This is a genomic window from Pseudoxanthomonas sp. Root630, assembly GCF_001427585.1.
GTDB lineage: Bacteria > Pseudomonadota > Gammaproteobacteria > Xanthomonadales > Xanthomonadaceae > Pseudoxanthomonas_A.
Map to the genome: position 1 here is coordinate 1 of NZ_LMGY01000020.1, position 115,343 is coordinate 115,343.

General features: G+C 64.9%; 99 protein-coding genes and 1 tRNA gene (1 of these 100 running past the window's edge). 34 read left to right on the forward strand and 66 right to left on the reverse strand.

Translation table 11 applies throughout. The features are described 5' to 3' along the window. Window positions 1–67: 67 nt before the first annotated feature. Entirely contained in the window at window positions 68–880 is an 813-nt protein-coding gene (locus ASD72_RS18670) for a hypothetical protein (RefSeq protein WP_155944742.1), read from the reverse strand. Continuing rightward, on the reverse strand, window positions 864–1,349 hold the full coding sequence (locus ASD72_RS21120; protein ID WP_155944743.1) for a hypothetical protein: 486 nt from the start codon (window positions 1,347–1,349) through the stop codon (window positions 864–866). Before ASD72_RS21120 ends, ASD72_RS18670 begins: the two co-directional genes overlap by 17 nt. Before the next feature lie 887 nt (window positions 1,350–2,236). Here ASD72_RS21120 and ASD72_RS18680 point away from each other — a divergent pair. From ASD72_RS18680 to ASD72_RS18695, 4 genes are all read left to right on the forward strand, one after another. Continuing rightward, a complete protein-coding gene (locus tag ASD72_RS18680; protein ID WP_056881490.1) occupies window positions 2,237–3,598 on the forward strand; it encodes an IS1182 family transposase in 1,362 nt (453 codons plus the stop codon). Window positions 3,599–4,386: 788 nt separating this feature from the next. Next, window positions 4,387–13,815, forward strand: a complete 9,429-nt coding sequence (locus ASD72_RS18685) for an SdrD B-like domain-containing protein (RefSeq protein ID WP_056881491.1) — start codon at window positions 4,387–4,389, stop codon at window positions 13,813–13,815. 978 nt (window positions 13,816–14,793) lie between these two features. Beyond that, window positions 14,794–17,304, forward strand: a complete 2,511-nt coding sequence (locus tag ASD72_RS18690) for a hypothetical protein (RefSeq protein ID WP_155944744.1) — start codon at window positions 14,794–14,796, stop codon at window positions 17,302–17,304. 11 nt (window positions 17,305–17,315) lie between these two features. Beyond that, window positions 17,316–18,317, forward strand: a complete 1,002-nt coding sequence (locus tag ASD72_RS18695) for an OmpA family protein (RefSeq protein ID WP_056881493.1) — start codon at window positions 17,316–17,318, stop codon at window positions 18,315–18,317. A 178-nt stretch (window positions 18,318–18,495) separates the two neighbouring features. On the opposite strand, the gene ASD72_RS18700 is transcribed toward ASD72_RS18695, so the two are convergent. The 5 genes from ASD72_RS18700 to ASD72_RS18720 all read right to left on the reverse strand — a co-directional run bounded on the left by ASD72_RS18700 (window position 18,496) and on the right by ASD72_RS18720 (window position 22,390). Then, window positions 18,496–18,888 (reverse strand): hypothetical protein, encoded by a 393-nt coding sequence (locus tag ASD72_RS18700; RefSeq protein WP_235578062.1) that lies wholly within the window; start codon window positions 18,886–18,888, stop codon window positions 18,496–18,498. Window positions 18,889–18,999: 111 nt separating this feature from the next. Continuing rightward, window positions 19,000–19,377 carry a hypothetical protein gene (locus ASD72_RS18705; RefSeq protein ID WP_056881495.1) on the reverse strand — a complete coding sequence of 126 codons (378 nt, stop codon included), beginning with the start codon at window positions 19,375–19,377 and terminating at the stop codon, window positions 19,000–19,002. Between the two features lie 497 nt (window positions 19,378–19,874). Continuing rightward, the gene (locus ASD72_RS18710) at window positions 19,875–20,732 is read right to left on the reverse strand and encodes a hypothetical protein (RefSeq protein ID WP_056881496.1); all 858 of its coding nucleotides are present in this window, start codon (window positions 20,730–20,732) and stop codon (window positions 19,875–19,877) included. Window positions 20,733–20,850: 118 nt separating this feature from the next. Then, the gene (locus ASD72_RS18715; protein WP_081420481.1) at window positions 20,851–22,161 is read right to left on the reverse strand and encodes a DUF3596 domain-containing protein; all 1,311 of its coding nucleotides are present in this window, start codon (window positions 22,159–22,161) and stop codon (window positions 20,851–20,853) included. Beyond that, window positions 22,154–22,390 carry a hypothetical protein gene (locus ASD72_RS18720; RefSeq protein WP_056881497.1) on the reverse strand — a complete coding sequence of 79 codons (237 nt, stop codon included), beginning with the start codon at window positions 22,388–22,390 and terminating at the stop codon, window positions 22,154–22,156. Before ASD72_RS18720 ends, ASD72_RS18715 begins: the two co-directional genes overlap by 8 nt. A gap of 125 nt (window positions 22,391–22,515) precedes the next feature. On the opposite strand from ASD72_RS18720, the gene ASD72_RS18725 reads away from it, so the two are divergent. After that, window positions 22,516–22,767 (forward strand): helix-turn-helix transcriptional regulator, encoded by a 252-nt coding sequence (locus ASD72_RS18725; protein ID WP_056881498.1) that lies wholly within the window; start codon window positions 22,516–22,518, stop codon window positions 22,765–22,767. A 79-nt stretch (window positions 22,768–22,846) separates the two neighbouring features. Here ASD72_RS18725 and ASD72_RS20725 read toward each other — a convergent pair whose 3' ends face one another. Continuing rightward, window positions 22,847–23,320, reverse strand: coding sequence for a very short patch repair endonuclease (locus tag ASD72_RS20725; RefSeq protein ID WP_235578063.1), 474 nt, complete (start codon window positions 23,318–23,320; stop codon window positions 22,847–22,849). Between the two features lie 30 nt (window positions 23,321–23,350). Between ASD72_RS20725 and ASD72_RS18735 the strand changes: the two genes are divergently transcribed. The 6 genes from ASD72_RS18735 (at window position 23,351) to ASD72_RS18760 (ending at window position 34,310) form a co-directional block, all read left to right on the forward strand. Beyond that, entirely contained in the window at window positions 23,351–24,949 is a 1,599-nt protein-coding gene (locus ASD72_RS18735; RefSeq protein ID WP_056881500.1) for a DNA cytosine methyltransferase, read from the forward strand. Between the two features lie 77 nt (window positions 24,950–25,026). Next, window positions 25,027–27,105: a sigma-70 family RNA polymerase sigma factor gene (locus tag ASD72_RS18740; protein WP_081420466.1), complete on the forward strand. Its 2,079-nt coding sequence runs from the start codon at window positions 25,027–25,029 to the stop codon at window positions 27,103–27,105. Further along, the gene (locus tag ASD72_RS18745) at window positions 27,102–28,607 is read left to right on the forward strand and encodes an ATP-binding protein (protein WP_200948936.1); all 1,506 of its coding nucleotides are present in this window, start codon (window positions 27,102–27,104) and stop codon (window positions 28,605–28,607) included. Before ASD72_RS18740 ends, ASD72_RS18745 begins: the two co-directional genes overlap by 4 nt. 21 nt (window positions 28,608–28,628) lie before the next feature. Then, window positions 28,629–31,505, forward strand: coding sequence for a Z1 domain-containing protein (locus ASD72_RS18750; RefSeq protein ID WP_056881503.1), 2,877 nt, complete (start codon window positions 28,629–28,631; stop codon window positions 31,503–31,505). After that, on the forward strand, window positions 31,489–32,517 hold the full coding sequence (locus tag ASD72_RS18755; protein ID WP_162250411.1) for a PD-(D/E)XK motif protein: 1,029 nt from the start codon (window positions 31,489–31,491) through the stop codon (window positions 32,515–32,517). The genes ASD72_RS18750 and ASD72_RS18755 overlap by 17 nt, the downstream gene beginning before the upstream one ends. Then, a complete protein-coding gene (locus ASD72_RS18760; protein ID WP_056881505.1) occupies window positions 32,508–34,310 on the forward strand; it encodes an AIPR family protein in 1,803 nt (600 codons plus the stop codon). Before ASD72_RS18755 ends, ASD72_RS18760 begins: the two co-directional genes overlap by 10 nt. A gap of 74 nt (window positions 34,311–34,384) precedes the next feature. Here ASD72_RS18760 and ASD72_RS21345 read toward each other — a convergent pair whose 3' ends face one another. From ASD72_RS21345 to ASD72_RS18775, 3 genes are read right to left on the reverse strand one after another with little or no spacing between them, the layout of a single operon-like run. Then, a complete protein-coding gene (locus ASD72_RS21345) occupies window positions 34,385–35,278 on the reverse strand; it encodes a hypothetical protein (protein WP_200948937.1) in 894 nt (297 codons plus the stop codon). After that, window positions 35,265–35,966 carry a hypothetical protein gene (locus ASD72_RS18770; RefSeq protein ID WP_056881507.1) on the reverse strand — a complete coding sequence of 234 codons (702 nt, stop codon included), beginning with the start codon at window positions 35,964–35,966 and terminating at the stop codon, window positions 35,265–35,267. Before ASD72_RS18770 ends, ASD72_RS21345 begins: the two co-directional genes overlap by 14 nt. A gap of 10 nt (window positions 35,967–35,976) precedes the next feature. Continuing rightward, complete coding sequence (locus tag ASD72_RS18775) at window positions 35,977–36,786, reverse strand: TIGR04255 family protein (RefSeq protein ID WP_056881508.1); 810 nt, start codon at window positions 36,784–36,786, stop codon at window positions 35,977–35,979. 782 nt (window positions 36,787–37,568) lie between these two features. On the opposite strand from ASD72_RS18775, the gene ASD72_RS18780 reads away from it, so the two are divergent. After that, window positions 37,569–38,501: a hypothetical protein gene (locus ASD72_RS18780; protein WP_155944745.1), complete on the forward strand. Its 933-nt coding sequence runs from the start codon at window positions 37,569–37,571 to the stop codon at window positions 38,499–38,501. Between the two features lie 134 nt (window positions 38,502–38,635). Here the strand turns inward: ASD72_RS18780 and ASD72_RS18785 are convergent. After that, window positions 38,636–38,712, reverse strand: a tRNA-Arg gene (locus ASD72_RS18785). 229 nt (window positions 38,713–38,941) lie between these two features. Here ASD72_RS18785 and ubiA point away from each other — a divergent pair. Beyond that, complete coding sequence (gene ubiA, locus ASD72_RS18790; RefSeq protein WP_056881510.1) at window positions 38,942–39,835, forward strand: 4-hydroxybenzoate octaprenyltransferase; 894 nt, start codon at window positions 38,942–38,944, stop codon at window positions 39,833–39,835. Window positions 39,836–39,841: 6 nt separating this feature from the next. Here ubiA and ASD72_RS18795 read toward each other — a convergent pair whose 3' ends face one another. Then, on the reverse strand, window positions 39,842–40,543 hold the full coding sequence (locus ASD72_RS18795) for a ComF family protein (protein ID WP_056881511.1): 702 nt from the start codon (window positions 40,541–40,543) through the stop codon (window positions 39,842–39,844). 61 nt (window positions 40,544–40,604) lie between these two features. Here ASD72_RS18795 and bioB point away from each other — a divergent pair, with 61 nt between their 5' ends. The 5 genes from bioB (at window position 40,605) to bioC (ending at window position 45,545) form a co-directional block, all read left to right on the forward strand. Beyond that, window positions 40,605–41,681 carry a biotin synthase BioB gene (gene bioB / locus ASD72_RS18800; protein ID WP_056881512.1) on the forward strand — a complete coding sequence of 359 codons (1,077 nt, stop codon included), beginning with the start codon at window positions 40,605–40,607 and terminating at the stop codon, window positions 41,679–41,681. A 126-nt stretch (window positions 41,682–41,807) separates the two neighbouring features. Further along, a complete protein-coding gene (bioF, locus tag ASD72_RS18805) occupies window positions 41,808–43,007 on the forward strand; it encodes an 8-amino-7-oxononanoate synthase (RefSeq protein WP_056881513.1) in 1,200 nt (399 codons plus the stop codon). A gap of 48 nt (window positions 43,008–43,055) precedes the next feature. Then, window positions 43,056–43,874 carry a hypothetical protein gene (locus ASD72_RS18810; RefSeq protein WP_056881514.1) on the forward strand — a complete coding sequence of 273 codons (819 nt, stop codon included), beginning with the start codon at window positions 43,056–43,058 and terminating at the stop codon, window positions 43,872–43,874. Between the two features lie 4 nt (window positions 43,875–43,878). Further along, on the forward strand, window positions 43,879–44,649 hold the full coding sequence (bioH, locus tag ASD72_RS18815) for a pimeloyl-ACP methyl ester esterase BioH (protein WP_056881515.1): 771 nt from the start codon (window positions 43,879–43,881) through the stop codon (window positions 44,647–44,649). After that, window positions 44,646–45,545: a malonyl-ACP O-methyltransferase BioC gene (gene bioC, locus ASD72_RS18820; RefSeq protein ID WP_056881516.1), complete on the forward strand. Its 900-nt coding sequence runs from the start codon at window positions 44,646–44,648 to the stop codon at window positions 45,543–45,545. Before bioH ends, bioC begins: the two co-directional genes overlap by 4 nt. 10 nt (window positions 45,546–45,555) lie before the next feature. On the opposite strand, the gene ASD72_RS18825 is transcribed toward bioC, so the two are convergent. Genes ASD72_RS18825 through ASD72_RS18835 form a run of 3 tightly spaced genes read right to left on the reverse strand, consistent with a single transcriptional unit; the run spans window position 45,556 to window position 47,601 of the window. Then, window positions 45,556–45,984, reverse strand: coding sequence for a ketosteroid isomerase-related protein (locus ASD72_RS18825; RefSeq protein ID WP_056881517.1), 429 nt, complete (start codon window positions 45,982–45,984; stop codon window positions 45,556–45,558). A 49-nt stretch (window positions 45,985–46,033) separates the two neighbouring features. Next, window positions 46,034–46,642: a YdcF family protein gene (locus tag ASD72_RS18830; RefSeq protein WP_056881518.1), complete on the reverse strand. Its 609-nt coding sequence runs from the start codon at window positions 46,640–46,642 to the stop codon at window positions 46,034–46,036. Continuing rightward, window positions 46,639–47,601, reverse strand: coding sequence for a pyridoxal-phosphate dependent enzyme (locus ASD72_RS18835; RefSeq protein ID WP_056881519.1), 963 nt, complete (start codon window positions 47,599–47,601; stop codon window positions 46,639–46,641). The genes ASD72_RS18830 and ASD72_RS18835 overlap by 4 nt, the downstream gene beginning before the upstream one ends. A 156-nt stretch (window positions 47,602–47,757) precedes the next feature. Here ASD72_RS18835 and ASD72_RS18840 point away from each other — a divergent pair, with 156 nt between their 5' ends. The 3 genes from ASD72_RS18840 (at window position 47,758) to ASD72_RS18850 (ending at window position 51,561) form a co-directional block, all read left to right on the forward strand. Beyond that, window positions 47,758–48,369: a hypothetical protein gene (locus ASD72_RS18840; protein WP_056881520.1), complete on the forward strand. Its 612-nt coding sequence runs from the start codon at window positions 47,758–47,760 to the stop codon at window positions 48,367–48,369. A gap of 441 nt (window positions 48,370–48,810) precedes the next feature. Then, window positions 48,811–50,700, forward strand: a complete 1,890-nt coding sequence (mnmG, locus tag ASD72_RS18845; RefSeq protein ID WP_056881521.1) for a tRNA uridine-5-carboxymethylaminomethyl(34) synthesis enzyme MnmG — start codon at window positions 48,811–48,813, stop codon at window positions 50,698–50,700. A 51-nt stretch (window positions 50,701–50,751) separates the two neighbouring features. Continuing rightward, window positions 50,752–51,561, forward strand: coding sequence for a nucleotidyltransferase domain-containing protein (locus ASD72_RS18850; protein WP_056881522.1), 810 nt, complete (start codon window positions 50,752–50,754; stop codon window positions 51,559–51,561). A 13-nt stretch (window positions 51,562–51,574) separates the two neighbouring features. Here ASD72_RS18850 and ASD72_RS18855 read toward each other — a convergent pair whose 3' ends face one another. From ASD72_RS18855 to glyQ, 8 genes are all read right to left on the reverse strand, one after another. Continuing rightward, window positions 51,575–51,751, reverse strand: coding sequence for an oxidoreductase-like domain-containing protein (locus ASD72_RS18855; protein WP_056881633.1), 177 nt, complete (start codon window positions 51,749–51,751; stop codon window positions 51,575–51,577). Beyond that, entirely contained in the window at window positions 51,748–52,101 is a 354-nt protein-coding gene (locus ASD72_RS18860) for a DUF2007 domain-containing protein (protein WP_056881523.1), read from the reverse strand. Before ASD72_RS18860 ends, ASD72_RS18855 begins: the two co-directional genes overlap by 4 nt. Before the next feature lie 2 nt (window positions 52,102–52,103). Then, entirely contained in the window at window positions 52,104–54,248 is a 2,145-nt protein-coding gene (locus tag ASD72_RS18865) for a S46 family peptidase (RefSeq protein ID WP_056881524.1), read from the reverse strand. A gap of 80 nt (window positions 54,249–54,328) precedes the next feature. Then, a complete protein-coding gene (locus tag ASD72_RS18870) occupies window positions 54,329–55,399 on the reverse strand; it encodes a winged helix DNA-binding domain-containing protein (RefSeq protein WP_056881525.1) in 1,071 nt (356 codons plus the stop codon). A 22-nt stretch (window positions 55,400–55,421) separates the two neighbouring features. After that, on the reverse strand, window positions 55,422–59,255 hold the full coding sequence (locus tag ASD72_RS18875; protein WP_235578064.1) for a translocation/assembly module TamB domain-containing protein: 3,834 nt from the start codon (window positions 59,253–59,255) through the stop codon (window positions 55,422–55,424). After that, window positions 59,252–61,036 (reverse strand): autotransporter assembly complex family protein, encoded by a 1,785-nt coding sequence (locus ASD72_RS18880; protein ID WP_056881526.1) that lies wholly within the window; start codon window positions 61,034–61,036, stop codon window positions 59,252–59,254. Before ASD72_RS18880 ends, ASD72_RS18875 begins: the two co-directional genes overlap by 4 nt. Before the next feature lie 125 nt (window positions 61,037–61,161). Continuing rightward, on the reverse strand, window positions 61,162–63,360 hold the full coding sequence (glyS, locus tag ASD72_RS18885; protein ID WP_056881527.1) for a glycine--tRNA ligase subunit beta: 2,199 nt from the start codon (window positions 63,358–63,360) through the stop codon (window positions 61,162–61,164). Window positions 63,361–63,507: 147 nt separating this feature from the next. Beyond that, on the reverse strand, window positions 63,508–64,422 hold the full coding sequence (glyQ, locus tag ASD72_RS18890) for a glycine--tRNA ligase subunit alpha (RefSeq protein WP_056881528.1): 915 nt from the start codon (window positions 64,420–64,422) through the stop codon (window positions 63,508–63,510). 84 nt (window positions 64,423–64,506) lie between these two features. On the opposite strand from glyQ, the gene ASD72_RS18895 reads away from it, so the two are divergent. Both ASD72_RS18895 and ASD72_RS18900 read left to right on the forward strand, forming a co-directional pair. Then, a complete protein-coding gene (locus ASD72_RS18895) occupies window positions 64,507–65,232 on the forward strand; it encodes a glutamine amidotransferase (protein ID WP_081420467.1) in 726 nt (241 codons plus the stop codon). Between the two features lie 31 nt (window positions 65,233–65,263). Next, window positions 65,264–66,193, forward strand: coding sequence for a BPSS1780 family membrane protein (locus tag ASD72_RS18900; protein ID WP_056881529.1), 930 nt, complete (start codon window positions 65,264–65,266; stop codon window positions 66,191–66,193). A gap of 30 nt (window positions 66,194–66,223) precedes the next feature. On the opposite strand, the gene tatC is transcribed toward ASD72_RS18900, so the two are convergent. The 4 genes from tatC to ASD72_RS18920 form a co-directional block, all read right to left on the reverse strand. Continuing rightward, entirely contained in the window at window positions 66,224–66,982 is a 759-nt protein-coding gene (tatC, locus tag ASD72_RS18905) for a twin-arginine translocase subunit TatC (protein WP_056881530.1), read from the reverse strand. Beyond that, on the reverse strand, window positions 66,979–67,485 hold the full coding sequence (gene tatB / locus ASD72_RS20730) for a Sec-independent protein translocase protein TatB (protein ID WP_081420468.1): 507 nt from the start codon (window positions 67,483–67,485) through the stop codon (window positions 66,979–66,981). The genes tatC and tatB overlap by 4 nt, the downstream gene beginning before the upstream one ends. 24 nt (window positions 67,486–67,509) lie before the next feature. Beyond that, on the reverse strand, window positions 67,510–67,728 hold the full coding sequence (gene tatA / locus ASD72_RS18915; protein ID WP_056881531.1) for a Sec-independent protein translocase subunit TatA: 219 nt from the start codon (window positions 67,726–67,728) through the stop codon (window positions 67,510–67,512). Between the two features lie 81 nt (window positions 67,729–67,809). After that, the gene (locus ASD72_RS18920) at window positions 67,810–68,667 is read right to left on the reverse strand and encodes a lipid-binding SYLF domain-containing protein (protein WP_056881532.1); all 858 of its coding nucleotides are present in this window, start codon (window positions 68,665–68,667) and stop codon (window positions 67,810–67,812) included. Window positions 68,668–68,767: 100 nt separating this feature from the next. On the opposite strand from ASD72_RS18920, the gene hemH reads away from it, so the two are divergent. Both hemH and ASD72_RS18930 read left to right on the forward strand, forming a co-directional pair. Then, a complete protein-coding gene (gene hemH / locus ASD72_RS18925; protein ID WP_200948938.1) occupies window positions 68,768–69,742 on the forward strand; it encodes a ferrochelatase in 975 nt (324 codons plus the stop codon). Continuing rightward, a complete protein-coding gene (locus ASD72_RS18930) occupies window positions 69,739–70,584 on the forward strand; it encodes an alpha/beta hydrolase (protein ID WP_056881534.1) in 846 nt (281 codons plus the stop codon). The genes hemH and ASD72_RS18930 overlap by 4 nt, the downstream gene beginning before the upstream one ends. On the opposite strand, the gene ASD72_RS18935 is transcribed toward ASD72_RS18930, so the two are convergent. The 4 genes from ASD72_RS18935 to ttcA form a co-directional block, all read right to left on the reverse strand. Then, window positions 70,585–71,160, reverse strand: a complete 576-nt coding sequence (locus ASD72_RS18935; protein WP_056881535.1) for a hypothetical protein — start codon at window positions 71,158–71,160, stop codon at window positions 70,585–70,587. Window positions 71,161–71,290: 130 nt separating this feature from the next. Continuing rightward, a complete protein-coding gene (locus tag ASD72_RS18940) occupies window positions 71,291–72,079 on the reverse strand; it encodes a SprT family zinc-dependent metalloprotease (protein ID WP_056881536.1) in 789 nt (262 codons plus the stop codon). 36 nt (window positions 72,080–72,115) lie between these two features. Next, window positions 72,116–73,018 carry a recombination-associated protein RdgC gene (locus ASD72_RS18945; RefSeq protein WP_056881537.1) on the reverse strand — a complete coding sequence of 301 codons (903 nt, stop codon included), beginning with the start codon at window positions 73,016–73,018 and terminating at the stop codon, window positions 72,116–72,118. Between the two features lie 153 nt (window positions 73,019–73,171). Next, window positions 73,172–74,092 (reverse strand): tRNA 2-thiocytidine(32) synthetase TtcA, encoded by a 921-nt coding sequence (gene ttcA / locus ASD72_RS18950; RefSeq protein ID WP_056881538.1) that lies wholly within the window; start codon window positions 74,090–74,092, stop codon window positions 73,172–73,174. Window positions 74,093–74,142: 50 nt separating this feature from the next. Between ttcA and ASD72_RS18955 the strand changes: the two genes are divergently transcribed. Beyond that, window positions 74,143–74,349 carry a YdcH family protein gene (locus ASD72_RS18955; protein ID WP_056881636.1) on the forward strand — a complete coding sequence of 69 codons (207 nt, stop codon included), beginning with the start codon at window positions 74,143–74,145 and terminating at the stop codon, window positions 74,347–74,349. A 295-nt stretch (window positions 74,350–74,644) separates the two neighbouring features. Further along, a complete protein-coding gene (locus ASD72_RS18960) occupies window positions 74,645–75,364 on the forward strand; it encodes a hypothetical protein (protein WP_056881539.1) in 720 nt (239 codons plus the stop codon). Window positions 75,365–75,370: 6 nt separating this feature from the next. On the opposite strand, the gene plsB is transcribed toward ASD72_RS18960, so the two are convergent. The 5 genes from plsB to ASD72_RS18985 form a co-directional block, all read right to left on the reverse strand. Then, window positions 75,371–78,043: a glycerol-3-phosphate 1-O-acyltransferase PlsB gene (plsB, locus tag ASD72_RS18965; RefSeq protein ID WP_056881540.1), complete on the reverse strand. Its 2,673-nt coding sequence runs from the start codon at window positions 78,041–78,043 to the stop codon at window positions 75,371–75,373. A 71-nt stretch (window positions 78,044–78,114) separates the two neighbouring features. Further along, window positions 78,115–78,477: an excalibur calcium-binding domain-containing protein gene (locus ASD72_RS18970; RefSeq protein WP_155944747.1), complete on the reverse strand. Its 363-nt coding sequence runs from the start codon at window positions 78,475–78,477 to the stop codon at window positions 78,115–78,117. Next, window positions 78,474–79,406: a hypothetical protein gene (locus ASD72_RS18975; RefSeq protein ID WP_056881541.1), complete on the reverse strand. Its 933-nt coding sequence runs from the start codon at window positions 79,404–79,406 to the stop codon at window positions 78,474–78,476. The genes ASD72_RS18970 and ASD72_RS18975 overlap by 4 nt, the downstream gene beginning before the upstream one ends. A gap of 341 nt (window positions 79,407–79,747) precedes the next feature. Then, a complete protein-coding gene (gene pyrF, locus ASD72_RS18980; RefSeq protein ID WP_056881542.1) occupies window positions 79,748–80,470 on the reverse strand; it encodes an orotidine-5'-phosphate decarboxylase in 723 nt (240 codons plus the stop codon). Further along, on the reverse strand, window positions 80,467–81,390 hold the full coding sequence (locus tag ASD72_RS18985) for a 5'-nucleotidase, lipoprotein e(P4) family (protein ID WP_056881543.1): 924 nt from the start codon (window positions 81,388–81,390) through the stop codon (window positions 80,467–80,469). Before ASD72_RS18985 ends, pyrF begins: the two co-directional genes overlap by 4 nt. Before the next feature lie 116 nt (window positions 81,391–81,506). On the opposite strand from ASD72_RS18985, the gene ASD72_RS18990 reads away from it, so the two are divergent. Both ASD72_RS18990 and ASD72_RS18995 read left to right on the forward strand, forming a co-directional pair. Then, window positions 81,507–82,157, forward strand: coding sequence for a DUF480 domain-containing protein (locus ASD72_RS18990; RefSeq protein WP_056881544.1), 651 nt, complete (start codon window positions 81,507–81,509; stop codon window positions 82,155–82,157). Between the two features lie 14 nt (window positions 82,158–82,171). Further along, a complete protein-coding gene (locus ASD72_RS18995; protein ID WP_162250412.1) occupies window positions 82,172–82,564 on the forward strand; it encodes an Imm50 family immunity protein in 393 nt (130 codons plus the stop codon). 5 nt (window positions 82,565–82,569) lie between these two features. Here the strand turns inward: ASD72_RS18995 and ASD72_RS19000 are convergent, their stop codons facing one another. The 3 genes from ASD72_RS19000 to ASD72_RS19010 form a co-directional block, all read right to left on the reverse strand. Then, entirely contained in the window at window positions 82,570–82,944 is a 375-nt protein-coding gene (locus ASD72_RS19000; protein ID WP_056881546.1) for a VOC family protein, read from the reverse strand. 17 nt (window positions 82,945–82,961) lie between these two features. Beyond that, on the reverse strand, window positions 82,962–83,342 hold the full coding sequence (locus ASD72_RS19005; RefSeq protein WP_056881547.1) for a hypothetical protein: 381 nt from the start codon (window positions 83,340–83,342) through the stop codon (window positions 82,962–82,964). Between the two features lie 61 nt (window positions 83,343–83,403). Further along, window positions 83,404–85,380: a UvrD-helicase domain-containing protein gene (locus ASD72_RS19010; protein ID WP_056881638.1), complete on the reverse strand. Its 1,977-nt coding sequence runs from the start codon at window positions 85,378–85,380 to the stop codon at window positions 83,404–83,406. A 97-nt stretch (window positions 85,381–85,477) separates the two neighbouring features. Between ASD72_RS19010 and ASD72_RS19015 the strand changes: the two genes are divergently transcribed. Together ASD72_RS19015 and ASD72_RS19020 are read left to right on the forward strand one after the other, a co-directional pair. Continuing rightward, complete coding sequence (locus tag ASD72_RS19015) at window positions 85,478–86,206, forward strand: sel1 repeat family protein (protein WP_155944748.1); 729 nt, start codon at window positions 85,478–85,480, stop codon at window positions 86,204–86,206. 22 nt (window positions 86,207–86,228) lie between these two features. Next, window positions 86,229–86,852 carry a thymidine kinase gene (locus ASD72_RS19020; protein ID WP_056881549.1) on the forward strand — a complete coding sequence of 208 codons (624 nt, stop codon included), beginning with the start codon at window positions 86,229–86,231 and terminating at the stop codon, window positions 86,850–86,852. Between the two features lie 6 nt (window positions 86,853–86,858). On the opposite strand, the gene ASD72_RS19025 is transcribed toward ASD72_RS19020, so the two are convergent. From ASD72_RS19025 to ASD72_RS19040, 4 genes are all read right to left on the reverse strand, one after another. Beyond that, window positions 86,859–89,663 (reverse strand): serine/threonine-protein kinase, encoded by a 2,805-nt coding sequence (locus ASD72_RS19025; RefSeq protein WP_056881550.1) that lies wholly within the window; start codon window positions 89,661–89,663, stop codon window positions 86,859–86,861. Between the two features lie 18 nt (window positions 89,664–89,681). Further along, window positions 89,682–90,248 (reverse strand): ECF-type sigma factor, encoded by a 567-nt coding sequence (locus ASD72_RS19030; protein WP_056881551.1) that lies wholly within the window; start codon window positions 90,246–90,248, stop codon window positions 89,682–89,684. Between the two features lie 79 nt (window positions 90,249–90,327). Next, window positions 90,328–91,155 (reverse strand): bifunctional DNA-formamidopyrimidine glycosylase/DNA-(apurinic or apyrimidinic site) lyase, encoded by an 828-nt coding sequence (mutM, locus tag ASD72_RS19035; RefSeq protein ID WP_056881552.1) that lies wholly within the window; start codon window positions 91,153–91,155, stop codon window positions 90,328–90,330. Then, window positions 91,148–91,981 carry an ATP-binding cassette domain-containing protein gene (locus ASD72_RS19040; protein ID WP_056881553.1) on the reverse strand — a complete coding sequence of 278 codons (834 nt, stop codon included), beginning with the start codon at window positions 91,979–91,981 and terminating at the stop codon, window positions 91,148–91,150. Before ASD72_RS19040 ends, mutM begins: the two co-directional genes overlap by 8 nt. Before the next feature lie 85 nt (window positions 91,982–92,066). On the opposite strand from ASD72_RS19040, the gene ASD72_RS19045 reads away from it, so the two are divergent. Further along, window positions 92,067–92,399: a calcium-dependent protein kinase 21 gene (locus ASD72_RS19045; RefSeq protein ID WP_056881554.1), complete on the forward strand. Its 333-nt coding sequence runs from the start codon at window positions 92,067–92,069 to the stop codon at window positions 92,397–92,399. 6 nt (window positions 92,400–92,405) lie between these two features. On the opposite strand, the gene ASD72_RS19050 is transcribed toward ASD72_RS19045, so the two are convergent. The 3 genes from ASD72_RS19050 to ASD72_RS19060 form a co-directional block, all read right to left on the reverse strand. After that, a complete protein-coding gene (locus ASD72_RS19050; protein WP_056881555.1) occupies window positions 92,406–92,786 on the reverse strand; it encodes a tautomerase family protein in 381 nt (126 codons plus the stop codon). A 125-nt stretch (window positions 92,787–92,911) separates the two neighbouring features. Beyond that, entirely contained in the window at window positions 92,912–94,576 is a 1,665-nt protein-coding gene (locus ASD72_RS19055) for an MFS transporter (RefSeq protein ID WP_056881556.1), read from the reverse strand. Between the two features lie 11 nt (window positions 94,577–94,587). After that, on the reverse strand, window positions 94,588–95,973 hold the full coding sequence (locus ASD72_RS19060; protein ID WP_056881557.1) for a DcaP family trimeric outer membrane transporter: 1,386 nt from the start codon (window positions 95,971–95,973) through the stop codon (window positions 94,588–94,590). 321 nt (window positions 95,974–96,294) lie between these two features. Between ASD72_RS19060 and acs the strand changes: the two genes are divergently transcribed. Then, window positions 96,295–98,238, forward strand: a complete 1,944-nt coding sequence (gene acs, locus ASD72_RS19065) for an acetate--CoA ligase (protein ID WP_056881558.1) — start codon at window positions 96,295–96,297, stop codon at window positions 98,236–98,238. 106 nt (window positions 98,239–98,344) lie between these two features. Beyond that, complete coding sequence (locus ASD72_RS19070; protein WP_056881639.1) at window positions 98,345–99,013, forward strand: response regulator transcription factor; 669 nt, start codon at window positions 98,345–98,347, stop codon at window positions 99,011–99,013. Between the two features lie 18 nt (window positions 99,014–99,031). Here the strand turns inward: ASD72_RS19070 and ASD72_RS19075 are convergent, their stop codons facing one another. From ASD72_RS19075 to ASD72_RS19160, 19 genes are all read right to left on the reverse strand, one after another. After that, window positions 99,032–99,919 carry a tetratricopeptide repeat protein gene (locus ASD72_RS19075; RefSeq protein ID WP_056881559.1) on the reverse strand — a complete coding sequence of 296 codons (888 nt, stop codon included), beginning with the start codon at window positions 99,917–99,919 and terminating at the stop codon, window positions 99,032–99,034. 183 nt (window positions 99,920–100,102) lie between these two features. Further along, window positions 100,103–100,612: an HIT family protein gene (locus ASD72_RS19080; RefSeq protein WP_056881560.1), complete on the reverse strand. Its 510-nt coding sequence runs from the start codon at window positions 100,610–100,612 to the stop codon at window positions 100,103–100,105. Window positions 100,613–100,664: 52 nt separating this feature from the next. Further along, the gene (locus ASD72_RS19085) at window positions 100,665–101,006 is read right to left on the reverse strand and encodes a hypothetical protein (RefSeq protein ID WP_056881561.1); all 342 of its coding nucleotides are present in this window, start codon (window positions 101,004–101,006) and stop codon (window positions 100,665–100,667) included. Window positions 101,007–101,089: 83 nt separating this feature from the next. Beyond that, a complete protein-coding gene (locus tag ASD72_RS19090; protein WP_056881562.1) occupies window positions 101,090–101,371 on the reverse strand; it encodes a hypothetical protein in 282 nt (93 codons plus the stop codon). Window positions 101,372–101,399: 28 nt separating this feature from the next. Beyond that, window positions 101,400–101,564 (reverse strand): hypothetical protein, encoded by a 165-nt coding sequence (locus ASD72_RS21125; protein ID WP_155944750.1) that lies wholly within the window; start codon window positions 101,562–101,564, stop codon window positions 101,400–101,402. A gap of 93 nt (window positions 101,565–101,657) precedes the next feature. Further along, window positions 101,658–102,020, reverse strand: coding sequence for a hypothetical protein (locus tag ASD72_RS19095; protein ID WP_155944751.1), 363 nt, complete (start codon window positions 102,018–102,020; stop codon window positions 101,658–101,660). Window positions 102,021–102,093: 73 nt separating this feature from the next. Then, window positions 102,094–102,357: a hypothetical protein gene (locus ASD72_RS19100; protein ID WP_056881564.1), complete on the reverse strand. Its 264-nt coding sequence runs from the start codon at window positions 102,355–102,357 to the stop codon at window positions 102,094–102,096. Window positions 102,358–102,813: 456 nt separating this feature from the next. Further along, a complete protein-coding gene (locus tag ASD72_RS21130) occupies window positions 102,814–103,185 on the reverse strand; it encodes a hypothetical protein (protein ID WP_155944752.1) in 372 nt (123 codons plus the stop codon). Between the two features lie 112 nt (window positions 103,186–103,297). Then, on the reverse strand, window positions 103,298–103,687 hold the full coding sequence (locus ASD72_RS19105) for a hypothetical protein (RefSeq protein ID WP_155944753.1): 390 nt from the start codon (window positions 103,685–103,687) through the stop codon (window positions 103,298–103,300). 55 nt (window positions 103,688–103,742) lie between these two features. Beyond that, window positions 103,743–104,021 carry a hypothetical protein gene (locus tag ASD72_RS19110; RefSeq protein ID WP_155944754.1) on the reverse strand — a complete coding sequence of 93 codons (279 nt, stop codon included), beginning with the start codon at window positions 104,019–104,021 and terminating at the stop codon, window positions 103,743–103,745. A gap of 85 nt (window positions 104,022–104,106) precedes the next feature. Next, window positions 104,107–104,565, reverse strand: a complete 459-nt coding sequence (locus ASD72_RS21135) for a hypothetical protein (protein WP_155944755.1) — start codon at window positions 104,563–104,565, stop codon at window positions 104,107–104,109. 1,896 nt (window positions 104,566–106,461) lie between these two features. Next, complete coding sequence (locus ASD72_RS19120) at window positions 106,462–106,809, reverse strand: ribonuclease E inhibitor RraB (protein ID WP_056881568.1); 348 nt, start codon at window positions 106,807–106,809, stop codon at window positions 106,462–106,464. 59 nt (window positions 106,810–106,868) lie between these two features. Continuing rightward, window positions 106,869–107,099 (reverse strand): hypothetical protein, encoded by a 231-nt coding sequence (locus tag ASD72_RS19125; protein WP_056881569.1) that lies wholly within the window; start codon window positions 107,097–107,099, stop codon window positions 106,869–106,871. A gap of 1,681 nt (window positions 107,100–108,780) precedes the next feature. Then, window positions 108,781–108,981: a hypothetical protein gene (locus ASD72_RS21140; protein ID WP_155944756.1), complete on the reverse strand. Its 201-nt coding sequence runs from the start codon at window positions 108,979–108,981 to the stop codon at window positions 108,781–108,783. Window positions 108,982–109,040: 59 nt separating this feature from the next. Beyond that, the gene (locus ASD72_RS19140) at window positions 109,041–109,406 is read right to left on the reverse strand and encodes a TfoX/Sxy family protein (RefSeq protein ID WP_056881572.1); all 366 of its coding nucleotides are present in this window, start codon (window positions 109,404–109,406) and stop codon (window positions 109,041–109,043) included. 770 nt (window positions 109,407–110,176) lie between these two features. Beyond that, window positions 110,177–110,464, reverse strand: coding sequence for a hypothetical protein (locus ASD72_RS19145; RefSeq protein ID WP_056881573.1), 288 nt, complete (start codon window positions 110,462–110,464; stop codon window positions 110,177–110,179). Between the two features lie 1,226 nt (window positions 110,465–111,690). Continuing rightward, entirely contained in the window at window positions 111,691–111,945 is a 255-nt protein-coding gene (locus ASD72_RS19155) for a hypothetical protein (RefSeq protein WP_155944757.1), read from the reverse strand. Window positions 111,946–112,108: 163 nt separating this feature from the next. Further along, on the reverse strand, window positions 112,109–112,477 hold the full coding sequence (locus ASD72_RS21145; protein ID WP_155944758.1) for a hypothetical protein: 369 nt from the start codon (window positions 112,475–112,477) through the stop codon (window positions 112,109–112,111). A gap of 203 nt (window positions 112,478–112,680) precedes the next feature. Next, window positions 112,681–115,343, reverse strand: the 3' portion of a protein-coding gene (locus ASD72_RS19160; RefSeq protein WP_056881576.1) for a PAS domain-containing hybrid sensor histidine kinase/response regulator. 808 nt of this gene lie beyond the right edge of the window; 2,663 of the gene's 3,471 nt are visible here — the last part of the coding sequence; its start codon lies beyond the right edge, outside the window — the gene reads right to left on this strand; its stop codon occupies window positions 112,681–112,683.

Below are 115,343 nucleotides of genomic sequence, written 5' to 3' on the forward strand. Positions count from 1 at the left end.
CCTCGGCCTTGAACTCGTCTGTGAATCGCTTGCTCGCCATAGATCCTCCGATCCTCAAAAGACACTATCAGGTGTCTACGGAATCGGGGGCGTACCACTCATGGCCCGCATAGAGCGCGCTAGGCCCAAACAAATAGACACCCACAATGTCTGAAATCAGCTCCTCAAGTGCCCGCTTTCTTAAGCTAAAAACTTTCTCTATGAGCTTTTGGGCATCGATGATTGAGGGAGAGCCCCCCATCGCTGCAATCACTTTAGCTCGGATCGCAGCTTCCTCGCCCGAAAAAGTAGCATCTGCTTGCTCTTGCTTAAGAAACTCCCCGGCAATCCTGTGGCCTATTTCATGGCCAAAGATTGCGTACATTCTGACATTGTCTCGCTCAATTCTCGGAAACGACACCAAGTCGCGCGGACCGGTGTAAGCCTTCAGAACAGCGTCGATTTCGGCATCAGGACCCAAGTACTGAAAGAGCACAGCAAGATTTTCGACAAACGGCCGAATCGTAAAATTGTAAACAGACTGCGGCCATGCCAAGAGATTCGACGGCCAACCCAGCCTGGCGTACAGAGATTGAAGCAATACGACTAGGCCACGGGGGGTTTGGTCAGTGCCTGCATTATCGAAGTACTCGAGTGTTTCGCCCAGCTCTATCACGACCTCGCCGGCCATGATCAGCGTCTTTTCGTCAGCAATTAGCTGTACGCGCTTCTGAAGGAGCGTAAGAAGGTCAGCCAGAAGCCATAGTGCTTTCGCGGCGCCGTCGTCGGGATAGTCTCTAGCGTGAAGCTCGGCAAAGCGTTGCTTCAGCGACTCACACAACGCCCCCGTGCGAAGGCGTTGATGCTCAAGGGTGTTGAATGGATTAGGCGTAGTGGCCAAGCATCGCACTCCGACTACCATCGGCAGGTCGGAGTCGATTATGTTCTATTAGGCTTCGCAACGACATGTAAAGCCGATCGAAAAACACCTTAATGCCACTCACCATGTCCGGATCGACACGAGCCACGTTGCCGGCAGCAATCTCGTGTACGGCTGCAGCAAACGAATTGAAGGTGTCCGGAACTCCCCGGTCTTCAAACAATCCCAGCGATTCGATCGGATTGAGCGCATAGCCAAGAGCTTCGGTCGTGCGGAGAGCTCCCCCTCCCGTTTGGGCGCCCGTAGACACAAAGGCTGCTCCATCGGCGACTTGGCGAAGAAACTCCTCAGCACTTAGCAGAATGGCTTGTTCTTCAGCCGAAAGCTCCAAGTGCGCTATTGCCCGCTCAATCGCGCTAGAGGAGCGGGCAGCAAGTAAACCAAACCGAATGGTTTGGGCGCTACGAAGTTGCATGCTTGGGTCGCTCATGAGGAGCCGCTCCGCCGAGACTTGAAATTTGGGCCAAACTGACCCACGCTCTATGGTCCATTTGCTGCACGAGGGGCTACCGCGTTCACCCTCGATTAAAAACGGGACTACGGGCTTTGGAGCAGTTTAGTCGCTTTTTTACGAAAAGTCTATTACCACAACATTCGGGGCTTTCTCTTGCATACGACCCCAAAATAGCGGGGTGAGGCTCAGGGCTCCTAAGGCCGAATATGGTCCAAACTGACCCAAAATTTACGTTTTCCAGCGCCATGGTCACGGTAGACCTACGACGCCGGCTCAAGGCTCCGAAAGTCATTCTTGAGGCTCTGGGGTGGACGGGCGAGGCGGCACCCACGGTGCTAATAGCCGAAATAGTTGAACTCGGTCACCTTCGCTTTTGGAGTCGGGAGCGAGTGGCCGGCTTGCTTCTGGAGATCGAATCTGACCTGCATGGTCCAAGTTTCGAAGAAGCCCAAGATCTGCGTGCACATCGTGATCGCTACCGCGAGGTGACCCTTCGTCCTTCCGATGGTCGGATCCAGCTGTCCGAAGCGCTCCATGCAATTGTGGAGCCCGCCCTTGAGCCATGCCTGCTTTACGCTGAGTTGGGAGAGGGTTTCATAGACCTATTCTCACAGCGCGGCCGGCTCTCGCGACTGCGGAAGAGAACTATTGGCTTGTCACGTTAGGCGGGACTGAGCCAAGCCCGAGTCAAGCTTGCGCCGACGAGCACAACCCACGTCTAGGTCCTGCATCAGGCTCGTCTTTGCCTCTTACAACTGCCACGCCCATGGCCGCTCCTGGCCTATTCCGTTGAAAAACTCTGTTGAATCGGCCGGCTGATGCTGATTCACTGGCGTCCCATCGATCGAGCGGAAGTTCACGCGATGATGGGACGTCAGGAAGTCGGCCAAGCGCCGCTGTTCTACGCCTTCAACCTGGAAGACCACGTTCCAGCGAACCATCTGCTCCGCGGGATCGATCAGTTCCTGGACCTTGGCGAGCTGCACCGGCACCTCGCCCCGCACTACAGCCACACCGGCCGCCCCTCCGTTGATCCGGCGCTGCTGATCCGGATGCTGATCGTGGGCTACTGCTTCGGCATCCGCTCCGAGCGCCGGCTGTGCGAGGAGGTGCATTTGAACTTGGCCTACCGCTGGTTCTGTCGGTTGGGGCTGGAGGATGCAGTGCCGGACCATTCGACCTTTTCAAAGAACCGGCATGGACGGTTCCGCAACAGCGACACGCTGCGCTTCGTGTTCGAGAAGGTGCTGGAGCGCTGCTTGGCTGAGGGCCTGGTCGGAGGCGAAGGCTTCGCCATCGATGCCAGCGTCATCAAGGCCGACGCAAACCGCCAGCGCGGTGTCCCGGGCAGCGATGCCAGCTGGGACCGGGAGTCGTCGCTCACGCGCCCGGTACGCGAGTACCTGGAAGCGCTGGACGCCGCAGAGGAAGCGCGTAAGCCTCCGAAGAACGTGTCGCTCACCGACCCGGCCGCGCAGTGGACGGCCGCGCCCGGCGGCCCGGCGTTTTACGCCTATTCGACCAACTACCTGATCGACACCAAGGCCGGCGTCATCCTCGACGTCGAGGCCACGCCCGCACACCGCACGAACGAGGTGAACGCCACCAAGGTCATGGTGGATCGCGTCGAGGAACGGTTCGAGATCAAGCCGACGCATCTGATCGGCGATACGGCCTACGGCACCGCCGAGATGCTGGGCTGGATGGTGGATGAGAAAGCGATCGAACCGCACGTTCCGGTGTGGGACAAGGCCGAGCGCAAGGATGGTTCGCTGGGACGTTCCGACTTCCGCTGGGAGGCCGAAGCCGACGAATATCGCTGCCCACAGGGCAAGCCGTTGCGCTCAACTGGCAAGCCTACGGCGGACGACACGCTGATCTATCGCAGCAGCGTCTACGACTGTGCTGGATGCGAGCTCAAGTCCCGGTGCTGCCCGAACACCACGCATCGGAAGATTGCACGGCAGGTCAACGAGTCCGCACGCGATGTGGCCCGCCAACTGGCAACGACATCTCGATACGCACGATCGCGTCGGCATCGGAAGAAGGTCGAGATGCTGTTCGCGCACCTCAAACGCATCCTGCGGCTGGATCGCTTGCGGCTTCGGGGCCTGAAGGGTGCCCACGACGAGTTCCTATTGGCGGCGACTGCGCAGAATCTACGAAGAATGGCCGCGTGGTTGATGCCGAAAGGCCAGGAAGCGGGAATTGCGATACCCATCTAAAGGCATCATGGCGCTTGCGTGCCCCATTTTGCTTCATCCCTTATCGAACAACCTTGGCACCAGCTGCTTAATCACATGGCACTCCGGCTCAAGAACAGAGTTTTTCAACGGAATAGACCCAAAGCGGACACCTTGGCGGGGCGAGCTCCAGTTGCTCAGCGGACATCTAGCCGGTCGGGTGGCCTGACCGTCTTGCGAGCTGCTTGCTGTACGGATTAAGGGCCGGCGGGGTGCGCTCACTCCGTTGCCTCCAGTGTCGTTAGCGGCACACCACCGGGATTTGATCCATAGGGCGGGGAGGGGCGGCTAACGGGTATGCGGGGGTTGAGGCGAGCCCATGAGGTTGGCTCATATCGCAGCGCCCTTCGTTTCGCCCGAGGTGCCTCTAAACCTCGCGCTGAGGTCCTCCGGTCCTCTCTGTGGCGCCGCGCAAACGAGGCAGAGCGAATTCACATACATGAATCACATCACATTTGTGATGTTCATCTTGACCCTGTGTGATTCGAATTACACAATTTGCCCGTAGTCGGGGTATGCGGACGTGCTTTGCCGCCTGCATAAAGTTTGATCGACGCACCGCTTTTCCTGATCCCAGGCGCCCGAGAGGCCGGGATTGAAAAGCTGACATCGCGTCGGCGGTGGGTGCGGGACAGGGGAAATCCGAAGTGATGAAGCAATCTGGTCCGGCGGCAGGTGTCCCTGCGTTCGTACGCGCGAAATCTGAATTACCCCAGCAGCTTCATCCGCAAGCGCCCTCGCGGACGATCGCGTCCTGGCGGCGACTGGCCTTGCTCGCGCTGTGCTGCATCGCACCCGCTGCGTGGGGCGCGGACCTGCAGCTCACCGACCTTTCCGACAGCGGTTACGACCCCGTGCCCGCGGGCAGCGACGTCGTCTACGCGATCACGCTCGAGAACGGCGCGGGCGATGTCGCCAACAACACCGTCAGCATCTTCGATCTGCCGGCAGGCACGACGGCCAACAGTCTTCCCGCCTTCTGCACCGCCGATGCGGGCGTCCCCACCCGCATCGTCTGCAACCACGGTGCACTGCAGGGCACGCTGGCGGGCGGCTCGCCGGTCAGCTTCCAGATCGGCGTCGACACCGGCGGCCAGGCTCCCGGGACCGTGACCATGCGTGGCGCGGTCGGCTTCGGCGCCAATACGCCGCCGGCCAGCACGCCGATCGCCAGCCTGACGGCGGCTGATCCGTTCTTCAGCGGCGACACCAATACCGCCAACAACATCCGCAGCCAGGCGACCACGCTGACGGTGGCGGGCGACCTGCGCCTGCAGAAGACCGCCTCGCCGAATCCGGTGGTGGGCGGCGGCGAAGTGACGTACACCCTGACGGTCATCAACGATGGCCCCAGCCCGTCGACCAACTTCCGTGTCGTCGACACCCTGCCCGCCGCGACGACGTACGTGGCGAACAGCTTCAATGGCACCGGCTGGACCTTCAACGCCGGCACGATGACGGCCACCCACGCCGGCACGCTGGCTGTGAACGGCAGTGCCACGTTCACGTTCCGGGCGCGCGTCAATGCAGGCAGCGGCAACATCACCAACGCCGCCGTCGTCGAAAACATCGGTACGCCGGATCCTGATCCGAACAACAACGATGCCGAAGTCACCACCCCGATCATCCCGGGTGCCGACCTGGCCCTCAGCAAGTCCGCGGCGCCCGCGCCTGCGATCTCCGGCCAATCGGTCACCTTCACGCTGACCGCCCGCAACCTGGGCCCCAGCCTCGCCCAGAACGCGAGCATCGTCGACGCGTTGCCGGCGGGTTTCGTCATCACCGGCGGCACTCAGCCGGCGGCATGGTCGTGCGTGAGCGACGGCACCAACAGCACCCGCACCTGTACGCGCAGCGCGGACATGCCGGTCGGTGCCGTGGAAACGATCACCATCGTGGCGACCGTGCCCGCGAGCGGCACGAACAGCAGCGGGGACGTCACCAACGCGGCCACCATCACCTCGGCCACGCCGGACCCGAACAGCCCGGGCAACGGCGTAGACAACAACACCGGCAGCGTCACGTTCACCGTGCTCGCCGACGGCGCCGACCTGTCGCTGACGAAGACCAAAACGCCCGAACTCATCGCCGTGTGGGACGGCATCGGCAGCGATGCCGACAGCCGGATGACGTCGAACATCGTCGTGCAGAACCTGGGCCCGCGTGCCGCGACCGGCCAGGTGCAGGTGGTGGACGAGCTGGCGGCGGGCGAGGAGTTCGTCTCCGCGTCGGGACCGTGGACCTGCAGCGTCGATAACCCGTACGCGGTGCCGCCGGCGCGCCAGCGCGTCACCTGCGACCTCAATGCGGGGTCGCTGCCGCTGGCCGTCAACGCCAATGCGCCGCAACTCCAGATCATCAGCCGCGCCCGCGCGGCCGGCGCGCTGACCAACACGGCGTGCACGGGCGGTTCCAACGGCTCGCTCGAGCCGCTGACCGGCAACGGCATCAACGTCGACCCTGAGACCGGCAACGACTGCAACGGGGCGGGCACCCGCACGACCAACGAGCGCGCAGACCTACGCATCGCCAAGCAGACCAATGGCGCCGGCCCCGGCGACAACATCCTGACGGCGAGTCAGACCACGGTGACCTACACGCTGACGGTGACCAACGACGGTCCCGACAGCACCACCGGCGTGGTCGTCAACGACGCCATCCCCGGTTTCGTCCCCGGCCGCACCACGGTGACCGCAACCACGGTGCCGGCGGGCTGGACCTGCAGCACCGGCGGATCGGTGGTCTGCCGTTCCAACAACAACGCCCTGGCCAGCGGTGCCAGCGCGACCATCGTGCTGACGGTGCAGCGCGCGCTGTTCGACAGCGCCGGCGCCGGTGCCAGCACCTGCGGCGGCACGCCGATCAACAACGCGTTCTGCAACACCGCCGGTGTCGGCATCGACGCGTCCGTGGCCGGCTCGGTCGGCGAGATCGACGCGTCCAACAACAGCGCCTCGGACTGGCTGCAGGTCGATCGCGTGGCCAACGTGCGCACCACGGCGAAGAACATCACCTCCGGCGCCACCGGCCAGGCGGGCGTCAACACGACGTACGTGATGTCCTACGCCAACGAGGGCCCGTCGACCGCGCCGGGCGTCGTGTTCCGCGATGTCTTCACGATTCCCGCGAACGACGCCGGCTTCGTGCTGGTATCGGCCACGCGTACCGGCGGCGGCACTGCGACGTGCACGGCCACGCCCGGCGCCGGCGTGACCACGGCGGTCGCCAGCGGCGGTACGTCGTACGCCAATCCGACCGGCGGCACCGCGACGGTGACGGTGACGTGCGTGCCGTTGTCCATGACCAACGGCCAGACCGAAGACCTGACGGTGGTGATCCGCCCGAACGTCAACGTCGGCAACACGGGTCGCACGTTCACCAACGTGGCCGACTTCTACTTCGACCGGAACAACGACGGCACGCCCGACGCCGCCACCGGCAGCGATGCGAACGGCAGCTTCGACTACAACCTCAACACCTCCGCCGCCGACGACCAGCGCGCGGCGACGCTGCCGTTCAACAGCGGTGCGGTGGACCTGATCACCAACAAGATCGACGTGGGCTTCACCGGCGGCGTGGATCCGCTGGGCTACAACGCGAACGACCTCAGCCAGAACCTGATCACCTACCGCCTGACCGTGCGCAACAACGGGCCGTCGCTGGCCACGAACGTGCGTGTGTCGGACACGATCACGCCACAGGCTGGCCGCACCGTGCGTTACGTCGGCGCGTCGGAAACGACCGGTGGTCCGTTCGTGGTCGGCGCGTGCAGCGTGACCGCCGGTGCCAACCCGACGGTGGGCGCGCCGCTGACCCTGGACTGCGTCATGCCGGGCGCGGGCTTCGCGGCCAACCAGGCCGGCGTGGTCGCCAGCGGCCAGACCAGCACGCTGTATGTGCGCTTCCAGTACGAAACCGCGCCGGGTGCGGCCGGTGACACGCTGTTCAACAGCGTCACCGCGAGCTCGGAAGAGACCGACACCAATCCCGCCAACAACACGGCCGACCAGGACACGACGATCCGCGCGCGCGCCGACATGGGCGTGAACAAGACGACCGTGGTCGCCGCGCCGGACACCGATCCGGCGGTGGCGTTGCCGCCGACGGTGACCAGCGTCGCGCTGCGCCAGCCGTTCTTCTACGTGGTCGACGGCGTGAACAACGGCCCCGGCGCGAGCCTCTCGCTGGACCGTACCGGCAACAATCCGCTCAACGGCACCGGCACCGTGGTCACCGACACCTTGCCTGCGGGCCTGGTGGTCACCGGCACGATCACCTGGCGCAAGGTGGGACCGAACCCGGGCGGCGGTGAAGTGCCCGTGGGTACCGGTACCTGTACGCAGGCGGGCAGCACCGTCACCTGCAACCTGGGCGACGTGACCGCCACCGGTCGCGTGCGCATCATCGTGCCCTCGCGCTGGGACACCTATCCGTCCGGCGGCAGCGTCAACAACACCGCGACGATCTCCACCCAGCAGGTCGATCCGATCCCGGGCAACAACACCGTGACCGTGCCGCTGGCCGTCACCCGTTCGTCGCTGGCGGGCGTGGTCTTCCAGGATCGCGATCGTGCCGGCGCCAACGGCGGTACCCACCAGGGTGTCGGTACCGAACCCGGCATCGCCGGCGTGACCATCACGCTGACCGGCACCGATGCCTACGGCAATACGGTCAACCGTACCGCGGTCACGGCCGCGGGCGGCACCTACAGCTTCACCGACCTGTCGCCGGCGAATGCGTCGGGCTACACGCTGACGCAGACGCAGCCGGCCGGCTACGTCAACAGCCCGTCCGTGCTGCCCACTACGGGCGGCAGCGAGCCTTCCGTTGGCGGCACCTACAGTGCGGGCTCGCCGAACTCGGTGATCGCCGCCATTCCGGTCGGCGCCAACGACACCGGCGTGCGCTACAACTTCCCGGAAGTGCGCCGTCCCTCGCTGTCGGGCTTCGTCTACATCGACGGCAATTTCAGCAACGTGCGCGAAGGTAGCGACGGCGCCATCGCAGGCGCGACGGTCGAACTGTTGAACGCCGGCACCGGTGCCGTGGTGGCGACCACCACGACCAATGCGTCCGGTGCCTATAGCTTCACCAACCTGGATCCGCTGATCGTCTACACGCTGCGCGAGGCGCTGCCCGCCGGCAACTACCAGAACCGCCCGACCGCGGTGAACGCCGGCCTGATCGGCGGCGCCGCATGCGTTACCGGTTGTACGCCGGGCACCGGTGTCGGCGGTGATGCCGCCACGACCGACCGCATCAGCAGCATCGACCTGGGCGCCGGCACGGACGGCACCGTGTTCAACTTCGGCGAAGACGCCGTGGCCGGCATCAGCGGCAGCGTCTATGTCGATCGCAACGGCAATGGCGACTTCGACGCCGGCGACGCGGGCGCGACGCACTCGCGTCCCAACGGCGGCCTGCAGGGCGTGACCGTGACGCTGACCGGCGCGGGCGCCGACGGCATCTTCGGCAATGGCGACGACCCGGCGCCGGTGACGCTGCAGACCGATGCCAACGGTGCGTACCAATTCACCGGCCTGGTGGTCGGACAGAACTACCGGGTGACCGAGACCCAGCCGGACGGATACGGCAACGGCACCGAGAACACCGCCAACGTCATCGATGTCACGGCATTGCCGTCCGCCGGTGTCACCGGCCGTGACTTCGGCGAAACCCTGGGTTCGCTGGCAGGCGCCGTGTTCGAGGATTTCTCGACCACGCCGGCCAACAACAACAACGGCAGCTTCGATGGCGGCGAGAACCCGATCGCCAGCGTGACGCTCACGCTGACCGGCACCGATCTGCTGGGCAACGCGGTCAACGTCACCGTGCAGACCAACGCGAGCGGCGCGTACGTGTTCCGCGACCTGTTGCCGCCGCAGGCCGGCACCACGTACACGATCACCGAAACGCAGCCCACCGGTTACATCGACGGCCGGCATACGCCGGGCAACGCGGCCACGCCGGGCACGGCGACCACGGCGAACGTCATCGACGGCATCGCGATCAACGCAGGCCAGGCGGCCACGGGCTACCTGTTCGGCGAACTGGCCAACGCCATCATCAGCGGCACCGTGTACCTGGACCGCGACGACGATGGCGACCGCGACGCGGGCGAACCGGGTATCCCCGGCGTCACCGTGGTGATCGAAGGCGCGGGCCCGGATGGCGCGTTCGGCACGCCGGACGACCTGCCGCCGGTCACCCTGACCACCGACGCGAACGGCGGCTACAGCTATGGCGGTGCGATCACCGGCCAGAACTACCGCATCGTCGAAACCCAGCCGACCGGGCTGGCGAACGGCCAGGAGAACCCGACCAACACCATCGTCGTCACCAACCTGCCGGCGAGCGGTTCCAGCGGCAACGATTTCGGCGAGCGCGCGGCATCGCTGTCGGGCAACGTGTGGCTCGATGCCAACAACAACGGCGTGCGCGATGCGGGCGAGAACGGCATCGCCGGCGTCAGCGTCTGGCTGCCGGCCGGCACCGTGGATGCGCTGGGCAATGCGATCGCCGCGATCGTCACCGACGCCAACGGCAACTACCGTTTCGACGATCTGCTGGCGGGCACCTATACCGTCAACGAACAGGCCGCGCAGCCCGTGGTGGGCGGCGTGACCACGATCAACGGCACTACCGTGGCCGGCACGATCGGCGGCAGCCCCAGCGGCACCGCTACGCCAGTAACCACCGTGCCGAGCGCGGTGTCGGGCATCGTGCTGCCTGCGGGCGGCGCGTCGATCGGCAACAACTTCGGTGAGACCTTGGGCGTGGCGCTGTCCGGCCGCGTGTTCTTCGATGCCAACAACGACGGTGCCCAGTCCGGCGCGGCCGAGACCGGCATCGACGGCGTGACCATCACGCTGACCGGCACCGACGACACCGGCGCGACGGTCTCGCTCACCACCACCACCGACGCCAACGGCGACTACACGTTCGAAGGCCTGCGTCCGGGCACCTACACGGTGACCGAACCCACGCAGCCGGCCGGCACCAGCAACGGTCAGACCGTCGCCGGCACCGTCAGCGGCACGCCGTCGGGCACCGCCACGCCGATCACCACCGTGCCCAGCGCGATCAGTGCGATCAACCTGACCACGCCCGGTGCGAGCTCGATCGGCAACAACTTCGGCGAGATCCCGCTCAACAGTTCCATCGGTGGCCGCGTGTGGCGTGATGCCGACAACGACGGTGTCATCGATCCGTCCGAAACCGGCATCGGCAATGTGGTCGTGCGCCTCACCGGCACCGACCTGGCCGGCAACACCATCACCCGTGAAGTGACCACGCAGCCGGATGGCACCTATGCCTTCACCGAGCTGCCGCCGGGCACGTACGCCATCACCGAACCCGAGCAACCCGCTGGCACGTTGAACGGCATCACGAACGCCGGCACCGGCGGGGGCACCGCGACGCCGCCGACCTCCACACCGTCCGTCATCAGCGCCATCACGCTGGGCGTGGGCGAGGACGTCACCGGCAACGACTTCGGTGAAGTGCCGGCCGGCGCGATCAGCGGCCGTGTCTACAACGACGGCAACAACAACGGCGTGATCGATGCGGGCGAGGGCGGCTACGCGAACGTGCAGGTGGTGCTGACCGGCACCGACGACCTGGGCCAGGCCGTCAACGTCACCGTCACCACCGATGCCGACGGTCGCTACCGCTTCGACGATCTGCGTCCGGGCACGTACACCGTGACCGAACCCACGCAGCCGGCGGAGACGCTCAATGGCATCACCAGCGCGGGCACCATCGACGGCACCGCCGTCGGTACCGCGACGCCGGTGACGACCACGCCGTCGGCGATCAGCGGCATCGTGCTGCCGCCGGGTGGCGAGTCGGTCGACAACAACTTCGGCGAGATCGGCGATTCGCCCGACCTGGTGGTCAGCAAGACCGCCACGCCGGCCATCTTCACCGTCAACAACACCGCCACCTACACGCTGCGTGTGCGCAATATCGGGCAGCAGCCCAGCGCGGGCGACTACGTGGTGGAAGACCGCCTGCCGGCCGGCCTGACGCTCGCCGCGACGCCCGTGGGCGTGGGCTGGACCTGTACCGGTGCACCGGGCGAAGACCGTTTCCGCTGCGCCAGCAGCACGGTGATCGCTGCGGGCGCGACGTCGGGCGACAGCATCATCGCGCAGGTGCGCGTGGCGGCCTCCGCCGCGACGGGATCGCCGGTGAACAACGCGGTGATCGTCGAAGGCGGCGGCGAGAACGAGTACCGCACGCCGACGCCGGACGAACGCGCCGACTTCGAAGGCAATCCGGGCGACCTGCCGGTATGCGACCCGGCGATCACGCAGAACGCGTGCCGCCTGCCCACGCCGGTGCAGTTGTCGGCGTCGGTGTCGGGCACGGTGTGGTTCGACCAGGGCAGCGACTTCGGTCGCATCGACGGCGGCGACCGCCGCCTGTCCGGCTGGGTCGTCGAAGTCGTGAACGAGAGCGGCCAGGTCGTCGGCACGGCGACCACCGGTGTCGATGGCACGTATTCGATCGCCGACCAGGTGCCCGGCGTGCTGTTGAGCGTCCGCTTCCGCGATCCGGCGACGGGCGTGGTGTGGGGCCTGCCGGTCAGCGGCGACACGATCGCCGGTGCGCCGGTGCCGTGCGATGCGAGCACCGCCATCGCCAACGGCACCGCCAGCTCCTGCCGCAGCAACGAGGGTGGCAACACGCACCTGGCCGTCGTGCTGGCGCCGGGTGCGAACCTGCCGCAGCAGAGCCTGCCGTTGAATCCCGGTGGCGTGGTCTACGACGCGACGACGCGCACGCCGGTCCCCGGTGCGCGCGTCACCCTGACGCCGATCGGCACGTGCGCGGGCTACACGCCCGAACAGCACGTGCTGAACGCCGCGCTCGGTGGTTATAGCGTGCAGGGCACGTCGATCTCGATGACGGTCGGCGCGGAAGGCTTCTACCAGTTCCTGCTGGGCCCGAACGCCCCGGCCTCGTGCCGCTTCCAACTGGCGGTGACGCCGCCGGCCGGCTACACGTTCGAGTCCGGCATGATCCCGGCGGAGACCTCGTCGCTGACGCCGCCGTCCACCCCGGGCGAGGGCTACCCGGTGCAGACGAACGCGACCGCGCCGACCGGCCCGGTGGGCACGTCGACGACGTACTACCTGGAGCTGACCCTGGGTTCGGGCGTGGCGGTGCCGGTGCACAACCACATCCCGCTGGATCCGCAGATCGCGCCCGGCCTGGTCATCACCAAGACCGGTGATCGCAAGACGGTGGAAGTGGGCGACAGCCTGGTCTACACCATCACCATCCGCCAGACCGCGGGTGCGTCGATGGGCACGGTCAACGTCATCGACCGCCTGCCGCATGGTTTCACCTACATCGATGGCACCGCGCGCGTCGACAACGCCGGCATCGCCAATCCGCTCGGCAAGCCGGGCCCGACGCTGGTGTTCGACGTCGGCGCGCTCGCCGTCGGCCAGCAGAAGGTGCTGACCTACCGCGTGCGCGTGGGCGTGGGCAGCCAGCAGGGCGACGGCATCAACCGTGCGCGCGCCTACGGCTGCTCGATCGACGGCGGCTGCGTGGATCCGACCACGCTGACGCCGTACCCGAACGGGGGCGTGGTGCCGTCGAACCCGGCCGAGTACCGCGTGATCATCAGCGGCGGTGTGTTCGCCGACGAAGGCTGCGTGCTGGGCAAGATCTTCGTGGACTGCAACGTCAACCACGTGCAGGACAAGGAAGAGCTCGGCATCCCCGGCGTGCGCATGTACTTCGAGGATGGCACCTGGATGGTGAGCGACTCGGAAGGCAAGTACAGCTACTGCGGCTTGCCGCCGAAGAGCCACACGCTGAAGGTCGATCCGTCGACCCTGCCCGTGGGCTCGCGCCTGACCACCAGCAGCAACCGCAACCTGGGCGATGCGGATAGCCTGTTCATCGATCTGAAGAACGGCGAGTTGCACCGCGCCGACTTCATCGAGGGCAGCTGCTCCAACCCGGTGATCGAGCAGGTCAAGGCGCGCCGTACGCAGGGCGAGATCCGTGCGCCGGAAACCGAGCGCAACCAGCAGCCGCTGCGGTTCGAGAGCAAGCCGGCGCGTGCCCCGCAGCAGGGCACCGACTCGGCCAACCAGCGGCCGATCGTCGAACCCAGGCCTACGACGAGCGCGCCGACCGGCACGGATGACGCGCGCAACGGGGAGGTGCAGCCATGAGCCGCTCCGCCCCGCGTCCGTCGACCTTCATGGAATCCCGTGCCATGCGCGCATCGCGTCCTTCGTTCCACCCCCTCGCGCTGGCGCTGGCCCTGGCGGTGACGCCGACGCTCGTGCAGGCGCAGGCCGTGTCCGGCGACCAGCGTTTCACGCCGGTCCTCGGCCAGGCCACGCCGCTCTATCCGCAGTCGCCCGAATCGCAGGACCGCGCGCCACAACCGTTGTACGCACAGCCCGGCAACGTCGACTACAGCGTCAACGTGGGCGTGGACCGCGTGCTGGTCGAGGTCGATCGCGATGGCGTGCCCGCCGACGGGCAGTCGCCGGTGAAGGTCGTCGTGCAGCTGTACGGTGCCGATGGCAAGCCGATGGCCGGCGACGCCTTCGCCACCATCGAGCACAGTGGCGGTCGCATCAAGCTGGCCGATGGCCGCACGGATGAATTCGGTCCGGGTCGGCTGGACGCCGACGAGGTCACCCCCGGTATCCAGCTGGCCGTGCACAACGGTCGCGCGGAGTTCGAACTGCTGGCCCCGCACGATCCGCAGGACGTGTTGCTGCGCGTGACCTCGGGCGGCCACAGTGCCGAGGGCGTGATCGGCTTCGTGCCGGAGATGCGCGAGCTGATCGCCACCGGCCTGATCGAGGGTGTCATCAACTTCCGCCGCAAGGGCGACAGCCTGATCAACGGCACCCAGCAGGGCGATGGCTTCGAGCGCGAGATCCGGCGCTGGGAGAAGCAGTTCAACAACGGCAAGGCCAACGGTGCCGCGCGTGCCGCGTTCTTCGTCAAGGGCACGATCAAGGGTGAGTACCTGCTGACCGCGGCCTACGACTCCGACAAGGACGTGCGGGCGCGCCTGCTGCGCGACATCCAACCGGAGGAGTTCTACCCGGTGTACGGCGATGCGTCGTTGCGCGGCTTCGATGCGCGCTCGGCCGAGCGCCTGTACGTGCGCGTGGACAAGGACCGCAGCGGTGTACGGCGATGCGTCGTTGCGCGGCTTCGATGCGCGCTCGGCCGAGCGCCTGTACGTGCGCGTGGACAAGGACCGCAGCTACCTGCTGTACGGCGACTTCCAGACCGGCGACAACATCGCCACGCAGACCGGTGTCGACTTCGGCACGCAGGCGGGCCAGCGCGTGCTGGGCACCTACAACCGCACCGCGACCGGCCTGGGCTGGCATTTCGAAAATGCGCGCGTGCGCGGCAACGTCTTCGCCATTGAGGACTCGCTGCGCCAGGTGATCGAGGAACTGCCGGCCGCCGGCAGCGGTCCCTACGGCCTGCGCAACAACGCGGTGCTGGAAGGCAGCGAGCGGGTGGAAGTGGTGGTGCGCGACCGCAACCAGCCCTCGCGCATCGTCTCGGTGCGTCCGCTGGGCCGCCTGGTGGACTACAGCTTCGAGCCGTTCTCCGGCCGCATCCTGCTCAACAGCTTCCTGCCCTCCTTCGACAGCGACCTCAATCCGGTGTCGCTGCGCATCACCTACGAACTGGACCAGGGCACCGAGAAGTTCCTCGTGCTGGGCGCGGACGCGCAACTGCGCGTGGGCGAACGCGGCGAGATCGGCGGTTCCTACGTCGACGACCGCAATCCCTTCGCGGCGTTCGAAATGGGCAGCGCCAATATCGGCTACAAGCTGGGCGCCAACACCTGGCTGGTGGCCGAAGCCGCGCGTACGCGCAGCGAGGTGAACACCAACAGCGTCAACCAGTACGGCACGCCGGGCCTGCAGGGCCTGAGCGGGCTGGTGGAAGGCGATGCGTGGCGCGTCGAGCTGGGCCATGCGGGCGAAGCGCTGAGCCTGAAGCTGTTCGCCGGCCAGTCCGATCCTGCGTTCAACAACCCGGCTTCGCCGCTGTACGGCGGCCGCGGCGAGTACAGCCTGACCACGCGCTGGCGCCTCAACGAGCGCTTCGAGCTGTACGCCGAAGGCCTGCGCAGCGAGGACCGCAACCCCGATGGCGGCGAACGCGATGCCGCCAGTGCGGGCACGCGCGTGAAGCTCACCGACCGGCTGACGCTGGATGTCGGCTACCGCGCCATCCGCGAGACGGTCGGCGCGTACTACACGTGGGCCACCAGCAGCGGCTACGGCAACATCGGCGGCCTCACGGGCGGTTACGCCACCGGTTCCGGCGGCGGTGCGCTCGGCTACGGCCAGCAACCGCTGGATCCGCTGACCGGCCTGCCGATCATCAGCAGCGGCAATCCCAACGACGTGGCCAGCGGCCTGCCGGTGGGCACCGAACTGTCGTCGGACATGCTGCGCATCGGCCTCGGCTACCGCGCCAGCGACCGCTTCAGCCTCGGCGGCGAAGTGGAGCAGGACATCCACGGCGAGGACCGCAATCGCGTGGCGCTGGGCATGGATTACCAGTTGCGCGAACGCAGCCGTATCTACGGCCGCTACGAGAAGCAGACCGGCATCAGCGGCGTGAACGGCCTGACCCAGGACGGGCGCGAGGCGGACACGGTGGCACTGGGCGTGGACACCAGCTTCATCAAGGACACGCAGCTGTTCTCCGAGTACCGCTTGCGCGATGCCATCGCCGGCCGCGACATCCAGGCCGCCTCGGGCATGCGCAACCGCTGGGACCTGCACGAAGGCCTGCGCCTGGATACGACGCTGGAGCACACCAACGTCATCTCGGGGAATATCGGTGACTCCACCGGCATCGGTTTCGCGCTGGACTACAGCGCCAACCCGCTGTGGCGCGGCAACGTGCGCCTGGAGCATCGCATCTCCGACGACGTCGCCGGCACGCCGACCAACGAGGGCTACAACACGACGCTGCTGCAGTTCCTGGCCGCGCGCAAGTTGAGCCGCGATTGGACGCTGTTGGCACGCAACTACCTGTTGCGCACCGAGTACGACGCGCGCGGCGACGTGCTGCAGGACCGCTTCCAGATCGGCGCGGCGTATCGCGACACCGATACTAACCGCGTCAACGCGCTGGCCCGCTACGAGTACAAGCTGGAGAAGGACGAGAGCGGCATGGACGGCTCCGGCTTCGGCTCAGACACCGGCCAGGACATCCGTAGTAGCGCGCACATCATCTCGGCGCACGCGGACTGGCACCCGTCGCGTCCGTGGTGGCTGACCGGCCGGGTGGCGGCGAAGTGGCAGCAGGACAGCTTCTTCTACGCCGACACCGGTCGCGTCGACGACGATTTCAACGCCGTGCTGCTGTCCGGCCGCATCGTCTACGACATCACAGAGAACTGGGACATCGGCGTGCTGGGCTCGACGTTCCGCGGCCAGGACGGCGCCAACCAGTACGCGTTCGGCATGGAAGTGGGTCGCTTGTTGCGGCAGAACCTGTGGCTGTCGGTGGGCTACAACGCCACCGGCTTCCGCGGCGACGACGACCTGACCGGTTACGAGTACACGCAGCAGGGCGCGTTCATCCGCCTGCGCTTCAAGTTCGACGAAGACCTCTTCCGCAGGGAAGACGCCCGCTACCGCGATCCGGTGCGCTGAGGATTAACGACATGACCCACACGAAAACCTCCCTCCTGTGCGCCGCCGTGCTGGCTGGCCTCGTTTCCACCGCGCATGCGCAGCAGACGCAGCTGACGCCGGCGCGCGACCGGATCACCGACGAGGCGATCCATGCCGATCTGACGGGCTATGAGCACACCCAGGGCCGCATCCAGGCCTTGAACGACGGCGGCCGTCCGGTCCGCGACTACCACTTGTCGAAAGCGCAGTGCTGGCTGGACGTCTCCTTCCACGAGTACTCGCGGAACGACCGCAGCGCCTTCCCGCAGGAAGCGTTGACCGAGTCCGAGAAGCTGATCGTGGGCATGGAGCAGGGCGTCACGCCGCTGCCGACCGACACGCCGCTGGTCAACGGGGCGGCGCGCGTGCGCGAGGACCTGTGGAAGCGCCTGGGCGCGGTCCATGGCACGCCCGGGTTCGCCTGCGCGCAGCAGGCCGTCGCCTGCGGCGAGGTAGAACTGGTCCACGCCGGCAACGAGTTCAACCAGCAGCAGTGGCGGCACGCCAAGCCGTACATCCAGATCGCCGAGGACTGGGTGAGCGATGCCGAAGCGCTGTCGCGCCAATGCGGCGCCACGCCGACAGTGCCGGTGGTGCTGCCGGCGGACACCGTGCTGACCGCCAATGTGCTGTTCGAGTTCGATCGCTCGGGCCGCGCCGACATTCGCGCCTACTCGCTGCAGAGCTTGGACCGCGAACTCGACCGCCTGCGTGCCGAAGGCCTGACGCTGAGCGGCGTGGAACTGGTCGGCCATGCCGACCGGCTGCAGGGGCGTGGCCATGACTACAACCAGGCGCTGTCCGAGCGTCGCGCGCAGACCGTGCGTGCGCTCTTGGTCGAGCGTGGCATTGATGCGGCCAAGGTGACCTACCGTTTCAAGGGCGACACCGAGCAGGTCCAGTCGTGCGACGGCGTGAAGCCACAGCCGGCGTTGCGCGAGTGCCTGATCCCCAACCGTCGCGTCGAGGTTCGCTTAAACGTCGCGCGTTGAGAGGGATGCTCCATTGGCGTTGGGGCAATAGTTCGCTTCTCTTAACGCCCTTCAAGAGAGGGTGCGGCGGCGCTTCGTCTTCATCGCCTATTTCCGCTTCTGGCCGGAAGCAGACATCTTCGCGAGAGCGACAGCCAAGACAGCGCTACCACCAGATGGGCACGTGCAGGCTTGGTCATTACCACATCGTAGCGGGATCTTGCAGGAACTCTGCTCGCGCTACTGCGATTACCTTCTGCGGATCTTTGGCAAGCACTTCCGCGGGCCGCGCTCCGTCGAGAAGAAGATGCGGGGACATGTACCACTCCACTATGCTCCACGTGTTGCTCCAGACGTGGCTGTAGTAGCTCTCATAGACAGCCAGCAGGTCGGGCACTTCTTTGATCAGCGATCCATCTTCGAACTGAAAGTCTGGGTAGAGCCAATCATTAGCAGGTCGATGCCAGACCGCCAGCAATCGCCGCTCTTTTCGCCAGGCCGTCAGCATCGTTGAGTCAATGCCAAGAACAGCCTGTGCCGTCTGGCTCGACAAATACTTCTGCGCCAGCGCCGCGCGATATGTCGCTGCCATGGCTTCCAAACTATCACCCATCGGAATGACTACCCAACGCTAGGCACATCAGGACGACTGAACCTTGATCGCAGTTATATTGAAAAGAAGCCAAGACTGGCTGACCCATATCTAGCCGGTTGCTCCAGCCGCTAGGGTCAGCACGTAGCCATGAACCGAGGCGGTCTTTCCCTGAGACACGTAGTGCTCGGCGGTTGCGCCTCCCAGCTCGATCAATGGAGCGTGGCGAAACCAGGTGATGGCGCGCTCGATGTCCAAGTCACTGGACTCGAGGAGTGTAGATATCACGCTAGCGGCGTTGCGCATGTAGTCCTGCAATAGCTCCGACTCCGGAACATGCGAGATGGCCTCTGGCGGGACGTGTGCCAGATCAGCCAGCGTCTCCAAGTCAACGCGGAACTGTTCGGCGAACAGCCTCGGGGAAATTATTCCGTTCTCACGAAGTCCCTGTAGGAAGCTAATTGATGCCTTCTTCTGAGCGAATGTCATGACTATGCCTTTGATGGAACTATCCGGTGCTGCCGCTCGAATTGCAGGAGTATTCGTTATGTCCGGCCGTAGGGTTCGTTAGGTTCGCGCTCCATTTAATGGCTGCCAGCTCTGCAAGTTATGGGTCCTCGGGCCAGCTAAACCTCGTGGAATGTCTCAGCGGTTCAAAGTCCCAATCACTCTGTTCGGGAAGTGCTTGTTCCGGTGAGGCCAACTGAATGCTGAGAACAGAGTCGCGAATGGACTCTGCCAGCCAGGCGACGTCTTCCACAGTGGGGAAATGTCTCGCGATCGTTGCGGCCCTTCGTCTGATGGAGACGGGAAGTGTTTCGTCACGCGCAATGTCGACAAGGAAGCACCCTGCCCACAACAGGGCTCGGGTCCGTTCATCTGGCATGGTCATGAGGTGGCCTCGAAATAGTCGGGTTAGAGGATGGCTTTAGCGGATATCAGGTAGTGAGACCGCGACTGCGCCCGTATCTAGCAACAGGAGGGCGTCAGCTAGAGCTCGAAGCTCGACGGCGCCGGAAGGCGTCAAGAGAAACTAGGTTGCCAGTGCCGCTAGTCTCTTGTCCGTCCAAGCCTGCCCAGTGGGCATCAAGCCAGCTCATGTCAGCGAGGTGATTGACATGCTCCAGGGTGGACAGGGCCAGCGGGCTGAGTGAGAGGCGATACTCGTGCTCCATCAGTTCCCTCAGCACATCCGCATCCTCCGGGTACCCTTGGGCAAAATGCGACATGGATCCATCGATCTGCCGGAGCAGGTGCAAGGCATGTTCGCCATCTGACCATTGCTCCCGTGGCCATGCCTGTCCTGCGTTTCGGAGCAGGGCGAACGTCATGCCTACTGCGCGCTGGAAGGACGACAATCCAACTCCCCACTGCACCAGCTCGGCATTCGTGATGGCCTTCTCCGCCAGGGAGCATGCCTTGCCGTCGATCTCGATGGTCGTGTTCCAGTAGTTGTAGAACAGCGGGCGCAGGGCAAAGACATCCTGGAGAAACTGCTGCATACCCGGGTGGCGGATCTGATCCACTAACGCGCGAAAGCGAGCGACCAGTTTCGCGGTGCCTGTGACCTCGGGGATCAGGTCGATGACTTGCAAGGCCGGCTGCCACTGGATGCGATCAATGACTGAGGTCAGTCCCACGGGATCGCCAAGGGGGTGGATGCTCACGGTGGCAGTCAGCACGGAGTCCGTGTTGGCTGCATCGAAGTGATGCCAGGTCCACGCGGCGAGCTCGCCGTCCGGATGGAGCACGCGTACCGACTGGAGGCCATCGCCACAGATCAGGCCAGGTTCGAGAACGGCATCGAAGGTGACGGGTTGGGTGATGAGGGGGTGCTTGTTCATGGGTCTTCCTTGGGTAAGTAGATGCCGAGTGGGTTCTGAGACGCAGGAGGGCTCGGCTCGTCGCAAGTGCGTCAAGCGGGGCTTGTTCGGCGGTTGGGGGGTGTTCTCGGCGGAGCCGCTACTGCTGCCGAAGTTGAGCGACCAAGGCTTCGAGCTGTTTGCGTGTCAGCACAGCCAAAGGAGTGGTCGTGCCCTGCGGGGCATCCTTCGTCCGGGGAGTGCTACTGGTCGGCATGGAGGAGGCGGTGACCAGGCCCGTGAAGGCCTTGCCGTCGTTGCGGGTCAGGTTCGGCACGTAGCGCGAGTAGACCCGGAACAACATTTCCGTATTGGCATGGCCCAAGGTCCGGGCCACCCACTCCGGATTCTCGCCCGAGGCCAGCATCAGCGTGGCTGCCGTGTGGCGGGTCTGGTAGGGCCTGCGGGGCGCCAAGCCCAGATGGCGAAGCAGGGGATGCCAGATCCGGTTGGTGAAGTTGACCAGGTTGATCGGATCACCGTTGCGCTGTGCAAAGACCCAGCGGCAGTCCTTAGCAACCAGCTTCCGCTGTTCAAGCAGGGCCGTGCGCACCAAGGGAACCATGGGGACATCCCTCATCGAGCCATCGGTCTTGGTGTTCTCCAACTTCCCTTTGACGATCGACTGGCGGACCAGGATCAGATCCTGCTCGAAGTCGATGTGCTTCCACTCCAGCGCATTGATCTCACCTGTCCGCATCCCCGTGAAGAAGCGGGTCGCCAAGTACGGATGCCAGTCTATGCGGACGGTACCGAGCGCACGGTGGACCTCATCCAGCGAAAGCGGTTGGATGTCGAGCTTGGGCAGGCGCAGCGGCTTGATGTTCCGGAACGGGGTGAGGAACTCGTAACGCTCGGAAGCCTCGGCCATCAACATGCGCAAGGGCGTCATGATGTGATTGATCCTCGACGGAGACAGGGCGCCACCACCTTTGCCGGTCTGCTTGCCCAGTTCGGCGCGAAAGGCCAGCAGGTCTGCTCGGGTTATTTCAGCCAGCGGCTTCTCACCCAGCTTGGGAAGGATGTGCTGATGCAGGGTCCCTTCAACCGTGTCGGCATGGGTTTGGCGCCAGCGCGGCAGGTTCTCTTGGTACCAGGTCCCGGCGAACTGCCCCAGCGTCGGTGTGGAGGGACCCCTATCCGGCGAGGCATGGCTGCGTGTCGCCACCGCCGTCGGAGTGGCCTGCATGTCGCCGTCAAACTGGCTGGCGCGAGGACTGTCTGGGAAGAACGCTCGGTAATCGAACGTTCCTTTGGCCATCTCGCGCTTGATGCGATTGGCGAAAGTTTCCAAGGTTCGACGGTTGGCTGGTGTGTCCTTCAGGGCGGTCTGCTCTTTGCACCGTTTGCCGCGGAACGAAAAGTCCAAGTAGAGGTTGTTGGTCTCAGGGCGCAAGCGAACCTTAGCCATGTGCCACGCCGCCATTTGCCATTGGGATCAGCGGGGTGTGGGCCGAGGAGGCAGTGTGAATGTCGCGCTCGATGGCCTCCCAGACGAAAAGGAGCTTCCGCCCGCCGAAAGGACGGATGTAGTGGATGCCCTCCAGCAGGACGCTATCTTTGAGGCGGTTGCGAATGGTTCGAACGTCGTAGTGGATGCGTTCCGACAACTGTTCAGTGGTAAGGTAAGTACTGCTCATCAATGCTCTCCTATGCGGATATCCGCTATCACGTGATAGTCAAAATCATCATTAGATGACGATATTAGCTATCGGATGACGAAAAGCAAGATCGTTTGATTATTTTAATAATCGGTATTCAGTCAATGTTAAGATTCAAGTTGCGGGAGCGGATAGCCGACCTCGAGTTCCGAGAGCGGAAGCGAGTCCAACTGCAGGAGATCGCAACCGCCACCGGCTTGAATCGGATGACGCTTTCAAAGCTCGTCAACCAGCATGGAGCAAATGTCCAAACGGACGTGCTCGACAAGCTATGTGCCTATTTCGGATGCCGGATCGAGGATCTGGTCGAGCATGTCCCGGACGAGTTGCAGGGACACTCGGATATCGTCCAGTGAGACGTGTATGGCCTAGGGTTTTGGCCGCGCGGGTGGACGCTGACAGGGGGCGGACATGAGTCTTGGGGCCAGCATCTGCTCAGATGCGGGGAAGAGGGAGTTGGCGACTTCGAACTTTCTGATCAAGTCCCTCGATCTGGATGTTTCCCTTGCCTCGCCCAGCCCATGCGGCGAGCTTGCGGCCGACGGCGTCAGGGTCGCTGCGGACAGCACATTCCCATACGACCGCAACGCGCCAACCGACATCGATCAAGGCGGAAATTGCCGTCTCGTCCCGTTCCTGATTGCGTCGCAGTTTCTCGTCCCAGAAGTCGGGGCGGGTTTTGGGAAGGCGAAAGTAGGGGCAGCCCGCGTGGCAATGCCAGAAGCAGCCATGCACAAACACGACCGCTTCCCATTTAGGCAAAACCAGATCGGGTTTGCCTGGCAGTCCCTTGGCATGCAATCGATATCTGAAGCCGGCTCGCCAGAGCTGCTTCCGCACCCGCAATTCCGGGCCGGTGTCCTTGCCCCGGATACGTGACATCAATGCGGAGCGCTTGTCAGCGCTCATCACGTCAACCATATCGTCAGAGTCCAGATCTTGTCCGCAGCACGTAAACGCAAACGCAGCACCATCGGTGTAATCGACATCTTCGCAGGCCCCGGCGGGTTGGGCGAGGGGTTCAGCGGCTTCGAAACCGTTCCCGGCTCCGGCATGCACCCGTTCGAACTTGCCGTTTCTGCCGAGATGGAGGCATCTGCCCATTCAACCTTGCGTCTGCGCGCGTTCTATCGACTGCTGGTTCGGCAGGAGGGAAGCGTGCCTCGAGACTACTTTGCCTACCTTGAAAAGGTAGCTAAGGGTGAAGCATTGCCGCCCTCCGTCCACTTCGGGGAGGGGAAATGGAAGCCGCTTTGGGATCAGGCCGAAGAGGAGGCCTTGAACCTGACACTGGGTGTGGAAAAAGACAATCGCGCCCTTCTTGATCGGATCGAGGCGGTGAAGGATGAGTTCGAGGAAATGATTCTGATCGGGGGCCCCCCATGCCAGGCGTATTCGCTTGTGGGGCGTTCCCGGCAGAAAAAAGTGAAAGGCTTCAGGAGCAAGGGCACAACGAAGCACTTCCTCTACAAGCAGTATCTCGACATCCTTGCGGAGTATTCGCCCGCCGTCTTCATCATGGAAAACGTCAAGGGCATCCTGACATCGAAAGTCGGGAACAATGAGATGTTCGCGGCCATCATGCGGGATCTGGCCGACCCATCCGCGGCGTTGTCTGGGTCCTCCCGACCAGGCAAGAAGGACAAGCGATACGTTCTTCTGCCCATCCACCTGGATGAAGCGCAGAAGCGAACCACCGAACTGGTAGCGGACAACCCTGCCGCCTTCATCATCCGCTGCGAAAACCATGGCATTCCACAGGCAAGGCATCGGGTGATCATCATGGGGATCCGCGAGGATCTGATGCATCCGGGCGTCGCTACGGTGCCGGGGCTGCCTGTATCTGACAGCGAGATCCCGATCGAAAAAGCGTTGGCAGGCCTGCCGAAACTACGGAGCGGATTGAGTCGACAGCAGGACGATCCGGAGCTGTGGAAATGGGCTATGGAGTCCGAGCGGGATTGGGTGCTAAAGGTTCTTGGGACGAGCATGCCGAATGTCTCTGGGCGGCTCAAGAAGCTGAAGCCATCCCACGGGTTGCCGCGCAGCTCTATCAGATACAGCGAAGGGACGAGTTGCTTTACGGAGAAGCTGCGGAACTCCGACCAGACGGTGGTTCTAAACCATGAAACTAGGGGCCACATGCAGTCGGATCTGGGCCGCTACATGTTCTGCGCGGCCTTCGCCAAGGAGCACAAGCGCTCGCCCTCCAGCGAGGAATTCCCGAAGCGGCTGGCCCCGGATCACAAGAATTGGGAATCCGGCGCATTCGCCGATCGCTTCCGAGTGCAGAGGCAGGACCGACCTTCAAATACCGTGACCAGCCATCTTTCCAAGGATGGTCACGCCTTCATTCATTGGGATCCAAAGCAATGTCGCAGCCTCACTGTTCGTGAAGCTGCACGTTTGCAAACCTTCCCGGACGACTATCTGTTCATGGGAAACCGGACCCAGCAATACATCCAGGTCGGAAATGCAGTTCCGCCAATGCTGGCGCGTGGAATTGCACAAGTGGTCTGGTCGATCATTAAAAAGTAAGGGGCATTCCGGGGGGATAACCAGATGAATGAAGGACCTGAGCACCTCCAAGGTATCGGTGCGGTGTAGTTTCCAAGATGGACGGAAGCACGAGCCATCCACCGCTCAAGCCGCTTCTGCGCCTTGCCATTTCGCAAGGCAACGCGGAGTTGGTGCGAACGTACTTGGAAAACGGCGGCAGTGCGGAGGCTCGCGATCAGCGTGGGCGATCGCCATTGATGCTCGCTGCGACGAAGGGCAATCTGAAGCTGTGTCGCCTTCTCTTGGAATACGGAGCAGATCCAAAGAGCACGGACGATGATGGGATTGATGCGATAAGAATCGCGAGGGCTGCTGGCCATATTGAAGTAGTCGAGTATTTGATGGAGTGCAGCGCCCCAGATTTTCCATCAGTGCCCTCCCCCGAAACAACGAGCGCGGACCCGCCGGACGGCGTGGAGTGGGCGTGGGAGGAAGAACAGGAAGTCAGCTCACCTGAAGACGACACGGCCCTCCGGATTGCCATTTCCGAGGTCGAAATGGAATTGGCCGCGCATCGCATCTTCGATGCCTATGAAGACTGGTCGGATCTCGAAGTTGATCTGCCGGACGTCCAGGATCTCAGGGCAAGACGCACTCTGTTCGACGGGGATGGAAGGAATCACCTAGCAGGTATTTTGGTGGATGGTCGCGATTACGGTTGCGTGAGGATTTCCCGCATACGCGAACTCGCACATGAAATGGAAGGATCGCGTGACGGGGAGCTTGCTGCACGACTCGAGCAAGTGGCCGGTGAACTTGGATTTGTCATCTCCGACGATGATTCGGAGTGGATGACGGAAGCTGAAGTTGAAGAGCTGTCGGAACCCGATGAAGAGCTCCTTGCTGACGTGGAGGCATATCTGCTCGAGCTGGCCTCTCGTGGAAACGATCCCGCGTTCCATTTGAGCAAGGCGTTGGAGCGGTCTGAACTGCTGGACCGGGAGGGGGAACAACGTATTGGACGGCTGATCGAGCTGTCTGTCGGAGATGCGTGCCGCGCGATCGCGAATAGCGAATCAGCAACAGACGTTCTCTTGGCCATTCGGGAGGAGCTGCTCTCAGGTAGGTTGCAGGTGGGCACGGTCAGCCGGATCGGCGAGCAGGAGCAGGAAGAAGGGGATGGCAATGGCGCAGCGCCACAGGAGGCGACACCCATTGATCAGGACTATGGCCCGGAAACTGGAGCGAATACCGGGGTAGAGAAATTCAATGGACTTCTCGACGAAGTGCAACAAATTAGTCAGCGAAGGAATCCCGCTTCCGATCGTGGCCGCGCAGACAACCGTCTTGTCGGAGCGGTTCTGGATCTCAAGCTCACCATCGCCGGCATCCGATGGGTCCACTCCAGATTGGCGAGTCTAGGCAACGAATGCCCGCCGTTGGCGGCTGCGATTGCAAAACTCGACGTACTCAGAACGGAAATGGTCGAAGCCAACCTGCGGCTCGTCGTTTCCATCGCAAAGAAGTACAGCTGGTCAGCCCTGTCCAGAATGGATCTCATCCAGGAAGGAAATCTTGGGCTCCTTCGTTCTGTCGAGAAATTCGATTGTTCCCGGGGAACAAAATTCTCCACCTACGCGACGTGGTGGATTCGACAGGCAGTCACGCGAGCGGTTGCGGACAAGGCCAGAACCATTCGGGTTCCGGTGCACATGCTGGAAAAGGTAGCCAAGCTGGATGCCGTGGCGCGAAGCATGGGGCTTGATACCGCCTCTGAGTTGCCTTTGGACGTCCTTGCAAGGAAATCCGCCATGCCGATGGCGGAAGTTGGCAAGGCCTTGGGCGTAGTTCGAGAGCCAGAGAACAGCGACGAATCAGAGGCGATCCGAGAGGCGGTCGAAGCGGTTCAAGACGAGATGGTGGGGCCGGAAGAATACGCGACCGCGCAGAACCTTATAGAGGTCATGCGGGTGTGTGTCTCGGCATTGCCTGAAAGGATGGCGGCTGTGATCAGCCATCGGTTCGGCCTGATCGATGGCCAACAAATGACGCTCGAAGAGGTGGGTCAGATGTTTGATTTGACACGCGAAAGAATCAGGCAGATCGAAAACAAGGCGCTTGTGAAACTTCGGAATCCTTCATACGCTCGCCAGCTGCGTACGTTCTGGGCCGACGATGACGATGAAGAGGCATGATCATGCTCAAGACCAGGAGTGCTCCACCGCGAGCCGACGGCACGATCGAAGCATTGAGAGGACTCGGCTATACGACGGAGACGGCGCTCGCCGATCTGATCGATAACAGCATCACAGCGGGCGCCACAAAGGTTGAGATCACATTCCACTGGGCAGGAAGCGACAGTTGGGTGACGATTTGCGATGACGGCCGGGGAATGTCCGACCCCGAGTTGGATAGGGCCATGAGATTGGCCGAAATGAATCCACTTCGAGTCCGGGATCCAGCGGATCTTGGCCGGTTCGGCATGGGCTTGAAGACGGCATCTTTCTCGCAATGCCGCCGGCTTACGGTAGCGAGCCGCAAGAATGGTGAGGTGAGCTGCCTGCGTTGGGATCTGGACTTCTTGGCCAACGATGACGAAGGTGGTTGGTATCTGCTGGAAGGGCCACACGAGGGTTCAGATGCAAAGCTTCATTCCCTGGAAGGGCTTGAAAATGGAACCTTGGTTCTATGGGAAGTTCTCGACAGAATCGTATCTGTAGGCTTCAGGGAGCGAGATTTCCTGGATCTCATAGACCGGGTAGAGCGTCACCTGGCCATGGTGTTCCATAGGTTTCTTGATCGTAGCGGACCTTCAATCGATCTCCGTATCAACGGACAGAGAGTCAGGGCATGGGATCCGTTTCTGTCATGGCATTCGGCAACTTGGCGGTCACCGGAAGTCCCAATCGGCGCGTCCGACTGGCGCGTCTATGCTCAGGCGTTTGTGCTTCCCCACAAGGACAGGCTGAGCGAAAAGGAATATGAGAATGCCGGAGGCCCCGAGGGTTGGTCATCGCAGCAAGGGCTGTATATCTACCGAGGCCGGAGGTTGCTGGTTGCGGGTAGCTGGCTTGGCTTGGGCCGCGGCAGATCGTGGTCGAAAGACGAATCCCACCGGCTGGCACGTATTCGCATTGATATCCCGAATAGCACCGATTCCGACTGGAAGATCGACATACGGAAGTCTACGGCGCACCCACCCGTACGGATCCGTGAACAGCTGACAAGGCTGGCCGAAGACGTCCGCGATAGGGCGCGCAGGGTATTTCTTCACCGCGCCCAAGCGAATACGTCCTTGGTGCGGGGCGAGCAAGTGGCGCCGGTATGGGTTTCGGAGAATCTGGCTTCCGGTCGCCGGTATCGAGTGGATCGTTCGCATCCAGTAGTTCGGTCCCTCTTGGAAGAGGGTGGGGATATAGCAAGAAGAGCGGAAGCGTTGCTCCGTGTGCTCGAGGAAACCATTCCGGTGCAGCGGATCTGGCTGGACACCGCCGAGACCGGTGAGCAGCCAAAAGGGGGCTTTACCACGGAACCGGATTCGTCGGTTCTGGAAGTGTTGAGCGTCCTGTATCGGAACCTTGTCCTCCGTAAAGGTATGGCGCCGGCGATGGCGCGTCGACAACTGTTGGTGACCGAGCCCTTTGACTTGCATCCCGACTTGGTAATGGGCCTGCCCGACAATGTCGCCGCCGACTGACTGCGTAACACAGGGAACACAATGAACGATTCGAATTCAAGCCGCGTAGTCAAGATTGTTCAAGAGCTTCTCCTCGACGAAGAGGACAAGTCCGTCATCACTCCGGCATTGATCGCAGAAAAGATCGATCTGGTTTTGCGGATGCACGCGAAATGGGCAGAAGCGCTTGATCGTGAAGCTGTGACAGACGAGTTGATACGCCGATTCAGCGTCTGGATAGGCGAAGACACCTCGCTTGTGGATTCGTCGGGTCATGAGCCTTGGCTTGATGCAGCGAGAAAGCAGGATTGGCGCTACTGGCAGCGCTATAGGGAGCTCCAGGAGAAGAAGTTGTCATGGAAGGCAGTGGACGCTTTGGACAAGTCCACAGACAGAATCCTTAGCATGCTCGAAGACCCAATGCGTCCGGGCATGTGGGACCGTCGTGGGTTGGTCGTAGGTCATGTTCAGTCAGGCAAGACCGCAAACTACACCGGTCTTGTTTGCAAGGCGGCAGATGCCCAGTACAAGGTCATCATCGTGCTGGCCGGTCTGCACAACAATCTCCGGTCTCAGACACAGATCCGTCTCGAGGAGGGGTTTCTTGGATACGAGACCAATGGCGCCACGAATGTTCAGCGCCGCATAGGCGTAGGGCTCATTGACACGGACCAATCGATCAATCCTAACTGCGCAACGACGCGGGCCAACAATGGAGATTTTGGCGGCCGTGCTGCCACACAACTTGCGATCTCTCCAGAGCAAAGGCCTTGGCTATTTGTCGTCAAGAAAAACAAGTCTGTTCTCGTCCAGTTGTTGAAATGGATCCAGAACCATGTTGCCGACATGCCGATCGCTTCGGATGATTCATTCACCGCGGAAAAGGATCAATTGCCGCGAGTAAAGAAGCGGGTAACCAAGCTTCCGCTTCTCATCATCGACGACGAAGCGGACAACGCCTCCGTGGACACAGGTGAGACCGTCGTCGATGCAGACGGAAATCCTGACGACGAGCATCAGCCCACGACGATCAACCGCTTGATCCGTCGAATACTCCATTCGTTCTCGAGAGCGGCGTATGTCGGATACACGGCCACGCCGTTCGCGAACATCTTCATTCACGAGCGTGGTACGACCAAGTCGGAGGGGCCGGATCTCTTCCCCTCCGCTTTCATCCAGAATCTCGCCGCGCCGTCTAACTATGTCGGTCCGGGGACAGTGTTCGGGCGTCCTGGGCCGAATGGTAGGGAAGGCCAGCTCCCTCTCATCAAGGAGGTGGCGGACTACATGTCCGAGGATGAAAAGTCGGGTTGGATGCCAGGGAAGCACAAGTCCGTTCATGTTCCAATGTATTCGAGCTCCGATGCGCTTCCGCCAAGTTTGAAGACTGCGCTGAACTCCTTTCTGCTTGCATGCAGTGCCAGGGAACTCCGTGGCCAAGGAGGCGAGCACAGCTCAATGCTTATTCATGTGACCAGGTTCAACTCGGTCCAAGCAGCCGTCCATCAGCAAGTCGCTGAATACATGCAGGACGTGCGGCAGAGGATAAGCCGCCAGATTGGCCACGAGGCAATCATCGAGCAGCTTCGGGAGCTTTGGGAGACTGACTTCCTGCCCGCGACGCAGCAAATTCGCCTGGCAGGGGTCGGCAATGTTCCGGAAGAAGACCCGGAATGGACGGACATCGTCGGCGTTCTGCCAGATGTAATGCATGACATCGATGTTCGAATGATCAACGGCACCGCAAAGGACGTGCTGGACTACGAGGAAAGCAAAGCCAAAGGACTGAAGGTTATTGCCATCGGTGGAGACAAGCTCGCCCGCGGCCTGACGCTTGAAGGACTGTGCACAAGCTACTTCCTTCGTGCGTCCAGGATGTACGACACACTGATGCAAATGGGTCGGTGGTTCGGCTATCGGCCGGGCTATCTTGACCTTAGCCGTCTCTACACCTCTTCAGATCTTGTCCGCTGGTTCCGACATGTTTCGGATGCGGCCACGGAACTGCGTGAGGAATTTGACCTGATGGCGAATTCCGGTGCGACGCCGAGGGAATATGGACTAAAGGTCCAGTCGCACCCCGAGCTTCTGGTTACTTCGCAGATAAAGATGCGGAGTGCCCGCACCTTGCAGCTATCGTTCAGTGGTCAACTGATGCAAACGGTATCTCTGCCACGCCGGAAGTCCGAAATTCAGAAGAATTTCGATGCGGCCTCAAGGCTTTTCGGAGCACTTGGTCCATCGGCGGGAGAGGCTTTCGAGCGCAGATTCGGTGCAACCAGCCATCAGTGGAATGGCCATCTATGGAAGGATGTGCCGCATTCTCACATTGTCGATTTCCTGCAGGGATATAGGACCAATGAAGCCGCTCATCGTGTCAACAGTGCCGCTCTGTCGGACTTCATCCGGACGATGGCCGGCTCCGGCGAGCTGACAAAATGGACGGTTGCTCTATTGGGAGTTCGCACTGGAAGGCCGTCTGAGCTTGCGCCTGGGGTGTCGGTGAACATGGCCAAGCGAACAGGCGATTCCCAATTCGATGATCGATACGCGATCGGAGTGCTGTTGGACCCCAAGGACGAATCGATTGGCCTGGACGAAGGCCAGTGGAATGCGGCGCTTGAGTTGACAGCGGAGGCATGGATAAAAAGCGGGAAAGCCGGACAGCCGGAGATCCCCAGTGGGCCTGCTATCAGGAGGGTCAGGGGCCTTGGGGCACCTGGAGCACTACCACGGCCCGACGAAGGGCTTCTGGTCGTCTATGTGCTGGACCCGGGAGGTGCCGGCCTCGACTTCGAAGTCGGGACGTCTGGCATTGTGGCTTTTGGCATCAGTTTCCCAGGAAGCAAATCGAACGTGAAGGTCGACTACAAGATCAACAATGTCGCCTGGGAGCTTGAGTATGGCGCTTCAGAATGAGCAGGATCAGCTGACCGCAGCGTGGCGTGCTCTCGGAGCTGAAAGCGGCCAAGGCTGGAGAGTTATCGAGCTTGTTCGGAAATTAAACTGTACCGTCCACGCAGGGCGGCGGGCGCCGGGCAATGAGGAATCGCTACTGATTGGCATCGAAGGCTCTCCGGTCGGACGGGATGTCCCGCTGCCAAGGGGGCAGGGATTCAGCCTTACCCGGACCGAAACCATTGATGCGGCTACTGGGCGGACATGGTTCGCACTCGCTCGCAATATTGGTGGGCAACTGGGGCTTTTTACACTGATGGCCGCAGATCTGGTGGCGCTACTTGCTCAAGCGGGTGACGAGGACCCAAGCCGCATCTACTCCGCCTTGATGGCCCGCATTCGTTCATGGCAGGAGTTCATGAAGCGGGACCGCACCGGCGTGCTATCAGCGGAAGAGGAAGTTGGCCTGTTCGGGGAATTACTTGTGTTTAAGGACATCTTGAAGAGCGGCATGAACGCATCGGATGTCATTGATTCTTGGGAAGGTCCAGCGGATGGTTTGCACGACTTCCTGATCGGGACCGGGGCAGTCGAAGTCAAGTCGACGGTTTCCCCAGTGGGATTTGTCGCGGAAATTGCAAACCTCGATCAACTGGATGACAGCTTACGACGCCCCCTGTATGTGGGTGCGGTTCGCCTCTCGCAGACAAGCAGCGGACAGACATTGCCGGAGCTTTGTGACGAACTGGCGCAGGTTGTCCAGGAAGCTGCGGGAGCGACGACGGCATTGGGGAGCAAACTCTTATCGGCGGGCTACATCGAGGCCATGCGGGAGAGGTACACGCGTAGATTCGTCCAAGTCCATCTTGGCTATAGATTGATTCGCGATGATTCGCCTCGTTTGACTAGATCCAATGTTCCTGCGGCTGTGCAACGCGTCAAATACGCGATGGATCTTGGCGCCATACCTGAAGTGGCGACGAGATGCGAAGAAATCATTGAAAGTCTTGGGGTGAATGTCGCGTGGAACTGATCGAATTCCTTGTCCAAACCCGCGCCGAAGTGAGCGATGAAATTGCGGAGCGGATGACCATATCCGGTACTCCGTATCCGTATCCCGAGCTCGTATTCTCCGAAATCGTCATGCGCCATATGGAAGATGTGGGGATGACGTATGAGCCGCAGGTCTGCTACTACGACACCAAGGTTGGTAATGCCAACATCAAGCTGAGCGGCTATTCGGTTTCTGAGGATGACGACAGACTCGATCTGTTTGTCAGCATCTACATGAACGCGGAGACGCTGCAATCGGTGCCGGATTCGATAACCCATAAGGCGGCCGAGCAGTGCCTGCGGTTCTTGTCGCTATCGGCGCAAGGGAAACTTGCGTCAACCATGGACCCTTCGAATGACGCCCATGAGCTGGCCGTGCACATTGAAAATGGTTATGCGGGCTTGGACGAAATCAGGATCTATGTCCTGACCGATGGCCAAGTCAAAGCCAAGAACTTCAAATCTCGGGAGATCAACGGTAAGACCGTCAGGCTGGAAGTGATGGACATCGAGCGGCTTCATCGCCACTGGTCGGAAGGCAAACCGCGGGACGAGCTTGTTGTGAACTTCGACGATGTCGCTGGCGGACCATTGCCCTGTGTCTATATTGAGGGAAATCCGAGTACCTACGACTATGCGATGACCGTCTTTCCGGGCGATGTCCTCAGATTCCTCTATGAAAAGTACGGCGCCCGCCTTCTTGAGGCCAACGTCCGGTCGTTTCTAAGTGCCACGGGAAAGGTCAACAAGGGGATCCAGGCGACACTTCGTTCGGACCCAGAGAAGTTCGTTGCCTATAACAACGGTATCGTCATCGTCGCAGATGAGGCCAGACTGGGGCAGACCAAACAGAGTGGCCCAGGAATCGCATGGCTCAAGGGTATGCAGATCGTCAACGGCGGTCAGACTACCGCTTCGATCTATTTCACCAAGAAGAAGTATTCCGAGATCGACCTTGGGAAGGTCCGTGTGCCTGCCAAGGTGGTTGTCTTGAAGACTGACGACCCTGCGGCTGAAGAAGCGATGATCTCGGACATCTCACGATATGCCAACAGCCAGAACACAGTGAAGCAATCTGACTTGTCGGCAAATTCTCCTTTCCATGTGGAGCTGGAGAAACTGTCCAACAGGATCTATTGCCCGGATGGTGTTGGCCGCTGGTTCTACGAGCGAGCTGCGGGCAGCTACACGACCATGCTGGCGCGGGAGGGATCGACGCCGGCCAAGTACCGCAACTTGAAGACGGTCGTGGTGCCGCCTGCTCGCCGCCTGACTAAGACTGACCTTGCAAAATTCTTAAATGCCTGGGATGGTCGACCGGACCTCGCGAGCTTGGGCGGACAGAAGAACTTCGCGCGCTTCATGGATGAGATTCGAGACAAGGAGGAGCAGGGTGTATCCGCGATTCCAGACGTCCAAGGCTACAAGCGCATGATTGCCAAGGTCATCTTGTTCAAGCGCGTTCATTCGCTTGTGCGCCCCATGTTTCCCGCGTTTCAGGGCAACGTTGCGATCTACATTGTCTCGATGATTTCCCGCTTGTACGCGAGCAAGGTCGATCTCGACAAGATTTGGGAGCAGCAGGACGTTTCAGATGCCTTCAAGAGTCAGATCCGGATATGGGCGGTAGAGGTGAATCAGGCACTCCATGCGTCTGCCAACGGCCGGATGATTTCAGAGTGGGCAAAGAAGGAGGAGTGTTGGGTATCGGTCCAGAAAGTTGCCTTGTCCTCGCCAGGCGCTCTCATACCAGAGATATTGCCAGTAAAGTGACCCTTGGTTTTCTTCGGTCATCTTGTACGTTGCCTTCGTGCCGAGCGGCTCTTTGGTCTTCCCGGGTCAGATCCCTATCGGTCAACAAAAACGGGCTGCTCGGGATCTGTTCGCAAGCTAATGTGATCGCCATGCCACTTGCTCAGGGCTTGTGACTGAGCAACCGTAATTGCGTCGTCGGCAATAGCATCAATACCGCAGAGTTCGATCCACTTCCAAGATTCAACTCCGTCTACAGTGACTTTGCATCTTGAACTAAAGATCTCCTCAATGCGGTCTGCAGTCTTCTGCGCAACGTCGAACGCTTCACCTGGATCGGAAGCTGTGCTGTACATCAGCGTGATATACAGGGAATAGGTATCAGCTGCACCGTTCCGCGGAACCTCGTGCCCTTCGTCGATATCAAAAAACATCGCGGATATGTAGGCCCCTGAATCCTTGAACGCCTTTGCAATGCGCTCTTTGACTCCGGTCTCTTCGTTGAGCCGTCGATCGAATTCATCGGGGAATGCCGAGCGGTGGTAGCGTGACGCAAGCCAGAGCTGGAGAGTTCGCCTTTCCCGTGGGCTCATGCGAATCTCGTCTCGCGGGACGAATGCCGCGAGGGATGGCATTCCGGGTCTGAGTTTTGGCAGCGACCGTTTATTCGAACCGGTAAGAGCAACAAAGCGAGGCGCTGGTCCTGCAGTGCACTCTAAATGAAGGGTCCGCGTGTTCTTTCCGTGACTGTAGTTGCCATCGAGCTTCTCAATGAACTTGCCAATCAGAATCTCGACTTCGGGCTCTGATTCGGGAGGCTGGGCAAGGTCACAGTCATGGCTGATGACGACTATGGCGGTATCCTGATCGCCATCATGGGCGATTCCAAACGCCGTCGCCGCTTCGTGGGATAGGAACATCCCTTGGCGCCATGGCGTATCGCGCCCCCATTCCGGGACATTGGCATCGCTCAAGTCAGGCTGATTCATCCGGGTATGGCGAACCAATCTCGCTGATGTCTATGGGTTTCCGAACCCGTCCAGCCAAGCGCTGTGAAATCGAATTGCGCTGGCGCACTTCTCGCTCAAGCATGGAGATGAGTTTCTTGACTGCGTCCTCAGGCGTGGAGCCTTCGCGGATCGCCTCAAAAATCGTCTTTCCACCGGGCAGTTTTCGCGTCAACGGACGGAGGGCGCCGGAAATCCCGGAGGCAACCAGCAAGTCAGAAGCCTTCGCGAGCTCTTCGAGTCGCGCCTCGTTATGGGGGGCGACAATCTGTCCCGACTGCCAGTTGTAGATGGTTTGCCTCGACACTCCGACAAGCACCGCGAGTTCAATGGTTGTTGGACGTAGTACATGGCGAACGCGAGCCAGGTTCTCCGTGGAACTCCGGACCAGTTGACGGGATATTGCTTTGAATTCGCCCCCCCGGAATTCGAACTCCTGCAATCGATATCCGCGGTCGTTTCTTGCGGCCACGTAGTCCGCAGTCAAAAGGCCCCCCGTTCCAACGACGAAGGCGGCAACCAATCCACCGGATAGGAAACGTGAGGCGGGGATCGGCTGAGCCTCAGCTGCCTGAGGCTTATCGGCAACCATCTTTTCCAAGAGCCTCGCCCTGGCGATCGCGTCACCAACAGCAAAGCGATGATCGTCGCCTGTACGCAAATTGCTCATCACCACCCCCTCATTCGTTCCATGCCTTTGATGCGTGCGGCATTACCGATGCTTTGAAGCAACCGCTAGCCAAGTCATGGAGCTTGTCCATGTGTGTGCCAATCTCGTCCAGATCAAATGGCCTCCTTTCAGCACAGGAGCCGTCCGTGTCTAGGATTGCATGCTCTCCTTTGAAAGAGCTAAACCGGTTCAAAAGGTTCAGGCCAAGTGGCTGCAGGTCGGGCGGAAAGCCGATACCACCTTCCTGAATTACTGTCCGGCTTGTGACTCTGCCCACATTCTCGGCTATCAGTAGGCTTTCCGAGAATGAGTAAGCAAATTGCGCCGTCGGCATGCACGTGGGCAGGCCCAGTAGCTGGGGTACCAAGTAATCGCTCAAGGATTCCCCGGCCTTGGGCATCACTGCGTCGAGATATCGAAGTCCTAGCCGCTCCGCAAATGCCAGTCCTCCTACTGCTGTGGACAGGATTTCGAGCCCCTTTCGCAATTCCGCCCAGAACGCTTCGAAGTTCTGGTAGTCCGTCGTCTGGAATGCCAGGCCGTTAGCCGTCATGACGAAGCCACTGGTGCTGTCGATGTTTGTGAAAACAAACATCTCAATCCGTTCGCTCGGCAATTGTTCGGAGGGGGCGCCTTCATTGCCAGCCAGTGCCTGATTCAGGTTGAACGCCACCCTGAGGGTGCGCTTGAAGCCTGGGTAGCCGGCCTTGCGCATGCTCTCCTGGATGGCGGGTATGTAGTTCTCCAGGCTCAGCAGTGGGTTGTGTTGAATCTGGCCCAGTGAAAAAAACACAGGCGCGTTCTTGAGCTTGGCACCCATATGAACCCCGATTGACAATCCAGTTGTCACTTTACATAGTACTTGTCACTTGGACAACGAGGTCCTGATAAAAGTTCGGCCATCTCTGCGGCGTGTTCTTAAGCGATGAGATCAACCTAAGCAATTGATCTGCCAGGAAAAGAGTGGAGAAAAAAGCGTTGACTTCGTCCGAGGCCATATGTACGTTTGGACTGTGCCTGAACGGTACATCTTGTGGTTCTAAGTTGGTCGGGGGGCGATCGATTGTGGTCGGAACCGCAAGCCACTTATTCACAGGGTTATCTGCAACACCTGGCTTAATGGGCTGTTAGCCTTTTGGTCGAGAACAAAAAGCCCCGCCACTGAGGGCGGGGCCTAGGTCTTTCACAACCTAACTTGCCCCGGCGGTTCTGGTGCGCGCCAACGCACCTGAACCTGACCGGATCCTCCGGGTAGAGCGAACGACTGGAACGGTTCGCCTACTAAAGAGTTGCTGCTTTGTCAACCCATTGCGCGAGATGACTTGGGGATTAATCCATATCCCTTGGTCGCCTGTCAAAGCCTCAGCTCGGAAACGGTGCGTTCCCTCTCACAAGAGGGTTCTCTGTGATCTCGAGCAAGCCGGTGCCCGTGCGTGCTTATGTCCGTCGCCGACATGGCAGGACTGAGCACGTCCGCAAGCACTTCCGTTCATACCCGCGTCGTTGACTCGGATGAGGACTTGGGGCGGGGGCTGGCTAAGCCAGCCCCCAAGCACGAGGTCGTTGAACCCATCCGTTCAACTTCCTACGAGCACCATTCAAATGAAACGCATTTTGAAGCTTGAAAGGCATCTGCCAAAGTTCGAGGCTGGAGCCTCGGTTCGTGCCGCCATTGGTCTGTCTGGACTCAGTCCAGATGCCTTGAAGCGGTTTGGTTTTCTTGATCCCTTTGACGTTGGGCAAACAGTCTTGCCCAGTGTTCACTTGGGGCCTGCTGCGCGAAGGAATGCCAGTGGATTTGAAGTCGTTCATCGGGACTCGCCGATGGAGGAAGTGTTCCGTCTCCAATCGTGGCGTCGCAAGGAGTGGCACGGGAGTCATCAGGTTGAAGTGGACGACTTCATCCTGCGGTCGTACAAGCGTTATCCGCGCACTTACGTTGCGGGGAGCGGCATCGAGTTCACCATCTTCCAATGCGACGACGGGCAACGGTTCGTCGCCTCGCCGGTCTATGACACTGCGACCGAGTCGGATGAATTGCTCGTGGCGGCGAACCTAGTAGTGGAAGGATTCGCGGACGTGGAATTCTTGCGTGCCGATTTGTTGCCGGTGCTTAAGACTCCTATCAAGCGTCTCAATTGGGAGGTGTTTCCACGGGGGCGGGTGCCGTGGGATCGGGTTAGGAAGGAGCTTGAACGGGTCATCGAAAAGACCCCGCCTTCCATACAGCCGGTAATTCGTGCGCGGACGAGCCAAGTCGAGAAGTACGGCCCCGACTTCGCCGCAATCGGGCGTGCCGGGTTCTACGGCTATTGGGTTTTCGGCTTCACCAGGCAGGGCTTGTACGTGCTTGAAAGCCGGATGTTGGATAACGCTACCTATGTTCTCGGAGCGAACTGGGAAGTCGTTTCACGACTGACCAAGGCCGAGGTCATTAACAGCGATCTGGCAGTTGCGCGCCTCGTTCACGACCGCAGTTGGCCGGAGAAGCTGGATCAAGTGTTGCGTCATGTGATGCCGTCAAAGGCGGCATGAAGACAAAGCCCCGGCCAATGAGCCGGGGCTTTTTCATTTGAGCTCTGCTCGCGCCACAAGGCCATTACTCAGTCCGGGCTGCTGAAACCCCGGGGCTGTGTCCCAGATTCGGCGCAGATTTGTCACATGGGGGATGGCGCGCCTGGAGGGATTCGAACCCCCGACCAATGGCTTCGGAAGCCACTACTCTATCCGGCTGAGCTACAGGCGCTTAAATCAATAACTTACAGCGTTTTCAGGCATCCCTTTGACTACTGGCCCTGTGACACTACCGGACCGCATTTTTGGGCTGAGTAATGGCTTCGGAAGCCACTACTCTATCCGGCTGAGCTACGGGCGCACGGGACGGGCATTCTAGCCGCAAACCGGCGCGATGGCCCACTTCGCCATGCCGTGTGCCGCCGTCATGGCGCTGCGGGTGGGCCTGTTACCCTTTGCGCATGGGATACGAACGTTTCGAGAACGCCGAGGTGCCGCGTTGGCGCGAGCGGCTGGGCCAGTACTGGAAGCTGGTGCGCGGTGATCGCCCGATCGGCGTATTGCTGCTGCTCTGGCCGACCTGGTGGGCGCTCTGGCTCGCCGCAGGCGGCATGCCGCCGTGGTGGACGCTGTTCGTGTTCACGGCGGGCGTCTGGTTGACGCGCTCGGCGGGCTGCGTGATCAACGACTATGCCGACCGCTGGCTGGATCCGCAGGTCGAGCGCACGCGGGAGCGGCCGCTGGCGACCGGCGCGGTCGGCGGGCGTGAGGCGCTGGCCGTGTTCGCGGTGCTGATGCTGGTGGCATTCGGCCTGGTGCTGACGATGAACCGGCTGACGGTCTGGTTGAGCGTGATCGGCCTGTTCCTGGCGGCCAGCTATCCGTACCTGAAGCGCTACACCTACCTGCCGCAGGTCTACCTCGGGCTGGCGTTCGGCTGGGGCATCCCGATGGCGTTCGCGGCGATCCAGGGCGAGGTGCCGCCGGTGGCATGGGTGCTGTACGGCGCCAACATCCTGTGGGCGACCGCCTACGACACCTGGTACGCGATGGTGGACCGCGAGGACGACATCCGCGCCGGTTCCAAGTCGACGGCGATCCTGTTCGGCGACCTCGACCTCGTGATCCAGGGCGTCCTCTACGCGCTCGTGCTGCTGGCGCTGGGCCTCGTCGGTCGCCAGGCGGGCCTGGGGCTCTATTACGGGGGTGCGCTGGGCGTGTCCGCCTTGCTGATCGGCTGGCAGTTCAGGCTCGCCTGGCGGCGGGAGCGCGCGGGCTGCTTCAAGGCCTTCCTGCACAACAACTGGATGGGGCTGGTCGTGTTCGCAGGCCTCTGGATCGATCTGGCGCGCTGAAGCGCGTCACGGCACGCGTGCGATGACCCACGCGTCGACCCGGGTGACGCCTGCGGCAAGCAGCGTGCGTGCGGCCGCGTGCAGGGTCGCGCCGGTCGTCATCACATCGTCCAGCAGGGCGACGTGGCGCGGCAATGGTCCGCGACCGACAGCCCCGAATGCGCGCGCGACGTTGCGTTGGCGGGCATCGGCATGCAGTTCCGATTGCGCCGCCGTCGCGCGTTGACGCACCAGGCGGTCGGCCACGAGGGACATCGAAAGCGATCGGGCCAGCGGGCGTGCGAGCTCGAGCGCCTGGTCGTACCCGCGTTCGCGCAGGCGGCTGGCATGCAGGGGGATGGGGATCAGGGCCTCCGGCCTGGGCGCCTGACCCAACGGCCCGGCGGCCAGCTCGGCCAGCAGGCGGCCCGCCGCCAGGTCCTGGTGGAACTTGAAGCGCGGCACCAGCCGATCGATGGGAAACCCGTAGACGAACGCGGCGGCGGTCGTCGTGACCGGAGGGGGGGTCGTCAGGCAGGCCCCGCATTCGCCGGGCACGGGTAACGGCAGGCCGCAGCGCATGCAGGCGGCGTGGTTCCAGGGTAGCGATTGCGTGCAGTTAAGGCACAGATCGAAGCCATAGGCGCCCGATTCGCGGCAGATCACGCATCGCGGGGGCAGCAGCCAGCGGCAGGCCGTGCGCCACTTGTCAACTAAACCGGCATCCATGCGGTTGACAGCTCCGTCCGTGGTTTCCAGACTTCCGCGACTTTATCCGCGCGAGTCGTCGATGTCTCTGCACATTTCCAGCCCGTCCCCCAGCCTGCGCCACGACTGGCGGCGCGACGAGCTGCTGGCCCTGCTCGACCTGCCACTGCCCGACCTGCTCCACCAGGCCGCCACCGTGCACCGGGCGCACTTCGATCCGGCGGAAGTGCAGGTGTCCACGCTGCTGTCGGTGAAGACCGGCGGCTGCCCCGAGGACTGTGCCTACTGCCCGCAGGCGCAGCGCTACGACACCGGCGTGGCCGCGCAGAAGCTCATGGACACCGAACAGGTGCTGGCGAAGGCCGCCCAGGCCAAGGCCGCGGGCGCGTCGCGCTTCTGCATGGGTGCGGCGTGGCGTTCGCCGAAGGACCGCGACATCCCGAAGGTCGCCGACATGATCCGCGGGGTGAAGGCGCTGGGCCTGGAAACCTGCGCGACGCTGGGCATGCTGAGCGGCGACCAGGCGCATGCGCTGAAGGACGCCGGCCTGGACTACTACAACCACAATCTGGACACGGCGCCGGAGTTCTACGGCGACATCATCCACACCCGCGAGTACCAGGACCGGCTGGACACGCTGGCGCACGTGCGCGACGCCGGCATGAAGACCTGCTGCGGCGGCATCGTCGGCATGGGCGAGTCGCGCGACCAGCGCGCCGGCCTGCTGCAGGCGCTGGCGAACCTGCCCGCGCACCCCGACTCCGTGCCGATCAACCAGCTGGTGCAGGTCGCCGGCACGCCGCTGCACGGCACGAAAGCGCTGGACCCGTTCGAGTTCGTCCGCACGATCGCGGTCGCGCGCATCACGATGCCGGCGTCGATGGTGCGGCTGTCGGCCGGTCGCGAGACCATGAGCGACGAGTTGCAGGCGCTCTGCTTCCTGGCGGGCGCGAATTCGATCTTCTACGGCGAGAAACTGCTGACCACCGGCAACCCCGACACCGAGCGCGACCTGGCCCTGTTCGCCCGGCTGGGCCTGCGGCCGATGGCGGTGCAGGTGGAAAACGTGCACGACCATCACAGAATGGAAGCCGCCGGCAGCGGTACGGTGCATGCCGACATTACCCGTCCTGTGCCGTCCTGCGGCCGGGCGGCGTAGTCGGGGCGCAACAGGGGGCAGGACGAAGGCCATCACGCCGGCGCGGGCATCGCGTCCCGGCGCGTCGTCGTCGTCGCGCCCCGGGCGCGTCCATCGACGCGATCCCCAGCTTCCGGTGCCGACGCCATGACCCGTCTCGACCTGCACGACCGCATCCTCGCCCAACGCCAGCAGCGCGTCGCCTTGGCGCGCCAGCGCACCCGCCGCACCATCCAGCGGCGCGACGGTGTGCGCGTGGAAGTCGACGGACGTTGGCTGACCGAGTTCAGCAGCAACGACTACCTCGGCCTGGCCCAGCAGTTCGAAGTCACCACAGCCCTGCAGGACGCCGCCGGCCGCGAGGGTGCGGGCGCCGGCGCATCGCACCTGGTCAGCGGCCACCACGCCGCGCACGAAGGCCTGGAGCGCGACATCGCCGACTGGCTGGGTTACCCGCGCGCGCTGCTGTTCGGCAGCGGCTTCCTGGCGAACCTGGCGGTGCAGCAGGCGCTGCTGGAAGACGGCGACGTCTGCGTGCAGGACCGGTTGAACCACGCCAGCCTGCTGGATGCGACGCGGCTGGCAGGCGCGAAGCTGCGCCGTTACCCGCACCTCGATCCGGAAGGCGCCCTGCGCCAGCTCAAGCTGCAACCGGAAGGTGCGGCGATGCTGGCGACCGATGGTGTCTTCAGCATGGACGGCGACGCCGCGCCGCTGCGTGCGCTGAGCCTGGTCGCGCGCATGCAGCAGGCGCTGTTCTTCGTCGACGACGCCCACGGCGTGGGCGTGCGCGGCCCCGAGGGTCGCGGCAGCGTGGCCGAGGCGCGCATGGGCGTGGCCGACGTGCCGCTGCAACTGGTCACCCTCGGCAAAGCGCTGGGCGGCTACGGCGCGGTGGTCGTGGGCGAAGAGACGCTCATCCAGCACCTGGCGGAAACCGCGCGGCCGTACATCTACACCACGGCGATGCCGCCGGCGCTGGCCGCCGCCACGCGGGTCGCGGTGAAGCACGCGCGGAAGGACCACTGGCGTCGCGAAAAGCTGCAGATGCTGGTGGACCGGTTCCGCGTCGGCGCGCAGCGCGCCGGCCTGCAGTTGATGGCGTCCGAATCGCCGATCCAGCCGGTCCTCTGCGGCAGCGATGGCAACGCGCTGGCCCTGGCCGCCGCGCTGGACAGTGCCGGTTATCTGGTGCCGGCGATCCGGCCGCCGACGGTGCCGGACGGCAAGGCGCGCCTGCGCGTCACCCTGTCCGCGCTGCACGCGCCGCAGGACGTCGACGCGCTGGTCTCCACGCTGGCGCGTTCCTGGGACGCCGTGCAGCGCGTGCACGGCGCGGTGGCTTGACGTTACGCTAGCTCGGAAGTCAATCGACTGTCAGCCAAGGGTCAAGTGATGGAGAGCGCTGCGCGGTGGTGGGAGTTTTACTTTGTACGTTACGCACTAGGAACGTTGGTTGGTGCGTTGATTGTCAATCAGGCGCTGAGAGTCGACGCTCGCTTCAGTGACTTCATGTTGTTCGGGTTGGGAGGCGATGAGCCGGCTTCGAGATTGATGCTGGTCATGGGGTATGGTCTGGTCTTCTGCTATGTCGCCAGCGTTCCGATACTCGTTCTTCATGCGTCGCGACTGGTGATATGGATCCGGCCCAAGTACGAGAGACAGGGTTCCGAGAAAAGAAAGGTTCTCGGGAACCTCACGAGTGGCGATCTTCGAGTTCTCGCTTGTGTGCTGACGTGCACTACAGCAGTAATGATGCTTTTGAACATCTATATCGGCTTCAGCCGTGAGATTGGGGAGGATGGGTTTCTGCTCAAGCTCATCACGTCGGCTGTCGTCGCTGTGGTGTGCATTGAATGGGTGGCCCTGTTGATTCTCCTGTTTTATTCAAATCGCGCATACGAAAGAATGAAGATGTTGTCTGTATCAAGGGCCAGGAGTGCTAACGTCGGAGGAATAGTCGATAGTTACCGCCATATGAGAGAGCATGGGAATTCGATTTTCATCGTCGTTCTTGAGTTCGTCCTGGGAGCGGCGCTGATTGGCGTGCTATCACTGATCGAGGAGCCAAAGATCGAGAGCGAGTACGTCCAACAACTGGCTTCCGCTCTTGTCCCAATGCTCCTGTTGTGGATACTGCCCGGCGCGGGCATTTGGGTCTTCACGGCGCTCTTGGAGCGGCGGTTCGCATTTGATCGGTCGTTCCAGGGTTAGTTCATTGCATATCGAAACCACCGGCAGCGGCCCGTCCCTGGTGCTGTTGCACGGCTGGGCCCTGCATGGCGGCGTATTCGCACCGCTGGTGCAGCGCCTGTCCGACCGCTACACGCTGCACCTGGTCGACCTGCCGGGCCATGGCCATAGCCGCGACAGCGACGTGCCGCTCTCGCTCGATGCCACCGTCGACGCGCTCCTCGCGCGCACGCCACCGGCCGCGTGGCTGGCGTGGTCGCTGGGTGGACTGTTCGCATTGCGCGCCGCCGCGCGATCGCCGCAGGTGCGTGGGCTGGCGATGATCGCGTCGACGCCGCGCTTCGTGCGGGCGGAAGACTGGTCGCATGCGGTCGACGCCAGCGTGTTCGCGCAGTTCGGCGATGACCTCAAGAACGACTACGCGGGCACGCTCGAGCGTTTCCTGGCGCTGGACACCATGGGTTCGGAACACGCGCGCAGCGAGCTGCGCAGTTTGAAGCGCGATCTGTACGCGCGCGGCGAACCGGCACCCTCCGCCCTGCAGGACGGGTTGCGCCTGCTGGAGCAGAGCGACCTGCGCGCCACGTTGCCGGACCTGCGCGTGCCGAGTGCGTGGATCGCCGGCCGTCGCGACCTGCTGGTGCCCGCAAAGGCCATGCGCGCTGCCGCGGAGTCCGCGTCCGACGGGCGTTACGTCGAGATCGCCGGGGGCGGCCACGCGCCGTTCCTCGGCCATGCGGATCTCGTCGTTGACGCGCTGGAGGTCTTCCTGCCCACGCTGGAGGCGGGCCCATGAACACGTTCGACCAGCGCCACATCCGCCGCGCGTTCTCGCGCTCGGCCGCCGGCTACGACGCGGCGGCGGCGCTCCAGCATGAGGTGGAAAGGCGCCTGATGGAGTCGCTGGACTATTTCGCGTTGCGCACCGGCAGCGACGGTGTCGAGCCGGGCGTGGTGCTGGATGTCGGCTGCGGGCCGGCGCACGCGGCCGCCGCCATGCGCAAGCGCTGGCCCAAGGCGCGGGTGATCGCGCTCGACCTGGCGATGCCGATGCTGCGCGAAGCGAAGAAGCAGGCGGGCTGGTGGAAGCCGTTCTCGCGCGTCTGCGCCGACCTGCGCGCGCTGCCGATCGCCGATGGCAGCGTCGACGTGCTGTTCTCCAACCTGAGCCTGCAGTGGGTGGACGACCTGCCGGCGGCGTTCGCCAATTTCCGTCGCGTGTTGAAGCCCGGTGGGCTGCTGGTGTGTTCGACCTTCGGGCCGGAGACGCTGCAGGAACTGCGCGATGCCTTCGCGCAGGGCGATGCCTCGCCGCATGTCAGTCCCTTTCCGCCCATCGCCCAGTTCGGCGATGCGCTGGTGATGGCCGGTTTCCGCGATTCCGTGCTCGACCGGGACCGTTTCACGCTGACGTACGACGACCTGCCCAGCCTGATGCGCGAGCTGCGCGCCATGGGTGCGACGAACGCGCTGCATCGCCGGCGGCATACGCTGACGGGGCGCGCGCGCTTCGCCGCCGCCGCCGCCGCGTACGAACCGCTACGCCGCGATGATGGCAAGCTGCCGAGTACGTGGGAGGTGCTCTACGCCCATGCGTGGGCGCCGCCGCCTGGTGCGCCGATCCGCGGCCAGGGCGAGGACATCGCGGCGGTGCCGCTGTCGCGCATTCCCATCCGCCGCCGCGGCGAATGACGCGGGTGGATCAGCGCGAAACCTGCGCGATCCAGTCCTGCAGGTTGTAGTAGTTGGTGACGCGGGCGATCCGGTCGTCGCGGATGTCGAAGAACGCGCCCCCGGGCAGCGCATAGGTCTGCCCGTTCGCGGCCGGCAGACCTTCGTCGGTGTGCAGGTACTCGCCGTGCACGACGTATTCGGCGGCCGCGCGGTTGCCGTCCTGCGTCGCCAGCACCACGATGTCGCGCAGTTGTTCTCGGTAGCTCGCATTCATGCGGCCGAGGAACGCCGCGAACGCATCCTTGCCGACTTCGCGCGCACCCTGGTTGAGGTCGTGCACCACGTCGTCGGCCAGCATGGCGAGCATGCCCTCCCAGTCTCCTCGATTGAACGCGGCGTAGTAGGTCAGCACCAGTTCCGTGGCGCGGTCCTGCTTGCGCGTGCCGTCGATCTTCATGGGCGATTCCGTGGGCGTGTGGCGAACACGGCCATCATACGCCACGCGTTCAGCGCGGCAGGCGGTCGCGATGGAAGAAGTAGACTTCCTGCAGCAGGAAGCGCCAGCGCGTGGCGAACGTGCGGAAGCGGCTGGTCGGCGTCGGCGAGCCCACGGCGCGTATGCCGAGGTCCTGGCTGATGCGCAGCGCGCGCGCCATGTGCAGCGGGTCGCTGACGATGATGACCTTGTGCAGATTGTGTTGCTGCATCACCTGCGAGGCCTGCCGCAGGTTCTCGTGCGTATTGCGCGACAGCGATTCGATGAGGATCGCCTTGTCGGGCACGCCCTGGCGCAAGGCGTAGCGGCGTGCCACCTGCGACTCCGAGAAGCGCGCGCCCGTGCCGCCGTAGCCGCCGGTGAAGATCAGCGTCGGCGCCAGGCCGCGCTTGTACAGGTCGATGCCGTGGCGGATGCGCTCTTCGAACACCGGTGACGGTTTGGCGTCGTAGGCGGCCGCACCCAGCACGATGATGGCATCGGCACGCGCCGCATCGTCGCGTTGCCCCACCCAGATGATGTAGGCGGCCACGCCGAGCAACCACAGCAGCGCCAGCAGCAGCAGGCGCCATGCCCAGCCGAGCACGCCGCGTTTTGATTTTCCACGGCGCGCGCTCATGCCGCCACCGCCCAGGGCAGTGCGTCGAGGTCCACGTTGCCGCCGGACAGCACCACGCCGACATCGCGGCCCGCGAACAGTTCGCGATGGCGCAGGATCGCGGCCAGCGCGATCGCGGACGAAGGCTCCACCAGCAGCTTCAGGCATTGCCAGATCAGCCGCATGGCCACCAGCGTCTCGTCGTCGGGCACCGTGTGTACCCGCACGCCGTGCGTGCGCAGCAGCGCGAAGTTGGGTTCGCCCAGCGTGCCGCGGAGCCCGTCGCACACCGTATCCGGCACGAAATCGATCTCGCGCGTTCCAGCGGCCAGCGACGCGGCGGTGTCCGCGGCGCCCGCAGGTTCGGCGCCGTATACCCGGCAGTCCGGCATGGTCGCGGCGGCGGCGATGGCCGTGCCGGACAGCAGGCCGCCACCGCCGACCGGCGCCACGACGGCATCCAGGTGGCGAAGGGCGTTGAGCAGTTCCAGTGCCGCCGTACCCTGGCCCGCGATCACGTGCGGGTGGGTGTAGGGGTGGATGAGGACCGCGCCGGTTTCTTCCTGCAGGCGGTCGGCGGTCGCTTCGCGCGCCGCGATCGTGGGCGCGCAGGTGTGGACATGGGCACCGTAGCGGGTGATGTTCGCCAGCTTGGCGGCATTGGCTCCCTCCGGCACGACCACGTGGCAGGGAATGCCGCGCGTCCGTGCGGCCAACGCGAGCGCGGCGCCGTGATTGCCTGAGGAATGCGTCACCACGCCGCGGGTCGCCTCGGTCTCCTCCATCGCCCAGACGGCGTTGCACGCGCCACGGAACTTGAACGCACCCCCCCGTTGCAGCGGCTCGGCCTTGAAATACAGGCGGCAACCGGCCAGGGCATCCAGGGCGCTCGACTGCAGCACGGGGGTGGCGTGGGCGTGCGGGGCGATGCGGGCGGCGGCGGCGAGGATGTCGTCGAAGGTGGGCAGGGGCATCGGCATGGGGAAAGGTTAACGCATCGCGCCGGCACCCCGCCCGAAACCCAGGCCTGCCAAGCCTTCCGCGGGCTGAGCCGCGGCGGTGGCGACAGGCAGGGTTAAGCACGGATTCAAAGCGGCAGGCTGATGCTGCGATGACAGAGTAACGGGGGTTCCGCCATGAAGCGCATCTATCTGACCGCGGTCGCGTTCGCCAGCCTGGCGTTGGGTGGCTGCGCGACCTATGACTACGTGGGCGACACCGCGCCGGGCGGCTACTACCACGGCCGTCCCAGCACCCAGTACTACGATCCGTACGGCGGCTACTACGGGGGGGTGGGTGTCTACGGCAGCTACGGGTACTACGGGCCGTACCGCTATGGCGGCTACTCGAGCTATCCGTACTACGGCTACTACGGGCCGTACTACCCCTACTACTCGCATCACCCCCGCCCGCCCCGCCCGGGCGACAACACGCCCAAGCCGCCCACTCATGGGGGCGACGGCAACCGGCCGCCGTCGTGGCGTGACTCGACCGGTCGCTGGCGCGAGGGCGGTTCCCAGCCGATGGTGCCGAATCGCTCCGGCCGGGTCATGCCGGCACCCAGCCAGCCGCGGGTGAGCGAGGGTGGCTACCGCCCGCCCCGCGTGACCGCGCCCCCGTCCGCCCCGCGCACCGCGGAGCGCCCGCAGCGCATGGAACGGTCGGCGCCGTCCCGGCCGGAACGCTCGGAGCCGGCGCCCCGCCCGTCGAGGCGCTCGGACAACGCCATCCGTCAGCAGGAGCAGTAATCCGGCCGCCTTCGGGCGGGTCTTCCGTTGCTTTCCCACACAGGTCGTCGCAGGCTGCGAACAAAGGTTGACCGGTTACGTCGCTTTCTGACGTAAGCGGCAATAAAGGTTCAATGTCGACGTCCGGTAGGGAAATCTGGATCCCCCCTGTTCCGGCCCTGCCGGGCGTCGGCGCCTAACAAAAAGCCCGGCTTTGCCGGGCTTTTTTCTTGCTCTGGTATCCTGCGCGCATAAAAAAGGGGCCGGCAGTCCCCCGACTACCGGCCCCCGGCATCCCCGGCGTGCGCATTGCTGGCCCCTGTTCCATTACCAGCTTGGCGCCCCTGGTCGCTTGCCACGACGGGTGCATGGGGATACAGCAGGAAGCGTGCCAACTTCGCCCTGCGCCCCGACGCTTTTGTTTGAACCCCTACCCGCATGTGCGCGGGCCCGGAATCCTCGATGAGCACCAGCTTCCACCACTACGACGTCATCATCATCGGCGGCGGTCACGCCGGCACCGAGGCCGCGCTTGCGTCCGCGCGCACCGGCGCCCGGACCCTGCTGCTGACCCACAACGTGGAAACCGTGGGCGCGATGAGCTGCAACCCGGCCATCGGCGGGATCGGCAAGGGCCATCTGGTGAAGGAGATCGATGCGCTCGGCGGCGTGATGGCCTGGGCGGCCGACCGCGCCGGCATCCAGTGGCGCACGCTGAATGCATCCAAAGGGCCGGCCGTGCGTGCGACACGCTGCCAGGCCGACCGCGCGCTGTATCGCAGTGCGATCCGGCGCGCGGTGGAAGCGCAGGCGAACCTCACCCTGTTCCAGGCGGCCGTCGACGACCTGATCATCGAGGGCGGCACAGTGAGGGGTGCGGTCACCCAGACCGGATTGCGCTTCCATGCGACGGCCGTCGTGCTGACGGCGGGTACCTTCCTGGCCGGCAAGATCCACGTCGGCGAAACCCAGTACGCCGCCGGTCGCGCCGGCGACCCCCCGGCCACCGCATTGGCGCAGCGCCTGCGTGAAGGCGCCTTCGTCGTGGATCGCCTGAAGACGGGCACGCCGCCGCGCATCGATGGACGCTCGCTCGACTACACGGTGATGGAAGAGCAGCCCGGCGACGATCCGCTGCCGGTGATGTCGTTCATGGGCGACGTGGCCGACCATCCGCGCCAGGTGTCGTGCTGGATCACCCATACCAGCGAGCAGACGCACGAGATCATCCGCGGCGCGTTGCACCGCTCGCCGATGTACTCGGGCCAGATCGAGGGCATCGGTCCGCGCTACTGCCCGTCCATCGAGGACAAGGTGGTGCGTTTCGCCGAGAAGGCCAGCCACCAGATCTTCGTCGAGCCGGAAGGCCTCGATGTCGCCGAGATCTATCCCAACGGCATCTCGACCTCGCTGCCGTTCGACGTGCAGCTCGCGCTGGTGCGCAGCATCCGTGGCATGGAGAACGCGCACATCACGCGCCCGGGCTACGCCATCGAATACGACTTCTTCGATCCGCGCGGCTTGAAGGCCTCGCTGGAAACCAAAGCCGTCGCCGGCCTGTTCTTCGCCGGCCAGATCAATGGCACGACCGGATACGAGGAAGCCGCTGCACAGGGCCTGCTCGCCGGCCTCAACGCCGCGCGTTTCGCGCAGCAGAAGGAGGCGTGGTCGCCCCGCCGCGACGAGGCCTACCTCGGCGTGCTGGTCGACGACCTGATCACGCACGGCACCAAAGAGCCGTACCGCATGTTCACCAGCCGCGCCGAGTACCGGCTGCAGCTGCGCGAAGACAACGCCGACCTGCGACTGACGGAAACCGGCCGCGCGCTGGACCTGGTCGATGACGCGCGCTGGCAGCGCTTCGACGCCAAGCGCGAGGCCATCGCGCGCGAGACCGGTCGCCTGCGCGCACTGTGGGCCACGCCCGCCAACGCGCTGGGCCGTGAAGTGGCCGATACGCTCGGCGTGCAGGTCAGCCGCGAGACCAATGTGCTCGACCTGATCAAGCGCCCGGAACTGGACTACGCCAAGCTCGTCGCCGTGCCGTCGATCGGCCCGGGCGTGGATGATGCGCAGGTGGCCGAACAGGTGGAGATCGGCGTGAAGTACGCCGGCTACCTGGACCGCCAGCGCGACGAGATCGATCGCCAGCAGCGCAACGAATCCACGCCGATCCCGGCGGGCTTCGACTTCGCGAACGTGCGCGGCCTGTCGGCCGAAGTGCAACAGAAGCTGGAGCGGGTACAGCCCGAAACCATCGGCCAGGCGCAGCGTATCCCCGGCATGACGCCCGCCGCCATCTCGCTGCTGCTGGTTCACCTGGAGCGCGCACGGCGTACGCGGGTGGCGTAGGCCCACTGGCCTCCAGTGCGATAATCCCTGTCAAGAAATGGGGGGCAGGGCATGGATATCCATCCGGTGGAACCGGAGAAGCGCGCCGCGATCGGACAGGCGCTGGTACAAATCGAGCACGAGCACAAGGTGCGCATCCTGTTCGCCTGCGAGTCGGGAAGCCGGGGCTGGGGATTCTCTTCCCCGGACAGCGACTACGACGCGCGGTTCGTGTACATGCATCCTCCCTCCTGGTACCTGACAGTCAACGAGCGTACCCGTCCTGGGCAGCCGCAACGCGATGTGATCGAGCTTCCGATCGACAGCGACCTCGACGTCAGTGGCTGGGACCTGCGCAAGGCGTTGCGCCTGCTGTCCAAGTCCAACCCCACGCTGTCCGAATGGTTGCGCTCTCCGATCGTCTACCACGCCGATGCGCCCGCCGTTGCTGCGCTGACGCAGCTGTCCGAGCGCTTCTATTCGCGCGTTGCCGGCTGGCACCACTATCACAGCATGGCGAAGGGCAATTTCCGTGGATACCTTCGCGGCGAGCGGGTGCGCACCAAGAAATACCTGTACGTCATCCGTCCCGTGCTCGCCTGCCGTTGGATCGAATCCAGCGAGGCTCCGCCGCCGATGGCATTCGAGGTCATGCTCGACCGCCTCCTGCCTGACGGCCCTGTCCGCGATGCGATCGATGCCCTGCTGGTCGTGAAGCGCGCGAGCAAGGAAGTCAATGATGGTCCGCGCATCCCAGCGATCAGTGACTATCTGGAAGCCGAACTGGAGCGCATGCAGGCCATGCCCCCTTTGCTGCCCGGGCATGCGGGTGAGGATGCAGAACTGGACGCATTCTTGCGACGTTGTTTGGAAGCCTGGTAACCATCACAGCCGCTCACGCGGCATCCGGATGCCGCATCCTCCACGCTGCGAGTTGTTCGCGATAGTGCTGCAGCTGTTCCGCATACAGGTCGTGCACGCAGATCGGGCAGCCGCTGTTGCAGCAGTCGCTGGGCAGTGGCGGTTCGGGTTCGACCGGGCGTGGGTCGTTGTCGGGAACGGCCTGTGTCACGGCGTTTCCGGCCGGCGTCGACGCCACGGCAGCGGCAGGCCCAGCGCGAACAGGCCGAGAAAGGCCGCGCGCTGCGACCACGAATCGGGCTGCGCCGGCACGGGCTCGCCACCGTCTTCGGCATCCAGCGCCATTGCGCCCTCCACGAGCCGCGCGACCAGCACGCGCGCTTCATCGGCCTGGTCGTGACGGACGCGCACCTTCACGCCGCCCAGGGCCTGCCGCATGTACCAGTCGTTGATCGCCTGGTGCTCGTCGGCCAGGTAGGCCTCGATACCCTCGGCGAGGAGCCGCCCATGCACGATGCGGGCTTCGAGCGGATCGAGGAAGCTGGCGACGGTGACGAACATGCTCAGCGGGCGACGCCCATCTCCTGCAGCAGATGCGGCGCCGGATAGACCTTGCCCATCAGCCAGCGCAGGTAGCGCATGTCCACGTGCACCGCGCGCTTGTAGCGCGGGTCGAACATCCAGCTGGCGCTGACGGATTCCCAGTTGCTGTCGAAGTTCAGGCCGATCAGTTCGCCGCGCGCATTGAGTACGGGCGAGCCGGAGTTGCCGCCGGTCGTGTCCAGGTTGGTGAGGAAGTTGACCGTCTGCGTCTTCAGCGCAGGGTCTTCGGTGCCGGCGAAATCGCCTTTGGCGATGGCATCCAGCAGCGGCTTCGGCGCGTCGAACGGCACCGTGCCGGTGTTCTTCTCGACGATGCCGGCCACGGTCGTCACCGGCGTGTACTGCACGCCGTCGCGCGGCGAGAAGCCGTCGACCTTGCCGAAGCTGACCCGCAGCGTGCCGTTGGCGTCCGGATACAGGGCGCGTCCCTGCTGCTTGCGCCAGGCGAACAGCGCGCGCATGTAGGCCGGGCGCAGTCGCAGCTGTTCGCCCTCGCGCGTCTTGCGTTCCTGTTCCAGCGCCAGTTGCACGGGCACCAGCGCCGCCGCCAGGTCGATCAGGGGATCGGTAGCCAGCGGTTTGCCTTCGCGCGCCGCCGCGAAGCGCGACAGGCGCTCGGCTTCATCGCCGAGCTTTGTTCCCGCATACAACACATCCAATGCCTTCTTGAGCGTAGCGGGCGTGCGACCGAAGGCCGCATCGAAGCCCGGCAGGCGCTGCGCGTCCGGCAATTGCTGGTAGCGCGTCAGCAGCACCGTCAGCAGGGCTTTCTCCACCTCCGGCGAATAACGGCGCTGCACCTGCTTCAGGATGCCTTCGATCAACGCATGGTCGCGCGCCTGGTAGCCGCCTTCGCGCTCGGCGTCCGGCTTGGCCGACTCCACCCGCAAGCGTTCCAGCGTGATCGCGCTGCGCATCAGTTGCGACTGCGAACCGAACAGCGACAACAGCAGCTCGCGTTCACGTACCGCCGAGCCGTCGGCGATCGAGGCGGCGAGGGCATCGATGTCCGTCCGCTCCTTCGCTGCCGCATCGGTCGCCAGCATGCCGCGCTCGTCTTCGGCACGGACGCGCACGGCATCGCTGCGGCGCAGGCCTTCCAGCTCGCCCGCGGCGCGCTTGCGGTTGTTCTTGAGCGATTGCAGCTGTGCCGCATAGCGTGTCTTGGCGTCGGCGTCCTGCTTGCCGGCCGACTCGATCACGTCGATGAGCTGGTCGAACACCGCGACGCGCGCGGGCAGTGTCCCGTTGACCTGCTCGTCGAACTCGGCCGCCGTGCGGTGCCGGTAGGTGATGCCCGGATAGCCGGCGAGCATGGCGTAGTCGCCTGCCTTTGGCCCATCCTTCGCCAGCGCCAGGTGCGCCGGCGCGTGGTAGGGCACGTTGTCGGCGCTGTAGGCGGCGGGTTTGCCGTCCTTGCCCACGTACGCACGCAGCAGGGTGAAGTCGCCGGTGTGGCGCGGCCACATGAAGTTGTCGATCTCGTCGCCGTAGTTGCCGATCGCGCGCGGTGGCGCATAGACCAGGCGGATGTCGCGCAGCTCGAGCTGCTTGATGCGGTAGAAATCGGTGCCGTAGTACATGTTCGCCACGCTGCAGCGGACGCCGGATTCCTGCTCGCAGTCGGCGACGATGGCCTTGCTGGCGCGGTCGATGGCGTCGAAGTAGGCGCGCCCGGTCTTGCCGGCGGCGTCCTTCAGCACGGCGTCGGTCACCTTGTCGTAGCCCACCGTGACCAGCACGCGGAAATCCGGATTGGCGGGCAGCTCGGCGGCACGATCGCCGGCAATGAAGCCGTCATCGATCAGGTTGCGCTCCGGCTTGCTGTTGTACTGGATCACGCCGTACGCCACGTGGTGGTTGGTGAGCACCAGGCCGTCCGGCGAGACGAACGCGCCGGTGCCGCCACCGGCGCGCACCACGGCGCTCAACGGCGCCGCGGTGACGTCGGCCAGTGTCTTCGGGTCGCCCTTGAAGCCCGCCTCGCGCAGCGGCTTGGCCAGCTGCGGCAACTGCGAGGGCATCCACATGCCTTCATCGGCGTGGGCGGGCAGGGCGAGGGCGACGCCCAGGGCGAGGGTGGTGGTCGAAAGTCGGCGGCGCATCGGCAGGGTCCACGGAAACAGGCCGTGACGATAGCGAGACGACCGTGGCGCGGCAAATGCCGCGGCGCATGCGTCGCACCTCAGGACAGCAGGGGTGTGGGCGCGCCGAGGAAGCGGCCCAGCCGCGCGGCGGCTTTCGCGAGGCCGGCGAGTTCCTTGTCCTGCAGCGCGCCGAAAGGCGAGAGCCGGATGCCGCCTCGCGCATCGGCCTCGCGCTTCCACGTACCCACCACGCGACCCTCCACGACGAGGGTGGGGCTGACCAGGCCATTGATGCCGATCACGCGGCGCAGGTGCGCGTCGTCCACGACGGGCGCGCGGTCGCGATAGCCGATGACGTACTCATCGAACGCCGGCAACAGATGGCTCGCGTGCGTACGGCGCGTCGCGGACAACGCGGGTGCATGCCACAGCATGTCGTCGTCGTTCGCTTCGCGCTGGAGCAACGAAGCCGCCGAATCCAGCGCCTGCTTCGCCTCCTTCCGGGTCAGGCCAGACCACCACGCAAGGTCCGCCGCCGTCGCGGGCGCATGGCCTTGCAGGTAGCGCAGGGCCAGGCGTTGCAGCGCTTCATCGCGGTCCAGCGGTGCAGAGGCCGGAATCCAGGCGTCGAGCCAGACGAACGTCGGTTGCCGGCCTTCGCGCGGGCCCTGGCAGATCAGGCCTTCCTGCGCCATCCAGCCGAGGACATGCAGGCCGCGCTGGCCGCCGCTGTCCACGCCGATGGCATCCAGGCATGCGTACAGATCGCCGCGTTTGACGGGGCGGCCGTGCGAGAGCGCGGCTTCCAGCGTGCGCCGGCAGCGTGCCAGCGTGTCTGCGTCCAATCCGTAGTCGCGGGCGATGCGCGCGGCGTTGGCGGACTGCACGCGCGGTGCCATCAGCGCCACCATCCAGCGCACGTCCTCGCGCGCGAGCCAGTGCAGGGTGCCGCGCATCGGCCAGGTGCGCACGATCTCACCGCGCGCGATCGCTGCTTCCACGGTCGCAAGCGTCGCACCCGTAGTGCGCAGGCCGATCGCCCACAGCGAGGCGGCGTAGTCCTGCGCCTGCATCGCGCCGAGGTGGCCGACCGTCGCACTCACGGTGTCGGCAATCGGTGCGGCGATGCCCTGGCGCCGCACACGCAGCCGGCGCAGCGCCGCCGTCATCGGGATGCGCGGCTGTGGCGCATCATTTTTCCTTGCGCCAGTTGATCGAGCCGCGTGTTTCGGTGGTGCTGGATTCGATTTCCGCGTCGAAGCCCTTGCGCAGCAGGTACTTCAGGGTGACGGCGGAACCGGAACCGATCATCGAGACGCCATAGCTGACGTAGAGCTTCGGCGAGAGGTACTTGCCCACGCCGAACACGGAGCCGCCCAGCGTGCGCGATTCCAGTACGCCGGCATCGTCCAGACCGATCTTCGCGCCGAGCTGCGAGGCCAGCAGGCCGGCGCCCGCGCCGAGTGCCGAAGACGCGGCGTTGATGCGCTGGCTTTCGTCGCTGCTGGCGGTGTTGAGCGAGCGGCCCAGCACCAGGTAGGCGAGCGCTTCGGATTCCGACATCGCAGGATTCGACCAGACGCGCGCACGCGGCTGGCTGGCGCGCCCGGTGACGTCGATGCCCGCGGTGACGCTGGCACTGACGACTTCGCGCTCGGCGCGGATGTTGATGCGCGGGTCGGAGACCGCGTTGTTGCTCCACGTCAGTTCGCCGCGGGTGATGCGCAGCTTCTGTCCGTAGGCTTCGTAGCGGCCGTCCACATCCAGGCGGCCGGTGGCGAGCATTTCGCGGCCGGGCTGCGAGCGCACGTGGAGCGTGCCGGCCAGCGTGCCTTCCAGCCCGTAACCCTTGAGATTGACCTCGTCGCCGACCTTGAGCGCCAGGTCCAGGTCCAGCCGCGAACTCGGCGCGCGTTCGGGATCGGCCGGGTCCAGCACCACCACGTCTTCGGAGGCCGACACGCCGTCGTCCAGCTTCTCCACGTCGATGGTGGCGGATGGCACGCCGACTTCGCCGCGGACCTGGATGGTGTTGTCGGCGAAGCCCACCTGGAGGTTGGGCGAGGCGACCGCATGCAGGTCGGTGGTGTCGGCGACCAGTACGTTCTCGCCGCGCACCTGGAATTGCAGCGGCGTGGTGTCGTTGTTCCAGCCCAGCGTGCCGGCGACGTTCAATACGCCGCCGGTGCCGGTGCCGCCGGTGGACGACACGGTCTTCATGCTGCCTTCGATGCGTGCGCTGCCGTCGGACAATGCGGCTAGGTCGGCGCTGCCGTCGGTGAGCGAGACGCCCAGCGCCGGCAACTCGCCGGTGAACTCGGTGAGCGTGGCTTCGCCGCTCAACAATGGATGGCCGCGCGTGCCGGCCACGCCGATGTGGCCGGCCAGCTTGCCGCGCGGACGCACGAGATCCGGCGAGAACAGCTCCATCCAGAACAGGCGCGAATTGTGGAAATACAGGTCGCCCTTCAGCGGCGCGAACGCGTCCCAGCCGGTGTTGAACGTCGCGTCGACGTAACCGTCGCCCTTGAAGCCGGTGCCCAGGCGGCCCTGGATGCGCTGCGGGGTGAACTCCGCGTCGAAGGTGAAGTTGTCGTAGCGGATGATTTCACCGCGCGCACTGGAGCCCATCTTCAGGCCGCCATCGAGCGAGGCCAGGTGCACGTCGCCCTGCCATGCATTGCCGGCCGGACGCAGCGACGCATCGAGCGTGAACTCGCCACGCAGCGTCAGCGGACGGCCGCTGCTCGGCGGCAGCCAGGGTTGCACCAGTGCCAGCGACAGCGCTTCGCCGCGGACTTCCAGGCCCTGTCGCGGCCAATCTGCCGTCGCGCACAGCGCGCCGCCGATGTCCGACCCCAGGCAGCTTTCGGACAGCGTCCACGCGGTGCCGTTCTGGGCGAAGCGCGCCGGTTGCCGCAACGTCCAGGGATTGCCCTTGGACGGCGCGATGCGCAGCACATCCAGCGTGCCCTGCCAGTTGGCGCTGCGCTTCTGCGCGCTGCCGGCCAGCGATACCGCACCCATCGCGTTGCGCGCATCGCCGTCGAAGCGCAGGTCTTCCACGGCGCCGCGCGCATTGAGCTGCACGTTGTCCAGCACGGTACCCACGTCCACCGCGCTGCCTTGCAGGGCGAGTTCACCGTTGCCGTTGCGCCAGGGCAGGCGACCGCGCAGGCTCAGCCGTCCGGCGCTCCAGTCGTTCCAGTGCAGGTTCTCGCCGCCCAGGTCGGCATCGATGTTCGGCGCGGCACGCGCGCCCGTCAGTTTCAGCGTGCCAGCCAGCGTGCCGCTGGCGTCGGGCAGCAGGTCGGCGAGGTTGAGCGGACGGAACGTGGCATCGACATCCAGCGTGTCGCCGACCTTGCCCTTCGCGGCGACGCGGCTACCGCCCAGCGACAGGTCCAGTTCGCCTTGGCCCGCATTGCCGTCGAGCGCGAACGTGCCACGCGCATCGAGCGCGCGATCACGCAGGCGGCCGCCGAGCTTGGGCACATCGAGCGTGCCCTGGAACTGGCCGTCTTCGCGTTGCCGCCCTTTCGAGGCGAGCTGGCCGGAGACGTTGCCGTTCCAGCCGGCCACGAAGTAACCAGGATCGAAGCCGGCAAGCGTGGCCCGCACATCCCAGTCGAGCGCAGGCGCCCAGCCGACGGTGCCGGTGGCGTCGAGCGTGCCGGTCGGCATGGTGGCGCGCAGCATCTCCAGTCGCACGCGCTCCGCGTTGCCGCGGCCATCGAACTCCAGCACCGCGCTGTCGTCACCGCGTGTCAACGTGGCCTTGCCGATCGCGGCCCAGGCCTCCAGCTTGCCGGCCAGGCCGAAGTCGCCTTCGGCGCCGATCATGCTGTCCGCTTCGGTGCCCCAGCGCAGGCCGCGCGCATTCACTGCGAACCGGAACTCGGGATTCTCCGGCACCGTGAAATCCGCGCGTCCGCGCAACGCGGCGTAGCCATCGAAGGCACGGATGGCGAGCGGTTCGACCGTCAGCACTTCTCCGTCGATGCGCGCGTGCGACGGTTCGATCACCACCGCGATGTCGCCCTGCTGCGCGGTGCCCTGCAGATCCGCGGCGCCGCCGGCGCCCTTCGCGACCAGATCGAATGCGATCGGCGTGCTGTCGTCCATCACGCCGAGCAACGACAGATCCAGCGCTTCGGTCTTCGCGGCGAAGTTCCAGGTCGGTTTCGTCTCGCCGCGCAGCGTCAGCGTCGCGCGTACCGGCGCAGGCGCGGCACCGGCCAGGCCGACGTTCATGCGCGCGCGGTTGCCGCGCGCCACCAGCCCGAGGCGCGCAGGCGTGCGACCGGCCGCGGCAGGAAACACGCCGGTGGCGGTCAGGTCGGTCTCGTAGTTGTCGCGCGGCGCGTAGGCGCCGTGCACACCGAACGCACCGCGGTCGCTGGCGATGGCCAGCTTCTCCGCGTGCACGTAGCCGTTGCCGATGTCGATGCCACCGGTGGCGCGCGCGATGTCGATGACGGGTTGGCCGCTCTGCCGGATCAGGAAGCGGTCGATCTCCAGCCGGTCGGCCTGGATCGCGAGGGGCATCTCGATCTGCGGCAGCAGGTCGGGCCAGTGCGGCAGTTCGAAAGGCTCGTCGCTCTCGGGCACGTCGAGCATCGCCCCGCGCACGCGCAGCACGTCCAGGCGCAGGCGCTTGCCCAGCAGGGGGCGCAGGTCCGGTTCGAGGTAGACCTCGTCGGCGGTGAAGCGGATCGTGTCCCAGCGGAAATCCACGCCACGGAGCGTGAGCGGGCCGGCGATGGGACCGTCCACTTCCCTGTAGGTCAACGACGCATCCGCAGGCAGGCGCGCCTGGATCTGCGCCAGCAGCACGTCGCGGCCGGCCACGGTCTGCAGCAGCCAGTACAGGCCGATGCACAGCAGCACCAGCAGCACGCCGCTGCCGATCGCGCTGCGGATCGCCAGCGTGCGCATACGGGCCCTGCGACGCGCGCGCAACTCGGCGATGCGCGCTTCGCGCTCTTCGGGGGTGAGGCCGTCGGGGACGCGCTGCTTCCTCACAGGTCCGTCCCGATGTTGAGGTAGATCTGGAAGCTGGAATCCGGGTCATCCAGGCCGTGCGCGATGTCGAGCCGCACCGGCCCCACCGGCGAACGCCAGCGCAGGCCGATGCCCACGCCGGTGCTGAGCTGCGGACGGGTACCGTCGAACGCGCTGCCCGTATCCACGAACACGGCGCCGCCGTACGGCCCGCCCTTGGGATAGAACTCGTACTCGACGCTGCTGGTGAGCACGTTCTTCGCGCCCAGCGCGTAGTCGCCGCGGCGCGGGCCGACTTCGCGCCATGCGTAGCCACGGATGCTGCGGTCGCCACCGGCGAAGAAGCGCAGCGACGGCGGCATCGCCACCAGCGAGCTGGTGAAGGTGTGGCCGTACTCGCCGCGCACGATCAGCGCGCTGTTGGTCTTGTATTGCTGCGACCAGCGCGCGCGCATGTGGAACTGCAGGAAGTTGGCGTCCGAGCCTGCGCCTTCCACGCCGCCACGCAACAGGATGGAGCCGGCGAGCTGGTCGGGCCGGTTCGAGCCGACCGGCGAATTGGTGTAGTCCGCGCGCAGCGAGGGGTAGGTGAACGTCGCGTACTCCACGGTGGTGTCGGGCAGGCCGGTGACGGGGTCGTCTTCGACATAGCGCCAGCGTTCGCGCAGGGCATGCAGCGACGCCACCGCGGTCCAGTCCTCGCTGACCTGGCCGCTGCGGCTGCCGGTGAACTCGACGTGGCGCAGGTCGATGTAGTCGGTCTGCTCGTCGCTGGCCTGCACGCCGACGGTGAACCAGCCATCGAGCCACTTGAACGCGGGAATGCGGTACTGCGTCAGCAGCGTCTTGCGCTTCTGCGCATAGTCCAGGTGCGTGGACAGCTTGTGCCCGCGCGAGTTGACGTAGCGGCGGTCGAGGCCGAGGCGGATACCGGGGCCGCTCTCGGTGCCGTAGCTGACGCCGGCGGTGTAGATGTCGCGCTTGGCCAGCTCGAGGTTGACGTCGATCGGCACGCGCCCGTCTTCGGCCTTGTCCGGATTGGCCTGGATGTCGATGCTGGAGAAGTAGTCCAGCCCGACCAGCGATTCGCGCAGGCGGTCCAGCTTGCCCTGGTGGAAGTAGCTGCCTTCTTCCCAGTACACCAGCTTGTCCAGCAGGCCCTGGTCGAACTTGTCCTGGTGGAAGGTGGTCGGGCCCATGTCGTAGCGGATGCCGCTGACCCAGCCCAGGGCGATGTCGGCGGCATGCTCGGCGCGGGTGACTTCCACGCGGCGGTGGGTGAAGTCGGCGTCGAAGTACCCGCGGTCGGCCAGGCGCCGCACGATGGTCAGCTTGCTGGCCTCGTAGGTGGTGTGGTCGAACACGTCGCCGACTTTCGGCGCAAAGGCTTCCAGGTCTTCCTTCAGGTAGCGGTCGCCACCGCCGTCGCCTTCGATCGACAGGTCGCGTCGACGTACGCGCACCGGCTCACCCAGCTTCACCCGGACGGTCACGGTCAGTCGCTCGTCGTCGGCGCCTTCCGTGCGCGGGGCATCGACGGTGATGTCGGGGGCGTAGTAGCCGAAGGGCTCGAGCGCTTCGCGCGTCTCGGCGACGGCTTCGCCCAGCAGGTATTCCAACCGCGATTCACCCAGGCGGCTACCGAGCGAGTCGTTGAGCGAGAGCGCCGCGTTGACGTTCTCGATCATCAGTTCGTCGTCGAGCCCTTCGATCCGCACCTTGTCCACGATGGCCGCGGCCCAGGCGGGGCCGGTGGCGGCAAGCATGCAGAGGACGGTGGCGAAGCGGGGGAGTCGTCGCATGCGGGCAGGATAACCGGTGCGGGTTAAGCGCGGTGAAGGGTAGCCACTGTTCGCGCGGCCTCGCTCACCCCTCATCCGCCCTCCGGGCACCTTCTCCCCGCACGCGGGGAGAAGGAGAGGACAGATCAGCTCGACAGATGCTCGATCGCCGCCACCGCGCGGAAGCGGTCGGCCAGGCGCTTGAGCAGGGCGAGACGATTGGCGCGCACGGCAGGATCGTCCGCGTTGACCATCACGCCGTCGAAGAACGCATCCACCTGCGGGCGCAGGCGCGCGAGATGGGCCAGCACGGTGACGTAGTCATGGTGGTGCAGCGCTTCGTCGGTCTCGCCCAGCACGGCTTCCACGGCTTCGGCCAGCGCGCTCTCCGCGGGATCGTTCAGCAGGGCGCGGTCCACGCCATGCGGAATGGCGATGTCGGCCTTCTTCAGGATATTGCCGATGCGCTTGTTCGCCGCGGCGAGCGCTTCGGCCTCCGGCAGCGTGGCGAAGGTGCCGATGGCATCCAGGCGCGTATCGAAGTCGTACAGCGAGGCCGGTTTCAGTTCCGCCACGGCATTGAAGTGCGCGGCCGGCACGCCCTTGTCGGCGTAGTAGCTGCGCAGGCGATCGAGGATGAAGTCGTAGAGTTCTCCGGCAGGCGTCTCTTCTACGTGTTCGCGGGTTGCCTCTGGACGGCCCATGATTCGAGCCTGCACTTGGCTGGATCGACCGTGAACGACACCGGCAACCGATGAAAGGGCCTGCCTCTGCTTGAAGCTCTTGGTCTGAGGATCGAGATCTGGCAACAGCGCGATGGCTTCTTCAATCAACGCATGAACATTCAGCGCGAACCCACTTTCGATCACCGTTCGCGCAAGACCCAGCGCGTTGCGCCGCAGTGCGAACGGATCCTTGTTGCCCGTCGGCTTCAGCCCAGCGGCGAATCCACCGGCCAGCGTGTCCAGGCGCTCGGCGATCGCCAGCACCTTGCCCAGCGGCGACAGCGCGATGTCGTCGCCGGCGAAGCGGGGCTGGTAGGCCTCGTCGATGGCCAGCGCGATCTCCTTCGGCTCGCCGGCGGCGAGGGCGTAGTGGCGGCCCGCGATGCCCTGCAGCTCGGGAAACTCGTTGACCATGCGCGACTGCAGGTCGTTCTTCGCCAGTGTCGCGGCGCGGCGCGCGAGCGCGGCGTCGGCACCCACCATCGGTGCGATCGCTTCCGCCAGCGTGGCGACGCGTTCCACCTTGTCGGCCACGCTGCCCAGCTTGGCCTGGTAGGTGACGGTCTTCAGGCCGTCGCCCATCGACACGAGGCCCTGCTTGAGGTCTTCGTCGAAGAAGAACTTCGCATCGGCGAAGCGCGGGCGGATCACGCGTTCGTAGCCCTTGCTGACTTCGGCCACATCCTGCGATTCGATGTTGGCGATGCCGATGAAGTGCTCGGTCAGCTTGCCGCCGTCGCTGAGCACCGGGAAGAACTTCTGGTTGATCTCCATCGTCTCGATCAGCGCTTCCTGCGGCACGGCGAGGAACGCGGATTCGAAGCTGCACAGCACGGCCGCCGGCCACTCGGTCAGGCAGACCACCTGCTCGAGGTTGTCGTCGGTGACGCGCGCGGTGCCGCCGGCCTGCACGGCCGCCTTGTCTACTTCGGCGACGATGCGGGCGCGGCGCGCGTCGGCATCGACCAGCACCTTCGCGCCCTGCAATGCCATCACGTAGTCGCCGGGATCGTTGATCCACACCGGCTTGTCGTGTTCGAAGCGATGGCCCCGGCTCATGCGGTCGGAGCTCACGCCCAGCACCTCGGCCGGCACCACGTCCTTGCCCAGCAGTAGCACCAGCCAATGCACCGGGCGCGCGAACGCGTACTCGTGCGCGCCCCAGCGCATCGGCTTGGGGATCGGCATGCCGGCGATCGCCTCGCGCACGACGTCGGCCAGCAGGTCGGCGGTCTTCGCGCCTGGCTTCACCGCGCGGTGGACGAAACGCTCGCCCTTGCCGTCGGTGGTGCGCTCCAGCGCGGTCCACGCGATGCCAGCCTTGGCGGCGAAGCCTTCCAGTGCCTTGGTCGGCGCGCCGTTCGCATCGAGCGCGATGTTGAGGTACGGGCCCAGCACTTCGGATGCCTGCTCGGGCTGCTCCACGTCCACGGCCGGCAGCAGCACCGCCAGGCGACGCGGCGTGTACAGCGGCTTGGCATCGCCACGCTCGAAGCCGATGCCGCGCCTCTCCAGCGCGGCGATGGTGCCGTCGAAGAAGGCCTGCGCCAGGCCAGGCAGCGCCTTGACCGGCAGTTCTTCGGTGCCGAGTTCGACCAGCAGGGATTTTTGTTCGCTCATGTCGTCAAACCTTGTGGTGGGTTTCCCGTCTCCCGCTGGGAGAAGGTGCCCGAAGGGCGGATGAGGGTGCGGCGACGTCCTTGGCGCTCGACCATCCGGATATCGCCGGACCCTCTCCCCAACCCCACTCCCGGTGGGAGAGGGGCTCTAAGCGGTTTCTTTCTTCAATCCCGGGAAGCCCAGCTTCTCGCGCTGCGCGTGGTACGCCTCGGCCACCGCCTGCGCCAGCTTGCGCACGCGCAGGATGTAGCGCTGGCGTTCGGTGACGGAGATGGCGCGGCGCGCATCCAGCAGGTTGAAGCTGTGGCTGGCCTTGGTGACTTGCTCGTAAGCGGGGAGCGGCAGGCCGGCTTCGACGAGCTTCAGGGCTTCCTTCTCGCAGGCGTCGAAGCGATGGAACAGCTCGGCGACATCGGCATGCTCGAAGTTGTACGTGCTCTGCTCGACTTCGTTCTGGTGGTACACGTCGCCATAGGTCACCACGCCCTGCGGGCCGGTGGTCCAGACCAGGTCGTAGACGTTGTCCACGTTCTGCAGGTACATGCAGAGGCGTTCCAGGCCGTAGGTGATCTCGCCCAGCACCGGGCGGCACTCCAGGCCGCCGGCCTGCTGGAAGTAGGTGAACTGGGTGACTTCCATGCCGTTGAGCCACACCTCCCAGCCCAGGCCCCAGGCGCCGAGCGTCGGCGATTCCCAGTTGTCCTCGACGAAGCGCAGGTCGTGCACGCGCGGATCGATGCCCAGCGCCTTCAGCGAGCCCAGGTAGAGCTCCTGCAGGTTGTCGGGGTTGGGCTTCATCACCACCTGGTACTGGTAGTAACGCTGCAGGCGGTTGGGGTTCTCGCCGTAGCGGCCGTCGGTGGGGCGGCGGCTCGGCTGCACGTAGGCGGCGTTCCACGGCTCCGGGCCGAGCGCGCGCAGGAAGGTGGCCGGATGGAACGTACCGGCGCCCACTTCCAGGTCCAGCGGCTGGATCAGGACACAGCCCTGTTCGGCCCAATACTGGTTCAGCGTCTGGATCAGGCCCTGGAAGGTTACCGGTGAAATTGTTTGTCCGGCCATGGCGTTATCGTGCACTGCGGAAAAGCGGGCTAGTATACGGGCAAGCCCTTGTCCTGCCGCTGCTTTGCCGTCGTGGATGCCCCTGTGAACGCCCCCTTCCTCATCGTCGAAACCGGCCAGCCGGTGCGCTCGATGCGGCGCTATGGCGGCTTCCCGCACTGGATCCGCGTGGCCGCCGGGCTGGAGGCCCACGAGACGGTGGTGACGAACGTCGAGCGCGGCGATGCGCTGCCCGAGCGGGACGGTTTTGCGGGCGTGATCGTCAGCGGTTCCGCCGCGATGGTCACCGACCGCGCGGACTGGAGCGAGCGCAGCGCCGAATGGCTGCGCGACGCGGCCCATGAAGGCCTGCCGCTGCTGGGCATCTGCTACGGCCACCAGTTGCTGGCGCACGCGCTGGGCGGCGAAGTGGCGTACAACCCGGCCGGGCGCGAATCCGGCACCGTCCACATCGACCTGCACCCGCAGGCCCAGGACGATCCGCTGTTCGGCGCGTTGCCGCTGAAGTTCACCGCCCACGCCACCCACGTGCAGACCGTGGCCCGCCCCCCGGAGGGCGCCACCGTGCTGGCGCGCTCGGCGCAGGACGACTGCCATGCCTTCCGCTGGCGCGACCGCGCCTGGGGCGTCCAGTTCCACCCCGAATTCGCCACCCACCACATGCGCGGCTACGTGCATGCCCGGGCCGAACACCTTCGCAGCGAGGGCCGCTGCCCGGGCACCATCGCCCGCAGCGTGACGGCGGCGCCGCAAGCCCGCAAACTATTGCGGCGGTTCGTCCGCCATGCGCGCGGTCTGCACGCGCGCTGATCCACCGCCGTACCCTCCCCAGAGAACCCCGATGTCGACGATCAACAAGGTGCCGGCCAGTGCCGGCGCGGAATGGCTGCTGGCGGGCTTCGCCCTGCTGAAGCGCGCGCCGGTGCCGCTCTTCGCGATCAGTGTCGTGGGATTGCTCGTGGTCGCGCTGTCCCTGCTGGTGGCGGTCGCGGTGGTCGCCCTCATGGCGGCGCTGCCCTTTCCGTTGTCGTTGATCCCGCTGCTGATCTACGCTGCGCTGACGCTCGGGGTGCCCTGCCTGATCTTTGCCGGCGTGGTGTGGGCGGCACGAGAGGTGTCGGAAGGTCGCGATGCGAGCGTGCATCACCTGCAGGTGGGGATTCGCCACGTCGCGCCCCTGTTGTTGACGTCGGTCATTCCGCTGGCGGGTACGATCCTCTCGGCCACTCTGCTGATCGCGCTGATCGGAACCGACGGCGTGCAGCAGGCCAACGACGTCATGGTGAAGCTGCAGGCGTTGATGGCGGAAGGCGGGCAACCGGATCCTGCACAGGTCAACGCCCTGGTCGCCTCCTTGCCGGTCGTGCGGTTCCTGTTCTGGATGCTGGTGACTATCGCACTGGCGCCGATCGTGGTCTGCCTGGTCATGGTGGCGGTGTCGGAGGTGATCTTCTCCGATCGCAGCGGATTCTCGGCGCTCAGGCTGAGCCTGGCGGCCAACGCGAAGAACTTCGGGGCCCTGATCGTGTTCTCACTGCTGCTTGCGGTGCTGTTGTTCGCACTGAGCCTGATCCTGCAGATCGTGGGTGTGATGGTGCAGTTCGTGCTGGGCCCGGTGATCGCAGTGCTGTTCACCAATCTCGCGCTGATGGGCGTGCTGATGCCGCTGTTGGCGGGTGCGGCTTACACCGCGTGGCGACAGATGCTGGGCAACGGGTCGGGAAGCACGTCGGGCATTGCGACGCCCACGGTGTCGCACATCGAAGTCTGATCTAGCAGGAGAGCGGGTCGTGCTACCCGTTCACGCGGCAGGCGTCGCGTCCTTCGGTTTCAACCACCCGGCCGCCACGATGCCCACTTCGTATAGCAGGCACATCGGGATGGCGAGCATCAGCTGCGACACCACGTCTGGCGGCGTGATCAGTGCGGCGATGACGAACACGCCGACGATGGCGTAACCGCGACCTTCGCGCAGCTGCTGCGGCGTGACCCAGCCCAGCAGCACCATGATGACCTGCGCGACCGGCAGCTCGAAGCACAGGCCGAACGCGAAGAAGATCACCATGACGAAATCAAGGAACTCCATGGGATCCGGTGCGTTCGTGACGAACTCCGGGGTGAACATGGCGATCGCGTGGAAGACTGCGGAAAGCACGAAGTAGTAGGCGAATGCACATCCCGCGTAGAACAACACGATCGCGGAAACCAGCAGCGGCACCGCCAGGCGCTTCTCGTGCTTGTACAAGCCGGGAGCGACGAAGCGCCAAGCCTGGAATATCAACCAAGGGGCTGAGATGAACAGCGCAGCGAAGAACGCCAGCTTCAATGGCGCCAGGAAACCGGATGCCACGCCGCGAGTAATCATCTTCGCCGCCTGATCCGCCGGGAGCTGCTGGATCATCGGCAGCGCCAGGTACTCGAACAGCTCCTTAGAGAATGGCAGCAGGACAAGAAGGATCACGCCCACGCCAGCCAGCCCATGCATGAGCCGCGTGCGCAGCTCCAACAGGTGCTCCATCAGGCTGCTTTCGGCTTCCTGCCCCGGAGATTCGCGGTTCATCGCGACTCCTTCGGCGGGAACAGGTCGGCCGTGGTGCCGACATCGGAAGCCTGTGGATCGTCGGCGTGCACCTCGTCATGCCCCTCGGTGGTCGAGGCGAGGCGGCCTTCCTCTTCCAACACCGGTTCCGGATCGGACGGTGCGGCCGGCGGCTTGGCGAGCGCGGGCGGTGTGATCGCGGACTCGACGTCGTCGCGCAACGCCTTCGCATCGTCGCGCGCCGCCTGGCGCACTTCCTCGAACTGGCGTTCGGTCTCGCGTGCGCCGTCGCGGATGCGCTGCTCGGTGTCGCGCAGGGCGTCCTGGGCGTCTTTGAGGTTGCGCTTGAGTTCTTCGGACGCGAGCTCGCGCTCCAGCTCGTCCTTGACCGAGTACCACTGCGCGCGCGCGCGGCGGACCCACAGCCCGGCGAACCGTGCCGCCTTGGGCAGGCGTTCGGGGCCGAGCACGATCAACGCGACGACCGCGATGACCAGCAGTTCACTGAAACCGATGTCGAACATGGTCGCGGCGGAGATTCCGCCGGATCAGCTGGCGTCGCGGTCGCGCTCTTTGGAGGCGCTGGTTTCGTCGCTGCGGGACTGGTCGCCCAGCTGGCCGGCCGGCTTGTCGTCGCGCATGCCTTCCTTGAAGCCCTTGACGGCCTCGCCCAGGTCCTTGCCGGCGCTACGCAGGCGCTTGGTGCCGAAGACCAGCAGCACGACCACCAGCACGATGATCCAATGCCAGATGCTCAAACCACCCATGGTGTGCTCGCAGAAAAGTAGGGACGCTCAGGATAGCGCAGCCCGGGGGTGCGGATGTTGATCCACACCCCATGACTTCCGTCAGGGCGTGCCGTCGAGCGGCTCCGTGCGGACTTCGCCTTCCTGAACCGGTTGGAAGCCCTGGGCCTGCGCCTGCGCCGGGGCTTCCACCACGACCGGCGCCACCGCAGGGGCGGGGGTCGTCGCACGCGCCACGGTGCCGGCGGTGCCGCGGTTGCCACGGGCGAGCTCGGTGACTTCCTCCAGCTCGTCGCGGAAGCCGACCACGGCGTCGGACGGCTGCCCGGCGCGGCTCTCGAAGATCGCGCGCGGCGTGGCGGCGCTGCCGTAGACGGCGGTATTGGCATCGTCGTCGATCTGCAGCACGGCGCCATCCAGGGCCACGCCGGCGAACAGGCCGCGCGCGCGCGACCACGACCAGATCTCGGCCTTCAGCTGGCCGTCGGTCGCGGCGGAGGCATTGCGGCCGACCGGGCCGGCCGCGACACCCGCATCGGCGCCGAGGGTGAACTTGCCGTTGACGATGGAGTCCAGCGAGCGGTCGTTGCGGAACACCAGCACCACGTCCGACGACTGCACGCCGGCCTGGAAGCCGATGCTGCCGCCGGTGAGCTTGATGAAGACCGGCTGAGACCAGCTGCCGTCGGGATTCTTGACCGACATCAGGCCGTGTCCGCGACGGCCGCCGATCACCAGGCCGGCCTTCAGCGTGTCGGGGATGACGATGATCGCCTTGCCCTCGTCCAGCAGCTTGTCGGGAATCCCGTTCTCGGGGATGCGCTGGATTTCGTTGAGCACGCGGACCGCGTTGGTCGCGCGTTCGTCTTCCTTCGGCCCGGCGATGGCCTGGCCTGCGAACAGGGCGGCGGCCAGCGCGAGGGCGGTGGGCGGCAGCAGGCGGCGGGAGGTGCGGTTCATGGCGGACTCCGGAGAAGGTCTCGCAGCAGGGTGCTGCAACTGCTTGAAAGTAGGTGTGAACGCATGAATCTGTGCTGACGCGTGCGGGCGCTCTGACACAATAGCGCCCATGTCCGACATGCCTTCCACCGCCCTGCTCGTCGTCAATCTCGGTACACCCGCAGCGCCCACCGCGCCGGCCGTGCGCCGCTACCTGGGGGAATTCCTCAGCGACCGCCGCGTCGTGCAGATCCCGCGCATCGCGTGGCTGCCGCTGCTGCACGGATTGATCCTGCCGTTGCGCGGCCCCAAGGCGGCGGCCAAGTACGCCAGCATCTGGTTGCCGGAGGGGTCGCCGCTGGCGGTCCACACGCGACGCCTGGCCGAGGCCGTGCGGGCACGGTTGCCGCAGTGGCGGGTGGTGGACGCCATGCGCTATGGCGAACCATCGCTGGCCGCCCGGCTGCAGGCCCTGCGCAAGGAAGGCGTGCAACGGGTCGTGGTGCTGCCGCTGTATCCGCAGTACTCCACCACGACCACGGAGTCGGTGCGCGATGTGGTGGTGCGCGAGGCGGCCGGGTTGCAGGTGCATTTCATCGAGGAGTACGCGGTCGATCCCGGTTGGTTGGCGGCCGTCGTCGAGTCGATCCGCACGTGGCGCGCCACCCATGGTGCGGGTGAGCACCTGCTGTTCTCGTATCACGGCCTGCCGCAGCGCCTGGCGCGTGCGGGCGATCCGTATCCGCAGCAGTGCGAAGCCAGCACGCGTGCGATCGTCCAGGCCCTGGGCCTGCGTGACGACGAATGGACGCTGACCTACCAGTCGCGCTTCGGCAAGGAGCGCTGGCTGGAACCGGCCACCGACCTCACCCTGCGCGCGCTGGCCGCGCGCGGCGTGCGCAAGGTGGATGTCGTGTGCCCGGGCTTCGCCGTCGATTGCCTGGAGACGCTGGAGGAAGTGGGCATCGGCCTGGCGGAGGAGTTCGCACACGCCGGAGGCGAACTGCGCTACCTGCCCTGCCTCAACGACAGCGCGGGCCACGCGGACGCCCTGGCAGCGCTCGCGCACCGTGCGGCGGGCGACGTCGCGGCATGACGCTGCGCGACTTCGAGCTGCAGATCCCGCTGGGCCGGATTACCGGCTTGCGCAACGACAACGACGGCACGCGCGTGATCGCGCTGCATGGCTGGTTGGACAATGCGGCGAGCTTCGTTCCGCTGGCCCCCCATCTGCCGGGCGTGCATCTGGTCGCCCCTGACCTGCCGGGGCATGGCGCCAGTGCGCATCTCGCGCCCGGGGCGGAATACACCAGCGGCGTGGCGGTGAATGCGGTGCTGGATATCGCCGACGCGCTCGGCTGGCAGACGTTCTCGCTGCTGGGGCATTCGATGGGCGCCGGCATCGCCAGTCTGGTGGCGGCCTCGGTGCCGGAGCGCGTGCAGCGGTTGGTGGTGATCGAGGCGCTGGGCGGGCTGGCGGAAACCGTGGAACGCACCGCCGACCGCTGGCGCGAGGCAATCGCGGCGGCGCGTGCGCTGCCGGGCAAGAAGCTGCGCGTGTTCTCCGATCTCGTCGCGCCGGTGCGCGCACGCATGCAGGCCAATCAGTTGAGCGAACCCGCGGCGCGGCTGCTGGTCGAGCGCGGCGTGCGGGCGGTCGAAGGTGGCTACGTCTGGAGCAGCGATCCGCGCCTGACGTTGCCCACGCCGCAGCGGCTGAGCGAGCCGCAGCTCGCGCGCCTGGTTGCCGGCATCACATGCCCCACGACGGTGGTCTACGCCGATCCCCCGCAGACCTACTTTCCCGAGCCCCTGCGCACGCAGCGCGCACAGCTGCTTCCTGATGGCCGGCTGCACGTCATTGCCGGCACCCACCACCTGCACATGGAAGACCCCGTGGCGGTCGCCGGCGTGATCGCCGACGTCCTGCGCGGTTGATCAGCCCAGTTTCGCGCGCCGCAGATCCAGGGCGAGGCGGATATCGCCCTTGCGGATCGGCGCCTGGTTGCGCCACCAGGCATTGGTGACCACTTCCAACTCCGGGTCTTCGTTGGCGAGGCGGCGCAACAGCGCGATGTCCTCGGCCGTGGCGGGCAGTTCGTCCGGCAGGTAGAACGCATCGAGCGGCGGTCGTGCCGTCGTCCTTGTCACCCGGGCCAGCAGCGCCACCAGTGCGATCGCGAGCAGGCCGTAGCCCGCCAGCAGCACGGTTTGCGACGACAGTGCGCTGCCTCGCCACGCAAGTCCCCCGCCACAGGCGATGGCGACGAGAAACAGCCAGGCCGCACGATCCATGCGGCGCATCTTGCCGGCTTCGCGCCGGCGCGCGTCCGCGCGCTGCGCCGCTTCCTCCACGGTCACGCCCTTACGGCTCATCAGGCCCCGTCGTGCCTGGATGGTGGCGCCGGTTTCCGTCGCCGGCAGGGCGTACAGCGAGAAGCGCGAAAGTCCGGGCACTTCGTCGCCGTGGGCGGGACCGGGAGAGGGCTGTGCGCGTGAGGCAGTGAGCGGCATGGGGCGATCAGTCGTTGGAGTCGGTGCCGGGAGCGTGGTCCCCGTTCCCTGCGGACCACCGGGCTCCCGGCTCCCCTTCAATTCGCCGCGCGTGCTCCCCGCAGGACACCGCGGCGCAACGTCTCGCGAATCAATCGTCGCTGAGCAGCCGGTGCAGGTGTGACTTCAGTCGCCTGCCTTCCGCGTGGAAGTAGGTGCGCTCATCACGCCACGTCGGGAAGCGCGCTTCCACCTCGCGCCAGAATGCAGGCGAGTGATTGGCCTGCAGCAGATGGCACAGCTCGTGGACCAGCACATACTCGAACGCGGAGGACCGGCCGAGCACCAAGGCCAGATCCAGTGTCAGGGTGCCGTCGGGCGTCAACGAACCCCACTGCGAGGACATCACCTTCAGCCGGATCTGGCGCGGCGCACGCGGCAGGCCGGCGAGATAGGTGGGCAACCATCGGCCGATGTCCGCACGCGCTTCGGCCTCGTAGAACGCGCGCAACGTCCTTCGGAGCGTGGCGGCGCTCGCGCGCTGAGGCAGGTCGATGCGGATGCCTTCGTCCTGGCGCGCGATGCGGGCGAAGCGTCCTTCGTGCCAGTGCAGCGGCAGCTCCTCGCCGCGCAACGGCAGGCGTGCCGTTGCGCCGGGAACCAGCGCGGCGATCCCGTCGTCCGTCGCGTAGCGCGCGAGCTGCTCGCCCAGCCAGTCGCGGTGTTGCTGCAGGAAGCGATCTCCGGACACCAGGCTCGCGCGCCAGGGCAGGGTGAGCCGCGCGCCACGCTCGTCGACGCTCAGCTTCAGGCGCTTGGCGCGGGGGTCGCGGACGCGCTGCACGTCCAGTGTCCGGCCGCCGTCGAGTTCCAGCGTGATCGTGTCGCGCTCGACGCTGCGCGGCGTGCGGGCGATCAGGCGGCGGAGCAGGGATGACATACGGGCATCATAGCCGCGCCGCAGCGCGGCCGTGGCTCACTCCGCCTTGCTCAGCTTCAGCGCGTGTTCCAGCACCAGGAACAGCCGCTTCAGCTCACCGGCCATCAGCGCGAAGCGAGCGTCGAGCTCGGCGCGCAGGTCGTCGTGCTCGGTGTTCTCCAGCTGGTCGACCGCGCCGTCGAGGAACTTCAGCTTGCGCACGATCAGGTCCTCGCCGAGGACGAACGACACGTGGTCGTCCAGCACCAACGCGAGCTTGGTGACCTGCTTGCCGGCTTCCAGGTGCTTGGCGATCTCGTCGCTCTGCAGTTCCTGGTTCTGGCACTTCACCACGGCGCCACCCTCCATCGCGTCCTTGAGCTCGCATTCTTCGCCCAGCGAGAGGCCTTCCGGCAGCGGCTCGCCGGCGATCCAGCCGGTGAGCACGCTGCGCGGTGCGACTTCCGCGTTGAGCGGCAGGGCGGGGAAGCTGCCCAGCGCGCGACGCACTTCCGAGACCACGTTCTCGCCGGTCTTGCGCGAAGACGCATCGACGGCGATGAAGCCATGCTCCAGGTCGATCAGCGCATCGGTGCGGGAGGGCTTCACGAACGCGCGCGGCAGCAGTTCGTGCAGCAGGTCGTCCTTCAGCCGCTTGCGGGTCTTGCCGCCGGGCTTGCGGCCTTCCTTCTCTTCGATTTCGAGCAGCTTCTTCTGCAGCAGGTCGTTGACCACCGCGCCGGGCAGGATCTTGTCCTCGCCGCCGACACTCAGCCAGATGGCGTCATTGATGCGATGCGAGAGCGTGTCGTCGCCCCGGCCGAACGGGGAAATGAAGCCGCGCGACGACAATTCCAGCGGGCCCACCGGCTTGAGCACGGCCTCGGGGAGCAGTTCGTCGAGCTGGGAGAAATCGAGGGAGGTAGGGAAGCGGAACAGCGTGAGGTTGCGGAAGAACATCGAAAGGACCGGGTTGGAAAGGGGAGTGATGCGTTCTTGTCCGTCATTCCCGCGAAGGCGGGAACCGGGTGCCTTCCGGAGTGCCGGGTGGCCTGCCGAAAGTCGCTGGGTTCCCGCCTTCGCGGGAATGACGGCGATGGGTGGGTCGTGCGGTCAAGCTTCGTCGTCGGCCGCCGCGCGTGGCTCGCCTGCCAGCCATGCCTGCGCATCGGGCAGGGCCGCGCCGTCGCGATGGCCGAGCGACAGGAAATCGAACAGGTTCGGATCGCTGAGCTGCGACGGGCGGATGTCGCCCAGCGCGCGCGCGATGGTCTCGATGCGGCCGGGGGTCTCGCGCTCCCAGGCGTCCATCATCTTCTTGACCTGCTTGCGCTGCAGGTTTTCCTGGCTGCCGCACAGGTTGCAGGGAATGATCGGGAAGCCCTTGGCGTCGGCATACGCGGCGATGTCGTCCTCGCGGACGTAAGCCAGCGGGCGGATCACCACGTGCTTGCCGTTGTCCGACAGCAACTTGGGTGGCATACCCGAGAGCTTGGCGTGGAAGAACATGTTGAGGAAGAAGGTGGCCACCAGGTCGTCGCGATGGTGGCCCAGCGCGATCTTGGTGAAGCCATTCTGCTCGGCGTAGCTGTACAGCGAGCCGCGGCGCAGGCGCGAGCACAGCGAGCACATGGTCTTGCCCTCCGGAATCACCCGGCTGACGACCGAATACGTGTCCTGTTCGATGATGTGGTACGCGACGCCGATCGACGCCAGGTACTCGGGCAGCACGTGCTCGGGAAACCCCGGTTGCTTCTGGTCCAGGTTCACGGCCACCAGCTCGAAGCGCACCGGTGCCTTCTTCTGCAGCTGCAACAGGATGTCCAGCAGGGTGTAGCTGTCCTTGCCGCCGGACAGGCACACCATCACCTTGTCGCCATCCTCGATCATGCCGAAGTCCGCGATCGCCTGGCCGACCTGGCGGCGCAGGCGCTTGGCCAGCTTGCCCTGCTCGTGCACGGCGCGGCGCGGATCGGCGGCCGGACGGCGCAGGACAGGGTCGGGCAGGGGCAGGACGGTACTCATGGCGTGCATTGTACCGGGGCGCGGTGACGGGCTCGGCGCGGCCGGTGTACGCTCGCCGGGTGGACACCAGCAACCCCTCCGACATCGCCCAGAAGATCGCCGAACTCCGCGTGGAGCATCGGGACCTCGACGACGCCATCGCGCGCCTGATCGACGATGCCGATGCCGACGAGGTGTCCATCAAGCGGCTGAAGAAGCGCAAGCTCTGGCTCAAGGACTGCATCGCGCGGCTCGAGAGCGCATTGATTCCGGACGAGCCTGCCTGATCCATCGACAGCCGCGCGGCGGTGCCGCCGCCGGCTGAATCTGACGCGGGGCGTCACCCGCCGCCGGCACTTCCGTGACGTCACGCGGCCTGACGGCGGGCCAAGTCCCTGAAATACGGGCGTGCACGGCACTGACGAGGGGCCTGGAGCGCGGCTCCGCACAGTTGGCCCGATGCTTGCTTCAGTCCTGGATGTGGGGGTTTCCCCGACGACCACGACCGTATGCCGTCCTGCCGGCGCCACGGTTCCCAACGACGAGCCGCGCGCGCCCTGCGCGCCGCGGCGAGGGAGCGGCATGGAGCAGGACAAACCTTTCAGCCACCGCATGGATCCGCGCCTGCGCGAAACGCTGGCCGCGGTCGGCTCTGCGGAGGAAGCCACGGCGGGGCTGGGCCTGCGGGTGCGGCGTATCCCGCCGGGCGACCCGCTGGGCGATGTCCCGCGCCTGCGCCGTGAGGTGTACTTCCACGAACAGGGCCAGGCCGGCGACCGCAGCAAGCGCGTCACCGATGGACTCGACGGATGCGGCACGACGTTGTCGGTGGAGAAGGGCGCCCATGCGATCGCCACGCTGCGCCTGCATGATTTTTCGCCGCTCGCCGTGCAGGTGGAGTACGGCAGCCTGTTCCAGATCGACGCGTTCGCCCGCACCTGGCCGCTGGCGCAGGTCGCCGTGGGCACGCGTTTCGCCGTGCAGGCCGACCAGCGCAGCAAGGCGGTGGTCGACCGGTTGATGGAGGACGCCTACCGCTGGGCGCAGGACGCGCGCATCCAGTTCTGCCTGCTGGCCTGCGAACCATTCCTGCACGATGTGTTCGAGCATTACGGGTTCCGCGAATACCTGCCGCCGGCGATCCTGCCGGGCGGCGTGGACCTGCTGCGCATGGTGCTGGTGCTGGACGACGAACCCCACCTCTCCGAGTGCGGTTCGCCGTTGCATCGCCTGGTCCGGGAGCCGGCGCGTGCGCTGCCCGCGAAGGCGTGGCTGACGCGCCACTTCAACCTCGGCTACTGACCCACCTCAATCCTGCGGCGGCGCGGGCTCGGCCGGGCGCGCGGCCTCGGGGCTGACCTTCTCGATGGTGTGGCGCAACTCGCGGCCCAGGATCGCCTTGGCATCGCGCGCCCAGGCATCCAGCCGGTCGTCGAACAGCAGCTTGCTGTTCTCGTCGGGCCACACCAGCTTCAGTTCGCGCAGTTTCTGGATGAAGCTGCGGAACAGGCTCTTGTCGAAGAACTCGGGTGCGGCCGGCGCGTACAGCAGGCTCAGGCGCTGCGCCGCCTGCTGGCACAGGCTCTCGAGTTCTGCCGCGCCCAGCGTGCCCGGGCCGTTCTTCACCAGCACCGAAATGGCGATGTAATAGCGCTCGAACGCCTGTTGCAGCGAATGCCCGATCGCGCGCAGGCGGAACACCTCGTCGGTCTGGCCGGCGCTGCGGGCGAGGATGCCGCCATCGTCCTCGTTGACCTGTTGCAGCAGGCCCTCGCGGATGAACACCTCGATCGTGCGCTCCATGCGCTCGGCGAATTCGTCCTCGGTCCACGGCAGGAACAGTTCCTCCTGCAGGAACGGATACAGCGTGCGGCCCAGGCGCAGCAGGCCGGTGCGGCTCATGCGGCGGTTGTTCTGGAAGCAGCAGGCGATCCACGACGAGGCCGTGAACAGGTGCAGCACGTTGTTGCGGTAGTAGCTGAGCAGCACGGCGGTGTCGCCGTCCACGCTCAACACGTCGCCCAGCGGATGCTTGATCCGCTGCAGCATGTTGATCTCCTCGGCGTGCGCGATGATGCGCTCCGGCGAATGCGGGGTGACGGTCACGCGGTCCGAGTAGGGCAGTTCGGCCAGCAGCGTCTTCGACAGTTCGATCTGCGCGATCAGGTCGGTCTCGCCCATCGCGTGCTTCGGCGTGGACAGCAGCGCCAGTGCGAGCAGGTTGATGGGGTTCACGTCCGCGGCGCGGTTGATGTTGACGTGGATCTGCTGGGCCAGCGCATCGACCATGTCGGACAGCCAGGCCGGCTTTTCCTCTTCTCCGACAGGCTGTCCGTCCCACTCCGGCGCATGCGTGGCCAGTGCATCGTTGAGCAGGATCGGCTCGCCGAAGTTCACCACCACCTGGCCGTAGTTCTGCCGCAGCACCTTGGGAATGCCCCACAGCACGGCCCAGATGGATTCCTTTTCCTTCGGCCGGCCGCTGAGTTCGTCCAGGTAACTGGTGCCTTCCAGCAGTTTCTCGTAGCCGATGTAGACCGGCTGGAACAGCACCGGCTTGCGCGGCTGGCGCAGGAACGCGCGCACCGTCATCGAGATCATGCCGCCCTTGGGCGCCAGCAGGCGGCCGGTGCGCGAGCGTCCGCCTTCGATGAAGTACTCCAGCGAATAACCGCCGGAGACGAGTTGCGCGACGTATTCGGTGAACACCGCCGAATACAGCGGGTTGCCCCGGAAGCTGCGGCGCATGAAGAACGCGCCGCCCTTGCGCAGCAGCGTGCCCACCACCGGCAGGTTGAGGTTGATGCCGGCCGCGATGTGCGGCGGCACGATGCCGCGTTCGTACAGCAGGTACGACAGCAGCAGGTAGTCCATGTGGCTGCGGTGGCAGGGCACGTAGACGACTTCATGACCGGGCGCGGCCTGCTTGAACTTGTCGAGGTGGTGGACCAGCACGCCGTCGTAGATCTGGTTCCATACATGGCTCAGCAGGAAGCTGGCCGAGCGCACGACCGGATTGGAATAGTCGGCGGCGATTTCCCAGGCGTAGGCGTGCGCCTTCTTCCAGGCGTCCTCGGGTTTGGATTTGTCGCGCTTGGCCTGTTCGGCGATGGCTTCCTTCACCGGATCGGCAGCCAGCACCTGGTCCACCAGCAGGCGGCGGGTGGACAGGTCGGGGCCGATGATGGCTTCGCGGATGCGGTGGAAGTGCGTACGCAGCACGCGGGAGAGCTTGCGCACCGTGCGCTCGGGCTCCAGTCCTTCGTCCACGGTGCCCCGCAGCGACACCGGCGGCGCGAAGCGCACGATGGTGCCGCGGCCGTTGAGCAGGATCGCCAGCAGGCGGCGGAAGCGGCCGACGATGGCCCAGTTTTCCGAGAACAGCACGGAGAACCAGCCGCTCTGCTTGTCCGGTGCGCGGCCGACGAAGATCGAGACCGGCACCAGCTGCACGTCCAGGCCCGGGTTGGCGCGATGCGCCTGCAGCAGCTTGGCGAGCGAGCCGGAGTGGGTCTTGGCGCTGACCTGGTCAGGGATCAGCGTGCTGGCATTGCGGCGCGACAGTGCCACGTAGGCGCGCTTGCGGCCCAGTGGATTGCCCGGGACCGGCAGCGGCAGCAGCGGCGACGGCAGGCCGGCATCGCGGCAGGCCCGGTCCAGGATCAGCGCATTGGAAAGACCGTAGTCCTCCAGCACGTAGCAGATCGGGCGTGTGTCCAGCAGGTCGCCAGGGGCGCCTGGTTCGATCGACAGCGCCAGCCAGGGATCGGCCAGGCGGCTCAGCAGCCGCGCCCACAGCGGGCGCTTGGCCTGGCGCACGGGCGAGGGCGGCGTCATCGGGGTGCCGGCGGTCAACGGCATTTCACCGTCGGCGGTCGTTCCGTGGGCGGGCGCAGCGTCGGCCGCCGGTTTCTTGTCCGGGGGCGTCGGCGCGGAGGCGTCCGGGAACGGCAGGGGATTCTGTTCAGGCATCGGCCGCATTATGGCGCACGCCCATGGGCGGCTGGAAAGCGGTTACAGGCGGCAGCGCGTGCGAATCGGCTGCCAGGGGTTCAGCGGCCCCGGTAAGGCTCGCAACCCACGCCGTCGTTGTCACGGTCCAGGTGGGGTCCGTAGCCCGGGTCGCCGCGCCGGACGGGCGCGGCTCCGTAGGCGCGTGCCTCGGCGCAGTTGCGGAAAGGTCGGCCTGGCGTTGAGTTTCCTCGCTCCGGGGCCGCCGGCGAGAGGTGGGCCGGTCCGTCCTGCCGCTGGCCTGGCGGAGCCAAGGTATCCGGGGCGCCGCGGTGACAGTGGTATTCGCCGGTCTTCCGGTTGTTATGACAGCCTTCCTTGTTCAGGCCGCCCGGATGGGCATGCGCCACCAGCGCCATGCCCGTCGCCAGGACGGTCAGCAGCGGCCGATGCATGCGCTTCATGGCGTCTGGGGGTCGCCTTCGGGGGATATCGATGGCGTGGAGGCTTCCATATCGGCCTCCGAAGCGGACAGCGCCTCTTCCGCATGCCGAAGGTAGTCGGTCAGGTACCAGTTCTTCCCGCGGCGCTCCAGGCTGACCACGGTGTCGATCTCCCGCTCGCCCAGCGGGTAGTGGATGCGGACGGTGGCGGTGTCGCCCTGCTGCTGGACCAGGCCGGTGCGCAGGTCGGCGAAGGTCGAGTCCAGCGGCAGCCCGTAGCGGGCGAAGGTCGCTTTCGTCTCGATGAAGAGCGGCGTCAGCCGGTGCAGGCTGCCCTGCATGCCGGCCTGGGAGAGCGCCTCGTCCGACGCCAGGCCGCTGCGCCGGGCGGCTGGGGCGAGCTTGGCCAGCGTGGCGCGGGCCAGGGCCGGATCGCCCAGCGGCGCCTGCTGCGCCCAGTCGCTGAGGGCGGCGATGACCTGGGCGTAGTGGTCGCGTTCTTCCCGGGTGTAGTCGCCTTCGTTCTTCACGTACTGGACGCCGAACAGCCCGAGCGTGCGCGCGGCTTCGCGCAGGTCACGGTCCTGGCGGGCGAACTGGCGGTCGAAGCTGCGCTGCAGGGTGCGCTCGGCCCCCTTCGCCGATAGCGCGGCCAGCATCGGCACCAGCTTGTCCTCCAGCGGCAGTTCGCTGAGCGGCCAGCGCGCTTCGCCTTGGCGCCAGGCCGTTTCCAGCCGGGCGTGCATGTCCGGCGGCACGGCATCGCGGGCGAAGGCGACCAGGTCGTTGCGCTGCAGGTGCGACGCGAGCTGGCGCACGGCGGCCGCAGGCTCGCTGGCGGCACCGGCGAGCTCCTCGGGTTCGCGCTTCTTGCAACCGCCCAGCAGGACGAGCGACAGCCCGAGGGCTGCCAGCACGCGCAGGACGGACGCGGACGGCTTCGGCTTCATGCGGTGACTCCCCAGTCGCCCCGCATCTTCGCGGGCGGCGCCGGGAGCGGCAAGCATGGCCGTCGCAGTTGGAGAGCTAAAGGCGGGAACGGGGAACGGGGAACGGGGAATGAAGCATTCCGGGGGTCCCAGGGCTCTACGACGCGGGGAAAGATCATTCCCTCGCTCCAACAAAAAAAGGGACCCGGCGTCTTGCGACGCGGCGGGCCCCCTGAAATCCGGCCGAAGCCGGAGGACGAAGTGTTGTGGCACATCTCCGGCCCGAAGGCCGGATGCGCACAGCCTACCTGCGCCCGAATGCTAAGGCAATACCTGAAATAGCTTTGTATAAGCTATTGATTTTATTGAGTCGCTAAGGCGATCTCGGCCTGGATCGCTTCGGCCGCGGCCTTCGGATCGGTCGCCTTGCTGATCGGCCGGCCCACCACGATGGCGTCGGCACCCAGCGCGAAGGCCTCGGCCACGCCGACCGTGCGCTTCTGGTCGTCGCCTACCGGGCCGCCCGGACGGATGCCGGGGCAGACAATGGAGAATCCCGGACCGGCGGCGGCGCGGATCAAGCCGGCCTCCTGGCCCGAGCAGATCACGCCGTCGATGCCGGCGGCCTGCGCGGCCAGCGCACGTTGAACGACGATGTCGGCCGGTTCGCCGCTGTTGATGCCCATGGCCCGCAGATCGTGACCGTCCATCGAGGTCAGTACCGTTACTGCGAGCAGCCGCAGGTCGCCTTCACGCGCCGCCGCCGCCGCTTCCATCATCCCCGCATGCCAACCGTGGATGGTCGCGTAGGTCACCGGCCAGCGGGAGAGCCCGCGGATCACCCCGGCCACGGTGGCCGGGATGTCGAAGAACTTCAGGTCGACGAACACGCGCTTGTCGCGACGGGCGAGTTCGTCCAGCACGGTGAAGTAGTCGCCGCTGGCGAGCAGCTCCATGCCGATCTTGTAGAACTGCACCGCCTCGCCCAGTCGATCGACCCATGCCAGCGCCTCCGCACCGGACGGCGCGTCCAGCGCGAAGATCAGCCGCTCGCGCGCGGTCAGGGCGACCGGGCCGGAGCTCACGGCGCGTAGTCCAGCGCGTCGCGCTTGGCCTGGGTACGTGCGGCGGCCGGCTGGTCCCACGCGTTGTTGAACAGCGCGGGTTCCCACGAACCATAGGTCGGGTTGGGCAGCATCCACCAGCGCTCGCCGAACCAGTCGTCGTACTCGTCGAAGAGGGCCTGGCGGCCTTCACGGGTGTTGGCTTCCACCTGGACGAAGTCGCCGATCTGGTCGCCGAACTGCATCAGCACGCGGTACTGCTGCCCGGCCAGGCGGCGGCGGCAGTTCTTCTCGGAGCCGTTCTGCTCGCAGCCTTCCAGCACCGTGCCCAAACCGAGGAACACGCTCTCGTCGGCCACAGGCAGGCCGGCTTCGCGCAGGTTGGCCAGCGTCGCTTCCTTCAGGTGCACGGCGCGGTTGGAGATGTACAGGATGGTCACGCCCTTCGCGGCAGCGGCCTTGGCGAAATCCACCACGCCCGGCAGCGGCTTGGCCTTCTTCTCGGCCACCCACTGGTCCCAGCTGATCTCGTCGTATTCCTTGCCGTCCCGGATCAGGCGCGCCTGGTAGGGCGAGTTGTCCAGCACCGTTTCGTCCACGTCCATCACCACTGCGGGCTTCAGGCCGGTGGCGGCATTGCCGCGTTCGGCAGGCACCAGCGCGTCCCAGTTCTTTTCCTTCAGCGCCACGTCGAGGTGGTCGGCGGCGGCACGGAAGGTCTGGGTGGTGATCGCGCGGTATTCCACCGAGGTCTGCACCCAGGCCACGGCATTGAGGTTGTCGTGCGTGCCGGTCGGTTTGGCGACGGCCGACGTCGCGGGCGCTGCGGGTGTGGCGGGCGTGGCCGCATCGGCCGGCACGGCGGCGGGTTCGGTGCGCTTGCACGCGGACAGGGTCAGCAACGAAGCCGCCAGGCCGGCGGCGAGCAGGGAAACGCGCATGGGAGATCCGGTCTTCAAAGTGCGGGAATTCTAGCCGACCGGTGTTACACCCGTCGTTCGGCGGCATGGCGTGCGCGGGTTATCCTGCCGGCCCCTGCCAGAGGCCGCCTGCTCCCATGGAAGACACCAACGTCGTGCTGAATGCCGCCGAGGCCCGCCTGCTGGGCTGCCTGATCGAAAAGGAAGCCACCACGCCGGAGACCTATCCGCTGACGATCAACGCCGCGCAGTCGGCCGCCAACCAGAAGACGGCGCGCGAGCCGGTGATGGCGCTGGACCCGGGCGCGGTGAACCACGCGCTGCGCCAGCTGGAGCAGAAGGGTCTGGCGAAGCAGGTGTTCTCCTCGCGCGCCGAGCGTTACGAGCACCGCACGGCTGCGTTCTTCGGCATTCCGCAACAGCAAGCGGTCTTGCTGGGATTGCTGCTGCTGCGCGGCGCGCAGACGGTGCATGAGTTGCTCGCGCGCAGCGAGCGCTTGTTCAAGTTCGCAGATGCTGATGACGTGCGCCATCACCTCGATCGCCTGATCCAGCGCGAGCCCGCGCTTGCCTTGCAGATCCCGCGTGGTCCCGGCCAGCGCGAGGACCGTTACGTACACCTGTTGAGCGGCCCCGTGGATGTGGCCGCCATCGCGGCGCGGCTGCCTGCCTCGCCGGGAGGCGAGCCGGTCAACGCGGAACTCGAAGCGCGCGTCGCCGCGCTGGAAACCGAGATGGCCTTGCTGCGTGGGCAGGTGGAACAGTTGCTAGGCGATCGTCTCGGCTGAGCATGGGCATGGGCATGGACTGGATGCTCGCGGTGGACAACCCGCAGGCGTTGGCCGCGTTTCCCGCCGGTATCGGCGTGCTGCCGGTGGACCTGCACGAAGTGATGCTGCATCGCGATGGTCCCAGCGTGCGCCTGCGCTTCGACCTGGCCGTCGTGCCCGACCCGTTGCCGGCGCGCTGGGATAAGGAGGCCAATCGCACGCAGGTGCGCCTGGCCTGTTTCGGCGTCCGGGATTTCGCACTGACGGGCTTCGACACGCTGATCGCAGGGCAACTCGCCGCGCGACGCGTGGACGACGCATGGGAGGTCACGTTCACCGCCTCCGGTGTCGTGCTGCGCATGCAGGCCTTGTTGCTGCGGGTGGAATCCTTGTCCGGCTACCTGCATTCCGGCGAAGACGACTGAGCGCGTCAGCGCTTCTCTTCCATCAACCCGACGAGATTGCCGTCCGGATCGCGCAGGAAGCCGGTCCACAGTTCGTGGTCCGGCATGCGTGCGGTCAGTTGGGGTGCGCGTTCCTCGGTGGCGCCGCGCGCGACCAGGTCGGCCTGCGTGGCTTCGATGTCCTGTACGTTGAAATAGAGGATCGAGTTGGCGCCCACGGCGCCTGCGCCCTGCGGCATGGTCAGCATCACGCGGATGCCGCCGGCATCCAGGAACGCCAGCGTGGGCGCGGGCTGGAACAGGAAGGCCAGGCCGAGGGCATCGCGGTAGAACGCCAGCGCCGTGTCGACGTCGCTCACGGTGATGGCGATCTGGCGGATGGTCGAAAGCGTCGTGGTCATCGCGGAACCTCCGGAAGTCAGGTCGGTCGACGGCTGCTGCGCAACAGGAACAGGCTGCCGATGAGCGTGCCGACCAGCGAGGCCGCCAGCCCCAGTGCCGAGGCGATCAGCAGTTCGCGCGGCCACGACACCGGTGCGCCGCCGGTGTCGCCGACGAGCATCCGCAGCAGCACCGCCGCAGGTGCGGCAGCGGCGATCAGCAGCCAGAGCGAAACGAAGCGCCCGGTACCGAAGGCGCGCAACATCATCGCGACCACGACGATCGCGGCCAGGCCGGGTCCGTAGAACGCACCGGGCAGGGCCGTCATGGCCGAGGGCGCCCGCCAGTACGGGAAGCCCACGCCGACCAGGGCGATCAGGAAACCCACCAGCCACCAGATCCGGCTGTTGCGCGTCATCGTCTGTGCTCCCGTGGATGCCGGCCAAGCGTACCGCGTCGCGCGCGGTGGGGGCATGGCCTCAGTCGAACATCGCCTGGATCGCGGCCAGGCCGGCGCTGGCGCGCTCCTTCTTGCGTTCGGCGTCTGCGACCGGATCGGCGCCGTCGCGTTGCAGCTCGTCGGCGGGCAATTCGTCGATGAAGCGACTCGGTTGAAGTCGCAGGCGTTCGCCGAAGCGGCGCGTCTCGCGGTTGTGGCTGAGCCACAGCTGCTCCTTGGCGCGGGTGATGCCGACGTACATCAGTCGCCGCTCTTCCTGCAGATTGCCTTCCTCGACGCTGGTTTCGTGCGGCAGCGTGCCGTCCTCGCAACCGATGATGAAGACATAGGGGAACTCCAGGCCCTTGGCGGCGTGCAGGCTCATCAGGCGCACCTGGTTGCCGCCATCGTCCTTGTCGTTGCGCGACAACAGCGCAAGCTGCGCGGCGAGGTCGCCCGCCGAGCTGCCGCGCGGCCCGCCCTCGAACCAGTCCGCCAGTTCGTCCAGGTTGGCGCGCCGGCGCTGGAACGAGGCTTCGTCCTTGCATTGCGCGCGCAGGTCGGCGAGCAGGCCGGAGCGTTCGCTCAGGCGGCGGACCAGGTCGGCCGGCGGCAGTTCCGCAGCGTGCCGGCGCAGATCGCGCAGGATGTCGTTGAACGCGCTCAGGCCGTTGGCCGCGCGCGGGGGCAGCGCCTTCAGCGCGCCCATCGATTCGGCGGCGCGCGACATCGGCAGGTGCGCGTGCTGCGCCATCTCGGCCAGTTTCGCCAGCGAGGTGGCGCCGACTTCGCGCTTGGGCGACTGCACTGCGCGCAGGAAGGCCGCGTCGTCGTCCGGATTCACCAGCAGGCGCAGCCACGAGAGCGCATCCTTCACTTCCTGGCGCTCCAGGAAGGCCGTGCCGCCGGTCAGGTGGTAGGGAATGCGCAGCAGCTGCATCGCTTTTTCCAGCGGCCGCGACTGGTGGTTGCCGCGGAACAGGATGCAGAAGTCGCTCCACGCCGCGCTCTTGGATGCGTGCACGAACGAAATCTCGGCCGCGACCTTCTCCGCCTCGTGCTCGCCGTCGCGGCATTCCCACACGCGGATGCGCTCGCCGTCGGCCTGGTCGCTCCACAGCTTCTTGGGGTGTTCGTGCGGATTGTTGGCGATCAGCGCATTGGCCGCGCGCAGCACGCGGTTGCTGCAACGGTAGTTCTGCTCCAGCTTGACGATCTGCAGCGCCGGATAGTCCTTCGCCATCTGCAGCAGGTTGTCCGGATTGGCGCCGCGCCAGGCGTAGATGCTCTGGTCGTCGTCGCCCACGCAGGTGAAATCGCCGCGCTCGCCGGCGATCGCCTTCAGCAGGCGGTACTGCGCATCGTTGGTGTCCTGGCACTCGTCGACCAGCAGGTAGCCGATGCGTTCGCGCCACGCCGCGGTGATCTCAGGATCGTTCTCGAGCACCTGCACCGGCAGGCGGATCAGGTCGTCGAAGTCGACCGCATTGAACGTGGTCAGCCGGTCCTGGTAGCGCTGGTACAGCAACGCGGCGTCCTTCTCGCGGTTGGTGCGCGCTTCGGCCAATGCTTCTTCAGGCGACAGGCCGGCGTTCTTCGCGCGCGAGATCAGGTTCTTCGCCATCTCGACATCGTCGGGCTTGGCGCCGTACATCAGGTCCTTGACCTGCGCATTGGCGTCGTCGGCGTCGAAAATGGAGAAGCCGCGCTTCAAGCCCACCGCGGCATGCTCGATCTGCAGGAACTTCAATCCCAGCGCATGGAAGGTGCAGATCGTCAGCCCTTCGGCCGCGTCGCCCTTGATCCGCTTGGCCACGCGCTCGCGCATTTCCTTGGCGGACTTGTTGGTGAAGGTGATCGCCGCGATCCGTCGCGCCGGGAAGTGGTTGCCCGCGATCAGGTGGGCGATCTTCTCCACGATCACGCGCGTCTTGCCGCTGCCCGCGCCCGCGAGCACCAGCAGGGGGCCCTTGCTGTGAAGGACGGCGGCGCGTTGGGGGGGGTTGAGGCCGTGCATGGGAGGTACGAGTGCGTAGGCCATCAGTTTACAGACAACGGCGTTCGCCTTCTCCTAGCATGGCGCCCATTCCCGCCACCCGATGCAGGCCCTTCACGTGAACGTCGCCCCGCTCCGCGTGCTCATGGTGATCCTCGCCCTGGCCAGCGCGCCCGCCGTCGCACAGCAGGAGAAGATCGATCCGGCGGTGCTGACCGAGGGCTTCCTCGCCGCGCATCCCGACCTGCGCTGGCGCGCGGAGGGCGTGCGGTCGTACGAGCGCAAGGACTACGCGGTGGCGCTGGCCGAGTTCAGGCGCGCGGCGTACCACGGCGACAAGCCGGCACAGGCGATGATCGCCGAGATGTACTGGAACGGCGTCGGGGTGGAGGTGGATCGTCCGCTCGCCTATGCCTGGATGGATATCGCCGCGGAGCGGCTTTATCACGACTTCCTGGTGCGACGGGAGGGCATGTGGAGCGCGCTGGATGAAGCGCAGCAGCGGGATGCGCTGGTGCGGGGCCAGCCGCTGATGGCCGAGTACGGCGACGATGCGGCCAAGCCGAGGCTGGAAAAGATCCTTCGCCGCGAAAGCCGCCGGGCCACGGGAAGCCGGGTCGGTTATGTCGGCAACCTGACCATCGTGCCGTTCACGGGTCCGTTGGCGGGCACGGGGATGACGTTGACCGGCGAGGAATACTTCGCGCCCAAGTACTGGCAGCCCGAGAAATACTGGGAGTTGCAGGACACGATCTGGAAAGCGCCGTTGAAAGGGCGGGTCCGGGTGGGTGAAGTCGAGAACGTTCCCCCGGCGTCGGCGCCACCCAAGGACGACAAGGACCGGTGACGCCGCGCGGTAGAATCCGCGGATGGCCAAGCTCTATTTCTACTACTCGGCGATGAATGCCGGGAAGACCACCACACTGCTGCAGTCGGCGCACAACTACCGCGAGCGCGGGATGCGGGTGGCGATCCTCACCCCGCGGCTGGACGACCGGGCCGGGGCCGGCGTGGTGGCTTCGCGCATCGGCCTGCGTGCCGATGCGGTGGCGTTCGAACGCGACGACGACCTGGAGCGATGGGTGCGCGATGACATCGCCGCCCACGGCAAGCTGGACTGCGTGCTGGTGGACGAGGCGCAGTTCCTCAGTCGGGCGCAGGTCTGGCAGCTGAGCGAGGTGGTGGATGCGGTGCGCATCCCGGTGCTCTGCTACGGCCTGCGCACCGACTTCCGCGGCGAACTGTTCGAAGGCAGCCAGTACCTGCTGGCATGGGCCGACGAGATGAGCGAGATCAAGACCATCTGCCACACGGGCAAGAAGGCGATCATGACGGTGCGTGTGAACGAGCAAGGCCTCGCCGTGCAGGACGGGCCGCAGGTCGAGATCGGCGGCAACGAGCGCTATGTGTCGGTGAGCCGGGCCGAGTTCAAGAAGATCGCGCGCGGCGAGGGCCGCATCGAACCGCTGCAGCCGGATCTGCCGCTGGCGTGAACCGCGTCAGCGGCAGGCGGCGCGCAGGTCGGCGACTTCCCGCGGGATGATGCCGCCATCGGGCAGCGCATGGCGCAGTTCGCCGGTCAGTGCGTCCAGTTCGCGGCGCGCGCGGTCTTTCTCGCCCATCCGGCAGCGCGCTTCGGCCTGGTAGGCGCGCGCCAGCCAGCGCAGCTTCGGTGCCTCGCTGCCGCTGCCGTCGTGGCGCGTGAGCGCCTCCAACGGGGCGAGCGCGTCCTGCGGGCGCCCCAGCCGGATCAGGTGGCGGGCCATCGACAGCTCGGCGAACCAGGTGCGCGGGTGGTCCGGGCCGAAGCCGACGCGGGTCAGCCGCACTGCGCGGTCGAAACGTTCGGTGGCGCCCTGCAGGTCGCCCTGGGAAGCCAGCACCTCGCCGATCATGCGGTCCGTTTCGCCGATCAGGGCATGGCTGGCGCCGATCGTCGAAACCCGCATCTGGCGCGATTCCTCCAGTGCCGCCAATGCCTCGTCGTAGCGGCCGGCGCTGTGCAGCACCATGCCGTAGTTGAACAGGCCGCCCGGCAGGATCTGCAGGCTCTCGTTCGCCCGCCAGATCGCCACCGCCCGCGCGACATCGCGCACCGCGGTGTCGTTGTCGCCGCGTTCCCACGCGATGATGCCCATCGAGTTCCAACTGGACGCCGCATCGCGATGGTTGGGGCCCAGCGATTCCAGGGTCATCGCATGCAGGCGGCGCAACTCGGCGTCGGCCTCCACCAGCTGGCCCAGGTCGACCTGCACGGCGGCGATATGCCGGCGAAGGGCCTGCGTCAGCGGATGGCGCGGCCCGTGGATGTCCTCCGCGAGTTCGCGCGCGCGCTGGAACGAGGCCAGCGCCGCGTCGGTCTCGCCGCGGTTGCGGTACAGCAGGGCCAGGCTGCGCTGGATCTCCACCGCCAACGGATGGCGTGCATAGCCGTGCGCCTGCAGGTGCGCCAGCGCCGCGCGGTAACCGCGCACGCCTGCATCGGCATTGCCGAGTTCGACATCCAGTTGGGCGAGGTCGCGCAGGTTTTCGGCCACGCCGGCCTCGTCCTTCAGATTGCGACGGATCGTCAGCGAGCGGTCGAACATCTGTCGCGCCACCTGCTTTTCGCCGGCGTCGGCGCGACAGCGGCCGTTCTGCGACTGGAACTCGGCAACCGCCAGCGGCAGGCGCGACTGCAGCGCGGCGAGGCGCGCCTCCATCGTGGCCATCGCCTGCACGCATTGGCGCGAGCGGCCGAGCAGGCGGAGCACGCGACCATGCTGCGTGGAGGCCTGCAGTCGGAGGCTGTCCGGCGCATCGTCGGCGATGGACAGCACGCGCGCCTGCTTTTCCAGCAGCGCGAGCGACTCGTGGTAGTCGCCCAGGCCCAGCCGCAGGCGCGCGATCACGCCCAGCAGTTCGGCCTGCGCGAGCGGTTGGGTGGCGAGTTCGCGCTCGCCGCGGCGTTCGCCGGCCGCCAGCAGTTCGCGCGCATCGAACGTGCTGCCTTGCTGCGAGGCGCCTGCGTTGTCGAACAGGCCGATCACGAAGTCCTGCATGGCCTGCGCGCGCGCGGCCTCGCGCATCGCCTGGCGGCCCTGCCACAGGCTCATGCCCAGCGCCGCGATCAACACGGTGGCGGCCAGCCCGCCACCCGCCAGCGCCCAGCGGTGGCGGACGAGGTACTTCTGCAGGTGATAGCCCACGCTTTGCGGACGGGCCTGCACGGGACGGCCCTCGAGGTGGCGCCGCAGGTCCTGCGAGAGCGCCTCCACCGACGGGTAGCGGTGCTCGGGCAGCTTCTGCAACGCCTTCAGCGCGATGTTGTCCAGGTCGCCGACCAGCTTGCGCGCGTTGCGCCGCGCGTCCGGGCACCGGCTGCGGCTGCCATCGGTGGTGCGCAGCGTGGCGACCGACGGCTTGAGCGGTTCCACCGCGAGGATGGCCTGCTCCCATTCGGCGTCGGTCTGCCGGCGAAGACGGTACGGCTTGGTGTCGGCGATCAGTTCGTACAGCACGACGCCCAGCGAATAGACGTCGGTCATCGTCGTGACCAGTTCGCCGCGCACCTGTTCCGGTGCGGCGTAGTGCAGCGTGAAGGCGCGTACTTCGGTGCGCGCGTGCACCGGCGCGGGCTCCGGGTCGTCGAGCAGCTTGGCGATACCGAAATCCAGCAGGCGCACGTCGCCGCCTGGCGTGACCAGGATGTTGGACGGCTTCAGGTCGCGATGGACGATCAGGTTGGCGTGCGCGTGGCTGACCGCCTCGCAGATCTGAAGGAACAGCTTCAGCCGTTCCTCCAGGCCGATGTTGTTGGCCTGGCAGTAGTCGGTGATCGACACGCCCTCGACATATTCCAGCGCCAGGTAGGGCTGGCCTTCGCTGCCGATGCCGGCGTCGAGCAGGCGCGCGATGTTGGGATGCCCCAGCCGCGCGAGGATCTCGCGCTCGCGGGTGAAGCGCAGGCGCAGGTTGGGGTCGGCCAGGCCCGGACGCAGCAACTTCAGGGCGACACGGCGCTGGTACAGGCCGTCCGCGCGGGAGGCCAGCCACACCATGCCCATGCCGCCTTCGCCGAGCAGCGATTCCAACTGGTAGGGGCCGATGCGGATGCCGGGCTTCAGCTGCCCGGGCTTGTCGACCAGCGGCTGGTCGATGAAATCGTCGCCTTCCTCTTCCAGCGCGAGCAACTTCTCGAGTTCGCGCGCTGTTTCCGGATCGTCCGCGCGCAGGATCTCCAACTGCTGTGCGCGCGCCTCCGGGTCAAGCTCCAGCAGGACGTCCAGCAGCGGTGACAGGCGTTGCCAGCGTTCGGCGTCCATCGGCGGGCGTGCGGCGGCTCAGGTGTCCTGCATCGCCGACAGCAGGAACATGCGCGCCTTCTGCCAGTCGCGGCGGATGCTGCGCTCGGAGCGCTGCAGCAGTTCGGCGATCTCCAGTTCCGACAGGCCGGCGAAATAGCGCATCTCCACCACCTGGGCCAGGCGTTCGTCCGCGGCGGCGAGCTTTTCCAGCGCATCGTTCAGCGCCAGCATGTCCTCGTCCAGGCGCAGGTTGCCTTCCACTTCCTCCGGGATGTCCGCCACGCGCTTGAGGTCGCCGCCGCGCTTGCGCGCCAGGCGGCTGCGCGCGTAATCGACCACCACGCTGCGCATCGACGACGCGGCATACGCGAAGAAGTGCGCGCGGTCTTCGAACTTGGCCGTGCCGGTGGAGCCCAGCAGCTTCAGGTAGGACTCGTGCACCAGCGCGGTGGCGTCGAGGGTGTAGCCGTGCTGGCCGGACAGCTGGCGGCGGGCCATGGTGTGCAGTTCCTGGTACAGCGTGGCCAGCACGCGGTCCAGCGCGGCGCGATCGCCGCTGCGGGCCGAGTCCAGCCAGAGCGTAATGTCGGGTGCGTCCGCCATCCGTGTTCCCCACGAAGCCAAGGGCGGAAATATAACGTCATTTACCTCACATGACGTGATGGGGGCCGGTTTCGCGACGTCAGCGCTGGCAGTGCCCGCACCAGACGGTGGTCCGCTGGCCGATGTTGGCCTGCTTCATCGGCCGGCCGCAGCGGGGGCAGGGTTCGCCGGCCCGGCCGTAGGCGGAGAGTTCCTGTTCGAAGTACCCGGGCGCGCCGTCAGGGCTCAGGAAGTCCCGCAGCGTGGTGCCGCCGCGGGTGATGGCGTAGGCCAGGATCTCCTTCACGGCCCCGGCCAGCGCCACGTAGCGCTCGCGCGACACCTTGCCGGCCGCGCGCAGCGGCGAGATGCCTGCGCGGAACAGGCTTTCGGCGGCATAGATGTTGCCCACGCCCACCACCACGGCCTGGTCCATCAGGAAGGTCTTCACCGGGGCCTTGCGGCCGCGGCTCAGGGCGAACAGGTAGTCGCCATCGAAGGCGTCTGAAAGCGGTTCCGGCCCCAGTCCTTGCAACAGCGGGTGGACCTCGCCAGGGGGTTGCCACAGCAGCGAGCCGAAGCGGCGCGGATCGTTGAAGCGCAGGACGCGGCCCGCGCCGCCGCGCTCGCCGGCCAGGGCGATGTCGACATGGTCGTGCGCCGTCACCGGTGTGGTCGCCGGCAGGACGCGCAGGCTGCCGGACATGCCCAGGTGCAGCAGCGCACTGCCGGCCTCGGTGTCCATCAGCAGGTACTTCGCGCGCCGCCGCACGGCCTGGATGCGTTGGCCGGGCAGGTCGCGTGCCACTTCCGGCGGGATCGGCCAGCGCAGGTCGGGCCGGCGCAGCGTCACCGCCAGGATGCGCCGGCCTTCGACGTGCGGCGCCAGTCCGCGGCGGGTGGTCTCGACTTCGGGCAGTTCAGGCATGGCCGGGCACGGCTCCGTAGTACTCGCCGTCCTGGCGTACCTGCACCGGCCCACCGAAAGCATGGCTCAGCTGGGCCTCGGTCAGCGTGCTGGCGCGGTCGCCATCCGCGCAGACCGCGCCGTCGCGCAACAGCAGCACGCGATCGATCTCCGGAATGATCTCTTCGATGTGGTGCGTGACCAGCACCAGGGTGATGCCCCGTTGCGCGAGGCTGCGCATCAGGGCCAGGAAATGCCGGCGCGCCACCAGGTCCAGCCCCGCGGTGGGTTCGTCCAGCAACAGGGCTTCGGGGTCGTGCACCAGCGCGCGTGCGATCAACACCCGCCGCATCTCGCCGGTAGACAGTTCGGCCACCTGGCGGTCGGCCAGCGGCGTCGCGCGGACCTGCTCCAGGGCGTGGCGTGCCTTCGCCCGCATCCCGGCGTCCACCTGCCGGTGCGGCGGTACGACGAAGCTGGAGAAGAAGCCGGTGATCACCGCGTCTTCCACGCGCAGATAGGGCATCTGCTGGAGGTCGCGGGTCAGGTCGCTCGTCACGACGCCGAGGCGGGTGCGCAGCTCGTTCACGTTCCAGCGCCGCAGGCCGAACACCTTCACCGGCGCGTCGCCTTCGCGGGCGAGCGGATACAGCTCGCGGCTGATCAGCTTGATGAAGGTGGACTTCCCGCAGCCGTTCGGCCCCAGGATGGCGGTGTGCTGGCCCAGCGGGATCCGCAGCGACAGGTTGTGCAGCACGCGGGTGGCGCCGCGCACCACGGTGGCGCGGTCCAGTTCGAACAGGGGCGCGACAGGCGTCGTCGCCGCGGGAGAGACGGGCAGGTTCATCGGCAGCGGGGCGGGGAAGTGCCGGTGCAGCGTACCTGAATCCTTCCCGCGGCCGCCGCGCGCGACATCGCCCTACAATGCGGCCATGCGCTCCTGCCTGCTCCTGTTCGCCATCGCCGGCCTGCCGTGCGTCGCAGAGGCGCAGGTCACCGCCACCGGCGACTACCTGGCACGGATGGACACCGACCGCGACGGTCGCGTCAGCCTGGCCGAGTACCAGGCGTGGATGAGCTACGCCTTCGAGGGCATGGACCGCAACCGCGATGGCGTGCTTTCAGTGGACGAATTGCCGGGCGGTCGCGGCAAGCCGGTCACCCGCGAGGCGCACCTCGCCCAGCTGGCTGAGCGCTTCCGGCGCCAGGACGTGGACCGCGACGGCTTCCTCAGCGCGAAGGAACTGGCGGCACCCCCGCAGTAAGCCGCCTCAGGTGTGGATCAGGCGGCCACCGGCGAACGCCCAGTTCTCCCACGTCGTTTCCTTGAAGCAGACCATGACGTTCTCGGGATTCCGTCCCGCGGCGTGCAGGCGTTGCATCAGGTCGGCCAGCAGCGCCTTCTTCACCTTCACGCTGCGCCCGACCGACCACAGGATCTCGATCAGCACGAAGTCGTCGTCGCGTGCACCGGCGACATCGGGGTACGCGGGGTCGTAGCGGAAGTCTTCGTCCGACAGTTCCAGCACGCGCTGGAAGCGGTCGGTCGCCGGCACGCCGGAGGCGACCAGCGCGGCATGCACCGCGTCGAGGACGGACGACTTGAAGGCCGCGTCCTTCGGCTTGCGGACGGTCACGGTGACCAGGGGCATGGCGTACTCCCACGGGATGGAGACGCCAGCTTATCCCCCGGCGCGCCGCACAAAAGAAGACGCCGGCCACGGGGGCCGGCGTCGAGGTGGCCGGTCCTGGGAGGGACCGGCCCGGGGAGGAACGTTTACTTCGTGATGTCGACGTCCTTGGTCTCGCGCAGGAACAGCGTGCCGATGACCAGCGTCATCACCGCGATGCCGATCGGGTACCACAGGCCGTAGTACAGGTTGCCCGTGGCGGCGACCAGCGCGAACGAGATCGCCGGCAGGAAGCCACCGAACCAGCCGTTGCCGATGTGGTACGGCAGCGACATGGAGGTGTAGCGGATCTGCGTGGGGAACAGCTCGACCAGGTAGGCGGCGATCGGGCCGTACACCATGGTCACGTAGATCACCAGGATCCAGAGCAGGAAGATCGTCATCGGTACATTGATGCGATCCGTCGGCGCCTTCTCCGTGTAACCGGCCGCTGCCAGCGCCGTCTTCAGTTCACCACCGAACGCGGCGGTCTTGGCCTTCACGTCGTCGCCTGCCAGACCGGCGGCTTCGAACGACGACACCGAGGCCTGGCCCACGCGGACCTGCGCCAGCGTGCCCGGCGCTGCCGATTCCACGCTGTACGGTACGCCGGCACGGGCGAGGGCGGCGGTGGCCTGGTCGCACGAGCTGGTGAACTTGCGCGTGCCCGGGATCGGGTCGAACTGGAAGGAACAGGTGCCCTTGTCCGCGACGACCACGGCCGGCGAGTTGCGGCTGGCTTCTTCCACGCCCGGATTGGCGAAGTGGGTGATGCCCTTGAAGATCGGGAAGTAAGTCACCGCGGCCAGCAGGCAGCCCGCCATGATGATCTTCTTGCGGCCGATGCGGTCCGACAGCCAGCCGAAGAACAGGAAGAACGGCGTGGCGAGGAACAGCGCAGCGGCGATCAGCAGATAGGCGACCGTGGAGTCCACCTTCAGGATGCTCTGCAGGTAGAACAGCGCATAGAACTGGCCGGCGTACCAGACCACGGCCTGGCCAGCGGTGGCGCCGAACAGCACCAGCAGCATGAGCTTCAGGTTGCCGCCCTTCAGCGAATCGCGGAACGGCGTCTTCGAGCCCTTGCCTTCGGCCTTCATCTGCTGGAACAGCGGGGACTCGCTCAACTGCAGGCGGATCCAGACCGAAATGCCGAGCAGGATGATCGACGCCAGGAACGGAATGCGCCAACCCCAGGCTTCGAACGCCTCGGTGCCCAGCGACAGGCGGCAGGCCAGGATCACCAGCAGCGACAGGAACAGGCCCAGCGTCGCGGTGGTCTGGATGAAGGCCGTGTACAGGCCGCGCTTGCCGTCCGGCGCATGCTCGGCCACGTAGGTCGCCGCGCCGCCGTACTCGCCGCCCATCGCCAGGCCCTGGGCCAGGCGCAGCACGATCAGGATGACGGGCGCCGCCATGCCGATCGACGCGTAGTTGGGCAGCACGCCGACCAGGAAGGTCGAGATGCCCATGATCAGGATGGTGACCAGGAACGTGTACTTGCGGCCGATGCGGTCGCCCAGGCTGCCGAAGAACGCCGCGCCGAACGGACGGACGAAGAAGCCCGCCGCGAACGCCAACAGCGCGAAGATCATGCCGGTGGTCGGATTGACGCCGCTGAAGAACTGCTTGGCGATGATCGCCGCCAGCGAACCGTAGAGATAGAAGTCGTACCACTCGAACACGGTGCCGAGGCTCGAGGCGAAGATGACCTTCTTGTGGCCCTTCGTCAGATCGCCCGACGACGAGTGCTGCACAGTCGTGGAACTCATGTGGATTCCCCTCAGAAAGTGTATTTGACGGACGTGTGCAGACGCTTCAGGTCGCCTTCGCGATCATCCTCGAGCGAACGCTGGCCGTAGATCAGCTCCGCACCCAGGTCCAGCTTCGGGAACGGCGAGTAGATCAGGTTGGCGTGCATCGACTGCGTGCGCTCGGTGACGCCGAAACCGGTGATGCCGGCGTCGTTGTCGAAGTGCGAGGCGGAGTACATCAGGTTGGTACGCACCTTCGGGCTGAACACATGGCGCCAGGCGACGAAGCCGCCGTAACCGTCCAGCGCGTTGATGTCGCCGTTGGCTTCGGTCACCACGTCGCTGCCCACGCCGAAGGCGAGGTAACGGCCGATGCCCTGGCCGGCGTTCACGGCGTAGCGGATGTCGTCGCTCTTGCCCAGGTTGAACTTGCCCGACACGCTCATCGAGCCGCCGGTATCGGTTTCGTCGCCCACCTTGAACTGGCGCACCATGCCGGCGACGGTGAAGTGGCCCCAGTCGCCCTTGGTCAGCCAGCGCGCGGTGACGTCCGGCGCGGCGTTGTCGCCGCTGTTGAAGCGGGTGCCGGTGAGGTACGGCGTGACGGTCGTCTGCGGGTTCTCGATCGAGAACGACCACGGGCCCTTGGTGTAGCGCAGCTGGGCCTGGCGCACGAAGATCGTGCCATCGGTCGGGCCCACGAAATCCACGGCGTCAGGCAGCGCGGCCGCGTCCATGAAGTTGGACCAGGTCTGGCCGGCCAGCCAGTTGTTCCAGCTGACATACGCATGGCGCAGGGTGACGGCGTAGGTGTTGGTCGCGGTCTCGTTGCCGGCCAGCGCGTTGCTGCCGCCGCCGAAGAAGTCCATCTCGACGAAGCCCTTCAGCTTGTCGCCGCCCTCGGTCACATGGTCCGCACTCAGCCAGAAGCGCGAGAACTGGGCGTGGAAATCGGCATAGGGATCGCCGCCGTCGGCGGTGGGGCCACCGACCGGGATGGTGCTGGGCACGTAGAACAGGCGGCCGGAATTGCCATCGGCGATGCGGCCGTCGCTGGTGTCGGTGACCATCGCGTCCATCTTGATGAAGCCGCCGTAGGAGAACGTGCTCCCCGGATTGGACGCGGTCAGGATGGTGGTGTTCTGGATCGGCTGCTTGCCGGCGGGCACGGCGGCCGGTGCGGTGGCCTGCTTGGCCTGCACCTGGGTCACCTGCTCCTGCGTGGTGGTGATCTGCGTCTGCTGTTGCTGCTGCGCGGACAGCAGCAGCTGCACCTGGCGCTCCAGGTCGGCTACGCGTGCCTCGAGCGCCTTCTCCTTGGCGGTCTGTGCGAACGCCATCCCCGGCGCGATCAAGGCGATGAAAAGCGCAGCGGCCAGTGGCCGTCGCGCCATGAGTGCGGAACGTTGGGTCATAACCCCTCCCGAAAGGTTGATGGCCGCGTTACGCGGCTGACGGAGACTTGCGCCTGCGTGCCGGCACCGCCTATTCGCCATTAGTCGTAACCGCACCGCGGCGGACTCAAACCCTTGCCAGCAAAGGGGTGCGACGTTCGGTCGCAGTGCGCGCACCCCATGCTTTAAGACCATCGTCTAAGCCGGATGCTGCAATGCCGCACGGTCGTATGCGTCAAACTCGCTGCGTCGGACATGCCACGCGATGCGCTTCTCCGCCTCGCCCGGTCTTCGTCCATGCCTCAGAATCGATGCATCACTTGAACGTCCCGGGAGGACCTCATGACTGACCTGTATCCGGTCAAGCCGGAATTCGCGACCCAGGCCCGCATCACGCGCGAGCAGTACCAGCGCGACTACCAGGCCTCGATCGACGATCCCGATGCCTTCTGGGGCAAGGCCGCCGAACGCCTCGACTGGTTCAAGAAGCCGACCCGGATCAAGGACGTCAATTACGCGCTGGACGACTTCCGCATCCGCTGGTTCGCCGATGGCGAACTCAATGCGAGCGTCAACTGCCTGGACCGCCAGCTGGCCGAACGCGGCGACAAGGTCGCGCTGCTGTTCGAACCCGATGGCCCGGATTCGCCGTCCTACGGCGTCACCTACCGCGAACTCTACGAGCGCACCTGCAAGCTGGCCAACGCGCTGCGCGCGCTGGGCGTGCAGAAGGGCGACCGCGTCACCATCTACCTGCCGATGATCCCGGACGCGGCCGTGGCCATGCTGGCCTGCGCGCGCATCGGTGCCATCCACTCGGTGGTGTTCGGCGGCTTCGCGCCGAACTCGATCGCCGACCGCGTGTCCGACTGCGCCAGCAAACTGATCATCACCGCCGACGAAGGCCTGCGCGGCGGCAAGAAGGTGCCGCTGAAGGCGAACGTCGATGCCGCGCTGAAGCTGCCGGGCACGAATTCCGTCGAGACCGTCCTGGTCGTCCGCCACACCGGCGGCGCGGTGGACATGCAGATGCCGCGCGACCGCTGGTTCGATGCCGTGGTCGACGCGCAGCCGGCCGAGTGCGAGCCCGAGCGCATGAACGCCGAGGACCCGCTCTTCATCCTCTACACCTCCGGCTCCACCGGCAAGCCGAAGGGCGTGCTGCACACCACCGGCGGCTACCTGTTGTACGCGGCATACACGCATGAAGCCGTGTTCGACCTGCGCGAGGACGACATCTACTGGTGCACCGCCGACGTGGGCTGGGTCACCGGCCACAGCTACATCGTCTACGGTCCGCTGGCCAACGGCGCCACGGCGGTGATGTTCGAGGGCGTGCCCAACTACCCGAACGTCTCGCGCTTCTGGGACGTCATCGACAAGCACAAGGTCACCATCTTCTACACCGCACCCACCGCCATCCGCGCGTTGATGCGCGAAGGCGAGGCGCCGGTGAAGAGGACCTCGCGCGCCTCGCTGCGCCTGCTGGGCAGCGTGGGCGAGCCGATCAATCCGGAAGCCTGGCGCTGGTACTACGACGTGGTCGGCGACGGTCGCTGCCCCATCGTCGATACCTGGTGGCAGACCGAGACCGGCGGCATCCTGATCACGCCGCTGGCCGGCGCGATCGACCTCAAGCCCGGTTCGGCGACGCTGCCGTTCTTCGGTGTGCGGCCGGCGCTGGTCGATGCGAATGGCGAGCAGCTCGACGGCGCCACCGAAGGCAACCTGGTGTTGCTGGATTCCTGGCCGGGCCAGATGCGTACCGTGTACGGCGACCATCAGCGCTTCATCGATACGTACTTCCGTACCTATCCGGGCACCTATTTCACCGGCGACGGTTGCCGTCGCGATGCCGATGGTTACTACTGGATCACCGGGCGCGTCGATGACGTCATCAACGTGTCGGGCCATCGCATCGGCACCGCCGAGGTGGAGAGCGCGCTGGTCGCGCACCCGAAGGTGGCCGAGGCCGCCGTGGTCGGCTTCCCGCACGACATCAAGGGCCAGGGCATCTACGCCTACGTCACCCTGAAGGCCGGCGAGGCGCAGAGCGACGAGCTGCTGAAGGAGCTGGTGGCCTGGGTGCGCAAGGAGATCGGACCGATCGCCACGCCGGACCACCTGCAGTGGGCGCCGGGCCTGCCGAAGACGCGCTCTGGCAAGATCATGCGCCGCATCCTGCGCAAGATCGCCGAAAACGCGCCCGAGCAACTGGGCGATACCTCGACGCTGGCCGACCCGTCGGTGGTCGAGTCGCTGGTCGCCGAACGCAAGGTGAAGTAACCCGTCTGCTGGGGAGGGCAGATGGGCTGCACGGGGCGGGACACGCCGCCCTGTGCAGGCAACGCGTCAAGGATTACCCTTTCCCACCACGATGGATCGCACTGCCATGCCCACCCTGTTGATCGCCGACGACCACCCGCTGTTCCGTGAGGCGCTGCGCGGCGCCGTGCAACGGGTGATGCCGGGCGTGAAGCTGCACGAAGCCGACAGCGTCGACGCGCTGTACGTGCTCGTCGACGCGCACCCCGACGCCGACCTGCTGTTGATGGACCTCAACATGCCCGGCGCGCACGGCTTCAATGCGCTGGTGCACCTGCGCGCGCTGCATCCGCAGCTGCCGGTGGTCATCGTGTCCGCGCGTGAAGAGCCGGCGGTGATGCGCCGCGCGCTCGACCACGGCGCGCTGGGTTTCATTCCGAAGTCGGCCGATTCGGACACCATCGGCCAGGCCATCGGCGCCGTGCTCGACGGCGAACGCTGGGTGCCGGACGAGGCGCACAGCGCCCCGGCGACCTCCCGCGACGAACAGGAAACCGCGCAGCGCCTGCGCGACCTGACGCCGCAGCAGTTCAAAGTGCTGCAGATGCTCGGCGCCGGCCGCCTCAACAAGCAGATCGCCTACGACCTGGGCGTGTCCGAGGCCACCATCAAGGCGCACGTCACCGCCATCCTGCGCAAGCTGCACGTCACCAACCGGACCCAGGCGGTGCTCGCTGCCGGTCGCCTCGCGGTGGATCCGGACGGCCTGGTGCTGCCGCCGGACGAAGGCGAATAGTCCCGCGCGCCAGCGGACTCAGGTCTTGCCGGCGGCCTTGCGCGCCGCGCAGGTCTTGTCGGCAGGAAGCGCCTGGCCGGCCTTCTGTTCCACCAGGCGCTCATCCTGCGTGGCTTTCGCGATCTCACCCAGTTCGCAGTACACGAACGTGCGGTAGAGCAGGTAGTCGATCGTGTCGGGCTGGCCGGCGACCAGCGCATCGATGTGGGGCAGCGCCTCTTTCCAGCGCCTGTGGTTCAGCAGGAGGGACGTCAGGTCCCGGTGGTAATGCAGTCGCGCCGAAGGCGCGGTGCTCAGGCGAAGGGCCTTCTGCAGGTCGGCGACGGCCTCTTCGCTCAGGTAGTCGCCGAACTCGGTCTTGCTGCCCTTGATCAGCGAGTGCGCGCGCGCGTGCAATACGTCCACGTCATCGGGATTGCGGGCCAACAGCACGGCATACAGGTCCTTCGCCTCGTCGACATCGCCCGTACGTTGCGCGTCGGCGAGCAACGCGTCGCGCCCGTCGGTGCGCCGGAGGGGCAGCGGTTTTCCGTTGCGGCACTCGGTTGCGCCGGAGCGCACGCTGAAGGCATCGCCCTGGCCGGGAACGGCGGCGCCCCCCTGGCAGCTGCCGTACTGCGTCCAGCGCCAGCGCATGGCGTAGGGCATCGTGTCGTGGTGCTCGCCGATCTCCACGGTGAACGTGCGTGACTGGCCGGGCGCCAGCGGACGGTCCAGCTCGATCTCACCGCCGCCGAAGGTCTTGCTGGAGAAGACGCTGGTGCGCTCGACCGACACCCCGACGATGGGTGCATCGCTGTCGTTGACGAGTTCGAGCTGGACACGGCGGTCGGCGGCGCTGGCAACGCTGGCGCACGCCAGCAGACCGGCGGCCGCGCTGGCCGCCATGAGGCGATGGAATGGCATGAGATGTCCCCTGTTGACCGCCTCATTCAATCGCATGCGGCAGCGCAAGGGAAGTGGGGCACGCCGATGCGCGGGTGTCGGCAGGGATGGCCGCCCGCTACCCGCGCGTGGCCGAAAACCAGGTTGTAGAGCGGCTGGCCCAACAGCGACAGCAGGTTCCGGCCAGCCGGGATCGCGGCTTCCTCACGCGGGCAGATGCGAACGGATCCGCTTCACGGTCTCGACAAGCTGCTCGACGGACACCCGAACCCGGGCCATGCGTTGCGTATCGTCGCCGGGCTCGTGCGCGGCGCCCCTTTCGCGCCCGGCGCCGTCGAAGGTGGCGAGTTGCGGCGGGCCTATGCCCCAATCGCTGCCCTTCTGCCGGGGCACGACATGGAAATGGAAGTGCGGCGTTTCCTGCCCGCTGTACACCCCGTTGTTCTGGAACGTCAGTATTCCCAGGGGCTGATACGTCCTGACGAGCGCCTCGGCGACGCGCTTGGCCGAGGCCATGACGGCCGAGCATTCGTGGTCGGAAAGATCGAGCAGCGTCGCGACGTGCCGGCGCGTGATGACGCAGCACTGGCCGACTTCGAACTGCCGTGGATTGATCACCGTCAGCGTGTGCTCGCCTTCCTCGATGATCTTCCAGGGTTCATCGCGCGCTGCCACGCACAGGTCGCAGGGGTCCCTGACGGGAAGTTCGATCACCTGATCTCTCCGATCTGCATGGGCTGGATGTTTCGCGGGCCCAGTATCGCATTCAGGACTGCGGGTCGAATCCGAAGACGCGGAGCTCCTGCGCGCACCGGCAGGCTCGCGCGAGGCGTGCCGCCCATGCGATGGCCTCTTCTCGCGAGGGCAATTCGAGCACGGCGAACCCACCATTGAGCGGAGGCGCCCACGGGTACCCGCCCGTGGCGACCGAGCCGTCGGCCGAAACAAGGACAGGCGGCACCCCTTCGTCGATGCCCCCGCCGAAGACGTATACGCCGGCGACTTTCGCGTCTTCGATCACCGCATGCGAATCGTGGACGACCGCGTCCCAGTCGCCATCAGGCACGACCATCGCCGCGCTCGGGAAGGAGATCAGGTACTTGGCCATCGTCTGTTCTCTTTGGGAGTGGCGCTGAATCGAGCCGACCCGGAAGCCGGCTCCGGCGCTTACGGCTGGCAAGGACTCAGCGCTTACAAGCGACGAGCCTTGTTGATGAACGAGCACAGCACGTGGATGGCCGCAGCCAGCCCAGCGTACAACACAGTGTTGAGAAACACGGACAAGCCCATCACTGTCCACACCGATAGCGTGTCTCTCGGGCCCTCCAGCGCCATCAGCAATATCGACGAAGGCCAGAGCCAGGCCTCGAATGATCCAAACAGCTCCCGTGTCACGAGATGCCGAGTCACGAGTACGCACGGGACAAGAATGCCGAGTGCTGCGCCTGTCGCGATGGATTTCCCCAGCTTCATGCCAAACCCCTGCGCATCGAATGGACGGTCAGGTCCGCGAGTCAGTGACGTGGATCGCAGCAGCTTCGCCGAACTCCAGTTCCATGGCGCTCCGGACAAGCCCGGGAAGTGCAAACCAGGACTTTCCGGAGAATGTATCGACGCCGCCGAATCCCGCCTCGCGAGACAGGTAAAGCGTCTCGGCGCGGCTCATCCTCGTACTCTCGTCTTCCAGGAGAGATCGCCTATGCCTTTGTGGTGCCTGGGTTGGCGCGAACCGCGAAGCGGATTCGGCTTGAATGAATTGTTAGGGCTTGTTGAACGACAGCTCGATCGATGTGTAGAAAGGTGTCGGCCACTGTCCCGCAAGGCCGTATGCCGATATTGCCTGGTGCACGCATTGGGCCAGTGGTGTTTCACCCTTGCGCCAGCTCTCTGCGACCGAGCCATCGGCATTGAGGGAGAAGACTACGCTGAATGCGGAAAGGTCCATGCCGGGCCGGCCGCAGGTGGTCATGGCAGATCCGAGCGCGTTGCCCTGAGCCTGCAGCAGTCGGGATTTGGTCTCCTTGGAGAGGCTCGCCTCGTTCTCATCGGCCAAAGTCTTGGCTTGGTCGAAGCCCATGGGCGATGAAGCCAATTGAGTTGCAAGAAGAAGCTCTTTGAGCACAGTGACTCTCCCTTTGGAGCCCTACCGCATGAGTCAAGCCAAGCCGCGATGCACCTTCGGCTTGCATGACTTGTTAGGCCGCAGCCCGTGATGGGATAAGGCGACCCACAAGGACAGCAACACAAAGACCGATCAAGCCGTATGGCGCCACCTTCTCGAAGGCGTAGTAACCGATAGCGGCACCAATTGAGAATCCGGCCAGGCCGAACCAAGCAAGACGGCGCTGCATGATGAGCCTGGCAGCTTCGCTCGCGCGCCTGCGGTTCAAATCTTCTTGAGCCTTCAGGTCAGGCTCCAGAATGGCCCGGGCAATCGCATCAGCTTGTTTCTTGTCCATGAGCACGTACTCCTTCGTTAGCTGCCCAACGCCGGAACTAAGCCGTACTCCGAAATGGGTTCGGCTTGAATGAATTGTTGGACCCGCTACCGCGCGCCATGCAGTACATCGCCCCAGAGCGATCGTACGCCAGCAGCTGCGCCGTAAAGAAGCCCGAGGAATGCCAGTCCCAGGCCCAGCGACAAGGCGCCATAGAGTACCCAGAAAATCCAGGTCGCTTGGCGATACAGGGGTACGTACGTCTCCCCGGGCGCGACCAGGCATTGCCCGGCCAATGAACTGAAAGATCCACCCGCATCCGAGCAGGAGTCGCCCGCGAAAAAAAGATAGACGAGCCAGCTGGACAAACCCAGACACAGGATGCCTGCCGCAGGTACCAGGTATTTTCTCATGCGAGTCCAACGCCTGAATTGTGCCGACCCGAAAAGCGGGTTCGGCTTGAATGGATTGTTAGGCCTAATTCTGGAGCCCATCTCGTAAGCCTTGATTGATCTGTTGGAATTGCGCAACAACCTGGTCGCAGATTTCCCTTGACGCGCCACAGAGGACATTCATCTCTACCAAGACCTGTCCCTCACGCGCCACGATTGCGCGTTCTAAAGCCGTTGGATGAGCTGGATGCGCATCAGAAGTTATTGACCAGATGGTGTTGTTTGCCGAATCGTGCAGAACGATCCAGTCGTTCTCCTCCCGGGCGGTTACACCGGGTTTTGCTTTGAGATCAGCCAGGGCTTCGGCGGGGCTCTTGTAGCCAATGTCGCCAGCAGATGCCGGAGTAAGCCACATGGCCATGAGAAGCATGGATAACGGAACGCCGAGCATTTTCATGGGGTCCAACGCCTGAATTAAGTCGGCCGGTGGCGGGTCGGTTCCGAAGCCGATGATACCCAGAATCCAATGAAGCTAGCCGACCTGATGCGGGATCGACTTGAATGAATCGTCAGGCGCCAAGCGACCGGCGGGCAACCCTGTGCTTTGCTGACAACCAGATGATGGCAGAAGCCAACAGTGTTGCCCCCCACAGCGGAACATAGAGGACCCAGGCAAGGCCAGACTCGTGCGCCGGCACGGCCAGCAATACCCAGATCTGAAAGGCAATGAGCAACACGTTGAGGGATGAAAGCACCCAGAGAAGTGCCGAATGGCGACTCCTGGGCCAGAGCGCCACAAGGCCGACCAGCAAATGTGGGGCAGCCATGAACAAGTAGTTGGGCAGCAAGTACTCCAAGCCAGTGCCGCGCCCGTTGTACAGCCCAATGAATACGTACAGCAGCGCCGGAACGCAGAGCTGCAAGGAAATCAGGACTGGATATCGCGCTGATTTCGCCATCGGCACCTAACGCCTGGACTAAGCCGACCCGCGAGCTGGGTTCGGCTCGAATGAATTATTGGGCTGCCAGCCCAGCCATGATGGATACGATACATGCGATCGCAGCAAGGATGAGAACAATCAGGCTGCCGCGAAATGCCGGTGTTCGCCAGCGGATATATGCGAGTACGGTCAAGCACGCGAACTGGAATGCAGCTAGCCAGTACACGGGCCGAACAACCGCCAGGAACAGGATCGGGAGGGTTGCTCCGATGCTCGAGCAAGCAAAAACAAGACGCTGGCGGGAACTGAGCGACGCCAGCGCTTGTGAGTAGTCGAAATTCTTCTTGAACATGCTGGGTGCTGTCATTGCCGCCTAACGCCTGAACTGAGTCGGCCCGCGAAGCGTCATCGGCTTGAATGAGTTGTTAGGTGTCACCCTAGCGTCGTTTATTGAAGGTATCGATGAGCGAAACAGTCCGCTCAGCCTGCTCGGATGATAGCTCTGGTCCAGAAACAATCCGAACCCTGTAGCCGGGCTCCGTTAGCTCCAGAACCAAGGTTGGGCTATCCGGCTCATCACCGTCTTTCTTCACATAGAGCGGAACTCCAGCACGGGCTACCCAGTCGTCATTTGGGCCGATCTCAGCCGACGAACGCCAACAAACAACACCCTCGAGCGAGACGCCGGGATCCAGTTCCACGTTTAGCTGCGGCTGCGAAGAGGTGGAGTGCAGAACGGTAAGCCCCGGCACATGCACAAAGCTGGAATTGTCAGCTCCTCTGGAAAGCATGAAGGAACATGATGCCTCAGTAAGCTCATCCTGGGTGGTCGTCGGCTCCGCCGCCAGAGCGAAATGGCCTATGAACCAAATTCCGAGAATCGCGAGAATCTTCATGCGGCACCTAACGCCTGAGTTAAGCCGACCCGCGAGGCGGGTTCGGTTTGAATGAACTGTTAGACGGCATGCTGAGGTGCGTCCGGCCCCCATGCAAGGCCCTTGGCACTGACCTCCAGGCCCTGGTGCCGCCTGACTGGCGTCCATGGCACAGAGGAAGTGTCGTACTCAATGATCTGATAATCACGACTGCACGTTTGCCAGCTTTGGCATGGCGCGCGATTGGGATGTGCATCCCACGGAATCTCGGAAAGGCGTTGCAGTTCCGCCCAAGCCGACTGAAGGGTAGGGAACTCTCCGTGCTGGGATGCGTGGCTCTCATCTTCAATTGCGAAGGTATTTGACATGTTGTTAGCGCCTGAACCAGGGCGCGCCGCGGAACGGCGTCGGCTCGATTGAATTGTCAGGCATCGGCTGCCTCCCACAGACCTCCTGCCCGAACGACCTTGCAGTGGTAGCAACCACTGCTCTTGTCATCCATGTTGTACCAGGAGTGATCCCCGCCCGCTGCCTCGCAGTCTTGGCCTTTGTCCGCAACGCCGGCTTCAATCAGGAACCATGGCAGATGCCTGCGGACTGCGGTCCTCCAGCGATAAGGAGACGTCTTCGAGACAGTGTTCATCCGATGCCTAACGCCTGAATGTAGTCGACCCGCGAAGCGGGTTCGGCTTGAATGACTTGTTAGGCCGCGACACGACGAACCCCCGGCAACAACCAAACGATTGCGGTGGAGACCAGTGCGATGAGCAAAGAGGTCTTTACCGCGGGGAGGGGTACAGTTGCAATGACTGGTGCAGCGAAGAACGAAGCAGCCGCATAGAACCAGAGGCTCAAGCGTGAGCCACGGATCACAAGTAGCCCGGCGATGGCAAGACTCGCGGCAGCGAATACGCATGCAAACAGTGAAAGCAGCGAGATGGCGCCTATGCGGACAAGGTCAGACAGACTCTGATATGAAAGGAGCCATACGACTAGTTGTGCAACAGCCAGAGTGGCGAGCAGGTATCGCGTTCTGCGTCCGTGGTGTGCCTTAGTAACCGCAATGTCGCTTGAAGGAGCGCGGTAAGGATCTGAAGGGTCCATCGATTCTCCTGGCGGCCTAACGCCTGAACTAAGCCGCACCGCGAAGCGGCTTCGGCTTGAATGAATTGTTGGGTGGCGTCACCGAATGACAAGCCAGTAGGTGACAACGACTACGACAAGAGCAGCTACCCCTAGCCAGCGTGGGTGAAACGATAGCGTGGCTTCTGATGGCTCTGGAACATGGCCGCGCTCCAAGTCGGCAATAATGCCATTGAGCATCTCATCCTGAGTGACTCGGTACTCTGGATCTTTTGCTCGTAGGTCAGCGTCATGCAGATAATGCATGACCTGAACAGGCAGCGGGACGGACAGGCTCTCCGAGAAGCGCCGAGCCGCGGCATTCCAGGCTGAGACGCCCGACATATCGGTTGGAGACGTGCGCCTTAGCTCACGTAGCTGAGCGGCTATGTCTCGAAGCTGCTGTATATCTTCCATCAGTGGCCCAACGCCTGAATTAAGCCGTGCCGCAAAGCGGCGTCGGCTTGGACGAATTGTTAGGCCTCATTGTCCGAGTCGCCGTGCGAACCCACAAGCACGAGCCAGAGGACCACGCCGGCTACCAAGACAAACCAGCCAAACCCCTCGAAGCTCTCGGCCGACAGCCACGAAAGCGGTGACCGCTTCATCCAGCGTATATAAAGCAGCGGAGCTGCTAGCACCGTAAAACCCGCCGCCAATAGGGCGTACTTGCCCACCTGCGAAGCACTGGGCTCCGCATCGCTCTTCTGGTTCTGGGGCTGACCTGGTTCTTCCATTGAGGCCTAACGCCTGAATTAAGCCGACCCGCGAAGGGGGTTCGGCTTGAAGGAATTGTTAGGTGCGCGCCGCCTGGACGACGCACCCCCACCCATCGTAGTCCAGCCCGAACAACTCACAAACGCAGGCCATGAAGCCGGACACGGATTGAATGGCATGCTGCTCAATTGCCATGTTGACGACAACCAGGACACTCGGCGAATCCTCCGAGCCTTGCGCTATGGCAACGCCGTACTGGTGGTCGTTGATGAAATCGGCGACGACCGTTGCTTTGTCCGCGGACGGGGACTTGAGCAAGAACTCGACGTCGCGGGGAACGCTGAAGCGATCCCCTTGTGCGTCCAGCTTGCGGAGCAGGTCCGTGTCTGAGACTGCTGTGGCTATCAATACATCGAGTACTGCCATAGCGCACCTAACGCCTGAATTAAGCCGACCCGCGAAGCGGGTTCGGCTTGAATGAATTGTTAGGCCGGCCAGTCGATTGACCAGCCCGCCTCTGTGAAGAACTGATGCAGAGAATCTTCGTCCGGAACCCAAGAGTCAAAATCCCCCTTTGTATTGGGTCCGCTCGATCCATCCCACCACTCGTAAATGATGAAGCCGCCGGACGCAGTAGAGTCGTCCACAACTCTGATCTTGTGTCCAACTCTTGCGCTGTTCAACACGTCGCCAACAGAATCGATTTTGATCATCATGGCGGCCTAACGCCTGAACTAAGCCGACCCGCGAAGCAGGTTCGGCTTGAATGAATTGTTAGGTGCCGCCCGACTACGGCACATAGACCAAGTGAACTCTAACAGTGAAGCTAGGCCCGTCGTTTACCTGAGCATGGAGGACCAGATCGCTCCGGCCCTCCTCTTGGGTCCACAGGTCAACTATCGCATCCCAGTGGTCGCCGGCCCAAATGCAGACTGAGGACGCCCAAGTCTCCTCCGGCAAGGCTACCAACGTGGCGCCGTAGTCGCGAATGTAGCGTTGGATTTGAGTTTCTGTCTCAACGGAGAGTGGCTCGACTCCAGGAATCATTCGGCGATAGTCGGCACCCGCGAAGGCGGCCACTATCTCTCGAAATGTCTGTCGCCAGTGAGCTGGAATTGGCAGTTGTTCTCTCTCGTCGCTCATGCTGCGATAGCTCAAGTGCGGAACCTAACGCCTGAGTTAAGCCGACCCGCGAAGCGGGTTCGGCTTGAATGAATTGTTAGGCGCGCTACCTGCCGCGCCAACTGTTGAATGCTACTGATAGCAGGAATATGCCACCCGCGGCCCAGAGCAGGACGGTGAACTAAAAGAAGCCCGGGTCAGACGCTGCGTGAATGATGACGCTGCCCCGCCGACTAAAGGCGTGAATCTCTCCTGAGAAGGCGCCATGGGCCGTGTTGTAAAGGCTAAAGAGACCAAGAGCAGCAACAAGTATCTCGGCCAAGCGCCAGACGAGGTTGCTTGCCTTCTTTCGTGGCTTGGTTCGAATCAACATGCACGCCTAACGCCTGAATGGAGCCGACCCGCGAAGCGGGTTCGGCTTGAATGGATTGTTAAGCCGCACCCGGCACCTCTGACCATACCGCGGGCGCGAGAGCCAGCGTGAGAACGACGACAGGTCCAACCACCGCAGCGAGCCACAGGGGAATGCGCTTGTGCCGATAGACCGCCGCCGCAGCCAGCATGCTGCCCAAGATGACCGCGCCCCAGAACGTTGAGTTTCCTCGGGCAAGCGGGACGTCGGGAAATATGAGGCTGGCCGTAAGGTAGACGGCCAATGGCGGTACTACCAGTCCGGAAGCAAACGCCGTGAATGAATGGCCAAAGCGCCAAGCCCGTGGGGCAGGGGGCAGCGACGCTTGTGGAGGCAGGTAAGGATTGCTCATGTGCAGCCTAACGCCTGAATTAAGCCGACCCGCGAAGCGGGTTCGGCTTGAATGAATGGTTAGGTGGGGAGCCGGTGAGGTCTTGCAGCTGAGTCGGCTTAAGCGGCATGCCCTCGGGTTGCTTGCCCACGCCTCTGATCCAGAGCTTTCCGTCTGAGCGAGCCTCAACCTCAACCGGGCGCGAGGCCGAACAAAGAGCGAGCAGCTCTGGCGAAACCAAGAATCGATGATTGACCGCGCCAAAATCGAGTGAAGACAGTGAGGTGATCGGGACAATCGCGCTATCGCTCGGCCCTAGTACAAGATCACGACCCTCCATCGGGAGTGATAAGTCCACCCCAGAAGAGTTGAACAAGGCGACGGCACAAGCTGGATCGCCCGCGGTGGCTAACAGGAACGCAGCCAAGCCTAGAGTTGTCGCCATCTTGTCATCCCCACCTAACGCCTGAATTAAGCCGACCCGCGAAGCGGGTTCGGCTTGAATGAATTGTTAGGGCCTACAGCTCAGGAGCTAGCCCCGACGCTTGTATGCAATGCCATAGCCTATTGCAATGATGCCGGCACCGACCAGAGGAATAATCAGTGATTGGCCCAATGGTGGATCTGTGTAGACCGAAATACTAACCGCCTCTCGAATGCTGATGGCGATAAGGAGCGCCGCTAAGCAAAGCGCAGCGACGCCGACAACAATGAATAGCTTCCAGAGTTGCATGTAGGGCCTAACACCTGAATTAAGTCGACCCTCGAAGCGGCGTCGGCTTGAATGAATTATTAGACCGCGGCCTTGCGACTGCGCCGGCTGCCGGCTGTTGCTTTCCGTGGCTTGGCAAGTTTTGGCGCTGGCATGAGCGTGGCTGTCTCTGTAATGAGGCGCCGTAGCGCATCGGTGTCGTCCAACACCTCGTCAGCTACAGGATAGTCCTTTGCGCCTGGATACGGCGGCCTTTGCGGCAGGCTTGGTGCCAGCGTGGCGGCCGCAGCCGATGGTTTGATGAAGAGACTGTTGTCGCACGCGAAAGCGACCACTTTTCCGTCCAGGTAGAGCGCGTACTCACCGAACATTTTCTTGGATGTGAGGCGACTTCCTAGGCCAACTTGCTCCGTGACGTACTCGATGAAGTCTTGGTCAGTGGCCATGCTGCTCCCGTGGTCTAACGCCTGATTTAAAGCCGAGCCGCGAAGCGGGTTCGGCTTGAATGAATTGCTATACGGCACTGGTCCACAGGCCGCACGGGGAGAGGCCGTTCTCTCTGGCGTACTCATCGGCAAGTTTCTTGGCTGCAGAGAGCGAATCTGCGATGACGCCAGTTTGACCAATCTCATGCCAACTGTGGGACCGAATGTTGCCTCCGGCATCGCGCCAGGCAACCCAAGCTTGGAAACGGCAACCAAATGAGCTGTCATCTCGGCGCGTTACCTCCCCGATTACTCCGCCATCATCGTAAGCACGAGATGCGACGACACTAGGCTCGGCCATATGAAGCTCGGGCGGAGATTCTGGACGCATCCATTCATTGACCAGCGACATTGTTGGGGTGCCGTATAACGCCTGAATTAAGCCGACCCGCGAAGCGGGTTCGGCTTGAATGAATTGTTAGGTGTCTTGCTGACCATGTCTCAACCCTCGCCAACCCATGCCAATGAAAAGGGCGGATCCGATGAGCAGTGCGCCATAGATTACTGCTGCCTCTATGCCGTAAGTAGTGAATCCGTACTTGCTGGACGAGAATTGTAGCAATCCCGTGGCGAATGACGTCAAGGCTTGGCTGAGTACTGTGAGCATGATTGCAGCGCCGACTGCAATAGATGCCCAGTCCCAGAAATTGCTTGAACTGCTGCTGGCCTTCATAGACACCTAACGCATGAATTAAGCCGACCCGCGAAGCGGGTTCGGCTTGAATGAATTGTTAGGCCGCGTCACGTTGCTTGAGAAACTTAGCCACAGCCTTCTTTGAGAAGAAGAATACCAGGGCACTGAAGAAGAACATAAATCCAGAGAAGAGGAGTGCGACCACTGTGTTGTTAACATGGGAGATCACGTCTCCGCTGCCGGAGTGCACTGGCACCGTATCGAAGCCCCCCTGGTAAAGGATTGCGATAAATACTAATGGTGCAGCTGCCATAAATATGGCTGAGATAGCCATCGCAACTACAGCTATGGCGAACGCCGAACTGCTGTACTCATTCTCTTCCATGACAGAATCTCTGGTAGCGGCCTAACGCCTGAATTAAGCCGACCCGCGAAGCGGGTTCGGCTCGAATGAATTGTTAGGGCGCACCCGAAAGTGTCCCCGCCAAGCCTACGACAAAGAGTGTCAGTGCCGCTGGCAGAAACAGCCTAATCCATTGAGCGTATCGCATGGCCGTGGGGTCCCGCAGCTGGCGTGCGCGGGAGCCAAACGCAATGCGAAGAACCTCCACTTGGACGTTGGGATCGCCGGAACGAGGCAAGCCGTCGTAGAAGAAGCTAAGTGACCCCCGCACTTGCAGCCAGTCGGGTCTCTCTGCCTTAACGATGCTGTACAAACGAAAGAATCCGTACATGTGCAGCGCGCCGGTAACAAATGAGCCAAGAAGAGAGATTGAGAAGATCAAGGCTATCCTCTGTGCGCCCTAACGCCTGAATTAAGCCGACCCGCGAAGCGGGTTCGGCTTGAATGAATTTTTAGGGCTCATACTAGTTGAACCCCCGGTTGTGCGCCTCAGTTACCCAGGCTGCATCTACAGGACCATTGAATCCAACGACAGCGTCGATGCCGCAGTACGGGCAGAGCGCGGTTTGTCCGATAGGCTCGCCGTCCGTCCACTCCTGAATGGCGCCTGGAAGGAATTCGGTAAAGCAGTAGAAACATGCCGCAATATCACTTGCGAGCAGTTGCTTCCGGTGCATTGACGAGCCACAAGTTCTACCCATGAGCCCTAACGCCTGAGTTAAGCCGACCCGCGAAGCGGGTTCGGCTTGAATGAATTGTTAGAGCCCATCTTCGTTGTCTCCCGAGCTGCCAATAGTGGGTGGCTCCAAAGATGTACCCTTTGACTCTATTTGGCTGTCGCGGACCATAAAAGTTTCGAAGTGGCGGCCACGACCTCCATGCTCGATGGCAATGATCCAGTTGGGCCCTTCGTAGCAAGCTGCAAAGAAGCGAGAGAGTGGCAAATCTCCCATAAGCAGGTCTGTTGCATTGAATGGCTCTCCCACATCAGCGGTCCGGCCAACCCCGGATGCGGCCTCAAGCTGAACGCGGACTGCCGGAGGCACTTGCTGCCAGCTCTTGACCGGAACGCAGGCATTACCCGAGACGGCCGCCGCCTCCCCGCCGGTAGCGGGCAGTGTAAGAACAAGAGCTAGGATGAAATTCCACATGGGCGCTAACGCCTGAATTAAGCCGACCCGCGAAGCGGGTTCGGCTTGAATGAATTGTTAGGGCTCATCCACAGATCCCCAGTCAACGAAGAAAATGATGGCGCTCAGTAGTGCGAAGGCAAGAAATAGGTAAGCGAACAATTGCGCATGCTTGGAGTGAAAAGCGCCAAGTAAGCAGAACACACCAAGGCTGACATAGAGCGGGACTTGGACAAAGGCAGCTTGCCTGGCGGCCGTGATCCCAAAGCGCCAGCGCGGCTTGAAGATTGGGTAGTAAGGACTCTCCATATAACGCCAAGTGAAAACTGCCATACAAAGCCCATAAGCAGTACTAGTCAAACCCAGTAGCAGTAGGAGTCCACCCTTTGAGCTTGCGTCCATTCTAGATATGAGCCCTAACGCCTGAATTAAGCCGACCCGCGAAGCGGGCTCGGCTTGAATGAATTGTTAGGCCTCATCTTAGCTCTCGGCCGCGCTACTCGGCGTTTCCAACTTGGCGAATCTTTGGGTAGCCGCTCTCGCAGTAGAGCTCATATCGCTTCCCAACCTGAAAGGTGTACTCAACCGACGGCACATAATGCGTGACCTGCTGCCAGTCCCAGTTACCAGGGCAGGCATAAGAGATTTGCTGCTTTCCGGGATGAAATGACATTTGACCAGCCACGAAAACATAGCCCGGAATCGCGAGGTATGAATTATTGCCGGGTAGCTGCGGAAGATCATCCGCCAGCACCAAGGTGGAGGAAGAACTTTGGTACTGCAGCGGAAAATCACCCATATCTGAGCCGGTAGCGCAGCCACCAAGTAGCAAGAGAGCAAGGGCGACTGCAGAGATCTTGGTCATGAGGCCTAACGCCTATTAGACCCCTAAGTGGGGTGTAGCGCGATTCTGATATCCGGCTTTCCCCATCGTCAATCATCGAGAGTCTCGTGGGACGGGGTGTGGTCGCTGGCCGGCGGCGAGCGCTGGGTTTGGAGCGTCGCGTTATCCGGCGTGGCGGCGGTCTATTTCGTTACGGCGGCGAATCTGCGGTGATAACGGGGCGCTCAGTCCGTGGCAGGCAGCTGCGCGGGAACGTGGTGGGCGGCGAGGAAGGCGCGAAGGGAGGCCGGCTTTACCGGTTTGGTCAGTAGACGGTAGCCGCGTTCGCGGGCTTCGCGCTTCAGCTCGTCGCGGCCGTCGGCGGTGAGCAGCGCGCCGGCGATGGGGGCTGGACTGGCGGCGCGCAGGGCATCCAGCGTAGCCAGGCCGTCGAGGCGATCGTGCAGGTGGTAGTCCACCAGCATCACGGCCGGATGCTCGACGATCTTCTCCAACGCTTCGTCCACTGTCGTCGCGGAGATGACCTCCACCTGCCAGCGGCCGAGCAGGGCACGCATGCCGTCGATGATTTCGCGGTCGTTGTCCACGCAGAGCACGCGCAGGCCCGCCAGCGAATCGCTCGCGAGGGCGGCTCGCCGCGACGACGTTCTCCGCTCGCTTACGTGGGTGCCGCGTGGCACCACGATCGAGAACATGCTGCCGCGATCCACCGTGCTGCGCGCGTCCAGTTCGTGCTGCAGCAGGCGCGAGATGCGCTGGCAGATGGAAAGGCCGAGGCCGAGGCCGCGTTCGCCCCAGTCGAACGGCTGCTGGTAGCGATGGAACTCGTCGTAGATCTGCCGCATGTGATTGTCGGGAATGCCCGGGCCGGTATCCCAGACCTGCAGCACGATCTGGTCGCCACGTGCGCGCATGCCGATGACGATGCGACCCTCGCGCGTGTAGCGCAGCGCGTTGGCCAGGAAGTTCTGCAGCACCCGCCGCAGCAGGCGACGATCGCTACGGGCTGGAATGGCGCGCGCATGCACGCGCAGCTTCAACCCGCGGCCAGCGGCGACGGGCGCGTACTGCGCAGCCAGTTCACGCAGGAGTTCACCGGCATCGAAGTCGGTGATCTGCGTATGGAGTCCACCCGCGTCGAGACGTGAAACATCCAGCAGGCCGTCGAGCAGTTCTTCCGCCGCGCGCAGCGACGCATCCACGCGCTCGGCCAGGTGTTGCCGCTCCTGCGCTTGCGCGTCGGCGCCTTGCTCGCTGTCGCGCAGGGCGCTGACGAACAGGCGCGCCGCATTGAGCGGCTGCAGCACGTCATGGCTGATCGCGGCCAGGAAGCGCGTGCGCGACTGTTGCGCATGTTCGGCCGCCTCGCTGCGTTCGGCGACGCGTTGTTCCAGCGTTTCGTTGGTTTCCAGCAGCAGCGACTCGGCGAGCTTGAAATCGGTGATGTCGTTGTAGCTGGTCACGTAGCCGCCGCCGGGCAGCGGCTGGCCGCGCATCTCGATCACCTGGCCGTCCGCGCGCACGCGCTCGAAGATGTGGGGCGAGCCGGCGCGCATGTAGCGGATGCGCTTGTTGATCTGCGCATCGATGTCGCCGTCGCCCAGTTCGCCGCGCTCGGCGTTGTAGCGGATCAGGTCCGCCACCGGCCGTCCGACGTACAGCATGCCCTCGGGATAGCCGAACATCTGCTGGTAACGCCGGTTCCATGCGACCAGGCGCATCTCCGGGTCCACCACGCTGACGCCGGCGCTGATGTTCTCCAGCGTGGTCGAGAGGATCTCGCGGTTGAAGCGCAGTTCCTGGCCGGCCTGGTCGAGCACCGCCACCACTTCGCCCAGTTCCATGCCCGAACCACGCAGCACGCTGGTCAGCACGATGCGCGCGGAGGCCGCGCCGATGGCCGCGGCCAGCAGGCGTTCGGTGAACTGTACCCACGCGCGGTCGGCGGGGGCGTTCGGCTGCAGTTCGCGCTCGAGCACCTGCGCCTGCTCGGCGAAGGCCCGGCGCGCGTGGCGCTCGCCGACCACGCGTTCGGCCAACGTGCGCAGGTCGCCGACGCGCACGCTGCCGGGCCACTCGCCGGCCACCAGTGCGGGACGCTGCGCGTACGGATCGAGGAAGGGCGCCGCGCGCAGGCGCTCGTCGACGCCGGGACGCGAGCGTGCCGACACGATCATCATCGCGCCGGTATTGACCAGCAGCGACCAGAAGGTGCCGTGCGTGAGCGTGTCCCAGCCGCTCAGTCCGAACAGTTGCTGCGGCCGCAGCCATGCGATGCCGAACGGCCCGCTGTGCAGCCAGTGCATGTCGAACCAGCCAGCCTGCGTCATGGTCGGCAGGAGCAGCGTGTAGATCCAGGTGGCGAAGCCGAGCACCATGCCGACTTCCACGCCGCGACGGCTGGCGCCGCGCCAGTACAGCCCGCCGATCAAACCGGGCGCGAACTGCGCCACCGCGGCGAAGGCCATCAGGCCATACGACGCCAACGTGCTGTCGTTGCTGCTGCTGCGGTAATAGGTGTATGCCGTCAATGCCAACAGCAGGATCGCCACGCGGCGGATCCACAGCACGCGCGAGGCGACGTCGGCTTCCGCATGGTGTTCGGCCCAGCCGCGACGCAGCAGCACCGGCATGATCAGGTCGTTGCTGACCATCGTGGCCAGCGCGATGCTCGCCACGATGACCATGCCGGTCGCCGCCGAGAAGCCGCCCACGTAGGCCACGATGGCGAGCGCCGTGCGGCCTTCGGCCAGCGGCAGCGCCAGCACGTAGCTGTCGTCGGCCACGCTGCTGCCGCCGAACAGCGCCACGCCCGCCGCGGCGACCGGCACCACCATCAGCGAGAACAGCGCCAGGTAGCCGCCGAACAGCCAGCGCGCCTTGCGGA

Excerpts from the sequence above, each read along its gene's own strand:
- acs (WP_056881558.1), top strand. The coding sequence starts at position 96,295 with ATGACTGACCTGTATCCGGTCAAGCCGGAATTCGCGACCCAGGCCCGC.
- ASD72_RS18745 (WP_200948936.1), top strand. The coding sequence starts at position 27,102 with ATGATCATGCTCAAGACCAGGAGTGCTCCACCGCGAGCCGACGGCACG.
- ASD72_RS19000 (WP_056881546.1), bottom strand. The coding sequence starts at position 82,944 with ATGACCACGACGCTTTCGACCATCCGCCAGATCGCCATCACCGTGAGC.
- ASD72_RS18710 (WP_056881496.1), bottom strand. The coding sequence starts at position 20,732 with ATGAACAAGCACCCCCTCATCACCCAACCCGTCACCTTCGATGCCGTT.
- ASD72_RS19155 (WP_155944757.1), bottom strand. The coding sequence starts at position 111,945 with ATGGCAGTTTTCACTTGGCGTTATATGGAGAGTCCTTACTACCCAATC.
- ASD72_RS21145 (WP_155944758.1), bottom strand. The coding sequence starts at position 112,477 with ATGACCAAGATCTCTGCAGTCGCCCTTGCTCTCTTGCTACTTGGTGGC.
- ASD72_RS18755 (WP_162250411.1), top strand. The coding sequence starts at position 31,489 with ATGGCGCTTCAGAATGAGCAGGATCAGCTGACCGCAGCGTGGCGTGCT.
- ASD72_RS19045 (WP_056881554.1), top strand. The coding sequence starts at position 92,067 with ATGCGCTCCTGCCTGCTCCTGTTCGCCATCGCCGGCCTGCCGTGCGTC.
- glyS (WP_056881527.1), bottom strand. The coding sequence starts at position 63,360 with ATGAGCGAACAAAAATCCCTGCTGGTCGAACTCGGCACCGAAGAACTG.
- tatB (WP_081420468.1), bottom strand. The coding sequence starts at position 67,485 with ATGTTCGACATCGGTTTCAGTGAACTGCTGGTCATCGCGGTCGTCGCG.
- ASD72_RS19010 (WP_056881638.1), bottom strand. The coding sequence starts at position 85,380 with ATGCACGGCCTCAACCCCCCCCAACGCGCCGCCGTCCTTCACAGCAAG.
- ASD72_RS18975 (WP_056881541.1), bottom strand. The coding sequence starts at position 79,406 with ATGAAGCCGAAGCCGTCCGCGTCCGTCCTGCGCGTGCTGGCAGCCCTC.
- ASD72_RS18795 (WP_056881511.1), bottom strand. The coding sequence starts at position 40,543 with ATGGATGCCGGTTTAGTTGACAAGTGGCGCACGGCCTGCCGCTGGCTG.
- ASD72_RS18945 (WP_056881537.1), bottom strand. The coding sequence starts at position 73,018 with ATGTTCTTCCGCAACCTCACGCTGTTCCGCTTCCCTACCTCCCTCGAT.
- ASD72_RS19090 (WP_056881562.1), bottom strand. The coding sequence starts at position 101,371 with ATGAAGCTGGGGAAATCCATCGCGACAGGCGCAGCACTCGGCATTCTT.
- ASD72_RS19070 (WP_056881639.1), top strand. The coding sequence starts at position 98,345 with ATGCCCACCCTGTTGATCGCCGACGACCACCCGCTGTTCCGTGAGGCG.
- ASD72_RS18750 (WP_056881503.1), top strand. The coding sequence starts at position 28,629 with ATGAACGATTCGAATTCAAGCCGCGTAGTCAAGATTGTTCAAGAGCTT.
- ttcA (WP_056881538.1), bottom strand. The coding sequence starts at position 74,092 with ATGCACGCCATGAGTACCGTCCTGCCCCTGCCCGACCCTGTCCTGCGC.
- ASD72_RS18680 (WP_056881490.1), top strand. The coding sequence starts at position 2,237 with ATGATGGGACGTCAGGAAGTCGGCCAAGCGCCGCTGTTCTACGCCTTC.
- ASD72_RS19100 (WP_056881564.1), bottom strand. The coding sequence starts at position 102,357 with ATGGACAAGAAACAAGCTGATGCGATTGCCCGGGCCATTCTGGAGCCT.
- ASD72_RS19055 (WP_056881556.1), bottom strand. The coding sequence starts at position 94,576 with ATGAGTTCCACGACTGTGCAGCACTCGTCGTCGGGCGATCTGACGAAG.
- ASD72_RS19005 (WP_056881547.1), bottom strand. The coding sequence starts at position 83,342 with ATGACGCGCAACAGCCGGATCTGGTGGCTGGTGGGTTTCCTGATCGCC.
- ASD72_RS19085 (WP_056881561.1), bottom strand. The coding sequence starts at position 101,006 with ATGGCCAAGTACCTGATCTCCTTCCCGAGCGCGGCGATGGTCGTGCCT.
- ASD72_RS19060 (WP_056881557.1), bottom strand. The coding sequence starts at position 95,973 with ATGACCCAACGTTCCGCACTCATGGCGCGACGGCCACTGGCCGCTGCG.
- ASD72_RS18900 (WP_056881529.1), top strand. The coding sequence starts at position 65,264 with ATGTCGACGATCAACAAGGTGCCGGCCAGTGCCGGCGCGGAATGGCTG.
- ASD72_RS18870 (WP_056881525.1), bottom strand. The coding sequence starts at position 55,399 with ATGACGGCGGCGCTGCGCCGGCTGCGTGTGCGGCGCCAGGGCATCGCC.
- ASD72_RS21140 (WP_155944756.1), bottom strand. The coding sequence starts at position 108,981 with ATGCAACTCTGGAAGCTATTCATTGTTGTCGGCGTCGCTGCGCTTTGC.
- ASD72_RS18880 (WP_056881526.1), bottom strand. The coding sequence starts at position 61,036 with ATGCGACGACTCCCCCGCTTCGCCACCGTCCTCTGCATGCTTGCCGCC.
- ASD72_RS18810 (WP_056881514.1), top strand. The coding sequence starts at position 43,056 with ATGGAGAGCGCTGCGCGGTGGTGGGAGTTTTACTTTGTACGTTACGCA.
- ASD72_RS19040 (WP_056881553.1), bottom strand. The coding sequence starts at position 91,981 with ATGAACCTGCCCGTCTCTCCCGCGGCGACGACGCCTGTCGCGCCCCTG.
- ASD72_RS19050 (WP_056881555.1), bottom strand. The coding sequence starts at position 92,786 with ATGCCCCTGGTCACCGTGACCGTCCGCAAGCCGAAGGACGCGGCCTTC.
- ASD72_RS18960 (WP_056881539.1), top strand. The coding sequence starts at position 74,645 with ATGGAGCAGGACAAACCTTTCAGCCACCGCATGGATCCGCGCCTGCGC.
- ASD72_RS18740 (WP_081420466.1), top strand. The coding sequence starts at position 25,027 with ATGGACGGAAGCACGAGCCATCCACCGCTCAAGCCGCTTCTGCGCCTT.
- ASD72_RS18990 (WP_056881544.1), top strand. The coding sequence starts at position 81,507 with ATGGAAGACACCAACGTCGTGCTGAATGCCGCCGAGGCCCGCCTGCTG.
- bioC (WP_056881516.1), top strand. The coding sequence starts at position 44,646 with ATGAACACGTTCGACCAGCGCCACATCCGCCGCGCGTTCTCGCGCTCG.
- ASD72_RS20725 (WP_235578063.1), bottom strand. The coding sequence starts at position 23,320 with ATGAGCGCTGACAAGCGCTCCGCATTGATGTCACGTATCCGGGGCAAG.
- mutM (WP_056881552.1), bottom strand. The coding sequence starts at position 91,155 with ATGCCTGAACTGCCCGAAGTCGAGACCACCCGCCGCGGACTGGCGCCG.
- ASD72_RS18720 (WP_056881497.1), bottom strand. The coding sequence starts at position 22,390 with ATGAGCAGTACTTACCTTACCACTGAACAGTTGTCGGAACGCATCCAC.
- ASD72_RS21135 (WP_155944755.1), bottom strand. The coding sequence starts at position 104,565 with ATGAAGATTCTCGCGATTCTCGGAATTTGGTTCATAGGCCATTTCGCT.
- ASD72_RS19025 (WP_056881550.1), bottom strand. The coding sequence starts at position 89,663 with ATGGACGCCGAACGCTGGCAACGCCTGTCACCGCTGCTGGACGTCCTG.
- bioF (WP_056881513.1), top strand. The coding sequence starts at position 41,808 with ATGACCCGTCTCGACCTGCACGACCGCATCCTCGCCCAACGCCAGCAG.
- ASD72_RS18865 (WP_056881524.1), bottom strand. The coding sequence starts at position 54,248 with ATGCGCCGCCGACTTTCGACCACCACCCTCGCCCTGGGCGTCGCCCTC.
- ASD72_RS18860 (WP_056881523.1), bottom strand. The coding sequence starts at position 52,101 with ATGTTCGTCACCGTCGCCAGCTTCCTCGATCCGCTCGAAGCCCGCATC.
- ASD72_RS18700 (WP_235578062.1), bottom strand. The coding sequence starts at position 18,888 with ATGGCAGCGACATATCGCGCGGCGCTGGCGCAGAAGTATTTGTCGAGC.
- glyQ (WP_056881528.1), bottom strand. The coding sequence starts at position 64,422 with ATGGCCGGACAAACAATTTCACCGGTAACCTTCCAGGGCCTGATCCAG.
- ASD72_RS21120 (WP_155944743.1), bottom strand. The coding sequence starts at position 1,349 with ATGAGCGACCCAAGCATGCAACTTCGTAGCGCCCAAACCATTCGGTTT.
- ASD72_RS19020 (WP_056881549.1), top strand. The coding sequence starts at position 86,229 with ATGGCCAAGCTCTATTTCTACTACTCGGCGATGAATGCCGGGAAGACC.
- ASD72_RS19120 (WP_056881568.1), bottom strand. The coding sequence starts at position 106,809 with ATGGCAGTACTCGATGTATTGATAGCCACAGCAGTCTCAGACACGGAC.
- ASD72_RS18935 (WP_056881535.1), bottom strand. The coding sequence starts at position 71,160 with ATGCCGCTCACTGCCTCACGCGCACAGCCCTCTCCCGGTCCCGCCCAC.
- ASD72_RS21130 (WP_155944752.1), bottom strand. The coding sequence starts at position 103,185 with ATGAAAATGCTCGGCGTTCCGTTATCCATGCTTCTCATGGCCATGTGG.
- ASD72_RS18985 (WP_056881543.1), bottom strand. The coding sequence starts at position 81,390 with ATGCGCGTTTCCCTGCTCGCCGCCGGCCTGGCGGCTTCGTTGCTGACC.
- ASD72_RS21345 (WP_200948937.1), bottom strand. The coding sequence starts at position 35,278 with ATGAATCAGCCTGACTTGAGCGATGCCAATGTCCCGGAATGGGGGCGC.
- tatC (WP_056881530.1), bottom strand. The coding sequence starts at position 66,982 with ATGAACCGCGAATCTCCGGGGCAGGAAGCCGAAAGCAGCCTGATGGAG.
- ASD72_RS19030 (WP_056881551.1), bottom strand. The coding sequence starts at position 90,248 with ATGGCGGACGCACCCGACATTACGCTCTGGCTGGACTCGGCCCGCAGC.
- ASD72_RS18705 (WP_056881495.1), bottom strand. The coding sequence starts at position 19,377 with ATGACATTCGCTCAGAAGAAGGCATCAATTAGCTTCCTACAGGGACTT.
- ASD72_RS18725 (WP_056881498.1), top strand. The coding sequence starts at position 22,516 with ATGTTAAGATTCAAGTTGCGGGAGCGGATAGCCGACCTCGAGTTCCGA.
- ASD72_RS18825 (WP_056881517.1), bottom strand. The coding sequence starts at position 45,984 with ATGAAGATCGACGGCACGCGCAAGCAGGACCGCGCCACGGAACTGGTG.
- ASD72_RS19145 (WP_056881573.1), bottom strand. The coding sequence starts at position 110,464 with ATGGAAGAGAATGAGTACAGCAGTTCGGCGTTCGCCATAGCTGTAGTT.
- ASD72_RS21125 (WP_155944750.1), bottom strand. The coding sequence starts at position 101,564 with ATGAGCCGCGCCGAGACGCTTTACCTGTCTCGCGAGGCGGGATTCGGC.
- ASD72_RS19105 (WP_155944753.1), bottom strand. The coding sequence starts at position 103,687 with ATGGCGAAATCAGCGCGATATCCAGTCCTGATTTCCTTGCAGCTCTGC.
- ASD72_RS18850 (WP_056881522.1), top strand. The coding sequence starts at position 50,752 with ATGGATATCCATCCGGTGGAACCGGAGAAGCGCGCCGCGATCGGACAG.
- ASD72_RS18840 (WP_056881520.1), top strand. The coding sequence starts at position 47,758 with ATGAAGCGCATCTATCTGACCGCGGTCGCGTTCGCCAGCCTGGCGTTG.
- plsB (WP_056881540.1), bottom strand. The coding sequence starts at position 78,043 with ATGCGGCCGATGCCTGAACAGAATCCCCTGCCGTTCCCGGACGCCTCC.
- ASD72_RS18835 (WP_056881519.1), bottom strand. The coding sequence starts at position 47,601 with ATGCCGATGCCCCTGCCCACCTTCGACGACATCCTCGCCGCCGCCGCC.
- ASD72_RS18995 (WP_162250412.1), top strand. The coding sequence starts at position 82,172 with ATGGACTGGATGCTCGCGGTGGACAACCCGCAGGCGTTGGCCGCGTTT.
- ASD72_RS18970 (WP_155944747.1), bottom strand. The coding sequence starts at position 78,477 with ATGAAGCGCATGCATCGGCCGCTGCTGACCGTCCTGGCGACGGGCATG.
- ASD72_RS18775 (WP_056881508.1), bottom strand. The coding sequence starts at position 36,786 with ATGGGTGCCAAGCTCAAGAACGCGCCTGTGTTTTTTTCACTGGGCCAG.
- ASD72_RS19140 (WP_056881572.1), bottom strand. The coding sequence starts at position 109,406 with ATGGCCACTGACCAAGACTTCATCGAGTACGTCACGGAGCAAGTTGGC.
- ubiA (WP_056881510.1), top strand. The coding sequence starts at position 38,942 with ATGGGATACGAACGTTTCGAGAACGCCGAGGTGCCGCGTTGGCGCGAG.
- tatA (WP_056881531.1), bottom strand. The coding sequence starts at position 67,728 with ATGGGTGGTTTGAGCATCTGGCATTGGATCATCGTGCTGGTGGTCGTG.
- ASD72_RS18715 (WP_081420481.1), bottom strand. The coding sequence starts at position 22,161 with ATGGCTAAGGTTCGCTTGCGCCCTGAGACCAACAACCTCTACTTGGAC.
- ASD72_RS18830 (WP_056881518.1), bottom strand. The coding sequence starts at position 46,642 with ATGAGCGCGCGCCGTGGAAAATCAAAACGCGGCGTGCTCGGCTGGGCA.
- ASD72_RS18940 (WP_056881536.1), bottom strand. The coding sequence starts at position 72,079 with ATGTCATCCCTGCTCCGCCGCCTGATCGCCCGCACGCCGCGCAGCGTC.
- mnmG (WP_056881521.1), top strand. The coding sequence starts at position 48,811 with ATGAGCACCAGCTTCCACCACTACGACGTCATCATCATCGGCGGCGGT.
- bioB (WP_056881512.1), top strand. The coding sequence starts at position 40,605 with ATGTCTCTGCACATTTCCAGCCCGTCCCCCAGCCTGCGCCACGACTGG.
- ASD72_RS19110 (WP_155944754.1), bottom strand. The coding sequence starts at position 104,021 with ATGTTCAAGAAGAATTTCGACTACTCACAAGCGCTGGCGTCGCTCAGT.
- ASD72_RS18770 (WP_056881507.1), bottom strand. The coding sequence starts at position 35,966 with ATGAGCAATTTGCGTACAGGCGACGATCATCGCTTTGCTGTTGGTGAC.
- ASD72_RS18920 (WP_056881532.1), bottom strand. The coding sequence starts at position 68,667 with ATGAACCGCACCTCCCGCCGCCTGCTGCCGCCCACCGCCCTCGCGCTG.
- ASD72_RS18930 (WP_056881534.1), top strand. The coding sequence starts at position 69,739 with ATGACGCTGCGCGACTTCGAGCTGCAGATCCCGCTGGGCCGGATTACC.
- ASD72_RS18780 (WP_155944745.1), top strand. The coding sequence starts at position 37,569 with ATGAAACGCATTTTGAAGCTTGAAAGGCATCTGCCAAAGTTCGAGGCT.
- ASD72_RS19125 (WP_056881569.1), bottom strand. The coding sequence starts at position 107,099 with ATGATGATCAAAATCGATTCTGTTGGCGACGTGTTGAACAGCGCAAGA.
- ASD72_RS19075 (WP_056881559.1), bottom strand. The coding sequence starts at position 99,919 with ATGCCATTCCATCGCCTCATGGCGGCCAGCGCGGCCGCCGGTCTGCTG.
- ASD72_RS18695 (WP_056881493.1), top strand. The coding sequence starts at position 17,316 with ATGACCCACACGAAAACCTCCCTCCTGTGCGCCGCCGTGCTGGCTGGC.